Origin of the sequence: Gottschalkia purinilytica (assembly GCF_001190785.1) — a bacterium.
GTDB lineage: Bacteria > Bacillota > Clostridia > Tissierellales > Gottschalkiaceae > Gottschalkia_A > Gottschalkia_A purinilytica.
In genome coordinates this window covers 1-115,343 of record NZ_LGSS01000010.1, presented here as the reverse complement: position 1 = coordinate 115,343, position 115,343 = coordinate 1, and the positions used below count along the sequence as shown (strand labels likewise).

At 30.2% G+C, this 115,343-nt stretch carries 124 protein-coding genes, 1 tRNA gene, 1 rRNA gene, 1 riboswitch and 3 other annotated features; of the genes, 7 read left to right on the top strand and 119 right to left on the bottom strand.

What is annotated here, in order from left to right:
* The first annotated feature begins 137 nt into the window (after positions 1-137).
* On the top strand, positions 138-1,247 hold the full coding sequence (locus CLPU_RS11010) for an AI-2E family transporter (protein ID WP_050355716.1): 1,110 nt from the start codon (positions 138-140) through the stop codon (positions 1,245-1,247).
* A 26-nt stretch (positions 1,248-1,273) separates the two neighbouring features.
* Here CLPU_RS11010 and CLPU_RS11005 read toward each other — a convergent pair whose 3' ends face one another.
* The 13 genes from CLPU_RS11005 to cwlD form a co-directional block, all read right to left on the bottom strand.
* Entirely contained in the window at positions 1,274-2,305 is a 1,032-nt protein-coding gene (locus tag CLPU_RS11005) for a hypothetical protein (RefSeq protein ID WP_050355715.1), read from the bottom strand.
* A 38-nt stretch (positions 2,306-2,343) separates the two neighbouring features.
* Positions 2,344-2,688 (bottom strand): hypothetical protein, encoded by a 345-nt coding sequence (locus CLPU_RS11000; protein WP_050355714.1) that lies wholly within the window; start codon positions 2,686-2,688, stop codon positions 2,344-2,346.
* Complete coding sequence (locus tag CLPU_RS10995) at positions 2,678-2,974, bottom strand: hypothetical protein (protein WP_050355713.1); 297 nt, start codon at positions 2,972-2,974, stop codon at positions 2,678-2,680. The genes CLPU_RS11000 and CLPU_RS10995 overlap by 11 nt, the downstream gene beginning before the upstream one ends.
* Before the next feature lie 26 nt (positions 2,975-3,000).
* A complete protein-coding gene (locus CLPU_RS10990) occupies positions 3,001-3,267 on the bottom strand; it encodes a hypothetical protein (protein WP_050355712.1) in 267 nt (88 codons plus the stop codon).
* A gap of 6 nt (positions 3,268-3,273) precedes the next feature.
* On the bottom strand, positions 3,274-3,678 hold the full coding sequence (locus CLPU_RS10985; RefSeq protein ID WP_050355711.1) for a hypothetical protein: 405 nt from the start codon (positions 3,676-3,678) through the stop codon (positions 3,274-3,276).
* Between the two features lie 17 nt (positions 3,679-3,695).
* On the bottom strand, positions 3,696-4,007 hold the full coding sequence (locus CLPU_RS10980) for a hypothetical protein (protein ID WP_050355710.1): 312 nt from the start codon (positions 4,005-4,007) through the stop codon (positions 3,696-3,698).
* A complete protein-coding gene (locus CLPU_RS10975; RefSeq protein ID WP_050355709.1) occupies positions 3,997-4,194 on the bottom strand; it encodes a hypothetical protein in 198 nt (65 codons plus the stop codon). The genes CLPU_RS10980 and CLPU_RS10975 overlap by 11 nt, the downstream gene beginning before the upstream one ends.
* 104 nt (positions 4,195-4,298) lie before the next feature.
* A complete protein-coding gene (locus CLPU_RS17535; RefSeq protein ID WP_164492059.1) occupies positions 4,299-4,454 on the bottom strand; it encodes a hypothetical protein in 156 nt (51 codons plus the stop codon).
* A 32-nt stretch (positions 4,455-4,486) separates the two neighbouring features.
* Positions 4,487-4,711 carry a hypothetical protein gene (locus CLPU_RS10970; RefSeq protein WP_050355708.1) on the bottom strand — a complete coding sequence of 75 codons (225 nt, stop codon included), beginning with the start codon at positions 4,709-4,711 and terminating at the stop codon, positions 4,487-4,489.
* A 23-nt stretch (positions 4,712-4,734) separates the two neighbouring features.
* Positions 4,735-4,965: a hypothetical protein gene (locus CLPU_RS10965; RefSeq protein WP_050355707.1), complete on the bottom strand. Its 231-nt coding sequence runs from the start codon at positions 4,963-4,965 to the stop codon at positions 4,735-4,737.
* 23 nt (positions 4,966-4,988) lie between these two features.
* Positions 4,989-5,144, bottom strand: coding sequence for a hypothetical protein (locus CLPU_RS17530; protein ID WP_164492058.1), 156 nt, complete (start codon positions 5,142-5,144; stop codon positions 4,989-4,991).
* Between the two features lie 177 nt (positions 5,145-5,321).
* Positions 5,322-6,002: a phosphatase PAP2 family protein gene (locus CLPU_RS10955; RefSeq protein WP_050355705.1), complete on the bottom strand. Its 681-nt coding sequence runs from the start codon at positions 6,000-6,002 to the stop codon at positions 5,322-5,324.
* A gap of 260 nt (positions 6,003-6,262) precedes the next feature.
* Complete coding sequence (gene cwlD / locus CLPU_RS10950) at positions 6,263-6,979, bottom strand: N-acetylmuramoyl-L-alanine amidase CwlD (protein ID WP_050355704.1); 717 nt, start codon at positions 6,977-6,979, stop codon at positions 6,263-6,265.
* A gap of 365 nt (positions 6,980-7,344) precedes the next feature.
* Here cwlD and CLPU_RS10945 point away from each other — a divergent pair, with 365 nt between their 5' ends.
* Both CLPU_RS10945 and CLPU_RS10940 read left to right on the top strand, forming a co-directional pair.
* Positions 7,345-7,572: a hypothetical protein gene (locus tag CLPU_RS10945; protein WP_050355703.1), complete on the top strand. Its 228-nt coding sequence runs from the start codon at positions 7,345-7,347 to the stop codon at positions 7,570-7,572.
* 77 nt (positions 7,573-7,649) lie between these two features.
* A complete protein-coding gene (locus CLPU_RS10940) occupies positions 7,650-8,159 on the top strand; it encodes a hypothetical protein (protein WP_050355702.1) in 510 nt (169 codons plus the stop codon).
* Between the two features lie 79 nt (positions 8,160-8,238).
* On the opposite strand, the gene rpsI is transcribed toward CLPU_RS10940, so the two are convergent.
* The 77 genes from rpsI to fusA (CLPU_RS10555) all read right to left on the bottom strand — a co-directional run bounded on the left by rpsI (position 8,239) and on the right by fusA (CLPU_RS10555) (position 70,948).
* A complete protein-coding gene (gene rpsI, locus CLPU_RS10935; protein ID WP_050355701.1) occupies positions 8,239-8,631 on the bottom strand; it encodes a 30S ribosomal protein S9 in 393 nt (130 codons plus the stop codon).
* A gap of 23 nt (positions 8,632-8,654) precedes the next feature.
* Positions 8,655-9,083 carry a 50S ribosomal protein L13 gene (gene rplM, locus CLPU_RS10930; protein ID WP_050355700.1) on the bottom strand — a complete coding sequence of 143 codons (429 nt, stop codon included), beginning with the start codon at positions 9,081-9,083 and terminating at the stop codon, positions 8,655-8,657.
* Between the two features lie 169 nt (positions 9,084-9,252).
* Positions 9,253-9,987 carry a tRNA pseudouridine(38-40) synthase TruA gene (gene truA, locus CLPU_RS10925; protein ID WP_050355699.1) on the bottom strand — a complete coding sequence of 245 codons (735 nt, stop codon included), beginning with the start codon at positions 9,985-9,987 and terminating at the stop codon, positions 9,253-9,255.
* Between the two features lie 10 nt (positions 9,988-9,997).
* Positions 9,998-10,795: an energy-coupling factor transporter transmembrane component T family protein gene (locus CLPU_RS10920; RefSeq protein WP_050355698.1), complete on the bottom strand. Its 798-nt coding sequence runs from the start codon at positions 10,793-10,795 to the stop codon at positions 9,998-10,000.
* Positions 10,788-11,651: an energy-coupling factor transporter ATPase gene (locus tag CLPU_RS10915; RefSeq protein WP_050355697.1), complete on the bottom strand. Its 864-nt coding sequence runs from the start codon at positions 11,649-11,651 to the stop codon at positions 10,788-10,790. Before CLPU_RS10915 ends, CLPU_RS10920 begins: the two co-directional genes overlap by 8 nt.
* Positions 11,648-12,478 (bottom strand): energy-coupling factor transporter ATPase, encoded by an 831-nt coding sequence (locus CLPU_RS10910; protein ID WP_050355696.1) that lies wholly within the window; start codon positions 12,476-12,478, stop codon positions 11,648-11,650. The genes CLPU_RS10915 and CLPU_RS10910 overlap by 4 nt, the downstream gene beginning before the upstream one ends.
* 91 nt (positions 12,479-12,569) lie before the next feature.
* Positions 12,570-12,911, bottom strand: a complete 342-nt coding sequence (gene rplQ / locus CLPU_RS10905) for a 50S ribosomal protein L17 (RefSeq protein WP_050355695.1) — start codon at positions 12,909-12,911, stop codon at positions 12,570-12,572.
* 24 nt (positions 12,912-12,935) lie between these two features.
* Positions 12,936-13,883, bottom strand: coding sequence for a DNA-directed RNA polymerase subunit alpha (locus CLPU_RS10900; RefSeq protein WP_050355694.1), 948 nt, complete (start codon positions 13,881-13,883; stop codon positions 12,936-12,938).
* A gap of 77 nt (positions 13,884-13,960) precedes the next feature.
* The gene (gene rpsD / locus CLPU_RS10895; protein ID WP_050355693.1) at positions 13,961-14,596 is read right to left on the bottom strand and encodes a 30S ribosomal protein S4; all 636 of its coding nucleotides are present in this window, start codon (positions 14,594-14,596) and stop codon (positions 13,961-13,963) included.
* A 26-nt stretch (positions 14,597-14,622) separates the two neighbouring features.
* The gene (gene rpsK / locus CLPU_RS10890; RefSeq protein ID WP_050355692.1) at positions 14,623-15,018 is read right to left on the bottom strand and encodes a 30S ribosomal protein S11; all 396 of its coding nucleotides are present in this window, start codon (positions 15,016-15,018) and stop codon (positions 14,623-14,625) included.
* 20 nt (positions 15,019-15,038) lie between these two features.
* Entirely contained in the window at positions 15,039-15,407 is a 369-nt protein-coding gene (rpsM, locus tag CLPU_RS10885) for a 30S ribosomal protein S13 (protein ID WP_050355691.1), read from the bottom strand.
* 169 nt (positions 15,408-15,576) lie between these two features.
* Positions 15,577-15,690, bottom strand: a complete 114-nt coding sequence (gene rpmJ, locus CLPU_RS10880; RefSeq protein ID WP_041701799.1) for a 50S ribosomal protein L36 — start codon at positions 15,688-15,690, stop codon at positions 15,577-15,579.
* A gap of 24 nt (positions 15,691-15,714) precedes the next feature.
* Positions 15,715-15,933: a translation initiation factor IF-1 gene (infA, locus tag CLPU_RS10875; protein ID WP_050355690.1), complete on the bottom strand. Its 219-nt coding sequence runs from the start codon at positions 15,931-15,933 to the stop codon at positions 15,715-15,717.
* Positions 15,934-15,962: 29 nt separating this feature from the next.
* Complete coding sequence (locus tag CLPU_RS10870; RefSeq protein ID WP_050355689.1) at positions 15,963-16,244, bottom strand: KOW domain-containing RNA-binding protein; 282 nt, start codon at positions 16,242-16,244, stop codon at positions 15,963-15,965.
* 21 nt (positions 16,245-16,265) lie between these two features.
* On the bottom strand, positions 16,266-17,012 hold the full coding sequence (gene map, locus CLPU_RS10865) for a type I methionyl aminopeptidase (protein ID WP_050355688.1): 747 nt from the start codon (positions 17,010-17,012) through the stop codon (positions 16,266-16,268).
* On the bottom strand, positions 17,012-17,662 hold the full coding sequence (locus CLPU_RS10860; protein WP_050355687.1) for an adenylate kinase: 651 nt from the start codon (positions 17,660-17,662) through the stop codon (positions 17,012-17,014). Before CLPU_RS10860 ends, map begins: the two co-directional genes overlap by 1 nt.
* A 28-nt stretch (positions 17,663-17,690) precedes the next feature.
* Entirely contained in the window at positions 17,691-18,965 is a 1,275-nt protein-coding gene (gene secY, locus CLPU_RS10855; RefSeq protein WP_050355686.1) for a preprotein translocase subunit SecY, read from the bottom strand.
* A gap of 1 nt (position 18,966) precedes the next feature.
* On the bottom strand, positions 18,967-19,410 hold the full coding sequence (gene rplO, locus CLPU_RS10850; RefSeq protein ID WP_050355685.1) for a 50S ribosomal protein L15: 444 nt from the start codon (positions 19,408-19,410) through the stop codon (positions 18,967-18,969).
* Positions 19,411-19,440: 30 nt separating this feature from the next.
* Complete coding sequence (gene rpmD / locus CLPU_RS10845; RefSeq protein WP_050355684.1) at positions 19,441-19,617, bottom strand: 50S ribosomal protein L30; 177 nt, start codon at positions 19,615-19,617, stop codon at positions 19,441-19,443.
* A gap of 12 nt (positions 19,618-19,629) precedes the next feature.
* A complete protein-coding gene (gene rpsE, locus CLPU_RS10840) occupies positions 19,630-20,136 on the bottom strand; it encodes a 30S ribosomal protein S5 (protein WP_050355683.1) in 507 nt (168 codons plus the stop codon).
* An 18-nt stretch (positions 20,137-20,154) separates the two neighbouring features.
* Positions 20,155-20,523 (bottom strand): 50S ribosomal protein L18, encoded by a 369-nt coding sequence (gene rplR / locus CLPU_RS10835; RefSeq protein WP_050355682.1) that lies wholly within the window; start codon positions 20,521-20,523, stop codon positions 20,155-20,157.
* A 23-nt stretch (positions 20,524-20,546) separates the two neighbouring features.
* The gene (gene rplF, locus CLPU_RS10830) at positions 20,547-21,086 is read right to left on the bottom strand and encodes a 50S ribosomal protein L6 (RefSeq protein WP_050355681.1); all 540 of its coding nucleotides are present in this window, start codon (positions 21,084-21,086) and stop codon (positions 20,547-20,549) included.
* A 36-nt stretch (positions 21,087-21,122) separates the two neighbouring features.
* The gene (rpsH, locus tag CLPU_RS10825) at positions 21,123-21,521 is read right to left on the bottom strand and encodes a 30S ribosomal protein S8 (protein ID WP_050355680.1); all 399 of its coding nucleotides are present in this window, start codon (positions 21,519-21,521) and stop codon (positions 21,123-21,125) included.
* Positions 21,522-21,552: 31 nt separating this feature from the next.
* Complete coding sequence (locus CLPU_RS10820; protein WP_050355679.1) at positions 21,553-21,738, bottom strand: type Z 30S ribosomal protein S14; 186 nt, start codon at positions 21,736-21,738, stop codon at positions 21,553-21,555.
* Positions 21,739-21,755: 17 nt separating this feature from the next.
* Positions 21,756-22,298, bottom strand: coding sequence for a 50S ribosomal protein L5 (gene rplE / locus CLPU_RS10815; protein ID WP_050355678.1), 543 nt, complete (start codon positions 22,296-22,298; stop codon positions 21,756-21,758).
* 32 nt (positions 22,299-22,330) lie between these two features.
* Complete coding sequence (gene rplX, locus CLPU_RS10810) at positions 22,331-22,639, bottom strand: 50S ribosomal protein L24 (RefSeq protein ID WP_050355677.1); 309 nt, start codon at positions 22,637-22,639, stop codon at positions 22,331-22,333.
* A 16-nt stretch (positions 22,640-22,655) separates the two neighbouring features.
* A complete protein-coding gene (gene rplN, locus CLPU_RS10805; protein WP_050355676.1) occupies positions 22,656-23,024 on the bottom strand; it encodes a 50S ribosomal protein L14 in 369 nt (122 codons plus the stop codon).
* 31 nt (positions 23,025-23,055) lie between these two features.
* A complete protein-coding gene (gene rpsQ / locus CLPU_RS10800) occupies positions 23,056-23,310 on the bottom strand; it encodes a 30S ribosomal protein S17 (RefSeq protein ID WP_050355675.1) in 255 nt (84 codons plus the stop codon).
* A gap of 26 nt (positions 23,311-23,336) precedes the next feature.
* Entirely contained in the window at positions 23,337-23,540 is a 204-nt protein-coding gene (gene rpmC / locus CLPU_RS10795; RefSeq protein WP_050355674.1) for a 50S ribosomal protein L29, read from the bottom strand.
* Positions 23,530-23,973 carry a 50S ribosomal protein L16 gene (rplP, locus tag CLPU_RS10790; RefSeq protein ID WP_050355673.1) on the bottom strand — a complete coding sequence of 148 codons (444 nt, stop codon included), beginning with the start codon at positions 23,971-23,973 and terminating at the stop codon, positions 23,530-23,532. The genes rpmC and rplP overlap by 11 nt, the downstream gene beginning before the upstream one ends.
* A 33-nt stretch (positions 23,974-24,006) precedes the next feature.
* On the bottom strand, positions 24,007-24,675 hold the full coding sequence (gene rpsC, locus CLPU_RS10785) for a 30S ribosomal protein S3 (protein ID WP_050355672.1): 669 nt from the start codon (positions 24,673-24,675) through the stop codon (positions 24,007-24,009).
* Positions 24,676-24,696: 21 nt separating this feature from the next.
* Positions 24,697-25,032, bottom strand: a complete 336-nt coding sequence (gene rplV, locus CLPU_RS10780) for a 50S ribosomal protein L22 (RefSeq protein WP_050355671.1) — start codon at positions 25,030-25,032, stop codon at positions 24,697-24,699.
* 21 nt (positions 25,033-25,053) lie between these two features.
* Positions 25,054-25,338, bottom strand: coding sequence for a 30S ribosomal protein S19 (rpsS, locus tag CLPU_RS10775; protein WP_050355670.1), 285 nt, complete (start codon positions 25,336-25,338; stop codon positions 25,054-25,056).
* A gap of 51 nt (positions 25,339-25,389) precedes the next feature.
* On the bottom strand, positions 25,390-26,220 hold the full coding sequence (rplB, locus tag CLPU_RS10770; protein ID WP_050355669.1) for a 50S ribosomal protein L2: 831 nt from the start codon (positions 26,218-26,220) through the stop codon (positions 25,390-25,392).
* A 33-nt stretch (positions 26,221-26,253) separates the two neighbouring features.
* A complete protein-coding gene (gene rplW, locus CLPU_RS10765) occupies positions 26,254-26,544 on the bottom strand; it encodes a 50S ribosomal protein L23 (protein ID WP_050355668.1) in 291 nt (96 codons plus the stop codon).
* Positions 26,544-27,167 carry a 50S ribosomal protein L4 gene (gene rplD / locus CLPU_RS10760; RefSeq protein ID WP_050355667.1) on the bottom strand — a complete coding sequence of 208 codons (624 nt, stop codon included), beginning with the start codon at positions 27,165-27,167 and terminating at the stop codon, positions 26,544-26,546. The genes rplW and rplD overlap by 1 nt, the downstream gene beginning before the upstream one ends.
* 30 nt (positions 27,168-27,197) lie before the next feature.
* Positions 27,198-27,830 (bottom strand): 50S ribosomal protein L3, encoded by a 633-nt coding sequence (gene rplC, locus CLPU_RS10755; RefSeq protein WP_082154185.1) that lies wholly within the window; start codon positions 27,828-27,830, stop codon positions 27,198-27,200.
* A gap of 79 nt (positions 27,831-27,909) precedes the next feature.
* Complete coding sequence (rpsJ, locus tag CLPU_RS10750; RefSeq protein WP_050355666.1) at positions 27,910-28,221, bottom strand: 30S ribosomal protein S10; 312 nt, start codon at positions 28,219-28,221, stop codon at positions 27,910-27,912.
* 412 nt (positions 28,222-28,633) lie between these two features.
* Positions 28,634-29,827 carry an elongation factor Tu gene (gene tuf / locus CLPU_RS10745; protein ID WP_050355652.1) on the bottom strand — a complete coding sequence of 398 codons (1,194 nt, stop codon included), beginning with the start codon at positions 29,825-29,827 and terminating at the stop codon, positions 28,634-28,636.
* Positions 29,828-29,871: 44 nt separating this feature from the next.
* Positions 29,872-31,938, bottom strand: a complete 2,067-nt coding sequence (gene fusA / locus CLPU_RS10740) for an elongation factor G (protein ID WP_050355665.1) — start codon at positions 31,936-31,938, stop codon at positions 29,872-29,874.
* A gap of 92 nt (positions 31,939-32,030) precedes the next feature.
* A complete protein-coding gene (gene rpsG, locus CLPU_RS10735) occupies positions 32,031-32,501 on the bottom strand; it encodes a 30S ribosomal protein S7 (protein ID WP_050355664.1) in 471 nt (156 codons plus the stop codon).
* Positions 32,502-32,663: 162 nt separating this feature from the next.
* Entirely contained in the window at positions 32,664-33,077 is a 414-nt protein-coding gene (rpsL, locus tag CLPU_RS10730; protein ID WP_050355663.1) for a 30S ribosomal protein S12, read from the bottom strand.
* Positions 33,078-33,103: 26 nt separating this feature from the next.
* The gene (locus tag CLPU_RS10725; RefSeq protein WP_050355662.1) at positions 33,104-33,346 is read right to left on the bottom strand and encodes a ribosomal L7Ae/L30e/S12e/Gadd45 family protein; all 243 of its coding nucleotides are present in this window, start codon (positions 33,344-33,346) and stop codon (positions 33,104-33,106) included.
* Between the two features lie 114 nt (positions 33,347-33,460).
* The gene (gene rpoC / locus CLPU_RS10720; RefSeq protein ID WP_050355661.1) at positions 33,461-37,000 is read right to left on the bottom strand and encodes a DNA-directed RNA polymerase subunit beta'; all 3,540 of its coding nucleotides are present in this window, start codon (positions 36,998-37,000) and stop codon (positions 33,461-33,463) included.
* Between the two features lie 48 nt (positions 37,001-37,048).
* Positions 37,049-40,801 carry a DNA-directed RNA polymerase subunit beta gene (gene rpoB, locus CLPU_RS10715; RefSeq protein ID WP_050355660.1) on the bottom strand — a complete coding sequence of 1,251 codons (3,753 nt, stop codon included), beginning with the start codon at positions 40,799-40,801 and terminating at the stop codon, positions 37,049-37,051.
* 394 nt (positions 40,802-41,195) lie between these two features.
* On the bottom strand, positions 41,196-41,582 hold the full coding sequence (gene rplL / locus CLPU_RS10710; protein WP_050355659.1) for a 50S ribosomal protein L7/L12: 387 nt from the start codon (positions 41,580-41,582) through the stop codon (positions 41,196-41,198).
* 79 nt (positions 41,583-41,661) lie between these two features.
* Complete coding sequence (rplJ, locus tag CLPU_RS10705; protein ID WP_050355658.1) at positions 41,662-42,183, bottom strand: 50S ribosomal protein L10; 522 nt, start codon at positions 42,181-42,183, stop codon at positions 41,662-41,664.
* A gap of 42 nt (positions 42,184-42,225) precedes the next feature.
* Positions 42,226-42,365 (bottom strand) — a sequence feature (ribosomal protein L10 leader region).
* A 49-nt stretch (positions 42,366-42,414) separates the two neighbouring features.
* Positions 42,415-43,113, bottom strand: a complete 699-nt coding sequence (gene rplA / locus CLPU_RS10700; protein WP_050355657.1) for a 50S ribosomal protein L1 — start codon at positions 43,111-43,113, stop codon at positions 42,415-42,417.
* A 60-nt stretch (positions 43,114-43,173) separates the two neighbouring features.
* On the bottom strand, positions 43,174-43,599 hold the full coding sequence (gene rplK / locus CLPU_RS10695) for a 50S ribosomal protein L11 (RefSeq protein ID WP_050355656.1): 426 nt from the start codon (positions 43,597-43,599) through the stop codon (positions 43,174-43,176).
* Between the two features lie 96 nt (positions 43,600-43,695).
* On the bottom strand, positions 43,696-44,226 hold the full coding sequence (gene nusG / locus CLPU_RS10690) for a transcription termination/antitermination protein NusG (RefSeq protein WP_050355655.1): 531 nt from the start codon (positions 44,224-44,226) through the stop codon (positions 43,696-43,698).
* 40 nt (positions 44,227-44,266) lie between these two features.
* Positions 44,267-44,479: a preprotein translocase subunit SecE gene (secE, locus tag CLPU_RS10685; protein WP_050355654.1), complete on the bottom strand. Its 213-nt coding sequence runs from the start codon at positions 44,477-44,479 to the stop codon at positions 44,267-44,269.
* A gap of 35 nt (positions 44,480-44,514) precedes the next feature.
* Positions 44,515-44,664: a 50S ribosomal protein L33 gene (rpmG, locus tag CLPU_RS10680; protein ID WP_050355653.1), complete on the bottom strand. Its 150-nt coding sequence runs from the start codon at positions 44,662-44,664 to the stop codon at positions 44,515-44,517.
* A 320-nt stretch (positions 44,665-44,984) separates the two neighbouring features.
* Positions 44,985-46,178: an elongation factor Tu gene (gene tuf, locus CLPU_RS10675; protein WP_050355652.1), complete on the bottom strand. Its 1,194-nt coding sequence runs from the start codon at positions 46,176-46,178 to the stop codon at positions 44,985-44,987.
* A gap of 124 nt (positions 46,179-46,302) precedes the next feature.
* Positions 46,303-46,378 (bottom strand) — tRNA-Thr (locus CLPU_RS10670).
* Positions 46,379-46,461: 83 nt separating this feature from the next.
* Positions 46,462-47,109, bottom strand: coding sequence for an RNA polymerase sporulation sigma factor SigH (gene sigH / locus CLPU_RS10665; RefSeq protein WP_050355651.1), 648 nt, complete (start codon positions 47,107-47,109; stop codon positions 46,462-46,464).
* A gap of 87 nt (positions 47,110-47,196) precedes the next feature.
* Positions 47,197-47,718 (bottom strand): NYN domain-containing protein, encoded by a 522-nt coding sequence (locus CLPU_RS10660; protein WP_050355650.1) that lies wholly within the window; start codon positions 47,716-47,718, stop codon positions 47,197-47,199.
* A 4-nt stretch (positions 47,719-47,722) separates the two neighbouring features.
* Positions 47,723-48,466 carry a 23S rRNA (guanosine(2251)-2'-O)-methyltransferase RlmB gene (gene rlmB, locus CLPU_RS10655; protein ID WP_050355649.1) on the bottom strand — a complete coding sequence of 248 codons (744 nt, stop codon included), beginning with the start codon at positions 48,464-48,466 and terminating at the stop codon, positions 47,723-47,725.
* A gap of 47 nt (positions 48,467-48,513) precedes the next feature.
* The gene (gene thyX / locus CLPU_RS10650) at positions 48,514-49,287 is read right to left on the bottom strand and encodes an FAD-dependent thymidylate synthase (protein ID WP_050355648.1); all 774 of its coding nucleotides are present in this window, start codon (positions 49,285-49,287) and stop codon (positions 48,514-48,516) included.
* Positions 49,288-49,305: 18 nt separating this feature from the next.
* Positions 49,306-49,728 (bottom strand): Mini-ribonuclease 3, encoded by a 423-nt coding sequence (locus tag CLPU_RS10645; RefSeq protein ID WP_050355647.1) that lies wholly within the window; start codon positions 49,726-49,728, stop codon positions 49,306-49,308.
* 8 nt (positions 49,729-49,736) lie between these two features.
* Complete coding sequence (gene cysS, locus CLPU_RS10640) at positions 49,737-51,134, bottom strand: cysteine--tRNA ligase (protein WP_050355646.1); 1,398 nt, start codon at positions 51,132-51,134, stop codon at positions 49,737-49,739.
* A complete protein-coding gene (gene cysE / locus CLPU_RS10635) occupies positions 51,134-51,811 on the bottom strand; it encodes a serine O-acetyltransferase (protein ID WP_050355645.1) in 678 nt (225 codons plus the stop codon). Before cysE ends, cysS begins: the two co-directional genes overlap by 1 nt.
* Before the next feature lie 77 nt (positions 51,812-51,888).
* Positions 51,889-52,104: a binding site (T-box leader), on the bottom strand.
* 17 nt (positions 52,105-52,121) lie between these two features.
* The gene (gltX, locus tag CLPU_RS10630) at positions 52,122-53,606 is read right to left on the bottom strand and encodes a glutamate--tRNA ligase (RefSeq protein WP_050355644.1); all 1,485 of its coding nucleotides are present in this window, start codon (positions 53,604-53,606) and stop codon (positions 52,122-52,124) included.
* 92 nt (positions 53,607-53,698) lie between these two features.
* Complete coding sequence (locus CLPU_RS10625) at positions 53,699-54,553, bottom strand: DUF1002 domain-containing protein (protein WP_082154184.1); 855 nt, start codon at positions 54,551-54,553, stop codon at positions 53,699-53,701.
* Positions 54,554-54,833: 280 nt separating this feature from the next.
* A complete protein-coding gene (locus tag CLPU_RS10620; protein ID WP_050355643.1) occupies positions 54,834-56,558 on the bottom strand; it encodes a proline--tRNA ligase in 1,725 nt (574 codons plus the stop codon).
* A 93-nt stretch (positions 56,559-56,651) separates the two neighbouring features.
* Positions 56,652-56,872, bottom strand: a binding site (T-box leader).
* A gap of 97 nt (positions 56,873-56,969) precedes the next feature.
* Positions 56,970-57,284: a TIGR04076 family protein gene (locus CLPU_RS10615; RefSeq protein ID WP_050355642.1), complete on the bottom strand. Its 315-nt coding sequence runs from the start codon at positions 57,282-57,284 to the stop codon at positions 56,970-56,972.
* Between the two features lie 78 nt (positions 57,285-57,362).
* Positions 57,363-57,836 carry a 2-C-methyl-D-erythritol 2,4-cyclodiphosphate synthase gene (gene ispF, locus CLPU_RS10610; RefSeq protein ID WP_050355641.1) on the bottom strand — a complete coding sequence of 158 codons (474 nt, stop codon included), beginning with the start codon at positions 57,834-57,836 and terminating at the stop codon, positions 57,363-57,365.
* A 26-nt stretch (positions 57,837-57,862) separates the two neighbouring features.
* Positions 57,863-58,594, bottom strand: coding sequence for a 2-C-methyl-D-erythritol 4-phosphate cytidylyltransferase (ispD, locus tag CLPU_RS10605; protein WP_097677563.1), 732 nt, complete (start codon positions 58,592-58,594; stop codon positions 57,863-57,865).
* 87 nt (positions 58,595-58,681) lie between these two features.
* Positions 58,682-59,773, bottom strand: a complete 1,092-nt coding sequence (locus CLPU_RS10600; RefSeq protein ID WP_050355640.1) for a PIN/TRAM domain-containing protein — start codon at positions 59,771-59,773, stop codon at positions 58,682-58,684.
* A gap of 114 nt (positions 59,774-59,887) precedes the next feature.
* Entirely contained in the window at positions 59,888-60,364 is a 477-nt protein-coding gene (locus CLPU_RS10595) for a CarD family transcriptional regulator (RefSeq protein WP_050355639.1), read from the bottom strand.
* Between the two features lie 224 nt (positions 60,365-60,588).
* Positions 60,589-61,671: a DNA integrity scanning diadenylate cyclase DisA gene (disA, locus tag CLPU_RS10590; RefSeq protein ID WP_050355638.1), complete on the bottom strand. Its 1,083-nt coding sequence runs from the start codon at positions 61,669-61,671 to the stop codon at positions 60,589-60,591.
* A gap of 8 nt (positions 61,672-61,679) precedes the next feature.
* Positions 61,680-63,044 carry a DNA repair protein RadA gene (gene radA, locus CLPU_RS10585; protein ID WP_050355637.1) on the bottom strand — a complete coding sequence of 455 codons (1,365 nt, stop codon included), beginning with the start codon at positions 63,042-63,044 and terminating at the stop codon, positions 61,680-61,682.
* A gap of 223 nt (positions 63,045-63,267) precedes the next feature.
* A complete protein-coding gene (locus CLPU_RS10580) occupies positions 63,268-65,712 on the bottom strand; it encodes an ATP-dependent Clp protease ATP-binding subunit (protein ID WP_050355636.1) in 2,445 nt (814 codons plus the stop codon).
* 16 nt (positions 65,713-65,728) lie between these two features.
* Positions 65,729-66,757: a protein arginine kinase gene (locus tag CLPU_RS10575; protein WP_050355635.1), complete on the bottom strand. Its 1,029-nt coding sequence runs from the start codon at positions 66,755-66,757 to the stop codon at positions 65,729-65,731.
* Positions 66,758-66,761: 4 nt separating this feature from the next.
* Entirely contained in the window at positions 66,762-67,277 is a 516-nt protein-coding gene (locus tag CLPU_RS10570) for a UvrB/UvrC motif-containing protein (RefSeq protein ID WP_050355634.1), read from the bottom strand.
* 17 nt (positions 67,278-67,294) lie between these two features.
* Entirely contained in the window at positions 67,295-67,750 is a 456-nt protein-coding gene (locus CLPU_RS10565) for a CtsR family transcriptional regulator (RefSeq protein WP_050355633.1), read from the bottom strand.
* Positions 67,751-68,179: 429 nt separating this feature from the next.
* The gene (locus CLPU_RS10560; protein WP_050355632.1) at positions 68,180-68,836 is read right to left on the bottom strand and encodes a hypothetical protein; all 657 of its coding nucleotides are present in this window, start codon (positions 68,834-68,836) and stop codon (positions 68,180-68,182) included.
* Between the two features lie 87 nt (positions 68,837-68,923).
* A complete protein-coding gene (gene fusA, locus CLPU_RS10555) occupies positions 68,924-70,948 on the bottom strand; it encodes an elongation factor G (protein WP_050355631.1) in 2,025 nt (674 codons plus the stop codon).
* Positions 70,949-71,108: 160 nt separating this feature from the next.
* On the opposite strand from fusA (CLPU_RS10555), the gene hisC reads away from it, so the two are divergent.
* On the top strand, positions 71,109-72,191 hold the full coding sequence (gene hisC, locus CLPU_RS10550; RefSeq protein WP_050355630.1) for a histidinol-phosphate transaminase: 1,083 nt from the start codon (positions 71,109-71,111) through the stop codon (positions 72,189-72,191).
* Between the two features lie 59 nt (positions 72,192-72,250).
* Here hisC and CLPU_RS10545 read toward each other — a convergent pair whose 3' ends face one another.
* Positions 72,251-72,892 (bottom strand): phosphatase PAP2 family protein, encoded by a 642-nt coding sequence (locus CLPU_RS10545; RefSeq protein ID WP_050355629.1) that lies wholly within the window; start codon positions 72,890-72,892, stop codon positions 72,251-72,253.
* Positions 72,893-72,959: 67 nt separating this feature from the next.
* Complete coding sequence (locus CLPU_RS10540) at positions 72,960-74,087, bottom strand: GNAT family N-acetyltransferase (RefSeq protein WP_050355628.1); 1,128 nt, start codon at positions 74,085-74,087, stop codon at positions 72,960-72,962.
* Between the two features lie 340 nt (positions 74,088-74,427).
* Between CLPU_RS10540 and guaD the strand changes: the two genes are divergently transcribed.
* The gene (guaD, locus tag CLPU_RS10535; RefSeq protein ID WP_050355627.1) at positions 74,428-75,714 is read left to right on the top strand and encodes a guanine deaminase; all 1,287 of its coding nucleotides are present in this window, start codon (positions 74,428-74,430) and stop codon (positions 75,712-75,714) included.
* Positions 75,715-75,943: 229 nt separating this feature from the next.
* Here guaD and CLPU_RS10530 read toward each other — a convergent pair whose 3' ends face one another.
* From CLPU_RS10530 to CLPU_RS10505, 7 genes are all read right to left on the bottom strand, one after another.
* On the bottom strand, positions 75,944-77,833 hold the full coding sequence (locus CLPU_RS10530) for a S8 family serine peptidase (protein ID WP_050355626.1): 1,890 nt from the start codon (positions 77,831-77,833) through the stop codon (positions 75,944-75,946).
* 387 nt (positions 77,834-78,220) lie between these two features.
* Positions 78,221-78,874 (bottom strand): corrinoid protein, encoded by a 654-nt coding sequence (locus CLPU_RS10525; protein WP_050355625.1) that lies wholly within the window; start codon positions 78,872-78,874, stop codon positions 78,221-78,223.
* Between the two features lie 131 nt (positions 78,875-79,005).
* Complete coding sequence (locus CLPU_RS10520) at positions 79,006-80,067, bottom strand: uroporphyrinogen decarboxylase family protein (protein WP_050355624.1); 1,062 nt, start codon at positions 80,065-80,067, stop codon at positions 79,006-79,008.
* A 3-nt stretch (positions 80,068-80,070) separates the two neighbouring features.
* Positions 80,071-80,244: a hypothetical protein gene (locus CLPU_RS17255; RefSeq protein WP_157857723.1), complete on the bottom strand. Its 174-nt coding sequence runs from the start codon at positions 80,242-80,244 to the stop codon at positions 80,071-80,073.
* Between the two features lie 341 nt (positions 80,245-80,585).
* The gene (gene carB / locus CLPU_RS10515; protein ID WP_050355623.1) at positions 80,586-83,774 is read right to left on the bottom strand and encodes a carbamoyl-phosphate synthase (glutamine-hydrolyzing) large subunit; all 3,189 of its coding nucleotides are present in this window, start codon (positions 83,772-83,774) and stop codon (positions 80,586-80,588) included.
* A gap of 2 nt (positions 83,775-83,776) precedes the next feature.
* Positions 83,777-84,847 carry a glutamine-hydrolyzing carbamoyl-phosphate synthase small subunit gene (carA, locus tag CLPU_RS10510; RefSeq protein ID WP_050355622.1) on the bottom strand — a complete coding sequence of 357 codons (1,071 nt, stop codon included), beginning with the start codon at positions 84,845-84,847 and terminating at the stop codon, positions 83,777-83,779.
* Between the two features lie 331 nt (positions 84,848-85,178).
* Positions 85,179-85,820 carry a lactate utilization protein gene (locus CLPU_RS10505; protein WP_050355621.1) on the bottom strand — a complete coding sequence of 214 codons (642 nt, stop codon included), beginning with the start codon at positions 85,818-85,820 and terminating at the stop codon, positions 85,179-85,181.
* A gap of 323 nt (positions 85,821-86,143) precedes the next feature.
* On the opposite strand from CLPU_RS10505, the gene CLPU_RS10500 reads away from it, so the two are divergent.
* Positions 86,144-86,410 carry a hypothetical protein gene (locus tag CLPU_RS10500; protein WP_050355620.1) on the top strand — a complete coding sequence of 89 codons (267 nt, stop codon included), beginning with the start codon at positions 86,144-86,146 and terminating at the stop codon, positions 86,408-86,410.
* 141 nt (positions 86,411-86,551) lie between these two features.
* Here the strand turns inward: CLPU_RS10500 and CLPU_RS10495 are convergent, their stop codons facing one another.
* The 16 genes from CLPU_RS10495 to CLPU_RS10420 form a co-directional block, all read right to left on the bottom strand.
* Complete coding sequence (locus CLPU_RS10495; RefSeq protein ID WP_050355619.1) at positions 86,552-88,723, bottom strand: methyl-accepting chemotaxis protein; 2,172 nt, start codon at positions 88,721-88,723, stop codon at positions 86,552-86,554.
* A 28-nt stretch (positions 88,724-88,751) separates the two neighbouring features.
* Entirely contained in the window at positions 88,752-90,827 is a 2,076-nt protein-coding gene (locus CLPU_RS10490) for an efflux RND transporter permease subunit (RefSeq protein ID WP_050355618.1), read from the bottom strand.
* Positions 90,828-90,849: 22 nt separating this feature from the next.
* Positions 90,850-91,461: a TetR/AcrR family transcriptional regulator gene (locus tag CLPU_RS10485; RefSeq protein WP_050355617.1), complete on the bottom strand. Its 612-nt coding sequence runs from the start codon at positions 91,459-91,461 to the stop codon at positions 90,850-90,852.
* Positions 91,462-91,735: 274 nt separating this feature from the next.
* Positions 91,736-92,464, bottom strand: a complete 729-nt coding sequence (locus tag CLPU_RS10480) for a hypothetical protein (RefSeq protein WP_050355616.1) — start codon at positions 92,462-92,464, stop codon at positions 91,736-91,738.
* 3 nt (positions 92,465-92,467) lie between these two features.
* Positions 92,468-93,346 carry an ATP-binding cassette domain-containing protein gene (locus CLPU_RS10475; RefSeq protein ID WP_050355615.1) on the bottom strand — a complete coding sequence of 293 codons (879 nt, stop codon included), beginning with the start codon at positions 93,344-93,346 and terminating at the stop codon, positions 92,468-92,470.
* A gap of 3 nt (positions 93,347-93,349) precedes the next feature.
* A complete protein-coding gene (locus CLPU_RS10470) occupies positions 93,350-93,718 on the bottom strand; it encodes a GntR family transcriptional regulator (RefSeq protein ID WP_050355614.1) in 369 nt (122 codons plus the stop codon).
* A gap of 207 nt (positions 93,719-93,925) precedes the next feature.
* A complete protein-coding gene (locus CLPU_RS10465; RefSeq protein WP_050355613.1) occupies positions 93,926-95,092 on the bottom strand; it encodes an iron-containing alcohol dehydrogenase in 1,167 nt (388 codons plus the stop codon).
* Positions 95,093-95,121: 29 nt separating this feature from the next.
* A complete protein-coding gene (locus CLPU_RS10460; RefSeq protein ID WP_050355612.1) occupies positions 95,122-95,748 on the bottom strand; it encodes an FMN-dependent NADH-azoreductase in 627 nt (208 codons plus the stop codon).
* A 281-nt stretch (positions 95,749-96,029) separates the two neighbouring features.
* Positions 96,030-98,624 carry an ATP-dependent chaperone ClpB gene (gene clpB, locus CLPU_RS10455; RefSeq protein WP_050355611.1) on the bottom strand — a complete coding sequence of 865 codons (2,595 nt, stop codon included), beginning with the start codon at positions 98,622-98,624 and terminating at the stop codon, positions 96,030-96,032.
* 411 nt (positions 98,625-99,035) lie between these two features.
* Positions 99,036-99,154: riboswitch (molybdenum cofactor riboswitch) on the bottom strand.
* Positions 99,151-99,834: a HesA/MoeB/ThiF family protein gene (locus CLPU_RS10450; RefSeq protein ID WP_050355610.1), complete on the bottom strand. Its 684-nt coding sequence runs from the start codon at positions 99,832-99,834 to the stop codon at positions 99,151-99,153. Its footprint overlaps the riboswitch before it by 4 nt.
* A gap of 4 nt (positions 99,835-99,838) precedes the next feature.
* Positions 99,839-100,063, bottom strand: a complete 225-nt coding sequence (locus CLPU_RS10445; RefSeq protein WP_200898566.1) for a MoaD/ThiS family protein — start codon at positions 100,061-100,063, stop codon at positions 99,839-99,841.
* A 10-nt stretch (positions 100,064-100,073) separates the two neighbouring features.
* Entirely contained in the window at positions 100,074-101,900 is a 1,827-nt protein-coding gene (locus CLPU_RS10440; protein ID WP_050355609.1) for an aldehyde ferredoxin oxidoreductase family protein, read from the bottom strand.
* A 565-nt stretch (positions 101,901-102,465) separates the two neighbouring features.
* Complete coding sequence (locus CLPU_RS10435) at positions 102,466-103,050, bottom strand: nitroreductase family protein (RefSeq protein WP_050355608.1); 585 nt, start codon at positions 103,048-103,050, stop codon at positions 102,466-102,468.
* 205 nt (positions 103,051-103,255) lie between these two features.
* Positions 103,256-105,445, bottom strand: a complete 2,190-nt coding sequence (gene recQ, locus CLPU_RS10430) for a DNA helicase RecQ (RefSeq protein WP_050355607.1) — start codon at positions 105,443-105,445, stop codon at positions 103,256-103,258.
* Between the two features lie 440 nt (positions 105,446-105,885).
* A complete protein-coding gene (locus CLPU_RS10425; RefSeq protein ID WP_050355606.1) occupies positions 105,886-108,084 on the bottom strand; it encodes a HAMP domain-containing sensor histidine kinase in 2,199 nt (732 codons plus the stop codon).
* Complete coding sequence (locus tag CLPU_RS10420; RefSeq protein ID WP_050355605.1) at positions 108,062-108,754, bottom strand: response regulator transcription factor; 693 nt, start codon at positions 108,752-108,754, stop codon at positions 108,062-108,064. Before CLPU_RS10420 ends, CLPU_RS10425 begins: the two co-directional genes overlap by 23 nt.
* Positions 108,755-109,053: 299 nt before the next feature.
* Here CLPU_RS10420 and CLPU_RS10415 point away from each other — a divergent pair, with 299 nt between their 5' ends.
* Entirely contained in the window at positions 109,054-109,491 is a 438-nt protein-coding gene (locus CLPU_RS10415; RefSeq protein WP_050355604.1) for a YaiI/YqxD family protein, read from the top strand.
* Between the two features lie 285 nt (positions 109,492-109,776).
* Here the strand turns inward: CLPU_RS10415 and CLPU_RS10410 are convergent, their stop codons facing one another.
* From CLPU_RS10410 to rrf, 4 genes are all read right to left on the bottom strand, one after another.
* A complete protein-coding gene (locus tag CLPU_RS10410) occupies positions 109,777-111,021 on the bottom strand; it encodes an HlyC/CorC family transporter (RefSeq protein ID WP_050355603.1) in 1,245 nt (414 codons plus the stop codon).
* Between the two features lie 545 nt (positions 111,022-111,566).
* Positions 111,567-113,921: a vitamin B12-dependent ribonucleotide reductase gene (locus CLPU_RS10405; RefSeq protein WP_050355602.1), complete on the bottom strand. Its 2,355-nt coding sequence runs from the start codon at positions 113,919-113,921 to the stop codon at positions 111,567-111,569.
* A 332-nt stretch (positions 113,922-114,253) separates the two neighbouring features.
* Positions 114,254-114,754: a thioredoxin family protein gene (locus CLPU_RS10400; RefSeq protein ID WP_050355601.1), complete on the bottom strand. Its 501-nt coding sequence runs from the start codon at positions 114,752-114,754 to the stop codon at positions 114,254-114,256.
* A 412-nt stretch (positions 114,755-115,166) separates the two neighbouring features.
* A 5S ribosomal RNA gene (gene rrf, locus CLPU_RS10395) occupies positions 115,167-115,283 on the bottom strand.
* Between the last annotated feature and the right edge of the window lie 60 nt (positions 115,284-115,343).

Genomic DNA, 115,343 nt, shown 5'->3' with positions numbered 1-115,343 from the left:
TCATAAAAATACAATTTTTAAGTATAAAACAACTTATATTACTCTATATATAGCTTATAAACAAAAGTATTTAGATTTTTTATTAAAATAACTATTTTTAATGTTATAATTATTATGACAACTGATTAGATAAGGAGTTGAGTATATCGGAAAAAAAGTTTAATTATTTAAAATTCTTCATATTTCTATTATTATCACTTATTTTATTTGAACAAATTACAAGTTCTGGCTTTTCAAAGTCAATATCTAAAGTATTTAGTCCGTTTTTATATGGATTTTTAATAGCATATTTTTTGAATCCTTTAATTGTTTACTTAGAAAAAACTTTTAATATAAAAAAAGTGTTCAGTATTTTTATAGTTTATACCATATCATTATCTATTATTTTATTAATACTTACTAAATTAACGCCTAAAATAATTATAAGTATCAAAACCCTGATAGATGATCTACCTAGTTATTTAAATAATATAGTAAATATTTTAGAAGAAAAACTAATAAGCAATGGTACTAATCTACCTGACTCTATAAAATATATAGCTAATAATATTATAGATAAAATAAGTGAAATTAGTAGTAGCGTAGTTTCTTTTGATAATTACGATTTTACTAAAATTATAGATATTACATCTGTAGTAACTTCTGCTATTACAAATATAATTTTAGGTCTTGTAATTTCTATATACATGCTTAAAGATAAAAATATATTTGCAGTTCAGTTTAAAAAGTTACTTTATGCACTATTTGAAGAATCACAAGCACGTAATATCATAAATCTCTCTAAAGAGTTAAGTCATGTTTTCTCTAAGTTTTTAGTTGGAAAAGTAATTGACTCTTTAATTATAGGTATATTATGTTTTATCGGATTGAAAATTATAAATGCTCCATATTCTTTATTTATAAGCATTATTGTAGGTGTAACTAATGTAATACCTTATTTTGGTCCTTTTTTAGGCATTGTAGCTTCTTTTATAATAACATTATTCTATGATCCTATAAAATCTATATGGACCTTAATATTTGTAGTACTTTTACAGCAGTTTGATGGTCTATACTTAGGTCCTAAAATACTAGGTCATCATGTTGGTCTATCTCCATTTTGGACTATAACCACTATATTAGTGTCTGGCGGAATATTTGGTGTTATGGGAATGCTTTTAGCTGTTCCTGTGGTATCTGTAATAAAAGTAGCCTTAAGTAAGTTTATCAATAGTAGACTTAAATCAAAGAATATACAAATAAAATAAGGACTATTTAGTCCTTATTTTATTTTCTATTTTTTGTTTTCATATATTGAATAGAGTTTATTGAGATTATCCCCTAATTCAATTTTTTTATTTTCATCAATTTTTGTGGATTCACACTTACAACAATTTTCTGTTTTTTTCACTTCATTATTTTTAAAATTTATATTTTCATCTGTTTTTATTCTATTATCAGTATATTGTAACATATCTCTTTTTAATTCATCATTATAATTATCTTTATGTATATTAACATTTAATTCGTCATCTTTTTCTTTTATTTCTTCTGTAGAGTTAATTATATTGTCTAAATCATGTTTACATTCTTCTATATGATCTTGTTCAGATACTTCACATTTATTACAGGTTAAATCGTCAAAAACTTCATTATCTTCTATTTCTAAATTTTGACGTAACTCTAAATTGTTAATAAAATCGGCTAATTTTTCTTCATACTTATATCTTCTCTTTTCTATATTGATCTTACTATGTTCAATCTTTCTGCAAGCCTCTTTTAGCTTAATGCTCCAATCACTTAATATAACTCTTACTTCAAAATATAGTTTATCTGCTAAATAAAATATATTTTTTTTATCACAAAGTTCTTGGCTTTCTTTAATTACTTTACTTGTCTCTTCTTCCTTTAAGAAACAACTAATATCTATCTTATCATAGCAATTTAGTATATCTTTTTCTATTCTATTTATTTCTTTTAATAATAATGTTATAACTTCAAAAGCATCTCCAGGATCATTTACGTCTATATTTTTTATTATAACTTCTAACTCATTATATAGTTCATCAATTTCTTCTTTTAATTCTAGTATTGACTGTTCTACATATATTCCTAAATCATCTGTTACTATCTTTACTGAATTAACATCATTTTTAATAATTTCGTCTATCCAATTATATGAAGGTTCATATGTTTTATCATTTATATAAATATTAGATATTATTCTTCCTGTAGTATCTAAAAATTCATTTAAAGAATCTATCGTGTAAGTTAGATTATACGTATTGCTTATGTCAACTAAACTTTCATCTATATATAGTTTCATAGTATCCTCCTCTCATATTAAATTTGTATCATTTTAAATTATAAAATCTCTTTATACTCATTTATTTTTTTAAATAGCTTATATATTTCTTTTTCACTTACTCCTATTTTCTTAATGATAGTCCGAGTAATATCTTCTGGATTAGAACTATTATAGAAATTCTTATTTTTATCTATTTCATCTATAATTTTTTTATATAATATCTTTTCACTTGGAAATAAAGTATCCTCAAACTCTATTTTATATGAGTCAGGTCTCTCGTGAACTCCGCCATTATCTATATAGTCTTCATACCATGTATGTCCATTCTCGCATTCAAATTTTACTTTTTCAGGTGTATTGATTTTTATAATCTGATCTATATTGCACTCATTACACCTCATTGGATACATCCTCCTCTCTTTTAATAAGTCCGAACACACTAACTCCTTTTTCTATCTCTTTTACCTTAAATTCCTCATTATTTATTTTTACTATTCCTTCTTCTGTAACCTGTATATCTAAGTCTAAGTTTTCTATATTAAGTTTATCTATATAATAAGGATGTATAAGTACAAATACTGAATTTATTTGAGTTATATCTTTATTATTAGTATTTGATAAATTTGCTTGATTAGAAGTGTTTATTAGAAAACTATAAAGTTTATTATATTTATTTTCTAACTCCATTAATTCTCCCCCTCTCTTTTGTGAATCTATTTCTCACTATTAGTAACTTTTTTATCTGCATATATCTTTATATTTTCATCATTTATTTGATTTTCATCTAATCCATCTATAGATATTTCCCCTAACTTATTTATATCTATAGATATTGAAATTCCATTCTTTTTTTCTATATTATTTATTTCATTATTACCTATCATAACAATAAAGTTAAACTGTGATACACTACTTTTCTTTCCTTTAAATATGTTACCTTGATTAGATAAATTAACAAGTAAAGACGATACATTAGACAATATTTATCACCTCGTATATTGTTTTATAATTTCTTGTGACTTAATATTTTTTTCTTCTTTTGTTAATGTATTATCCATCCTAATATCATATAGTTTTAATAGAAGCTCTGCTGGATTTTTAAATTTCATACTGTTTATGTTAATTTCAAAATTTCCCATATTTACATTGGTACTATAAAAGTCTTTATCATCTTTTTTATTATCTTCATTTTTAATATCATCATCTTCACTATATTCTTCACTATACTCTTCGCTACATTCTTCATTTGTTTCTTCTTCAAATAACACTTCTTCAAAATTTTCATCTATCACATCACTATCATCTTCTATAAATTCCTCTTCATTTATATTCGTTTCACATTCTCTCAAAAAGTCATAAGTTATATCATCATATTCTCTATTTCTCTCCATATTATCCCTCCTAATTTTTAAAATTTAACAGTTGTACTTTCCGATCTAGTAGGACTTTTAATATCTTTTATAGGCACTATTTCTCCTTCTTTAGCCTTTTCTTTACTTTTAAGCATTTCTTCTGTTTCTTCACCAGTATTCATTCTATTATATACATCTACACTTACACTTAAATTTTTATACTTCGTATTAGTTTCATCATAAAGTTCCCCGTCTATAAAAACATTCCCTTTTAAGTCAACTCTTATCTCTGAAGGCATCTTATCATTTTTTCTTTTAGTTCTTATTATAATCCAGTCTCTCTTTTCAACGTCTCTACTATTGTTCAATATTCTCACCTTCTATATCTACATTATTTATCTTTACTGTAGAGCAAACTTGAGTTATAACAGAGTAAGCTGATAGAGTCATGTTTGACTGTTGATTCGTATTTATCTGATCTATTATGTTAGCTTTCATAGTTATTCCATTATCGTTCTGTATATCTTCTAAACTTTTTGTTAGATTATCAGACATTCTTTGTCCTCCCTTATATAAAAAATCATACTGTAATATATATGCCTTATGTTTTTTTTATATACTAAAAAAGACCTCTATTAGAGGTCTTTTTTAGTATATTATTATGCGTTGATTACATCATCATCGCTATTAGTTGAAAATCCAAATTGCGCTTCAATTATATTCAATACTTGAGCTGCTATTAGAACTAATACTTGTTGTGCACTTTGATTTACAGTCTTTTGATTTATTACACTTGCTACAAAAATATCTGACATATAATTCCACTCCTATCTTACATTATAATTTTTTATAATATATCATTTAATATTTTCTGAAGTGCTTCTATTTTATCTTTTCTAGTAGTTTTTTCATCACTTAAATCTATAGATGCAAGTGAGCTTAATATCTCAAATGGATCCACAGCTTTTATTGGATAATCTGACTCTATTCCATGCCCATTTACAGACAGATTTAGTGGATTTATTTTTTTTGAATTTAATGTTAATCCATCTTTTCCAAATCCTATTTTCAATTTATTTTCCCCCTTAATCTATATTAATCGCATATCTCATCATCGTCACTGTTAGTTGCGAATCCAAATTGTGCTTCAATTAAATTAAGAACTTGAGCTGCTATTAATACTAACGCTTGTTGTGCACTTTGATTTACACTCTTTTGATTTATTACACTTGCAACAAATATATCTCTATTTGTTGTTCCACATCCTTGTTTTTTTGCACTTTTATTATTTCCGTTTAGATATTTATATGCTAGTTGTTTACTCACTTTTAAATATCTCCTTTCTTACATTATGCATTGATTACATCATCATCTAAATTAGTCGCAAAACCGAATTGTGCCTCAATTATATTTAATACTTGAGCTGCTATTACTACTAAAACTTGTTGTGCACTTTGATTTACACTCTTTTGGTTTATTACACTTGCTACAAAAATATCTGACATAAAACAATCCTCCCGTTCATACCCTTTTTATTTTTTTCTTTAAGTTGCCTAATAAACATACTATGATTATTTTAAAAAAGTGTTCCACTTTATAAAAAAATAAAAAAAATGTTGATAGATCAACATTTTTTAATCTTAATATTATTATTAATGATTTACAAATACCATATTTTAAAATTAGTGAGAATTTATTTTTAAGTTTATTCTTTCTAAAATAATAATATTTAAATATAGCCATATAAACCCCGCACCAAATCCACCTATGATATCTGTAGGCCAATGTACTCCTAGATAAACTCTACTAAATCCTATTAATATTATTAAAAGCCCAGTTAATATCCATAGTAGCTTTTTTTTATTATTCCAAGTTCTATTTCTCATTAGCAAATATGCTAAAATTCCATAACTACTTATTGCTACCATAGAATGTGCACTAGGAAAACTAAATCCTGTTTCATTAACTAAAAAGTAAGCTTCTGGTCTTATTCTTCCATAGTAATTTTTTAGAATTAAATTAAGTAGAAAACTACCTAAAACACCACTTAATAATGCTACAATATTCATATATGTTTTTCTTTTAATAAAAAATGCTATCATTAATATGCATAGGATGATGTAGAATTTAGCTGAGCCTAGAAAACTTATTACTTTCATGAACTCTTTCATATAAGGTGATATATTTCTATGTAAGGTAGAAATTATAACTTCGTCAAAATAAATACCTGCTGAAGTATTTTTGATTTTGTTTCCTAATATTAATAGTACAATTAAAAATATAATTGAAAGTATGAATCCTATTATGCTAAGTTTAAAAATCTTTTTAGTAAATCTGTTATTAGAATTATTATTATATCTCAATTTTAACCTCCCATAAGTTTTTTCTTAAGTATTATTATATTATTATTTTATATATACTTCTAGTTTTTTATTAATATGTGATAATAACCATATATGTTAATTTTATCCACAATATCCACATTTATAAGTGGATACTTCTATGGATAAATTAATTTAATTATTTATTCATTTTACAATGATTATTATATATAAATATTATTTTTACACAAATTAATAATTATCCACAATAACTTTTCCACAAAACAATAAATATTACTTAGTTATTTTTGTTCTATCTCATTAAAATATTTGATCAAACCTATATATATGGACCAAGCTATTTTCTCTTGATACTTTTCACTATTCAATAGCTTTTCTTCATTTGAATTAGATAAAAATCCGCATTCTATTAGAACTGAAGGCTTCTCGACTTCTCTTATTAAATATAAGCTATCTCTACTCTGAGGTACCCTATTATTATCTTTGTCTAAAGAATTTTTAAATTCTTCCTGTATTAATTCTGCTAATTTTTTACTACTCTCACATCCTTTTTTATAAAAAGTCTGTGCTCCATAATACTGCTTTTGTGTAAAACTATTTAAATGTATGGAAAGAAAAACATCTGGATTGCTATCATTTACTAGTGCTTTTCTATTTCTTAAATCTTCATTTTTTTTCTCTCTAATAGTTTTAGAATCATCTGTATATAATCCAACATCCTCATCTCTTGTCAATATAACTACTCCACCATTTTGTTCAATTAATTTTCTAAGCTTTAAAGCTATCTCTAAATTTATGTCATCTTCCTTTTTTTCCAGTTGTCCCGCAGCTCCAGGATCTATTCCACCATGACCTGCATCTATAGCAATAACCTTATTTGTAACTGGTAAATAAAAGGTTGGAGTAACACTATTATTTATTCTTAAAATGTATCCTAACGCTATAATAAATATTGGTAGTAAAGCAATCCACTTTTTCTTTATATACAATACCCTCATATTGATCCCCCTACTATAAGATTTTAAATTAACTAGTAGTTAATTTATAAGACATTATCATATATATTTATATTTTATTGTTTTTTGATTTATATATTACATAAATATGTATAGTAATTTTTTTAACACTATATACTCTTTTATTACTTCTATTGCATATTGTTATGATTCTAAATACCATTTATATTTCAGCAATTTTTATTGTTTATAATTATAATTTTCTTAATACCTTTCCTTACTATTATTTACATTTATTGCACTCTCTTGTAATTGCTATGTAACCACTTACAGTCCATAGTTATATATCATATAAATAGAAATATTAAAAATCTAATAATTTTATACCATATACGGGAGATGATTCAGTGAAGAGAAAAGTAGTAAGTATTTTGTTAACAGATATAATAGCTGTTATAGGATTGGGAATAAGTACTTCTTCAGCAGATAAATCAAATAAAGAAAATATAGAATTACCAAAAAAACACTATATACTAAAAGAAACTATAGGAGACATTAATGGAGATAAAGTAAATGATTCCGTTTATTTAGTAGGAAAAAAGAATCAAAGGATGACATTTATTCAACTGAAATAAATCTATATATAAAAGATGGAAGGGCTAATAATACAAAGAAAATAAGCCTAGATAAGCTTTATGGATATGATGCAGATATGTTTATAGGAGATTTCACTGGAGACAAGATAAACGACTTATTTATAAGCGCTAGTATAGCTGGAAATGGAGGAATCATAAATAATCGTATAGTAAAGTTAAGTGAAAAGAAGCCTAAAATAATATTCAGTGAAAAAGAAAATGAAGGTATTAAAATTCAGGGAGATTACCTAGATAATTTCAGAGTAAAGCTATATACTAATACTAATAAACAATTTGAGATAGACCTAAGCTTTAATGAAAATACTTATATTAAAAATAAAATATACGACAATAATGGAAAGTTGCTAAAACAAGTAAAGACATGGTCTGATAGTTTTCAAAACTTAAAACCAGTTGATTATGATGGTGATGGAATATATGAACTTGTTGGAAATCAAAGTATATTCGAAACTTCTCATGTAGATAAAATTTCTCATTTAAATTCTCTCTGGAAGTATGAAAGTAATAAATGGCAGCCTAAAGAAATAGAATACTCATCATTTCTAATTAAGCAACCTATATCTTAAAAATAAAGTTCTTCATCTTTAGAACAGTTTTAATACAATAAAAAACACTGGATATACCAGTGTTTTTTTATCTTTTTCACTATCTTTTTGAGAATTGTGGTGCTCTTCTCGCTTTCTTTAATCCGTATTTCTTTCTTTCTTTCATTCTTGGATCTCTTGTTAAGAAACCTGATTTTTTTAATACAGGTCTTAACTCTTCATCAACTTTAAGTAACGCTCTTGCTATACCATGTCTTATAGCACCAGCTTGACCTGTAAATCCACCACCATTTACAGTAACTACAACATCATATTTATCTAAGTTTTCAGTAACCACTAGTGGTTCTGTTGCTATAACTTTTAGTGTATCATAGTTAAAATAATCATCTAATTCTCTTTTATTTATAGTTACTTTACCTGAACCAGGGTATAATCTTACTCTAGCCACAGACTTCTTTCTTCTACCTGTTCCGTAGTATTGAACTTTAGCCATCTATAATCCTCCCTTCCTGAATACTATAATTCATAAACTTCAGGTTTTTGTGCTTGTTGATTGTGTTCTGCACCTTTGTATACTCTTAATTTTTTAAGCATTTGTCTTCCTAAACTATTTTTTGGAAGCATACCTTTAACTGCTAACATAAGAGCTTTCTCAGGATTTTTATCCATTAACTTATTATAAGGAACTTCTTTAAGTCCTCCTGGATGTCCTGTATGATATCTATATACTTTTTGATTTATCTTATTACCAGTTAATATGATATCTTTAGTGTTTATTACTATAACATGATCTCCTGTGTCAACATGAGGAGTATATATAGGCTTATGCTTTCCTCTTAATATTTTTGCTACTTCACTAGCTAGTCTTCCTAATGTTTTTCCACTAGCATCGATCACGTACCATTTTCTTTCAATCTCTTGCGGTTTAGCAACGTAGCTTTTCATCCTCTTTTCCCTCCTTATTCAATACCAAGATTTATTAATGTCATACTATCTCATAAATATTAGTTTGAATATGTTTTATATAAAAATCCGGGGCTAGTGGATTTTTTATTCTAACATACCTATATATTGTAATACATGCACCCACGTGTGTCAAGGCATTTAACAATTTTTAATAAAATACTTCACGCAAATATAACCCTTTTGCAGGCGATGTATGTCCAGCCTTTCCCCTATCTTTAGATTCTATAATTTTAGGTACTTCACTATAGTGTATTTTACCTGTTCCTATATCTACCAGAGTTCCAACTATTATTCTAACCATATTATACAAAAATCCAGTTCCCTTAATGTATATTTCTATAATTTCTTCTTGTCTATTTAAATAAGCTTCTTGTATGCTCCTTACTGTATCTTCTATTGAACTTCCTGATGACATGAAAGAACAAAAATCATGTGTCCCTATAAAATATTTAAGTCCTCTTTCCATGTTATCTATATTCAACTTATAAGAAACATGATAAGAATAGTTTCTCAGAATAGGGCTTCTAGTTTTATTATTGTATATAACATATTTATATTGTTTGCCTACTGCACTATACCTTGAATGAAAGTCTTCTAATACCTCTATAGACTCTCTTATTGATATATCTTGAGGCAATACACTATTTAATGCATCTTTTATCTTTATATCTGGTATACTTGTATTTGTGTAGAAATTTGCTACCTGACCTAATGCATGAACTCCACTATCTGTTCTACCTGAACCTATTAAAGTAATATCTTCTTTGGTTATTTTATATATAGCATTTTCTATAGTTTCCTGTATCGTAGGTTGATTAGGTTGTTTTTGCCATCCACAATATGAAGTCCCATCATATTCAACTATAAGTTTAATATTTCTCATTTAAATCCCTCTATATAAATCTATACACTATTATGATAGCCAATAATAATAGTGTTATAAACATAGCCACATAATCTCTTTTTTCGAGTTTTAGTTGTTTCATTCTAGTTCTATTCTCTCCACCCCTATAGCATCTTGCTTCCATAGCCATTGCCAAATCATCTGCACGTCTGAAAGCACTTATAAATAAAGGTACTAATAGTGGAACTAAGCTTTTAGCTCTTCTTATTATATTACCACTTTCAAAGTCTGCACCTCTCGCCATTTGAGCCTTCATTATCTTATCAGTTTCTTCTAACAATGTAGGAATAAATCTTAACGCTATTGTCATCATCATTGCAAGCTCATGCGCAGGTACTCCTATTTTAGAAAATGGACTAAGTAATTTTTCTATGCCATCTGTTAATGATATGGGTGATGTAGTAAGTGTAAGTAATGTTGTCCCTATAACTAATAGTATAAGTCTTAAAGCCATAAATGTAGCCTGTATCAATCCTTCTTTTGTAATATCTAAAGGACCTATCTCAAATAATATTTCTCCTTTTGTCATAAAGACATTTATAGCAAACGTAATAGATATCAGTATTAATAGGGGTTTAAGTCCTTTTAAAACATATCTTATTGGAACTCTGGAAAGTTTCATAACAGATAATATAAATAATGCAACAAATATATATGGATAAAAGCTATTTATAAAAAAAAGAGAGATGATAAAAAGAAATACTGATATTATCTTTATCCTAGGGTCTAAGTTGTGGATGACAGTATCTCCAGGAAAATACTGACCTATAGTTATATTTTTAATCATTCTCTTTTCTCCTCATATATTTTAATAATTCCTCTTTAGCTTCATCTACTGTAAATATATCATCTCTTATATTTTCGATCTTATTTTTCAAAGCCCTCATAAAATATGTTATTTGAGGTACCCCAAGCCCAAAGTTTTCTAACTCTTCTACTCTTTTAAATATTTCTCTTGGTTCTCCATATAATGCAACTTTTCCTCGATGCATAACTATTATTTTATTAACAAGGCGTGCTATATCTTCCATACTATGAGATACAAGTATTATAGTCATATTATTTTTCTCATATAGTTGTTGTATTTGTCCTAATATATCATCTCTTCCTTTTGGGTCAAGACCTGCTGTTGGTTCATCTAAAATTAAAACCTCTGGTTTCATAGCCAATACGCCTGCTATAGCTACTCTTCGTTTTTGTCCTCCACTGAGTTCAAAAGGAGATCTATCTTTTACTTTTTCATAGTCTAATCCTACTAATTCCATAGACTCAAGTACTCTTCTATGAATTTCTTCTTCTGATAATCCTAGATTTTGTGGTCCAAAAGCTATATCCTTATAAATAGTCTCTTCAAATAACTGATGTTCTGGATATTGAAATACTAGTCCTACTTTTTGTCTCACACTTTTAAGACTAATCTCTTTTGATGTAATATCCATATTATTTATCTCTATATTTCCTGAGTTAGGTTTAAGTAATCCATTTAAATGTTGTATTAGAGTTGATTTTCCAGATCCTGTATGTCCGATTAGTCCTATAAAATCTCCTTGCTCTATTTCAATATTAATATCATCTAGAGCTTTTTTTTCAAAAGGAGTTTTTTCATTATAAACATGTGTTAATCCTGTAATTTTTATACTCATATTACATTCACCAATTCCTCGACAGTTAATATATCACTAGGTAAGTTTATCCCTTCTTCTCTCAATTTGTGTACTAATTCAGTAACTTGTGGGACATCAAGACCTAGTTCTTTTATTTTTTTTACCTGACTAAATACCTCTTTAGGAGTTCCTTCCAGTACTATTTGTCCTTGTTCCATTACTATTATTCTATCTGCTTCTACAGCTTCATCCATATAATGAGTTATGTGAACTATTGTTTTATTTTCTTCCTTGTTAAGTTTTTTTATAGTGCTAATAACCTCTTTTCTACCAGAAGGATCTAGCATAGCTGTCGGTTCATCTAAGATTATACACTCCGGTCTCATAGCTAATACCCCTGCTATAGCTATTCTCTGTTTTTGTCCACCAGATAATAAGTGCGGTCCATGAGTTTTATATTCTGTCATTTCTACTACTTCTAAGGCTTCATCTACTCTTTTTCTAATTTCACTAGGTTCTATTCCTTGATTTTCTGGACCAAATGCAACATCTTCTTCTACTATTGTAGCAACTAACTGATTGTCTGGATTTTGAAATACCATACCTGCAGTTTGCCTTATATCCCATATTTTTTCTTCATCAGATGTGTCCATGCCATCTACATAGACTTTTCCCTTTGTAGGCAGTATTAAAGAGTTCATAAGTTTAGCAAGAGTTGATTTACCTGATCCATTATGACCTAATATAACCAAGAATTCACCTTTTTTTATATCTAAGCTTACATTATTTACAGCTGTAACTATTTCATCTTCATTGCTAGGATACTCATATACCACATTTTCTATTTTAATTATTGTATCTTTCATAGTTTATCCCTCTCTGAGATATGACTCCTATGTCATTTTTTTAATCAGTAAAAAGGGACTAAGTTTGATTTTAACTTAATCCCTTTGAGTTCTATAGTAATTCTAAAATAACCATCTCTGCAGCGTCGCCTCTACGTGGTCCCATTTTTAATATTCTAGTATATCCACCATTTCTTTCAGCATACTTAGGAGCTACTTCATCAAATAAGTTTTTAACAACTGTTTCATCATACACATATGCTAAAACCTGACGTCTTGCATGTAAATCTCCTCTTTTTGCTAAAGTAATCATTTTTTCTGCCATTCTTTTAGCTTCTTTAGCTCTAGTTTCTGTAGTAGTTATTTTTCCATTTCTGAGTAAGCTAGTAACTAAATTTCTTAACATGGCTTTTCTATGGTCAGTAGGACGTCCAAGTTTTCTTAATTTAGCCATTAATCATCCCTCCTTTAGCAAGTATTACTCTTCACTTTTTCTTAAACCTAATCCTAGCTCAGCAAGTTTGTGTTGAACTTCTTCAAGGGATTTTTTACCAAGATTTCTAACTTTCATCATATCTTCTTCAGATTTTTGAGTTAGTTCCTCAACAGTATTAATTCCTGCTCTTTTTAAACAGTTATATGATCTTACTGAAAGATCAAGTTCTTCTATTGTCATTTCTAGAACTTTTTCTTTCTTATCTTCTTCCTTCTCAACCATTATCTCAACATCATTAACATGATCTGTTAAAGTTATGAATAAGTTAAGATGTTCATTTAATATCTTAGCTCCTAATGAAGTCGCTTCATCAGGTTTTATAGTTCCATCCGTCCAAACTTCTAAAATAAGCTTATCAAAGTCTGTTACTTGACCAACTCTAGTATTCTCAACTTCAAAGTTTATTTTCTTTACAGGTGTAAATATAGAGTCTATTGGTAACACACCTATAGGCTGATTTTCTTTTTTATTTTTATCGGCAGGAACATACCCTCTTCCTTTAACTATTTCCAGTTCCATGTCTAGTTTTGCATCATCATCTAATGTTGCTATGTGTAAGTCTTTATTTAATACTTCTACATCTGGTCCTGTTAATATATCCCCAGCAGTTATTACTCCTGGTCCTTCAGCTTCTATTCTTAACATTACAGGTTCATCTGTATGCATAATAGCTGCTATGTCTTTTATATTTAATATAACTTCCGATACATCTTCAAGTACTCCAGGTATTGTAGAAAACTCATGCAAAACACCTTGGATTTTTATAGAAGAAACGGCTGCTCCTGGTAATGAAGAAAGTAGAATTCTTCTTAAAGAGTTACCTAGAGTAGTTCCATATCCTCTCTCTAAAGGCTCAACTACAAATTTACCATAGGTATTATCTTCATTCATCTCAACAATTTCAATTTTTGGCTTTTCAATTTCTATCATTTATTCTTAACCCTCCTTGGTAATATTTATTTTATATCTTGAGGGTAACTGATTCTATATAAAAATATCAAAATATATTATTTAATGTTATTTTTAGAGTATAACTCTACTATTAAATGTTCTTGAATTGGAAGATCTACGTCTTCTCTTGAAGGTTCAGCAACGATCTTTCCTGATAATTTTTCTGCATCAACTTGTAACCATGATGGTGTATTTCCTTGATGGTTTTCTTGAATTTCTTTGAACTTAGGTGAATTTTTACTTTTTTCTTTAACTTCTATAACATCACCAACATTCATTAGATATGAAGGTATATCAACTTTCTTACCATTTACTGTAAAGTGTCCATGGATTACTAATTGTCTTGCTTCTGCTCTCGATGCAGCTAATCCTAATCTATATACAACATTATCTAATCTTAGTTCTAATATTTTTAATAAATTTTCACCTGTTATTCCTTGAGCTTTATCAGCCATTTTGAAGTATTTTCTCATTGGGGCTTCTAAAACACCATAATATCTACGAACTTTTTGTTTTTCTCTTAATTGAGTTCCATAGTCTGATAATTTCTTTCTGCTTTGTCCATGTTGTCCTGGAGCATATGTTCTTCTAGCTACTGGACATTTATCTGTATAACATTTATCACCCTTTAAGTAGAGCTTTTGTCCTTCTCTACGACAAAGTCTACATACTGGTCCTGTGTATCTTGCCATCCTGTGCACCTCCTGTAACTAATTTATTAGACTCTTCTACGTTTAGGTGGTCTACAACCATTATGTGGTATTGGAGTTGTATCCTTTATTAAACTAACTTCTAATCCAGCTGCTTGTAATGATCTTATAGCAGCTTCTCTTCCTGATCCTGGTCCTTTAACATATACTTCTACAGTTTTTAATCCATGTTCCATTGCTTTTTTAGCAGCTTCTTCAGCAGCCATTTGAGCAGCGAATGGAGTTGATTTTTTTGAGCCTCTGAATCCTAGTTGCCCTGCGCTAGCCCATGAAAGAACATTTCCGTTTGCATCTGTTAATGTTACCATTGTGTTATTGAAAGTTGATCTTATATGAGCTTGACCTCTTTCTACATTTTTACGCTCTCTTCTTTTAACACGAGTTTTAACACCTTTTTTAGCCACTCACAGTCCCTCCTTTTCTACTATTTCTTCTTACCTTTACTTACAAGCTTTTTAGGACCTTTTCTTGTTCTTGCATTATTCTTAGTATTTTGTCCTCTTACAGGTAATCCTCTTCTATGTCTATATCCTCTATAGCTTCCGATTTCTCTTAATCTTTTGATGTTTAACGCTACTTCTCTTCTTAGGTCACCTTCTACCATGTAAGTGTCTATTGTACTTCTTAATTCGTTAACTTCAGATTCAGTTAAATCTCTAACTCTTGTATCAGGATTAACACCTGCTTTTGCTAGTATTTCATTCGATCTTGATCTACCGATACCGTAGATATATGTTAATCCAATTTCAACTCTTTTATCTCTTGGTAAGTCTACACCAGCAATTCTAGCCATTTGAATTTACACCTCCCAATGCTGTACTTAGATAGTCTCAACCAATTATATGGTCTCTATCAAAAAAATTTTAAAATTTATTTTAAAGCAGCCGCGATTTCAAACTAACATCACCAAAATAATATTATACTAAAAATTTTAACAAACAACTAGACTATTTTATATTAAATTAGCCTTGTTTTTGTTTATGTCTAGGATTTTCACAGATAACCATTACTTTTCCTTTTCTTCTAATGATTTGACATTTTTCGCATATCTTTTTAACTGATGGTCTTACTTTCATGGTAATCCCTCCTTGCTTTGCTTGTTACTTGTTACGCCAAGTTATTCTTCCTCTTGTTAAGTCATAAGGTGATAACTCTATAGTAACCTTGTCACCTGGTAATATTCTAATGAAATTCATTCTAAGTTTACCAGATATATGAGCTAATATTTCGTGACCATTTTCAAGTTTAACTTTAAACATGGTATTTGGAAGAGCTTCAACTACGGTCCCTTCTACCTCTATAATATCCTTTTTAGACATTAGGTAATCGAACCTCCCGTTCAATCAATTTAGATTTCTTTATTAAAAGGCTCTAATATTTTTCTTACATAAGCATTATTTATTTTCTCATTATTTTCAAGCTTATCTTTAAAATCTTTTAATATTGAGTTATATATTACTAGGTGCCTTATTTTTTTCTTTTTAGGATTACTCAGTTTTCTATATTTACCATCAACAATAGATACATATTGCTCATCTATTATGCTATTAATGATAAAAACTTTACCTTTATCCCTACCAGCTTTAGATCTTACCACTTGACCTATATTAATATCATTAGTGGTTTCCATAAGTTTCACCTCTCGTATGGATTATAACGAAGTTAGTATTAATGGTTCATCGTTAGTAATAGCTATAGTGTGTTCATAATGTGCTGAGTTTTTGTTATCAACCGTTACTACTGTCCAGTTATCACTTAATACATTTACTCTATAAGTTCCTACGTTTACCATAGGTTCTATTGCTAAGACCATACCAGCTTGCAGTCTAGGTCCTTTTCCTGGAGGACCAAAGTTAGGTATTTGAGGTTCCTCATGCATATTTTGACCTATACCATGACCAACAAAATCTTTGACTACAGAAAATCCATTACTTTCTACATATTTTTGTATAGCATGCGATATATCTGTAAGTCTATAGCCTACCTTAGCAAATTTTATTCCTTCATAGAATGACTGTCTAGTGACTTCTATAAGTTTCTTATCTTCATCAGATATTTCACCAACTGGATAAGTTTTAGCTCCATCTCCATAATATCCATCAACTATTGAGCCTATATCTATACTAATAATATCTCCATTTTTTAACTTTTTTAACCCAGGAATTCCATGTACTACTTCTTCATTTACTGATGCACATATACTTCCCGGAAATCCATTATAACCCTTAAAAGCAGGTATAGCACCTTTTTCTTTAATAAACTTCTCTGCAGCTTCATCAAGTTCCTTAGTTGTTATACCAGGCTTGATTATTTCTTTGAGAAAGGCATGGGTTTCAGCTACAACCCTTCCTGCCATTCTCATTTTCTCAATTTCTCGTTGACTCTTTAATATTATCATTACTTATCGCTCCCTAAAGCATTTACTATGTCAGAAAAGACCTTATCAATATCTTGTTTTCCATCAATGTTTACTAACACACCTTTTTTTTCATAGTAATCAATTAGGGGTTTAGTTTGTTCTAAATAAACTTCTATTCTTTTAGTTACTGTTTCTACTGTATCGTCTTCTCTTTGATAAAGCTCACCACCACAAGCATCACATTTTCCTTCAGCTTTCGTAGGATTAAATTTGATATGGTAGGTAGCTCCACATTCTTTACATATTCTTCTTCCTACTGCTCTTTCGATCAGCTCTTCTTTAGTTACATCTATATTTATAACTTTATCTAGACAATATTCTAAGTTTTTAATCTCTATATCTAAAGCATCTGCCTGCGCTACTGTTCTTGGAAATCCATCTAGTAAAAATCCTTCTTTACAATCTTCTTCTACTAGTCTATCTTTCACGATAGCTACCACTAACTCATCAGGAACTAGTAGTCCTTGATCCATATACTCTTTAGCTTTTTTACCTAATTCAGTTCCTTCACTAATGTTCTTTCTGAATATATCCCCTGTTGATATATGTGGTATTCCATATTTTTTAACTATACCTGATGCTTGAGTTCCTTTTCCAGCTCCAGGTGGTCCTAATAAAATAAGTCTCAATTATATCATCTCCTAAGGAGTTAATATTTTACTTTAAGAAACCTTTGTAGTGTCTAGTAAGCATTTGTGATTCTATCTGTTTCATAGTCTCTAATGCAACTCCTACAACGATTAATAATCCTGTACCACCAAAGTGGATTTTTAATCTTACTATCGCTTCTACAATAACTGGAAGTGTAGCTATTATAGCTAATGTTACTGCTCCAGCAAGTGTTATCTTTGATATAACTTTACTTAAATAATCAGATGTTGGCTTTCCTGGTCTTATTCCAGGTATAAATCCACCATACTGTTTCAAGTTATTCGCATATTCAATAGGATTAAATTGAACAGCTGTATAGAAATATGTGAAGAAAATTATCAGAATTACATTTAATATTGAGTATATCCAAATTCCCGCTGTTCCGTTAAGTGTCAAATAATTTTTAACAAACTCAGCAAAATTACCTTTAAAGAACAATGCTATAATTTGCGGGAAATTTAATAATGAAGTTGAAAATATAACTGGAATAACACCAGCCATTAATACTTTTATAGGTATATGTGTACTTTGTCCTCCGTACATTTTTCTACCTACAACTCTTTTAGCATACTGAACAGGAATCTTTCTTTGTCCTTCCTGTATAGCTATAACTGCAACTATTATAATTAAAGCTATTACTAAGAAAGCCAATATAGAAAGTATCTTCGCTTCCCCAGCTTTATAAAGTTGGAATATTTTTATTACTCCACCAGGTGCTCTTGACACGATTCCCACAAATATTAACAACGATATTCCATTTCCTATACCTTTTTCAGTAATCTGTTGTCCTAACCACATTAGGAAAGCAGTACCTGCAGTTAAAGTAATAACTATAACTGCTACTGAAATAAAGCTCTTATCAACTATAGCTTGATTGAAAAATCCTACACTAAGGCCTAACGCCTGAACTATTGCCAATACTATCGTCAAATATTTAGTATACTTGGATATTTTCTTTCTACCTTCGTCTCCCTCTTTAGCTAACGATTCTAAACTCGGTATTGCTATAGTAAGCAATTGCAGTATAATCGAAGCTGTAATATAAGGATATATGTTCAGTGCAAAGATAGTAAAGTCTTTAAAGGCTCCCCCTGCCATCAAGTTAAGAAAATCTAATAGCCCTCCTGATTGCTGATTAAACATTTGAGCTATTACCTCTTTATTTACCCCTGGCACAGGAATGCTAGATCCCAGTCTAAATATAAACAACATGAATAATGTAAATAACATTTTCTTTCTTAGCTCTGGAATCTTCCAAGCATTTTTAAGAGTTGATAGCAATTTAAATCACCTCTACTTTTCCCCCATTTGCCTCTATCTTTTCAGCAGCAGATTTGCTGAATTTATTAGCTTTGACAGTTAATTTTTTATTTAACTCACCGTTTCCTAAAATCTTAACTCCATCTTCTAACTTCTTGATAAGACCTGATTCAATTAGTAGTTCTGGAGTTATTTCTGTATTATCATCGAATCTGTTTAAATCTTCAAGATTTACTATAACATATTTTGTAGCAAATATATTTGTAAATCCTCTTTTAGGTAGTCTTCTATATAAAGGCATTTGCCCTCCTTCGAAGCCAGGTCTTACACCACCACCTGAACGTGACTTTTGACCTTTTTGTCCTCTACCGGCAGTTTTTCCTTGTCCAGTAGCTGTACCTCTACCTAATCTTTTAGTATTTTTGCTTCCTCCACCTACGTTCGGTCTTAATTGATGTAATTTCATGCTTTACACCTCCTCTATTTTAAGATCATATTATTCAGTAACTTCAACCATATGCTTAACTTTTTCTACCATACCTCTGATTTGAGGAGTATCTTCTTTTTCAACTATTTGACCAATTTTTCTTAATCCAAGAGCTTCAATTGTTCTAACTTGCTTTTCTGATCTTCCTATTTTACTTCTTATTAATTTTATTTGTATTTTAGCCAAGGTGCTTCCCCCCTAACCTAGTAACTCTTCTACAGTTTTTCCTCTTAGCTTAGCAACTTCTTCAGCTTTCTTAAGTTGACTTAAAGCTTGCATAGTTGCATTAACCATGTTTCTTGGATTATTGGAGCCTAAAGACTTACCTCTTAAGTCTCTTATACCAGCTAATTCTATAACCGCACGAACTGGACCACCTGCGATAACTCCAGTACCTTCTGCAGCTGGTTTTAATAAAACTTTACCTGCTCCAAATTCTCCTATAGTTTCATGAGGAATTGTTGTTCCAACCATAGGTACTTTTATTATATGTTTTTTAGCATCTTGGATTGCTTTTCTTATAGCTTCAGGAACTTCTAAGGCTTTAGCCATTCCTACGCCAACGTGCCCATTCTCATCACCAACAACTACAAGGGCACTGAATCTAAAGTTTCTACCACCTTTAACAACTTTAGTTACACGATTTATGCTTACTACGCTTTCTTTTAAATCTAATTCGTTAGCATCAATACGTCCACGGCTCATTTTTTTCCCTCCTTCGTCCTAGAATCTTAATCCTGCTTCTCTTGCTCCATCAGCAAGTTCTTTTACTCTTCCATGGTATAAGTATCCGCCTCTATCAAAAACAACTGTTTCAATTCCTTTTTCTAAGGCTTTTTTAGCTACAAGTTTTCCTACTTCTTTAGCTGCTTCCTTATTACCAGTTGATGATACTTTTTCTTTCAGCTCTTTATCTAAAGTTGAAGCTGAAATTAAAGTTTTTCCAGCAACGTCATCAATTATTTGTGCGTATATATGATTAAGACTTCTGTACACATTTAATCTTGGTCTCTCAGGAGTTCCATTTACAGTTTTTCTTACTCTCATATGTCTCTTTTGTCTCTTTTTGTTACTGTTCACTTTTTTAAGCACCTGCTATCACTCCCTTCTTATTCCTACTTACCTGTCTTACCTTCCTTACGTCTTACCACTTCGTTTTCATATCTTATACCTTTACCTTTATATGGCTCAGGTTTTCTTAATTCTCTTATTACTGCAGCATAGTTACCAACTTTTTGCTTATCTATACCTTTTATTATAATTTTATTGTTTGAAGGAACTTCTACTTCTATTCCTTCTGGATCTTCCATTTCTACTGGATGAGAAAATCCTAAGCTTAGCACTAATTTTTTACCTTGTTTTTGTGCACGGTAACCTACACCAACGATGTCTAATGTTTTTACATATCCATCACTAACACCTTCAATCATGTTAGCTATTAAAGTTCTAGTTAAACCATGTAATGATCTATGGTTTTTTCTGTCACTTGGACGAGTTACATTGATTACATTATCTTCTACATTTATACCTAAGTCTTTGCTAACTTGTTGTTCTAACGTTCCTTTTGGTCCTTTTACCACAACATAGTTATTAGCATCAACTTTGAAATCTACTCCACTTGGAATAGTTATTGGCTTTAATCCTATCCTTGACATAGTTGCACCTCCCGTTCATTAGTTTATGTTAATTTATTACCATACGTAGCAGATTACTTCTCCACCTACTGCTTCTTTTCTTGCTACTTTATCAGTAACTATCCCCTTTGATGTTGAAAGAACTGCTATACCAAGTCCGCCTAATACTCTTGGTATCTCATCACTTTTAACATAAACTCTTAATCCTGGCTTTGATATTCTTTTAAGTCCAGTTATTATTTTTTCATTATCTTTTCCGTATTTCAACTGTACTCTTATGATTCCTTGCTTACCATCTTCTATTACATCAAACCCTTTTATGAAACCTTCTTCTAATAAAATATTAGCTAATGATTTTTTCATATTAGAAGCCGGAATATCTACAGTATCATGTTTTGCATTATTGCTATTTCTAATTCTTGTAAGCATATCTGCTATTGGATCTGTCATAACCATTACAGTCTACCTCCTTCCATTTTAAGACTCATTACCAGCTTGCTTTTCTAACCCCAGGAATTTCACCTTTATATGCTAAATCTCTAAAGCAAATACGACAAATTCCAAACTTTCTTAAGTAAGCATGAGGTCTACCGCAAATTTTACATCTATTATACTCTCTTGAGCTATACTTTTGTTTTCTTTTTTGTTTGATTACCATAGCTTTTTTAGCCATTAGTTTCCCCTCCTTCTCTACTTTTTAAAGGGCATTCCCATAAGAGTTAAGAACTCCTTGGCTTCTTCATCTGTTTCAGCTGTAGTCACAACTATAACATCTAATCCTTTTATACTATCAACTTTATCATATTCAATTTCAGGGAAAATTAATTGCTCTTTAATACCTAAAGCGTAGTTTCCTCTTCCGTCGAAAGATGTATTAGATACTCCTCTAAAGTCTCTTACCCTTGGTAGAGCAATATTCATTAATTTATCAAGGAATTCGTACATTTTTTCTCCTCTTAATGTAACCTTAGCCCCTACTGGCATACCTTCACGAAGCTTGAAGTTAGCAATAGATTTTCTTGCTCTAGTTACTACAGGTTTTTGTCCTGTTATAAGCCCTAATTCTTCTGTTGCTGATTCTAGGATTTTTGGGTTTTCTCTAGCTTCCCCAAGACCCATGTTTAAAATTATTTTTTCTAATTTTGGTACTTGCATTATATTTTTATATTGGAATTTTTCCATTAGAGCTGGAACAACTTCCTTACTATATTTTTCTTTTAAACGTGCAGTCATTATCGTGAACCTCCTTTCGGCGTTAATACTTATTAGTCTAGAACTTCACCACATTTTTTACATACTCTTACTTTGTTTCCGTTCTCTATTTTAGCTCCTACTTTAACACCTTTTTTGTCTTTATTACAATATAACATTACATTTGATGCATGAATTGCACCTTCTTGTTCAATTCTTCCACCTTGTTGCATTTGTTGAGTTGGTTTTTTGTGTTTAGTAACTATATTTACACCTTCAACAATAACTCTATTTTTCTTTGGTAAAGATGTTAGCACTTTTCCTACTTTACCTTTATCTTTTCCAGCTATAACAACAACTGTATCACCTTTTTTTACATGCATTATCCTACACCTCCTCTTATAGTACTTCAGGTGCTAATGATATTATTTTCATGAAGTTTCCTTCTCTTAGCTCTCTTGAAACTGGTCCAAAGATACGAGTACCTACTGGTGATCTATCTTCTTTTATAACAACAGCAGCATTTTCATCAAATTTGATGTAGCTTCCGTCTTTTCTTCTTATTCCTTTAGTTGTTCTTACCACAACTGCCTTAACTACGTCACCTTTTTTCACAACACCGCCTGGCGTTGCACTTTTAACTGAAGCAACTACTATGTCACCTATGTTAGCATATCTTCTATTTGATCCACCTAATACTCTGATTACTAATAGTTCTTTAGCTCCAGAGTTATCTCCAACTTTTAAACGTGATTCATTTTGAACCATCTTATATGACCTCCTTTCACAACCGTAAGGATTACTTAGCTTTTTCTATAATTTCAACTAGTCTCCATCTTTTTTCTCTACTTAACGGTCTAGTTTCCATTATTTTTACTGTATCGCCTATTCCACATTCATTATTTTCATCGTGACACTTAAACTTAGTTGTTCTTTTCACTTGTTTCCCATAAAGTGGATGTGACACAAAAGTTTCTACCGCAACAACTGCAGTTTTATCCATTTTGTCACTTACAACACGGCCTGTTCTAACTTTTCTATTTCCTCTTTCCATCTTGGTTAGCCCTCCTTTCGAAACTATTATGCGTTAGCTTCCTGTATTTCTCTTTGTCTTATTACAGTTTTTACACGGGCAATATCTTTTCTAACTGCTTTTATTCTCATAGGGTTATCAAGTTGACCTGTAGCTAATTGAAATCTTAAATTGAATAATTCAGTTTTTAACTCTACTAATTTACTTCCTAACTCTTGACTAGTCAGTTCACGAACTTCATTAGCTTTCATTAGCTTCACCACCCTCTTCATTCGCATCTTGGCGTGTGATAAATTTACATTTTATTGGCAGTTTATGCATAGCTAGTCTCATAGCCTCTCTTGCCACATCTTCTGCTACACCGGACATTTCAAATAATACTCTACCTGGCTTAACTACAGCTACCCAATATTCTGGTGATCCTTTACCAGAACCCATACGAGTTTCAGCAGGTTTTTGAGTTATTGGTTTATCAGGGAATATCTTAATCCAGATTTTACCCCCTCTTTTTACGTATCTTGTCATAGCTCTTCTGGCAGCTTCTATTTGATTAGATGTAATCCAAGCTGGTTCTAAAGCCTGTAATGCATAATCACCGTAAGTTATCTTATTTCCACGAGTAGCTTTACCTGTCATTCTACCTCTGTGTACTCTACGACGCTTTACTCTTTTAGGCATTAACATAACTATTTCCTCCCTTCCTACGCAATTTAGTTATTATTTTTCAGTGCTTTTTTCCTTACTTTCTACTTTTGAAGTAGGAAGAACTTCACCTTTATATAACCAAACTTTTACTCCTATTTTTCCATAAGTTGTATCTGCTTCAGCAAATCCATAATCAATATCTGCTCTTATTGTTTGAAGTGGTATAGTTCCTTCACTATATCCTTCTGTTCTAGCCATATCAGCTCCACCAAGTCTTCCTGATACAGAAGTTTTGATACCTTTAATTCCTGCTCTCATACTTCTTTGTATAGATTGCTTCATAGCTCTTCTGAAAGAAATTCTTCTTTCTAATTGTCCAGCTATATTTTCAGCTACTAATTGAGCATCTAATTCCGGAACTTTTATTTCTTCAACATTAACTGAAACATTTTTCTTAGTTAGCTTTTCTAGTTCTTTTCTAAGTTGCTCTACTCCTTGACCGCCTTTACCTATAACCATTCCTGGTTTAGCAGTATTTATCGTAACTTTAACTCTATTAGCCGCTCTTTCAATTTCAATTCTTGATACACCAGCAATTAATAGTCTTTTTTTAACGTGCTTACGGATTTTATTGTCTTCTACTAAGTATTCTCCAAAATCTTTTTTGTCAGCATACCATTTAGAATCCCAATCCTTTATTACACCAACTCTAAGTCCGTGTGGATTTACTTTTTGACCCATGTACTATCCCTCCTTCTTGTCTTATTCTCTTTCTCCAAGAACTACACCTACGTGGCTTGTTCTTTTTAATATTTGATACGCTCTACCTTGCGATCTAGGTCTCCATCTTTTTAATGTAGGTCCTTGATTTGCGTATGCTTCCGATATATATAAAGTTTCTCTATCCATATCAAAGTTATTTTCTGCATTAGCAACAGCTGATTTTAGAACTTTTTCTAGTATTTTAGCACCTCTTTTAGGTGTAAACTTTAATATAGCAAGTGCCTCATCAACACTTTTACCTCTTATCTCAGCAGCTACTAAGTTCACCTTTCTTGGGGCAATACGCACATATTTGGCGATAGCTCTAGCTTCCACTCGAAGTCCCTCCTTTTTCTTCTATCTTAATGAAGTTGATCTTTCTGTTTGTCCTGCATGTCCTTTGAATGTTCTTGTAGGAGCAAATTCACCTAACTTATGACCAACCATATCTTCAGTTATATAAACTGGCACGTGCTTTCTTCCATCGTGAACAGCTATTGTGTGTCCTATCATTTGTGGAAATATAGTCGAACGACGTGACCATGTTTTGATAACTTTCTTATCATTTTTTTCATTTAACTCTTCTACTTTTTTTAATAAGTGCCCATCACAAAATGGTCCTTTTTTTAGAGATCTACCCATTTATGTTCCTCCTTTCAGCACATACTTTTATATTAAGCAACATCTATAAAACTATTTTTTTCTACTTCTAACGATGTATTTGTCTGATTTTTTATTTTTCTTACGAGTTTTATATCCAAGTGCTGGTTTACCCCATGGTGTAACTGGAGACGGTCTACCGATAGGTGTTCTACCTTCACCACCACCGTGTGGATGGTCATTAGGGTTCATAACACTACCTCTAACAGTTGGTCTGAATCCCATATGTCTCTTTCTACCAGCTTTACCTATTGTGATATTTTCATGATCAATGTTTCCAACTTGACCAATTGTAGCTCTACACTCAACTCTTATTAATCTAAATTCTCCTGATGGAAGTCTTAATTGAGCATAATTTCCTTCTTTAGCCATCAATTGAGCTGAATTACCAGCAGATCTTACTAATTGAGCACCTTTTCCAGCCTTTAATTCTATGTTATGAACAACAGTACCTACTGGAATATTCTTAAGTGGTAATGCATTACCTACTTTGATATCTGCATCTACACCTGATTCTATAACATCTCCTACGTTTAATCCATGTGGAGCAATTATATATCTTTTTTCACCATCTACATAGTTAATTAAAGCAATATTTGCTGATCTATTTGGATCATATTCTATAGAAGCAACTTTTCCCGGTATGCCATCTTTATTTCTTTTGAAATCTATAACTCTATATTTTCTTTTAGCTCCACCACCTCTATGGCGAACTGTTATTTTACCATGAGCATTCCTACCGGCTTTTCTAGTTAGGTTAACAGTTAATGATTTTTCCGGTTCCGACTTTGTTATTTCTTCAAAAGTGGAAACTGTCATTTGCCTAATACCTGGTGATGTTGGCTTGAATTTTTTAATACCCATGTCTGTTCCCTCCTCTTACTTTATTCTTTGCAATTACATTCCTTCAAAGAATTCGATGCCTTTACTGTCAGCAGTTAAAGTAACGATAGCTTTTTTCCAACTAGCTCTTCTACCTACATGAACACCCATTCTTTTCATTTTACCTTGCATATTCATAGTGTTTACTTGTTCTACTTTAACTCCGAATACTTTTTCTATAGCATTTTTTATTTCAGTCTTGTTAGCTTTTTTATCAACAACAAAAGTATACTTACCTTCTGACATGTTGCTCATACTTTGCTCAGTAACAACTGGCTTTATGATAATGTCGTGTGGGCTACGCATTATGCATACACCTCCTCCACTTTTTTAACAGCTTCCTTAGTTATTATGAAAGAATCATATTTTAATATATCATATACGTTTAAAGTATTAACTAATGTAGTTTCTACTCCTGGAATGTTGTTAGCTGATTTAACAACATTTTCATCTTTTTCAGCCATTACAACTAATGCTTTTTTAGCTGAGTTTACGCTTTTTAATATATTTACCATATCTTTTGTTTTTGGTTGCGCTAAACTTAATTCATCTAGAACTATTATTTCACTATTTTCTACTTTTGAACTTAAAGCACACTTCATAGCTAGTTTTCTAACTTTTTTAGGTACTTTATAGCTATAGTCTCTTGGTTTCGGAGCAAATACAACTCCACCACCTACCCATTGTGGGGCTCTTATACTTCCTTGACGAGCTCTACCTGTTCCTTTTTGTCTCCATGGCTTTCTACCGCCACCTCTTACTTCTGCTCTTGTTTTAGCTGATTGAGTTCCTTGTCTTTTATTTGCAAGTTGACTTTTAACAACTTCGTATATTACGTGCTCATTAACTTCAACTCCAAATACAGCATCACTCAATTCTATATCGCCAATCTGTTGACCTGATACGTTATATAATGCTACCTTAGGCATAGTAACATCCTCCTTTCTTCAGAACTTACCTTATTTTGAAGCTTTAACGCTTTGTTTTATTGTTAATAATCCACCTTTTGGTCCTGGAACAGCTCCTCTAACTAAAATGTAGTTCTTTTCAGAGTCTACTCTTACTACTTCAAGGTTTTGAACTGTTACATTTTCGTGTCCCATATGACCTGGTAACTTTCTTCCTTTAAATACTCTTCCAGGATAAGTAGCCGCACTTAAAGCTCCTACTCCTCTATGGTATTTAGAACCGTGACTCATTGGTCCTCTACTTTGATTATGTCTTTTAATAGAACCTTGGAATCCTTTACCTTTTGAAACACCACTTACGTCTATTTTATCGCCTTCAGCGAAGACATCAGCTTTTATTTCTTGTCCTACCTCATATTGGTCCACGTTTTCTAATCTAACTTCTCTTAAAACTTTTTTATAGTTAAGATTTGATTTATCGAAATGACCTTTTAATGGCTTGTTTATTCTTCTCTCTTTAACTTCACCATAACCTATTTGTATAGCATTGTATCCATCTTTTTCTACAGTTTTCTTTTGAACAACTACTATAGGTCCTGCTTCGACTACTGTAACAGGTATAACTGTTCCATCTTCAGTAAATATCTGAGTCATACCAATTTTTTTACCTAATATTGTTTTCACACTAAACACCTCCTAAAGTCTTACAGCGGATTACACTATTGTGTAATCATACTAAGCAGAGTGTTTGTTTTATCTCTACTTATAATTTAATTTCTATATCTACACCTGCTGGTAAGTTAAGTCTCATTAGAGAGTCAACTGTCTTTGATGTAGGGCTTAGAATATCAATTAATCTCTTATGAGTTCTTTGTTCAAATTGCTCTCTAGAGTCTTTGTACTTGTGTACAGCTCTTAAAATTGTAATAACTTGTTTTTCTGTTGGAAGAGGTATAGGTCCTGAAACGTTAGCACCTGTTCTCTTAGCAGTTTCTACAATTTTTTGTGCTGATGAGTCAAGTAACTCATGATCATAAGCTTTTAATCTAATTCTAATTTTTTGTTTGTTTGACATTAAAATTCCCTCCTTCTATCGCATGCTAATATCCTACATGCGACAATGATCGCCGATACACTCAACCGGGTGTGTTGTATTTAAACGGTAAATTACCTCGGCAACCTGTCGCCCGATTCTAAGCCGGACATTCTCAACAAAAATTACCTTAGTTCTAAATATCTAAGCAACCTTTTGTCTCATCGCATGTCAACCACATACCATACTATTTTATAGTATATCTCTATAAAACTCAAGCCTTTTTATAAATTTTTTTTATTTTTTTCTAAGTTTAATAATAAAAGAGAGGGTATACCCCTCTCCTTTATTCATCTATTTGAATTCTAGCCGTTGTTACACATTTATATACGTTGTTACACAAATACTAATATTAAATCTATCTATTTATTTAAAAGCTTTGAGTCACTAAAAATTATCCTAAGATCTCAGTAACTACTCCAGCTCCTACTGTTCTACCACCTTCACGAATAGCGAATCTTAATCCTTCTTCCATCGCAATTGGTGTTATTAATTCTATTGTGAATGTTGCGTTATCTCCTGGCATTACCATTTCTACGCCTTCATTTAATTTGATTGATCCTGTTACGTCTGTTGTTCTGAAGTAGAATTGTGGTCTGTATCCATCAAAGAATGGTGTATGTCTTCCACCTTCTTCTTTTCCTAATACGTATACTTCTGACTTAAATTTTGTATGTGGTGTTATTGTTCCTGGTTTTGCTAATACTTGACCTCTTTCGATCTCGTCTCTTTGCACACCTCTTAATAATGCTCCTATGTTATCTCCTGCTTGCGCTTCGTCTAATAACTTTCTGAACATTTCAATTCCTGTACATACTACTGTTCTTGATTCTTCTGTTAATCCTATGATTTCTAAGTTATCTTGTACTTTTAATACTCCTCTTTCTACTCTTCCTGTTGCAACTGTTCCTCTACCTGTAATTGAGAATACGTCTTCTACTGGCATTAAGAATGTTTTGTCTGTATCTCTTTCTGGTGTTGGGATTGTTTCGTCTACTACTTTCATTAATTCTACGATTTTGTCTCCCCATTCTCCGTCTGGATCTTCTACTGCTTTTAATGCTGATCCTACTACGATTGGTGTGTTATCTCCATCGAATTCATATTCGCTTAATAATTCTCTTACTTCCATTTCTACTAGTTCGATTAGTTCTTCGTCGTTTACCATGTCTGCTTTGTTTAAGAATACTACTATTTTAGGTACTCCTACTTGTTTTGATAGTAATATATGCTCTCTTGTTTGTGGCATTGGACCATCTGCTGCTGAACATACTAAGATAGCTCCGTCCATTTGTGCTGCTCCTGTAATCATGTTCTTTACGTAGTCAGCATGGCCTGGACAGTCTACGTGTGCATAGTGTCTAGCATCTGTTTCATATTCAACGTGTGATGTTGATATTGTTATTCCTCTTTCTCTTTCTTCTGGAGCTTTATCTATATTATCGTATGCTACTCCTTCTCCTGTTCCAAATCTTTTGTTTAATACGATTGTGATTGCTGCTGTTAATGTTGTTTTACCGTGGTCAACGTGTCCTATTGTTCCTATGTTTACGTGTGGCTTATTTCTTTCAAATTTTGCTTTTCCCATTTTTATTCCTCCTTACCTTTATACAAAATTAAAATTTATTTAAATTATTTATTCATTATTTTTTCAGCTATACTATTTGGAAGTGATTCATAATGATCAAATACCATTGAATACGTTCCACGACCTTGAGTATTTGAACGAAGGTCTGTTGCATATCCAAACATTTCTGAAAGTGGTACAAATGCTCTGATAATTTGAGCACCTGATCTTGATTCCATACCTTCAACTCTACCTCTTCTTGAGTTTAAGTCTCCGATAACATCTCCCATGTACTCTTCTGGTACAGTAACTTCAACTCTCATGTATGGTTCAAGAATTACTGGACTAGCTTTTTTCATACCCTCTTTAAATGCCATAGAACCGGCAATTTTAAATGCCATTTCTGAAGAGTCAACATCATGATATGAACCATCATAAAGTGTAACTCTAAAGTCTAATACTGGATATCCTGCTAATATACCATTTTGCATAGCTTCTTGGATACCATTATCAACAGCTGGAATATATTCTTTAGGAATAGCTCCTCCAGTTATCTTATTAACAAACTCATAACCTTCACCAGGTTCTCTTGGTTCCATCTTAATTTTAACATGACCATATTGTCCACGACCACCAGATTGTCTAGCATATTTAGCTTCAACATCGGCTGGCTTAGTAATTGATTCTTTATAAGCTACTTGTGGACTACCTACATTAGCTTCAACTTTGAACTCTCTTAAAAGTCTATCTACGATAATCTCTAAGTGAAGCTCACCCATACCACCAATGATTGTTTGACCAGTTTCTTGATTAGTATAAGTTCTAAAAGTAGGATCTTCTTCAGCTAATTTTGCTAAAGCTATACCCATTTTATCTTGACCAGCTTTAGTTTTTGGCTCTATAGCAACCTCAATAACTGGTTCTGGGAATTCCATTGATTCTAGTATAATTGGATGATTTTCATCACAAAGAGTATCTCCAGTAGTTGTATCTTTAAGACCTACTGCTGCTGCTATATCTCCAGAATAAACTCTTTCGATTTCTTCTCTTTTATTAGCATGCATTTGTAGTATACGACCGATTCTTTCTTTTTTACCTTTTGTTGAGTTTAATACATATGAACCTGATTCAAGAATTCCAGAATAAACTCTGAAAAAGGCTAACTTACCAACATAAGGGTCAGTCATAATTTTAAATGCTAATGCAGCAAATGGTTCTTCATCAGATGAATGTCTTTCATCTTCTTCATCTGAGTTAGGCTTAACTCCTTTTATAGATGCAACATCTGTAGGTGCTGGCATGAAGTCTATAACACCATCTAGTAATGATTGAACACCTTTGTTTTTATACGCTGATCCACAGAAAACAGGAGTTATTTGTACTGATAGTGTAGCTTTTCTTATTGCATCTTTAATTTCATCTACACTAATTTCTTCTCCTTCTAAGTACTTCATCATAAGCTCTTCATTTTGATCAGCTATAGCTTCTAATAAAGCCTCTCTATATTCTTCTGCTTCAGCTTTCATGTCTTCAGGTATTTCTACTACATCAAATTGCATTCCAAGATCATCTTTGTAAACAATAGCATTCATATTTACAAGGTCAACCATTCCAACAAAAGTATCTTCCTTACCTATAGGTAATTGAAGTGGAACAGCGTTAGTTCTTAATCTCTCTTTCATCATATCAACTGCTCTATAAAAATCAGCACCTAATATATCCATTTTGTTTACAAATGCTAAACGTGGTACTCCATATTTATCTGCTTGACGCCAAACAGTTTCTGATTGCGGCTCAACTCCACCTTTTGCACAGAAAACTGCTACTGCACCATCGAGAACACGAAGAGATCTTTCTACTTCAACAGTGAAATCCACGTGTCCTGGCGTATCTATGATATTTACTCTATGATTCTTCCATTGAGCTGTAGTAGCCGCAGAAGTTATAGTAATTCCTCTTTCTTGTTCTTGCTCCATCCAGTCCATAGTAGCTGAACCTTCATGAGTCTCACCTATCTTATGAGTTCTTCCTGTATAGAACAAAATTCTTTCGGTAGTTGTTGTTTTTCCAGCATCAATGTGAGCCATGATACCGATGTTTCTAGTTTTTTCTAGGGAAAATTCTCTAGGCACAGTATTCCTCCTTTCTTCTACTGTTTACAACACTGCATATAGGTTTTCCGCAAAATATATTTATAATCATATTTTCGACAGTATCTTTCTTATTACCATCTGTAATGTGCGAAAGCTTTATTAGCCTCTGCCATTTTATGAGTATCTTCTTTCTTTTTAACACTTGCTCCTGTATTGTTAGCAGCATCTAAAAGTTCTTTAGCTAGTTTTTGAACCATAGTTCTTTCTCCTCTTTTTCTAGAGTAGTCAACAAGCCATCTTAATCCTATAGTTTCTCTTCTATCTGGTCTTACTTCTATAGGTACTTGATAAGTTGCTCCACCAACACGTCTTGCTTTAACCTCTAATACAGGCATTATGTTATTTAAAGCTCTGTAGAATACTTCTATAGGCTCTTCTCCAGTTTGCTCTTTTACATAATCAAGTGCACCATATACTATTTTTTGAGCTTTACCTTTTTTACCATCTAACATTATTTGATTTACTAACTTAGTTATAACCTTATCTTTATAAATCGGATCAGGCATAACACTTCTTTTTGGCACATGTCCTTTTCTTGGCACGCTTCTTCCCTCCTTAACTATTCAAAGATTAGATCATAGGTACTCGACAAAACTAAGATGTCGTAGTGCACAAAATGCATATATATAAACAGTCTTTATCTGTTATTTAAATAACAGATAAAGTCACTGCATTTCTCCGCACTATTTTATAATAAATATTTATTATTTCTTAGGTTTTTTAGCACCATATTTAGATCTTGATTGCATTCTCTTATCTACACCTGCTGTATCTAAAGTTCCTCTTACAATATGGTATCTAACCCCTGGTAAGTCTTTTACTCTACCACCTCTTATAAGAACAACACTATGCTCTTGTAAGTTGTGTCCTATACCTGGGATATAAGCACTAACTTCTAACCCATTTGTAAGTCTAACTCTGGCAATTTTTCTTAAAGCTGAGTTAGGTTTTTTAGGAGTTACAGTTTTAACAGCTGTACAAACACCTCTTTTTTGTGGTGCATTTATTTTTGTAACTTTTTTCTTTAATGAGTTATAGTTAATACCTAAGTGTGCAGATTTAGACTTAGAAGTAACTTTTTCTCTTCCTTTTTTTACTAATTGGCTAATTGTTGGCATTAAAGCACCTCCCTCCAAAATTTTGCTTATTTTAGTATAGCAGCAGAAGCTGCGCTAACATCAATTCCACAGGCCTTTCCTAATTCTTTCATGCTGTCTACATATACAATCTCTATAGATTTTTCTTTACATAAGTCAACTAAGCCATTAACTACTCTAGACTCTGCATCTTTAGCAACAAATAAGACTTCTACTTCATCATTAATTATTGCTCTTTTGGCCTGTTTAGTACCTACTACCTTTTTGGCTTCTTTAAGACTCTGTAACACTATAGTTTCCTCCTACTTTAAATATCTAGAAGATTACGTGGGTAAATCCCACATAATCTTCTTTGATAACAAAAGAGTCAACCATACAAATTTACACACTAGTACATTTTATCATCAGTTGTTTATAGTGTCAACAACATCTATATCATTTAACTCATTTTCTGTTTCCTCTTCTGTCTCTGTACTTATAGCTATATCCTTGTACTTTTTCATTCCTGTACCTGCAGGTATAAGTTTACCTATAAGAACATTCTCTTTCAATCCTATTAAGTTGTCTTCTTTACCTTTTATCGCTGCTTCCGTCAACACCCTCGTAGTTTCTTGGAATGAAGCAGCTGATAAGAATGATTCAGTAGCTAATGAAGCTTTTGTTATACCAAGTAACACTCTTTTACCTACAGCTGGTTTTCCACCTTCGGACTCTATACGTTCATTTTCTTCATTAAATTCAAAGATATTTACTAGTCCACCTGGTAATAAATCTGTATCTCCTGAATCTTCTATCTTAACTTTATTTAACATTTGTCTTACTATAACTTCAATATGCTTATCGTTGATGTCAACCTCTTGCATTCTATAAACTCTTTGAACTTCTTTTACAAGATAAGATTGAACACCGGCTATACCTTTTATACTTAAAATATCATGAGGGTTTACAGATCCTTCTGTGATTTCATCTCCGGCTTCTATAACATCTCCCTCTTTCACTTTTAATCTTGATCCATAAGGTATACTATAACTAGTTGCCTCTCCATCTTCACCAGTTACTATAACTTCTTTTCTTCTTTTAGCTTCATTTATACTAATTGTACCTGCAATTTCAGATATAATCGCTAGTCCTTTTGGTTTTCTAGCCTCAAATAATTCTTCAACCCTTGGAAGACCTTGAGTAATATCAGCTCCAGCTACCCCACCAGTATGGAATGTACGCATTGTAAGCTGTGTACCAGGTTCTCCTATAGATTGTGCTGCTATTACACCAACAGATTCTCCGATATTTACTGAATTACCTGTAGCAAGATTTCTACCGTAACACTTAGAACATACTCCATGTCTTGTTTTACATCCTAAAACAGTTCTTATTTTAACTTCTTCTATTCCTGCTGCAATAATTGTATCTGCTATATCTTCTGTTATCAATTCTCCAGCTTTAACTATTAATTGTCCAGTATTAGGATTAATTACGTCATCAAAACTATATCTACCTTCTATTCTATCCCATAGCTCTTCTATTACTTCTTTACCATCCTTAAAGGCTCTGGTTAATAGACCTTCTTCTGTCCCACAGTCTTCTTCTCTAACTATAACATCTTGACTTACGTCTACTAATCTTCTTGTTAGATAACCTGAATCGGCAGTTCTTAGTGCTGTATCTGCTAGTCCCTTTCTAGAACCATGCGTAGAAGTAAAGAACTCTAGAACTGTCAGACCTTCCCTGAAGTTAGATCTTATAGGCTGTTCAACTGTTCTTCCTGAAGCATTTGCCATAAGTCCCCTCATACCAGCAAGCTGTCTTATCTGATTTTTACTACCCCTTGCTCCTGAGTGAGCCATTATGAAAATATTATTTAAACTATCTAGATTATTCATAAGTGCTTCAGTTACTCTTTCAGTTGTCTTATTCCATACTTCGATTACTCTTTCATATCTTTCCTCGTCTGAAATTAATCCTCTTCTATATGACTTTTCATATTTATCAACTAATTCTTCAGCCTCTGAAATATATACTTCTTTTTCATCTGGAACTATGATATCTTCGATACTAACAGTTATAGCTCCTCTAGTAGAGAATTTAAATCCTGTAGATTTTACATGATCTAAAACTATTGATGTTATAGTATTTCCATGTTTTCTATAACATTTATCAATTATTTTTCCTAACATTTTCTTATCAACTAACATATCTATTTCTAAAGAATACTTATCTTGAGTTCTATCTACAAATCCCAAGTCTTGTGGTAAATGTTCATTAAATATAAATCTACCGACAGTACTTTCAACAAGTTTTCCTTTATCATTTTCATCTAATCTTTTTCTTACTTTAACCTTTGCATGTAAGCCTACAGCCCCATTTTGATATGCCATCAACATCTCTTCGAAATCCTTGAAAATCATACCTTCACCTAATTCCCCAGGACTTTCAACAGTCAGATAATAACTACCTAATACCATATCCTGAGTAGGGGTTGTAATTGGTCTACCATCTTTTGGCGCTAGAATGTTATTTGTAGAAAGCATTATAAACCTAGCTTCAGCTTGTGCCTCTGTTGATAATGGAACGTGTACAGCCATTTGATCCCCATCAAAGTCAGCATTATAAGCAGTACATACAAGTGGATGTAGCTTAATAGCCTTACCTTCTACCAATATAGGCTCAAATGCTTGAATTCCAAGTCTGTGTAGTGTAGGTGCACGGTTAAGTAATACTGGGTGTTCTTTTATTACTGACTCCAACACATCCCAAACTACTGGCTTAACTTTTTCAACCATTCTTTTAGCACTCTTTATATTATGAGCGTACCCTTCATTAACCAATCTCTTCATAACAAAAGGTTTGAACAGCTCTAAAGCCATCTTTTTCGGTAATCCACATTGATAGAACTTAAGCTCAGGTCCAACAACTATAACCGAACGTCCTGAGTAGTCAACCCTTTTACCTAGTAAGTTTTGTCTAAATCTACCTTGTTTACCTTTAAGCATATCAGATAATGATTTGAGAGGTCTGTTTCCTGGACCAGTAACTGGTCTACCTCTTCTTCCATTATCTATAAGAGCATCAACAGCTTCTTGAAGCATTCTTTTTTCATTTCTTACTATAATATCTGGTGCGCCTAAGTCTAATAACCTTTTTAATCTATTATTTCTATTTATAACTCTTCTATATAAGTCATTTAGATCTGAAGTTGCAAATCTTCCTCCGTCAAGTTGTACCATAGGTCTTAAATCTGGTGGTATAACAGGAATAACATCAAGTACCATCCAGTCAGGTCTATTCTTTGACTGTCTAAATGCTTCAACAACTTCAAGTCTTCTTATTATTCTTATTTTCTTTTGTCCTGAACTATCTTTTAGTTGCAATCTTAGTTCTTTAGCTTCTCTATCTAAATCTATCTTTGCTAAAAGATCTTTTACAGCTTCAGCTCCCATAGAAGCTTTAAACTTTTTACCATACTTATCTACAGCTTCTCTATACTCTCTTTCACTTAAAAGTTGTTTTTCTGAAAGAGGTGTATCTCCTGTGTCTACAACTATATAAGACGCGAAGTATAATACTTTTTCTAAAGCTCTAGGAGACATATCTAATATAAGTCCCATTCTACTTGGTATTCCTTTAAAGTACCATATATGAGAGACTGGGGCTGCTAGCTCTATATGCCCCATTCTTTCTCTTCTCACTTTAGCTTTCGTAACTTCAACTCCACATCTATCACAAACTACACCTTTGTATCTAACTCTTTTGTACTTACCGCAGTGACACTCCCAGTCTTTTGTAGGACCAAATATTTTTTCACAGAAAAGTCCTTCCTTCTCTGGTTTTAATGTCCTATAGTTAATAGTTTCTGGTTTTTTTACCTCTCCATTAGACCATTGTCTAATCTTTTCAGGAGATGCTAAACTAATTCTTATTGAGTCAAAATTATCAAGTTCGAACAAGGAGCTTTCTCTCCCTTCTTTTAAATAGTTTGAATGTAGTTAATACTTTTATTCTTCATCAAAGTCATCTTCAAATAGATCCTCTTCAAAAACTACATCTTCTTCATCGAAGTTTATACTATCTTCATCAAAATTATCAATATCTACATCATAATCATCATTTTCTGTATCACTTGTATCACTATTAATTGATTCATTTTGATTATCTTCTTCGTTAGGATCATACTGTACTTCCATTTCTTCCGCTTCAAATCCTATAGTTAATTCATTTATTTCATCTTCTACAGATTCTTTGATTTCTATTTCATCATCTTCTTCTGTAAGAACCTTAACATCTAATGATAAACTTTGTAACTCTTTTATCAATACTTTGAAGGATTCAGGTATTCCTGGTTCTGGAATATTCTCTCCTTTAACTATAGCCTCATAAGTTTTAACACGACCTACGACATCATCTGACTTAACAGTTAAGATTTCTTGAAGAGTATGGGCAGCTCCATATGCTTCTAACGCCCAAACCTCCATTTCTCCAAATCTTTGACCACCAAACTGAGCTTTACCGCCTAGTGGTTGTTGAGTAACTAATGAATATGGACCTGTAGATCTAGCATGTATTTTATCATCAACAAGATGATGCAGTTTAAGCATATACATATATCCAACTGTAACTGGATTATCAAATGTTGCTCCGCTTCTTCCATCTCTTAGCCATATCTTACCACTCTCTGGTAGGCCTACATCTTTAAGTGCATCTTTTATATCATCTTCATTAGCTCCATCAAATACAGGAGTAGCTATCATCCAACCAGCTTTCTTAGCAGCTAGCCCTAAGTGAACCTCAAGAACCTGACCGATGTTCATACGAGAAGGAACCCCTAGTGGATTTAACACAATATCTAGTGAGGTTCCATCTGGTAAGAAAGGCATATCTTCTTCAGGAAGTATTCTTGAAACGACACCCTTATTACCATGTCGACCACACATTTTATCTCCAACGTTTATTTTACGTTTAGTTGCTATATATACTCTTACTAATTGGTTAACTCCTGGTGTAAGTTCGTCTCCATTTTCTCTAGTAAATACTCTTACATCAACTATTATACCAGTTTCACCATGAGGTACTCTTAATGAAGTATCTCTAACTTCTCTGGCCTTTTCACCAAATATAGCTCTTAGAAGTCTTTCTTCTGCCGTTAACTCAGTTTCTCCTTTTGGAGTTACCTTACCAACTAATATATCATTAGCTCCTACTTCTGCTCCAATCCTAATGATACCTCTTTCATCTAAGTCTTTTAACGATTCTTCCCCTACATTAGGAATATCTCTAGTAATTTCTTCTGGTCCAAGTTTAGTATCCCTTGCTTCAGATTCGTACTCTTCTATGTGAACAGAAGTAAGCACATCTTCTTTTACAAGTCTCTCATTTATTAATATAGCATCTTCATAGTTGTACCCTTCCCAAGTCATGAATGCTATTAATAAGTTCTTTCCAAGAGCTATTTCACCTTGATCAGTTGAAGGCCCATCTGCAATAACCTGACCTTTTTCTATCTTTTCGTTTTTAGATACTATAGGTCTTTGGTTTACACAAGTACCTTGGTTCGAACGTTTAAATTTAAGTAATTTATATTTATCTACTTGACCATTCTCGTCCCTCTTTACAAGTATCTCATCAGCAGTTACCTTGGTAACAACACCACTATGCTTAGATACCACTACAGCACCTGAATCTTTAGCAGCTCTATATTCTATACCAGTTCCTACTATAGGTGCTTCTGTTTTTAATAAAGGCACAGCCTGACGTTGCATGTTAGCACCCATCAACGCTCTATTGGCATCGTCATTCTCCAAGAATGGTATCATAGCCGTACCAACAGAAACTATTTGCTTAGGTGATACGTCCATATAGTCTATTTCTGTTCTTGGAACAACATCAATAGCCCCATTTTTAGCCCTTGCAATAAGTCTTTTGTTTATGAATCTTCCTTCTTCGTCTAAAGGTTCATTAGACTGAGCTACTATCAGCTCATCTTCAACGTCAGCAGTTAAATATTCAATTTCATACGTAGCTTTGTAATTTTCTTTATCTACCTTTCTAAAAGGAACTTCTATAAATCCGTAATCATTTATTCTAGCATAAGTAGTTAAAGAAGTAATAAGTCCGATATTTGGCCCCTCTGGTGTTTCTATAGGACACATTCTTCCATAATGCGAATGATGAACGTCCCTAACCTCAAATCCAGCTCTGTCTCTACTAAGTCCACCAGGTCCTAAAGCCGACATTCTTCTTTTATTAGTTAATTCAGCTAACGGGTTTGTTTGGTCCATAAATTGAGATAACTGGCTACTACCAAAAAATTCTTTTATAGATGATGTAACTGGTCTAATATTTATTAATGTTTGTGGAGTTACAACATCTATATCCTGAATAGTCATTCTTTCTCTGACCACTCTTTCCATTCTTGATAGACCTATTCTAAATTGATTCTGTAAAAGCTCTCCAACAGAACGTAGTCTTCTATTTCCAAGATGATCTATATCATCTATAATTCCTACACCAAAAAATAGATTAAATTCGTAGTTAACAGACGCAACTATATCAGGGATTGTTATATGTTTTGGAGAAAGCTCTCTAATATTTTCTTTTATAGCATCTTTAAGGTCATCTGGATTGCTATATTCATCTATTAACTTTTTCATTACAGGATAATAAACTTTCTCTTTTAATCCTAAATCTTCTATAGAAAAAGGTAAATTAAAAGCTTTAATATCAACAAAGTGATTTCCTAATACTTTAACTACTTTGTTGTCATCAGTTAGAATACTCACTTCATTAATTCCAGCAGCCTCAATTTCTAATGCCTTATCTCTAGATATTTTTGCCTCTTTTTCTACTAGTATCTCTCCAGTGTTTGGATCAATTATCGTATCAGCCGATCTTCTATTCATTATTCTGTTATATAATGAAAGCTTTTTATTAAATTTATATCTTCCTACTTTAGCTAAATCATATCTTTTAGGATCAAAGAAGAGCGATTCAAATAAAGTTCTTGCACTATCTATAGTAGGTGGCTCTCCTGGTCTAAGTCTTTTATATATCTCTAATAATGCTTCTTCTTCTGTTTTAGTGCTATCTTTTTCTAATGTTTTTAAAAGTTGTTCACTTTCGCCTAAAAGTTCTACTATAGATGAATTTGAGCCATATCCTAGTGATCTAAGTAATATTGTAATAGGTAATTTTCTTGTTCTATCTACTCTAACATATACTATATCATTTGAATCCGTTTCGTACTCTAACCAAGCACCTCTATTTGGAATAACAGTTGAAGAATATAGTCTTTTACCCATCTTATCTATTTCTTGTGAAAAATAAACACTAGGTGATCTTACAAGTTGGCTTACTATAACTCTCTCGGCACCGTTAATTATGAATGTACCTTTATCAGTCATTAAAGGCAGATCACCCATAAACACTTCTTGCTCTTTTACTTCTCCTGTCTCTTTATTTATTAACCTAATTTTTACTTTTAATGGTGCTGCATAATTTACATCTCTTTCTTTTGATTCTTCTTCATCATACTTTGATTCTTCACCAAGTGAATAATCTACAAACTCTAAAATTAGGTTTCCTGTATAATCTTTTATAGGAGAAATATCCTCAAAAACTTCTTTCAGTCCTTCTTTAATAAACCATTCATATGACCTTTTTTGTACCTCAATTAAGTCTGGTAATTCCAATACTTCATCAATCCTAGAATAACTCATACGAACCCGTTTGCCTACTGAAACAGGATGCACCATTGTAATTCACCCCTTATCAAAACTAATAGTCAAAACTAAACCATCTTATTTCTCTGATGGTAAAATTTACATTTATTGTATCTATTATAATGTTTCCATATTAATCTTATTTTATTCAAAAAAAACTTGACAAAATCGCCTATTTTGCATTTTATAATATTATCACACTAAAATAAAGTTGTCAAGTAAGGAAATTTAAAGCATATGTCAAAAGTATGGGGGTTTTTTTATATCGTTCTATGATCGTATAATTTATAATAAATAGAACAATTGATATGATATATTTGCTATATTTTTACATAATCACTTTTAAAATTTTTCCATATATACGGATAAAAAAAGGCTTCATATAAAAATGAGGCCTTTTTCTATTTATTAAAAAGTTTAAAACTAATTATTTTACTTCTACTGTAGCTCCAACTTCTGATAATTTAGCTTTCATTTCTTCAGCTTCTTCTTTTGAAACTCCTTCTTTTAATGCTTTTGGAGCATTATCTACTAATTCTTTAGCTTCTTTTAATCCTAATCCAGTTATTTCTCTAACTACTTTGATAACTTTTATTTTTTCTCCACCAGCGCTAGCTAAAACTACATCAAATTCAGTTTTTTCTTCAGCTGCTCCACCTGCTGCTGGTGCTGCTCCACCTGCTGCTGCTACTGCTACAGGAGCCGCAGCGCTTACTCCAAATTCTTCTTCTAATGCTTTAACTAATTCTGATAATTCTAATACAGTAAGATTTTTAACCTCTTCTATTAAACTTAATACTTTTTCGCTTGCCATGGTAAATTCCCTCCATTATATTCACTTAATTTTTAATTTCATTTTAATATTTGATAGTTTTTATTATAGCTTTCTATCATTAAGCTTCTTGCTTATCTTTAATAGCATTTAAAGCATATACAAGATTTCTAATATTACCTTGAAGTACGTTAACAAATCCTGTAATTGGAGCATTTAAGCCACCAAGAGCTTTGGCAACAAGTACTTCTCTTGAAGGTAACTCTGCAAGTTCTTTGATTTCATCTAAATCAATTAACTTACCATCAACTATACCAGCTTTAATTTCTAAGTCTTTATGATCTTTAGAAAACTCACTTGTAATTTTAGCTGGAGCAACTGGATCATTACTAAAAGCTACAGCATTTGGACCTGTAAGATATTGATTAAAGTCTTCTAATCCAGCATCTTTAAACGCAAGTCTCATTAATGTATTTTTATAAACTTTATAATCTACACCAGCTTCTCTATATTTCTTTCTAAGATCAGTTATTTCTTCAACACTTAATCCTCTATAGTCAACAAGTACAACAGATTGAGATCCAGTGATCTTTTCTTTAATTTCGTCAACAACCTGTTTTTTTAATTCTAATGATGAGCTCATGTAGGTTTCACCTCCTTATGCCGAAAACTCTATCCTAAACTTACCTAAAATATAAAAGGTCTTTCCCCGTAGACATGGAAAGACCTCAGATTTCGAATTTATAAATCTATATCCATTCCTCGGTAGGCCACTTTAAACTCATAATGAGTACCTACTGTCTACGGATTTTATTCACTTAATAACAGAATGAATTATATCATCTATGCTTATCTATTGTCAATATACTTTTTATTAATCCATTAATTTTTGTGCATTTATTTTAATTCCAGGGCCCATTGTACTTGAAATTACAACGCTTTTTAAATATTTTCCTTTAGCTGCCGCTGGCTTAGCTTTTATGATAGCTTCTAATAACGCATCAAAGTTTTCTTTTAATTTTTCTGTTCCAAAAGAAGCTTTTCCAACTGGAACGTGAACTATACTTGTTTTGTCTACTCTATATTCAACTTTACCTGCTTTAATATCATTAATTGCTTTTTCAACTTCAAAAGTAACTGTTCCTGATTTTGGGTTTGGCATTAAGCCTTTAGGTCCTAATACTCTACCTAATCTACCTACAACCCCCATCATGTCTGGAGTTGCAACTACTACATCAAAATCAAACCAGTTTTCACCTTGAATTTTAGCTACTAATTCTTCTGCTCCTACATAATCTGCTCCGGCATTTGTAGCTTCTGTAGCTTTTTCACCTTTAGCAAATACAAGAACTTTTCTAGTTTTTCCTGTACCATGTGGTAAAACAACTGCTCCTCTAACTTGTTGATCTGCATGTCTTGGATCAACACCAAGTTTAATTGATAATTCTATAGTTTCATCAAATTTAGCTTTTGCTGTTTGTTGAACTAGCTCTATAGCTTCATTTACATCATATAAATTATCTTTGTTAATTAATTTTGAACTTTCTTGATAATTTTTACCTCTTTTAGCCATTTTACAAACCTCCTTGGTGGTAATAACGGTTATATTTACCTCCCACTATTTAGCAAATAATTACTCTTCTACAACAATACCCATACTTCTTGCTGTTCCAGTAATCATGCTTATAGCAGCTTCAATGCTTCCTGCATTTAAGTCTGGCATTTTTATTTCTGCAATCTCTTTTACTTTATCTTTTGAGATTGTAGCAACTTTAGTTTTATTTGGTACTCCTGATCCAGATTCAATTCCTACTGCTTTTTTAAGTAGTACTGCAACTGGAGGAGTCTTAGTTATGAATGAGAATGATCTATCTTGATAAACAGTGAGCACAACTGGAATGATCATACCAGCTTGATCTGCAGTTTTAGCATTAAACTCTTTTGTAAACTGCATTATATTTACACCATGAGGTCCTAATGCTGTACCTACTGGTGGCGCTGGAGTAGCTTTACCAGCTGGAATTTGTAGTTTAACAACAGCTATAACTTTTTTTGCCATTTTCCTCACACCTCCTCGTATATTTAGTGGTACTTTAACAGCCCACAATTAAAATATCTATTTATAATAAAGCTTGTTTAGCTTTTTAGCTATTATTTAGTATATCTTCTCTACTTGTTCAAAATCTAATTCTACAAGAGTTTCTCTTCCAAACATAGAAACGAAAACTTTGAGTTTTCTTCTTTCATTATCTATATTTTGAACAGAACCTTCTAGATTTTCAAAAGGTCCAGATTTTACTTTAACGAATTCGCCTTCATTTATGTCTATTCGAGGTAGAATATCTTGTACCCCTAATGTCTTGATTTCATCATCACTTAATGGAACAGGCTTTGATCCTGGTCCAACAAATCCTGTAACGCCTCTAGTATTCCTTACTAGGTACCAGGATTCATCTGTCATTATCATTTTAACTAAGACATATCCTGGAAACATCTTTCTCTCTTTTGTCTTTTTCTTTCCGTTTTTACTTTCAGTGTATTCTTCAGTCGGCACCTTTACACTAAAAACAACGTCTTGCATACCTCTATTTTCAACTAGTTTCTCGATATTAGCCTTAACCTTATTCTCATGACCTGAATAAGTATGAACTACATACCAATTACCTTTTTCTGACCTATCTGTCATATTTTCAAGACCTTTAAAGGTCTCTACCTCCTTCATCATATTATCTTAATATCAATGACAATAAACGATGTAATCCTGTATCTATGAGCCACACTATTAAAGATACTATTGTACACATTACTAATACAATTATTGTATCATTAATTAGTTCTTTTTTCGTTGGCCAAGTTACTTTTTTTAATTCTGCTTTTACTCCCTTAAAAAATCCAGCTCTCTTGTTCATTCCTTTTTCTGTGTTAGTTTGAGCCGACATCCCACTTCACATCCCTTTTACACGAATTTAATATATTACTTAGTTTCTTTATGGAGTGTATGAGTACGACAGAATTTACAGTATTTTTTCATTTCTATTCTATCTGGATCATTTTTTTTATTTTTCATAGTGTCGTAGTTTCTTTGCTTACACTCTGTACATGCTAATGTAACTTTATTTCTCACTGTGAACACCTCCTACATATTAGACCACTTCTATATATAAGTAACTGCATCAGGGCAGATTAACCCAAAGATGACTATACCACTTTATATAAATTATCATAAATCATTTTATATGTCAATAAAAAACTACATATATAGGCATGCAATCAATACTCCATAAGACCTATTTCATCACTACCAAATTTAAGTTAAAAAGTAGCTTTTTTACCTATACTAATAGTATAGTTTTAACATAATCCTTGACTTTTAATCAAATAATGCTTTTAAAAAGACTAGGTCAAAAGACCTAGTCTATTCATCTATATAGATAAATCATAAAATTATCCTAAGATCTCAGTAACTACTCCAGCTCCTACTGTTCTACCACCTTCACGAATAGCGAATCTTAATCCTTCTTCCATCGCAATTGGTGTTATTAATTCTATTGTGAATGTTGCGTTATCTCCTGGCATTACCATTTCTACGCCTTCATTTAATTTGATTGATCCTGTTACGTCTGTTGTTCTGAAGTAGAATTGTGGTCTGTATCCATCAAAGAATGGTGTATGTCTTCCACCTTCTTCTTTTCCTAATACGTATACTTCTGACTTAAATTTTGTATGTGGTGTTATTGTTCCTGGTTTTGCTAATACTTGACCTCTTTCGATCTCGTCTCTTTGCACACCTCTTAATAATGCTCCTATGTTATCTCCTGCTTGCGCTTCGTCTAATAACTTTCTGAACATTTCAATTCCTGTACATACTACTGTTCTTGATTCTTCTGTTAATCCTATGATTTCTAAGTTATCTTGTACTTTTAATACTCCTCTTTCTACTCTTCCTGTTGCAACTGTTCCTCTACCTGTAATTGAGAATACGTCTTCTACTGGCATTAAGAATGTTTTGTCTGTATCTCTTTCTGGTGTTGGGATTGTTTCGTCTACTACTTTCATTAATTCTACGATTTTGTCTCCCCATTCTCCGTCTGGATCTTCTACTGCTTTTAATGCTGATCCTACTACGATTGGTGTGTTATCTCCATCGAATTCATATTCGCTTAATAATTCTCTTACTTCCATTTCTACTAGTTCGATTAGTTCTTCGTCGTTTACCATGTCTGCTTTGTTTAAGAATACTACTATTTTAGGTACTCCTACTTGTTTTGATAGTAATATATGCTCTCTTGTTTGTGGCATTGGACCATCTGCTGCTGAACATACTAAGATAGCTCCGTCCATTTGTGCTGCTCCTGTAATCATGTTCTTTACGTAGTCAGCATGGCCTGGACAGTCTACGTGTGCATAGTGTCTAGCATCTGTTTCATATTCAACGTGTGATGTTGATATTGTTATTCCTCTTTCTCTTTCTTCTGGAGCTTTATCTATATTATCGTATGCTACTCCTTCTCCTGTTCCAAATCTTTTGTTTAATACGATTGTGATTGCTGCTGTTAATGTTGTTTTACCGTGGTCAACGTGTCCTATTGTTCCTATGTTTACGTGTGGCTTATTTCTTTCAAATTTTGCTTTTCCCATTTTTACTCCTCCTTACACTTATAGGCTCTTACAATTTATAAAACATAATAATGACTATCTCAACAGTCATTTTTATCAAAATTCAAAGTATTTAAGTTTAGGCGTTCCATTTATGTATTTAATATGGAGCCCACGACCGGACTTGAACCGGTGACCTCTTGCTTACCATGCAAGTGCTCCACCTACTGAGCTACGTGGGCATTTCGCCACCTAGATATTTTACTACTTGCATAGTTTAATGTCAACTGCAAAAAGTTACTGTAATTTTACTTTATATACATTTTTATAAATCTCTTACTTCCAAGTATCTCTCTAGTTTTCGTTTAACTCTTTGAAGCGCATTATCAATAGATTTCACATGTCTTTTTAAGTCTACTGCTATCTCTTGATATGATTTACCTTGTAGGTATGAAATCAATACTTCCCATTCTAAGTCACTTAATATTTCCCCAATTTTACTTTCAATATTTCTTAGTTCTTCTCTACTTATTATTAATTCTTCTGGGTCAGTAATCTTAACTCCAGTTAAGACATCAAGTAGAGTTCTATCTGATTCCTCATCATATATAGGTTTATTCAGTGAAACATATGAATTAAGCGGTATATGTTTCTGTCGTGTAGCTGTTTTTATAGCTGTTATGATTTGTCGTGTTATGCAAAGTTCTGCAAACGCTCTAAAAGAAGTAAGCTTGTCTTGATTATAGTCGCGGATAGCTTTATATAATCCTATCATCCCTTCTTGAATTATATCTTCTTTATCTGCCCCAATTAAAAAATAAGATCTCGCCTTGGCCCTTACAAAGTTCTTATACTTCTTGATAAGATACTCTAAGGCCATAGAATTACCATTTTTAGCATCTTCAACAATTACTTCATCTTTTAATTCTTCATAAGTTTCTATTAATGTTTCCTTTTGTACGCTTAAGGCCACAAAACATCCCCTCCAGTAATTAGTTAAAGTCCCCCTTGAACTTATAATTCATATTATATATTAATGAACTTCTATCAGTCAAGTAATTTAGCTATTCTTTCCCCATTTTTCAAGCTTCTCTAAAGTCTCTTTATCTAGCCTTCCTATAATTAGATCATTAGATTCATTTAGCTTGATATTTTTTCTTCTTATAGCTTCCTTATGCTGGCCTATTTCTAATTTTAATTCTCTTGCTGATACTCTCGTTCCACCTCTACCCATTACTATCTGTTGTTCTACCCAATCAGATGTAGCAACCCGTACTTTTTTAGTTCTACCGATAGAGTCTAGTATTTTTTCTATATAGTGATCAGCAGTTTCTTTTTCCTTTGTGTATATAATTTCTACACCCTTTATTTTTTCTTTTTTTTCACTACTTCCTTTTACCAAGTGTGCATCAAACACTATAGTTACTTTAATACCAGTATAACTTTGATACTCTGCCATAATTTCAACAAGCTCATTTCTAGCTGACTCTAAGCTTATATTACTTAACTCTCTTAAGTCTTCCCAAGCGTTTATTATATTATATCCATCTACAAACAGATATTCTTTATGCATACCCTTCATATCATTAATCTAGTCTCCTCTGTCTTACAACCTCATATGCCACTATAGATGTAGCGACAGAAGCATTTAAAGATGATACTTTTCCAGCCATAGGTATTTTTATTAGAAAATCACACTTTTCTTTTACCAGTCTTCCTATTCCTTTTCCTTCACTACCTATAACTAGCCCGATAGGGCCTTTCAAGTCTTTTTCGTAATAGTATTCACCTTCCATATGAGCCCCATATATCCATATGCCTTTAATTTTTAACTCTTCTATAACAGAGCTAATATTTGATACTTTTGCTACTGGTATATACTCAACTGCTCCTGCTGATGTTTTTATTACAGTAGGTGTAATTCCTGCTGATCTTCTTTTTGGTATTATAACTCCATGTGCTCCAGCACATTCTGCTGTACGAATTATGGCACCTAAGTTATGTGGGTCTTCTATTTCATCAAGAATTATAATAAATGGATCTTCATTCTTACTCTCAGCAAACTCTAAAATATCATCTACAGTTTTATATGAATAAGGAGATACTATTGCTATAACACCTTGATGAGAGTTTGTATCTGATAAAGAATCTAATTTTGACTTCTCAACATACTGAATAACTATTCTTTTATCTTTTGCCATTCCTATTATCTTATTAATAGATCCCTTATTAGCACTTTTAGATATTAATATTTTTTCTATGCTTCTTTCAGACTTTAATGCTTCTATAACAGGATTACGACCTTCTATATAGTTTTCTAAATTTTCCATGATTTCACCTCTATTTTTGCTTACATCTCACATATATGTGACTTAAGCTAAAGTGATTTAAATTTTTCCCTTACTTCCTTTATTTTTCCACAAGTCATTTTCCCCTCTGTACAAGGACCTTGTACACATGGTGGTCCGGCATATTGGAATAAAGTAGGAGCAACATGTCTTACTTGTCTAAGCATCTCAGTTGCAAGTGATCTTATTTCCCATTGAGCCCTTTCACAGCATCTATGTTCAAAGAAATTAAATAAAGCTCTAGCATTCATTGTAACTATTATTTTAGTTTCACAAGCATTAGGAAATATGTATCTTGCATCTTCTATGCTCATCTTCTCTGCTTCTTTACGTGCTTTCTCTTCTTTATATCCTTGATTTATTAATCTTTCATAATGCTTTTTAAATAAAATATCTGATATTTTATCATAATATTTTTGATCTTCTTCCATAGCTTTTATAAAAAGCTCTTTAGCTTCTTTTACATTTTCAATAGAAGGAGGGATAATATATTCAAACTGATCTAATTTTACATATCTTTGAGACTGTTGAGAATAAGAAGAACCTATTCTATGTCTTACTAACTGATGTGTAAGAGTCCTGCTTATTCCTTCTATAGCAAATGTAAAAGATATATGTTCTATAGGAGATTGATGTCCTACAGACATAAGCATTTTTATAAAGCTTTCAACTTTCTCATCATCCAGCTTTTCTTCTATCTTGTCCACTCCAACTGCAGAGTAGCAAAGCTTAGCTGATGAAGCTATAAGCTTTTCTCCATCTTCTGTATATCTTAGTAAGTTCACCTTAAGTTTTGATGACAAGTTTATTCCCCCTTAAAACTATTCTTCTATAATATACTTGAATAGTTCCATTATCCTATCATTTCTTTCTAAAAGATATAGGAATCCAATCAAGGCTTCAAATCCTGTAGCATACTTATAATCATGTAAACTAGCATTTTTAGGGATAGTCCCTGATTTGGCATTCCTACCTCTTTTTACAATAGTTTTTTCTTCTTCTGTTAGTTTATCCTCAAGAGAAAATACTATATCTGCTTGAGCCTTGGCCTTTACAAATTTTATAGCTTCTTTATGAAGCTCATGTACTGATATATCTTTAGTATTTATTAGATACGTTCTAACTAAAACTTCATATACAGAGTCTCCTATATAAGCTAGCTGCAAAGGTGACAACATTTTAGCATCTCTTAAAGTCCATTTCTTATTTAAAGCTGTTAATCTATCTAGTATATTATCTTCCATTATTTAAGCTATACTCTCCTCCATTTCACACCGTCTGGTGTGTCTTCTAGTATTATATTTTTCACTTTCAATTCATCTCTAATTTCATCTGCTAACTTGTAATCCTTATTTTTACGAGCTTCATTTCTTTTTTCAATTAATTCTATAATTTCATCTTCTAAAAGTTCTTCTTTTTTTGAAAGAAGTCCTAGTATATCACTTAACTCATTAAATATATTATACACTAAAGTAAGTATAGATTTTGAGTTTTCTTTACTTAAATTACTATTAGAATATCTTACTATTTCAAATAATGTAGATATAGCATCTGCTGTATTCATATCATCATCCATGCTCTGTATAAATTTTTCTTTATATTTTTCTATATCTAATTTTATTTTCTTATCAATATCTGTTAATTCTCTTTCTTCACTATCTTCTATCAAGTCTTCTAGATTCTTCTTACCAATATATAATCTATCTAATCCATTTTTAGCTTGACTCATAGCTTCTTTTCCAAAGTTTAAAGGCTTTCTATAATGTGCTGAAAGCATAAAAAATCTCAATACCTCTAAATCATATTCATTTCCTATTTCTCTAACTGTAAAAAAGTTATTTTTCGATTTAGACATTTTCTGATTTTCAACATTAATCATAGCATTATGAAGCCAGTAGTTAGCAAATGACTTTCCAGTCAAACTTTCACTTTGAGCTATTTCATTCTCATGGTGAGGAAACTTTAAGTCTTCTCCACCTGCATGTATATCTATAGTATCTCCCAAGTATTTTCTAGCCATAGTTGAACATTCTATATGCCATCCTGGTCTTCCTTTTCCCCAAGGACTTTCCCATGCAGGCTCCCCTGGTTTGGCATTTTTCCATAGAGCAAAATCCATAGGGTTGTTTTTTATTTCACTTATTTCAACTCTAGCTCCCGATACTAAATCCTCTATATTTTTCTTAGATAACTTTCCATAATCATTCAACTTAGTTATGTCAAAATATACATCTCCATTAGATTCATAAGCATATCCTTTTTCAATAAGCCCTTCTACAAACTTAATTATATCATCTATATGTTCTGTGGCTTTTGGATGTTTTATTTCATCTTCTTCTATAAGTAACGATTTAGAATCTATTAAAAACTCTTTTATATATCTATCAGCTAATTCTTTTACTGTACTACCCTCTTCATTTGCTTTTTTAATTAACTTATCATCTATGTCAGTAAAGTTTAATAAAAAGTCTACATTATATCCTTTGTACTTAAAATATCTTCTTAAAACATCAAAAACTATTAGTGGCCTAGCATTACCAACATGAATATAATTATATACTGTAGGCCCACAAACATACATTGTGACTTTATTAGGATCAATAGATGTAAATTCCTCTTTTGTTCTAGTTAATGTATTATATAGCTTCATTATTTATCTCTCCTTTGCATTTGTTCAATATATGTCTCAAGGTCTTTAATCTTCTTCTTAAGCGTATCGATCTCTTGAGCTACTGGATCTGGTAATCCTACTTGGTCTAAATCTATTTTATCTTTTATACACATTTCTTTCTTTTCTGGTTCAACTTTCTTGTTATCTTTAATTACTATTCTCCCAGGTACACCAACTACTGTGCAATTAGGTGGAACTTCTTTTAGTACAACAGCACCTGCTCCTATTTTAGAATTATCTCCAACTTTAAATGGACCTAGAACTTTAGCACCACTGCTAACAACCACATTTTTTCCTATAGTAGGATGTCTTTTACCTGTATCCTTACCTGTTCCACCTAAAGTAACACCTTGATAGATAGTAACATTTTCCCCAACCTCTGCTGTCTCTCCAATTACTACACCTGTACCATGATCTATAAATACCCCTTTTCCTAGTTTGGCACCTGGATGTATTTCTATTCCTGTAAAAAATCTAGATATATTTGATAATATCCTTGCTATTAAAAAAAATCTTTTATTGTATAACCAGTGTGCCAATCTGTGTATAGTTATAGCATGTAATCCTGGATAGCATAACAACGCTTCTATACTGGTTCTTACGGCAGGATCTCTAGACTTAATTGCGTTAATATCTTCTCTTAAATTCTTAAACATAAAACAGTACCTCCCCAAACCAAACTACTATACCTTATTCACCCAAAAAATAAAAAATAAAAGTCATCCCTGAAAATTACAGAGACGACTTTTATATCGTGGTTCCACTCTGATTGAGTAAAATCTTACCCTTCTCTTAAAGCTATAACGTAGCCAACGTCCATCCCTACTAAAGTTTCAGGTAGAGGTTCAAAAGCGCACTTCAACTTATTATTGACTTAAGATTCCTCTCAGCTATTAGAATCCATCTCTGTAAGTTTAATAAGCCTACTTTGCTTTATCATAACCTTTTATTATAAAGTTGTAATACTTATTTTATTATTATATTCTTTATATAGTCTATTCGTTCCAGTATGTTTGCTTTACCTAAAACTAATATTATTTTATCCATTTCTGGTCCATGTTGCTGTCCTGTAAGTGCAACTCTTATAGGCATAAATAGATTCTTACCTTTAACTCCTGTTTTCTTTTGAATCTTTTTCATAATTCCGTTAGTAAATTCTTCATCAACTTCATCTACCAACTCTAATTCTTCTTTAAATGCGTCTAACAAACTAGGTACTTGTTCTCCATCTAATACTTCTCTTGCTTCTTTTATTTCAAAATCAACTTCATTGTTAAATATGAATTTAACTTTCTCCGATATTTCTCCTACATAAGACAATCTTTCCTGTACAATTGAAACTAAAGTTTTGATCCATTCATATCTATTTTCAACATCATTCTCTGTAATATATCCAGCCTGAATTAAATGTGGTATAGCTAGTTCAGTTAATATTTCGATATCACTTTCTCTGATATAGTGTCCATTTACCCAATCTAACTTATCTTTATCAAATACTCCACCTGTTTTAGATACTCTATCAAAAGAAAATTCCTTTTCAAGCTCTTCCATAGTAAAAAACTCTTGATTATTTTCTGGACTCCATCCTACTAATGCCAAGTAGTTTATTAATCCTTCCGGAAGATATCCTTTTGCTCTAAAGTCTTCTACTGCAACATCTCCATGTCTTTTACTTAACTTCTTCTTCTCTTTATTAAGTACAGTTGGAAGATGAACAAATTCTGGCGCTTCCCATCCAAAAGCTTCGAACAAATAAGCATGTTTTGGTGCTGATGGAAGCCATTCTTCTCCTCTTACTACATGTGTTATTTTCATAAGATGATCATCTACAACTACTGCTAAATGATAAGTAGGAAATCCATCAGATTTCAAAAGTACTTGATCATCTAAATCACTAGTATTTATACTTATTTCGCCTCTTATTAAGTCATTAAATACTATGTCTCTATTCTCTGGAAGCCTTAATCTTACTACATATTCTTCTCCAGCTTCTATTCTTTTTTTAGCTTCTTCTATACTTATATTTCTACAATACCCATCATATCCGAGCATTAATCCTTTTTCTTTTTGTTCTTCTCTAATTTTATCTAGTCTTTCTTTATTACAGAAACAATAATATGCATGTCCCTTTTCTATTAGATCATCAATATATTTTTTGTATATATCTAATCTTTCTGATTGAATATATGGACCGTATTCACCTTTTTGCACGATCTCTCCATTTTCTATAAATACTCCTTCATCATGAACTACTCCAGACCATTCTAAAGACTTTATAAGATTTTCTATAGAGTCATCTACATATCTTGTTCTATCTGTATCTTCTATTCTTAATATATATTTTCCACCTTTATTTTTAGCAAATAAATAATCATAAAGGGCTGTTCTTAATCCACCTATGTGTAAATACCCTGTAGGACTAGGTGCAAATCTTACTCTAACCTCTGACATTTTATACCTCCTGAATAGCTTCGTTTACTTTTTAATCATTTTCATCAGTATATTATATAATAGAAGGTCATCCTCTACAAGAAAATAAACATCTACTTGCTTCCAAATAGTCCTTCAAATATTCCCTTTACAAAATCTAATATTCTTCCAAGAATTGATTTTACTTCTTCATTATTCTTTGTTAAATCACCAAGTTTATCAGTAATATTTTTAAGCTGGCCTTTAATTTCTCCTAAGTCTAAATCTAGTTTAGATATTTTCTCCATTAATTCTACTATTTTTTGAACTTGTTCTTTGTTTAGCGTTATATTAAGTTGTTCTGAAGTATCATTTACTATTTGCTTTATTTCTTCTGGTTTTTCAGCATTCTTTTCAACAACCTGTTCTTTTACACTTTGTATTAATTGACTAGCTTCATCCTTACCTATTTCTTGACCTAGTTCTCCAGTTTTCGCTATTTCTTCATTAGCTATTTCTTTTTCCTCTTCACTGATATTTTTACCTGTAGCATCCTCAAATGCTTTTATTATTCCAGTAAGTGCAGCAGTACCAGAAACATTAAATGGAGCTGCAACCTTTACCTTAGCATCTTTTACACCGGCTGTAACCAGTGCATTAGTTACCATTTCTTTAGTTACCCATGTTACATTATAAACTTGTGCTTGGATACCTGATCCACTACTTAGCTCTTCAACATAAGAACAAGAAATTGCTCTCGTACCTAATAATTTAGAACTAACATGGTTACCTAAGTACTTTCTTTCTTCACTATTAGTAACTTCTACTATATTAACATTTTCATCTACTCCAAATAAATCTAACATTTGCTCTCTTTGTTCTTTGTTTAAATCCTTCCCTATACTAACTACCACTTTATTTGAACTTGTTGCAAATACACTTGATGTCATCATAACTACCATAAGTAATATACTCAATGCTTTTTTCATATTTTCCCCCTCCATTTTAATAATATTTAAAGGTATCTGAACAACATATATACAGATAAGATAATCAAGACATGGACTATCCACCACCATCCTGATAAAAATCTAAACTTAGTTAATTTTCTTTCTCTTACTCTTTTCATATATAGTCCTCCTATTTGCAAACAATGCCTATTCATTTTCTAATATAGCATTTAACATTATTTACAATAAGGACATAATATATACAGATACCCATGACTTATTATATCATGGGTATTTCCTCTTTGTCAGTTTACAATATTTATACACTTAATCCTTGGTTTTTAAATTCTTCTTTTATTCTGTCTATTACTTCATTTACATTTATTTCTTGCTTGTTTCCTTCTTTTCTTAATGAAAATTCAACTATATTTTCAGAAGCTTTCTTTCCTACTGTTACCCTTATAGGAATTCCTATTAAATCAATATCTTTAAATTTAACTCCAGCTCTCTCATTTCTATCATCCAATAAAACTTCTATTCCTAAAGATGATAACTCTTTGTATAATTCCTCACCTAGTTGAATTTGTTCTTCATTTTTCACATTCACTATAGTTACTACTACTTGATATGGAGCTACTGATAAAGGCCATATAATACCATTTTCATCATGATATTGTTCTATTATAGAAGCCATAGATCTTGAAACACCTATTCCATATGATCCCATTAACATTTTTCTTTCTTTTCCATTTTCGTCTAAGAAAGTAGCGTTTAATCCTTCACTATATTTAGTCCCTAACTGGAATATGTTTCCTACTTCTATACCCCTATCCATTTTTAATATACTACCACATTTAGGGCATTTGTCTCCTTCTTCAACTAATAATAAATCTTCAATTACTTCTCCTGTAAAGTCTCTTCCATAGTTTACATTTTTAATATGATAGTCTGTTTCGTTAGCTCCTACTATAAAATTCTTCATCTTAGTTACTCTTGAATCTACTAATAATCTTACATCTTTCTTCAAGTTTATAGGTCCTGCAAATCCTACTTCAGCACCTGTAACTTCTTTTACTTGACTTTCTTCTGCCATGAATAGTTCATGTTCTGGTACTTTAAATATTTTTAATAGTTTAATTTCATTTAGTTCCTTATTCCCTGGCACTAATACAGCTACTACCTCGTCTTTTACATTATACAGTAAAGTTTTTACGAAGTTATCTGATGTAGTACTAAAAAATTCAGTTAAATCATCTATAGTCTTTACATTTGGTGTATGAACCTTTTCAATAGATAATTCTTCTAAATTTTTAGACTCTATTTCATATAGACAAGCTGCTTTTTCATCTGTAGCAGCGTAGTCACAGTCATCACAATAAACTATATTACTTTCACCATATTCAGATATAGCTGTAAACTCATGAGAGTCACTTCCTCCCATGGCACCTGAGTCACCTTCAACTACTTTGCATTTTAGTCCACATCTTTCAAATATTTTTTCATATGCTTTCCACATATCATAATATGATTTTCTCATTCCTTCTTCATCTATATCAAATGTATAAGCATCTTTCATTATAAACTCTCTTGATCTTAAAAGTCCAAATCTTGGTCTTTTCTCATCTCTATACTTTGTCTGAATTTGATATAAGCTAAGAGGAAGTTGCTTATATGACTTCACTTCATGTCTTATAAGGTCTGTAAATATTTCTTCATGAGTTGGTCCTAAACAGAATTCTCTATTATGTCTATCATTAAATTTAAACATTTCTGGACCAAAGTCTTCCCATCTTCCTGTTTCTTGCCATAGCTCTGCTGGATGAATAGCAGACATCAATACTTCTTGAGAGTCTATTGCATCCATTTCTTCTCTTACTATGTTTTCTATTTTCTTTATAACTCTATATCCCAATGGTAGATATGAGTATACTCCTGATACTAATTTTCTTATCATACCTGCTCTTAATAGAAGTTTATGGCTTGGAAGCTCTGCTTCAGAAGGAACTTCTCTTAAAGTTGGCATATACAATTTTGACATCTTCATTCAATACAACTCCTTCAATTTTTATTAATTTTTTTATATTTTTTTATTCAGCTTTAATACACTAAAATCAAAAAAACAAAAAACCTTCATCCCTAAAGGGACGAAGGTTATAATATCCGCGGTACCACCCTAATAGACTATATAAATAGTCCTCTCATCAACTTAACGGTTACAATCCGTCTAGACATACTCTTATCATTTCCGTCTAGAAGCTCGTGGATAGGTTCAATATTCATTGGGCCAGAAACCTTACAGCCAAGGAGTTTCCTCTCTATAGACCTTAAATATCTACTATTTCCTTTCATAGCATTTAACATATTAAGTTTAAGATTTATATTACTAAAAAAAATATTTATTGTCAAATCTTTGTTTTGAAGGATTTAACTTTTATATTTAAATATTATATTTCTACTATTCTATTCTTTCTAATTTATATATAACAGGATGAAGACCATCATTGCAACAATGAATTGCTGTTCCTTTTTGTTTTACATAAGGACTATCTTTTCCTAAGGATAAATTTATAACTTTATCTTTTAATCCTGCCCATGCCCCTGGACAGAATCCTTCTGGCATATTACAGTTTTTTGATATATATTCTTGACCTTCTTCTCCTTTAATGCAAACAATAGGAAGATTTGCTCTTGCATATTCTTTATGAATATCTTCTACCTTTAGTTTTTTCAAAATTGTAATCTTAATATCAAAACAATCTTTTAAATCCATATAATATTCCTCCTAAATACCATTACAGTATTTTATAAGTATAGTTGTATTTTGGTAATATAAAAATATATTTTTCAACTATATCTTAGATAATAAACATACAACTTGAGATGATATGCCTTCTTCTCTTCCTTCAAACCCTAGTTTTTCTGTAGTTGTAGCCTTTATACTGACATTATCTACAGACGTATTCAAAGTTTCTGCTATTTTTGCTCTCATTTCATCTATATATGGAGCTAATTTTGGTCTTTGAGCAGCAATAACACAATCTATATTATTAATTTCGTATCCTTTATTTTTCATAAGAACATATACTTTTTTAAGCAAATTGATACTATATATATCCTTATATTCATTATCTGTATCTGGAAAGTGTTTACCTATATCCCCTAACGCTAGCGCTCCTATTATACTATCCATTACAGCATGGACTAACACATCTGCATCCGAATGACCAACTAGTCCTTTTTCATGTTCTATTTCAATTCCACCTAATATAAGCTTATTTCCCTCCTGTAATTTATGAACATCATATCCTAATCCTATTCTCATAAATTTTCACTAAGATATAAAATATCTTAATAATTTCCTCCCTTCATACTAAACTCTTTATCTCCATCTAAAATAGTTTCTGCAAATTTTAGATCTTCTGGAGTCGTTATTTTTATATTATTATACGTTCCGTGTATTATTTTCACTTTATAACCTAACTTTTCTACTAGCATACTATCATCTGTAGCAAATATGTTTCTTCTTATGCTTTCTTCATGAGCACTCATTATCATATCATATACAAAAGATTGTGGTGTATGTACAGCCCATAGTTTACTTCTATTAGGCGTATCTACAATATTGTTATCTTCATCTACTACTTTTATAGTATCTTTAACAGGAACTCCTGTAACACACGCTCCATATTCTATAGCACCTTCTATATTGTTTTTAATATCAGTATTTTTGATAAAAGGTCTAACTCCATCATGTATAAGCACTACATCACAGATTTTATTAGTTTCTTTTAATCCATTATAAACGGAGTTTTGTCTCTCTTCTCCTCCAGCAATAATCTTAGTAACTTTTTTAAATTTATATTTTTTAACTATCTCTTTCTCACAATACGCTATTTCTTCTTTTCTTGTAACAACTATTATTTCATCAACTAAAGAGCTTTTATCAAATCTATCTATAGTATAAGCTAATATAGGTTTGTCTTTTAACAATATATATTGTTTATTTATATTACTTTTCATTCTTTTTCCCATACCAGCAGCTACTATAATTACTGATACATATTTATTTCTAAGCCCCAAATCTTATCACCTCTAGTAAAGATTATAACATAAAATATAAAAAAAGACCCAATCCCAAAGATTGAGTCTTTTATTTCATATTTTATCTTATACAGCTTTATCAACAGCTGTTTTTGGCTTAGCAAATATCATTCTTCCAGCTGATGTTTGTAGAACACTAGTAACCATAACATCTATTGTTTGACCTATATGGTTTCTACCTCCATCAACTACTATCATTGTCCCATCATCTAAGTAAGCTACACCCTGACCAGATTCTTTACCATCTTTTATAACTTGTACTAACATTTCTTCGCCCGGTAATACAACCGGCTTAATTGCATTTGCAAGTTCATTTATATTTAGAACATCTACTCCATGAAATTCAGCCACTTTATTTAAGTTATAATCATTTGTTACTACTTTTCCACCAAGATGTTGTGCTAATTTCAGAAGTTTACTATCAACTTCTGCTACATCTTCAAAATCCTTATCATGGATTATAACTTCTATGTCTAGTTCTTTTTGAATCTTATTTAAAATATCTAGACCTCTTCTTCCTCTATTTCTTTTTAGAGCATCTGAAGAATCAGCTATATGTTGTAGTTCTTCCAAAACAAATTCTGGTATTACTAAAGGACCTTCAACAAATCCTGTTTTACATAAATCTGCTATTCTTCCATCTATTATAACACTTGTATCTAGCAATTTTGGGTGCACTTTTGTACCGTTTTTATGACTTTTATCTTTTCCAACTTTTTTAAAAACATTAACTATACTTCCAAAATCTTCTTTCTTTCTAGTTGTTACTTTAACACCAAGATATCCAAGCAATAAATAGCATATTATTGATACAAGTATTCCTACATACGGAATTTCTATCAATACTCTACTTAGTAAGTAAGCTATTACTAACCCAAATACTAACCCTACCGAACCAAGAATTATATCTGTAGCAGGTATATTCTGAAGTTTTTTCTCTGCCTCAGATACAGTTTTACTCCAAAATTCAATAATTTTATTTGATAAAATTAAAGATATTATTCCAAATATTAAGCTAAAAGCCACATAAAAATACAATGAATAATTCGTTTTGTCTATATAAGCCAAAAATCCCAACTTATCTGCTAAAGCCACTATTCCCCAACCTACTGTCGTTCCTAATAACGCCACAATTCCTTTTATGATCTTATCGATCATTATGCAATCACCTCCTATAAGTATTTATTCCCACTATATCAATATTTTATAACATTATTTCCATTTTTTTAATATCTATATTATCCTTTGAAGAAAACAAGCGCCTATAAGACGCTATTTTATCATGTCATTTACTAGATTTTCAGCATCTAAGCGCTCCATGTTTTTTGCTAATACAATTTCACTAATTAACATTTGCTTAGCATTATTTAACATTTTTCTTTCTCCGGTGGATAGTCCCTTTTCCCTATCTCTTATAACAAGATTTCTAACAACACTCGCTATTTCATATATATCTCCACTTTTTATCTTATCCATATTAGCTCTGTATCTTCTATTCCAGCTTTGGGACATATTAGTTTTGTCGTCAGACAATACAGCAAATACTTGATCTATTTCCTTATCATCAATAACTTGCCTAATACCTATATCTTCTATAGTATCAATCGGAATCATAACTTTCATATCGCCTATCGGCATTTTCATAATATAGTATTTCCTTTTTTTACCTAAAATTTCCTTTTCTTCCACAGCTATTATAACACCAGCACCATGCATAGGATATACTATTTTATCACCTATATTAAACATAAGGCAGACCTCCCAGACTAAAAGAAAAGACATTATGATACTAGTATACAATATTCTAGGTTCATTGTCAAATAAATCATTTTATCATATCACTACTTTCATTGTCAATATAGTTTTTAACTAGGTTTTAAACTTTTTTATAAAAAAATCACCTTAATAAGTATCTTTTTCCGTCTATTTTTTACCATGTATACTTATTAAGGTGTATTTATCAATGATATTCTTTATATATGTCTATCTAATAGTGATTGTTCTTGGAATCTTCTAAGACCTTCTTTTATTGATCTTGCTCTTACTTCTCCAATTCCTTCAACAGCATCTAGTTGTGATATAGAAGCTTTCAATATGTCTTGAAGTGACGAAAACATCTCTATAACATTTTCTAAAACATTTGAAGGAAGTCTTGGTATTTTACTCAATATTCTGTATCCTTTTGGTGACACATTTAAATCAAGTGTATTTATGTTATCATCATATCCCAATATTCTAGCTATATTAGTTAAATGTAGTAACTCATCAGAAGATGATAGTTTGCTAATTTCTCTTCTAATATCTATATAGTCTTTTCCCTTCTGAGGCAAATAGTAATCTCTTATAACATTTAATCCGTCCTCTTCTGATTCACCAGTTAATTCTTCCAATTGCATGTCTATAAGTCTACCTTCATTTCCTAACTCCAATATATATTTCTCAATCTCAATAACAACTCTCATTAACATTTCTGTCCTTTGAAGTACTTTTGTAACATCATATACTGTAACTAAGTTTTCAAATTCTAACACACTTAAATTAGACATAGCTTGATTTAAAACAGCCTTGTACTTTTCTAAAGTTTGAATAGCTTGATTAGCTTTATTTAGTATTTCATTTACATCTTTTAATACATATTTATAATTTCCTTTATAAAGTGTTATAACACTCCTTCTTTGCGAAATAGATATAATAAGCTTACCGGTCTGTTTTGCCACTCTTTCTGCAGTTCTATGCCTTGTTCCTGTCTCACGTGAAGTTATAGAAGAGTCAGGCACTAATTGAGCGTTTGCAAAAAGAATTCTTTTCTTATCTTCGCTTAATATTATAGCTCCATCCATCTTTGCTAATTCATATAAACTAGCTGGTGTAAACTCACTATTTATATTAAATCCTCCATCAACAATCTCCATAACTTCTTCACTATCTCCAACTACTATAAGTGCACCCGTATTTGCCTTAACTATATTATCAAGACCTTCTCTTAATAAAGTACCTGGAGCTATTATTTTTAGAGAATCAAGTATTGTATCTTTTCTCAGATTTTCTTCTTTCATTTAAATAACTACCCTCCTAATACTATATCTAATGCATCCACTACGTTTGTTACTCCTACTATTTCCATATCGTCAATTTTTTCAATTCCTTTAAGATTTGCTTTAGGTATTATTGCTTTTTTGAATCCTAACTTTGATGCTTCTCTTAATCTTTTTTCAATAAAGCTTATAGTACGAATCTCTCCAGTAAGACCAACTTCCCCCATGACCACAGTTTTAGAATCTATTTCATATTCTTTAAAACTAGATGCTATAGAACATATAATACCTAAGTCTATTGCAGGTTCTTTTATGTGTATTCCCCCAACTATATTTATATATGCATCTGAATTTTGCATATGGAGACCAGCTTTCTTTTCTAAAACTGCCATCATAAGTATTACTCTATTATAGTCTATTCCAGTAGCTACTCTTCTAGGCATCCCAAATGGCGTATGACTTACTAAAGCTTGTACTTCTATAAGCATTGGTCTGGTTCCTTCCATACTAGGTACAACGACTGTTCCTTCTGTATGCATTGGTCTACCAGCTAGTAACATTTCTGAAGGATTTTTGACTTGAACTAACCCTATATCTCTCATTTCAAATATTCCGATTTCATTTGTAGATCCAAATCTATTTTTAACTCCTCTTAGAATTCTATATGTGTTATGTCTTTCTCCTTCAAAATATAAGACTACATCAACCATATGTTCTAGAACTCTAGGTCCTGCTATAGCTCCCTCTTTTGTAACATGTCCTACTATAAGTGTTGCTATTCCTTTATTTTTTGCTATATTCATTAATATGGAAGTTACTTCTCTAACTTGACTTACACTTCCAGGTGCAGATTCTATATTGGGATTGTAGACAGTTTGAATTGAATCTATGACTAATATGTCAGGATTAAGAGTTTCTATTGCATTTATTACTACATCCATATTTGTTTCTGATAATATATATAATGTTTCTGATTGTACACTTAATCTATCGGATCTCATTTTTATTTGCTTTGATGATTCTTCACCAGATATATATAATACTTTTAAGTTTTTATTAGATATATTATTTGCTACTTGAATAAGAAGTGTTGATTTTCCTATACCAGGATCTCCTCCTACAAGAGTTAATGAACCTTTGACAAGTCCACCACCTAATACTCTATCAAGTTCCTCAAGATTCGTAGAGATTCTATCCTCATCTTCTGTTACAATGTCAGATAATTTTTTTAATTTAATATCCATTTCATTTTTAGATATTTTTATTTTAGAGTTAGGATTATATACTTCTTCTACAAGAGCATTCCAACTATTACAAGAGGGGCATTTTCCCATCCATTTTGGGGTTTCATATCCGCACTCTTGACATACATATTTATTTTTTATTTTTGCCACAGAATCCCCCCTCAATTACATCTTACGTAACTATTTTTGTCACTAGTTTATTATATTCCATCAATTATCTTATTTCAATAATTGTAGTATTATAACCTTTTAAATAAATTATTTACTTTACAAGAAATTTTTACAAAAGATTTTTTATCTGTAAAACTTTAGATTTAGTTGTATAATTAATAGTTAATAAATAAAGTTAAATAGTAGTAAGGAATCCTTACTACTATTTTTTGTTAAATATTAATTTATCTCCATCATAGTCAACGACTACATTGTCATCTTTTGATATATTTCCTTTTAGCATTTCTTCAGATAGCTGATTTTCTACCAAACTTCTTATGGCTCTTTCCAACGGTCTTGCTCCATAATCTGGATCATATCCTTTTTCACCTATATATTCTTTAGCTTTTTCTGTAACATCTATATTTACATTTAACTTTTCTAATCTACCTTCTAAATCTTTAATCATAATATTTACGATTTCTTTAATTTGATCCTTATTAAGAGGATGGAAAACTACTATTTCATCAATTCTATTTAAAAATTCTGGTCTGAATGTTCTTCTTAAATCTTCAGTTATATTTTCTTTCATTTTTTCATATTCATTTTGTTCTTCATCTTTATTTGATAATGCACTAAATCCTAATGTTCTTTGTTTTTTTATAGTAGATGCTCCAACATTAGATGTAAGAATTACAACTGTATTCTTAAAATCAACTACTCTTCCTTTGGAATCAGTCAATCTACCATCATCTAATAATTGAAGAAGTATATTAAATACATCTGGATGTGCTTTTTCTATCTCATCAAATAGTATAACTGAATAAGGTTTTCTCCTTACTTTTTCAGTCAATTGACCACCTTCATCATATCCTACATATCCTGGAGGTGATCCTACCAACCTTGATACTGAATGTTTTTCCATATATTCAGACATATCTATTCTTATAACAGCGTCTTCATCTCCGAATAAGGCTTCTGCTAGTGATTTAGTAACATATGTTTTACCAACACCTGTAGGTCCAACAAATATAAATGTTCCTATTGGTTTTTTAGGATCTTTAAGTCCTACTCTAGCTCTTCTTACTGCATTAGCAAGTGACTCAACAGCTTGATCCTGCCCTACTATTTTTTGGTGTAGTATTTGTTCTAAATTTAGTAATCTTTCTGACTCTTCTAGTGTAAGCTTACTAACTGGAATCCCAGTCCATACAGATACTACATGAGCTATATCTTCATATCCAACTTCATTTGCCTTAGATTGTTTCTTTTGTTTCCATTCTTCTTGTTTCTTTTCTAGTTCTTCTTTAACATGTTTTTCTTCATCTCTTAAACTTGCAGCCTTTTCATAATTTTGGGTACTTATAGCTTCTTCTTTCTCCTGAGAAAGTTCTTCTAATTTTGTTTCCAATTCATTTAATACAGGTGGTGGTGTCACTGATTTTAGTCTTATTCTAGAAGCAGCTTCATCTATTAAATCTATAGCCTTATCTGGTAGAAATCTATCTGTTATATATCTACTTGATAATTCTACTGCTGCTTCTAATGCTTCCTCACTTATTTTTACTCTATGATGAGCTTCATATTTATCTCTAAGTCCTTGTAGTATTTTGAGTGTATCTTCAGCAGTAGGTTCTTCTATCATTATAGGTTGAAATCTTCTTTCAAGAGCTGGATCTTTCTCTATATGTTTTCTATATTCATCTATTGTAGTAGCTCCTATAGTTTGTAATTCTCCTCTTGCTAAAGCTGGTTTTAACATATTTGAAGCATCTATAGAACCTTCAGCAGCTCCTGCACCAATTATAGTATGCATTTCATCTATAAATAGTATTACATTACCTGCATGAGTAAGTTCTTCCATAACTTTTTTCAATCTATCTTCAAACTCACCTCTATATTTTGCTCCTGCAACCATAGAAGCAAGGTCCAATGTTACAACTCTTTTATCTTTTAAAATCTCTGGTACTTCTCCTTCTATTATCTTTTGTGCTAAACCTTCAGCAATAGCAGTTTTACCAACTCCAGGTTCTCCAATTAAGCATGGATTATTTTTAGTTCTTCTACTTAATACTTGAATAACTCTTTCTATTTCTTTCGATCTTCCTATAACTGGATCTATTTTTCCTTCATTAACAAGTTTAGTTAAGTCTCTTCCGAATTTATCTAAAGTCGGTGTATTAATTGAAGAATTGTTATTTCCATATCCATTTTGATTGGTTTTTCCATAGTTTTGTCCTAGCATATTTACTATTTCTTGTTTTGCTTTATCTAGATCTACTCCCATACCTTTTATGATAGCAGCAGCTACTCCTTCACCTTCTTTTATAAGCCCTAGTAAAAGATGTTCTGTTCCTACATAATTGTGTCCCAGTGCTCTAGCTTCAGTAAAACTAAGTTCAAATACTCGCTTAGTTCTTGGAGTAAATCCTAATAACTCCTCAGGTTCATTACCTTTACCTACTATATTTATAACTTGTTCTCTTAGGCTTTCTAAATTAACTCCTAAACCAGTTAGAACTTTTGCAGCAATACCTTCTCCTTCTTTTGCTAATCCTAGTAGTATATGTTCCGTTCCTATATAATTATGATTTAGCTCTTTGGCTTCTTCTTGAGCTAAGTATATAACTTTTTGAGCTCTTTCAGTAAATCTACCAAACATACCCATTTTTATCCCTCCTAATCTATCTTTCTAGTCTTTCTCTTATTATTTCTCCTCTTCGTATATCTCTAACATTAGAGTTTAACTCTTCTTTAAATATTTTTTGAACACTAGCTGGTTGAATATCCATAATTAGTTTATTAACTATTTCCATATTTATATTTTCTATTATTCCCAAATCAATTCCCATTCTAACATCAGATAATAAATCCATAGATTCTTTAGCAGTTATAATCCTAGCACTTTGTAACAAACCAAGTGATCTGTATACTTTATCTTCAATTTGAATTTTATTTACATTTAATAAAGTATTTCTAGAGTCTCTTTCTTTAGCTATAATTTGCAAGACAATTCCCTTTAATTTCTTAATTATTTCTTCTTCGGATTCTCCTAATGTTACCTGATTAGATATTTGAAATATATTCCCAATAGCACTAGTTCCTTCTCCATATAGTCCTCGTACAGTTAACCCTATTTGATTTACAGCTTGCAAAACATTATTTATATATCCAGTTAATACTAAGCAAGGTAAATGAAGCATCACTGAAGCTCTTAATCCTGTTCCTACGTTAGTTGGACAAGAAGTTAAATAGCCAAATCTTTCATCAAATGCGTAGTCCACATTCTTCTCTATCGCATCATCTATGTTACTGCATAACTCCCATGCTTTTTCTAAATTTAGTCCTGGAAGTAATGCTTGAATTCTTATATGATCTTCTTCATTTATCATAATAGTAACTGTTTCGTCATTCTTCAATAAAAATGAACTTATCTGTGGATTTCTTAGTAAATCAGGACTTATTAAATGTCTTTCTACAAATACCTCTTTATCTATATTGGATATACTATTTATTGGATAAAAGTTAAAGTCTTTAGACTCTATGATATCACTGTTATTTACAGCATTATTAACTATATCCGTAATTTTTTTACCGTCTTCTAAATCCATATATTGTGGTAATCTTATATTTTCTATATTTCTAGCAAGTCTTATTCTGCTACTTATTGCTATATTTTTCTCTTCTCCTACACCATCTAACCATTTAGCCATAATATCACTCCTTACTATTGTCTAGTTCTTTTTGGAGTCTCTTTATCTCATCTCTTATCTCTGCAGCTTCTTCAAATTCTTCATTTTGTACCAATATATCTAGCTTATTTTTAAGATCTTCTATATCTTTTTTTATCCTTATAAGCTTACCTGCTTTTTTAGGAATTTTGCCTACATGTTTATCATGTCCATGTATTCTCTTTAATAGTGGATTAAGCTTTTCTTTAAATGATCTATAACAATCGCTACATCCGAATTTACCTAGCTGTCTAAATTTCCCATAAGGCATACCACATGTATCACAAGTTGTTCCTTGTACATAATCAACTTTTACGCCTTCATCTTGTACACTATCCAAAAGTCCTGTTAATAAACTATGAATAGAAAAAGGAGTGTCAGTAGCAAATCCTTTGTGTTTTTTAGCACATTCCTCACATATATGAACTTCTGTTACTTTTCCATTTATTATATTTTTCATATGAACTGTTGAGGGATTTTTTCCACATTCTTCACACATCATAGTTCAACCCTCCATTTTTAATTTATTAAAACAAGAAGCATATTTTTTAAAATATTAGCCCTTATTTGATTAGTATTATTTGATATTTGAAGTGATCTATCTGAAAGAGCTGATTTCATCAATCTCCCTTCTCTTTCAGTTATAATATTCTCTTCCATAAAGTCATCTATTAAAGAAAATGATTTTGTCTTTGTTATCGAATCTCCTATTAAATTTATTATTAAGTTTTGTATATGTTTATCATTATTTATATTAACTTTAACTATCTTTATATAACCGCCACCACCTCTTCTACTTTCTATATAATAACCTTTATCTAAAGTAAATCTAGTAGTAAGTACATAATTTATTTGTGATGGGGCACAATCAAAATATTGAGCTAATTCATTTCTCTGTATTTCTATTATTCCATTCTCTGCTTCGCTCAATAAACTTTTAATAAAGTCTTCTATTATATTACTCAATCTAGCCATATGAAAACACCTCAATATTCACTTCATCTTTAAGTTTTTTGACTTTGACTTTCTTTGCCTTTCGTTTATATTTTATTCTTATGCATAATATTTTTTCAAGTCCTATATTTTATATTTTTTCTATATATTTCATTAATATACCCAAATATTTTATATTTTCTCTGTTTTTCATTATTATTTTATCAGTATTATTATTTATATTTATTTATATATTAATAAATTCACTCTATTTTGATAGTTTTTCAAACTATTACATTATGTCTCTATATAAACATTAATATATAAGGTATTAGAAAGCTCCCTAATGTCTTATATATTTTCTTATAGTTACTATAAAAACTTTTAAAATACTATAGTAACTAACATATATATTCCATAATGTTTTTAGTATATATTATGGAATTGAAATATATCTATTCACTTTTTAATTTACTTTTTAATATCCTTACTTTCTACAACTACTTTTATAATCAAAGCCCAATCAACTGACTTAGCATTCTCTTCAATATCGTCTGAAAAACTAATCATGTCACCCTTAGTTGCTCCTAATAACCATATCCTTTCTTCTTTTCCCTCTATCATTTTATGTTCTTCTCGTATCTGAGTTACTCCATACGAGAAACCATCAGCAAGTCCTTTAACTGGAAACGTTCCTCCACTATATCCATCATCATCTGTAATTCCAATATTTACACTAAACATTTCTGGATTCTGAATATCTTTTTTTAAGGATATAGTTACTTCGTTATTTAATTTATCTTTTATTACCGTACTAATACAATCACTTGATGATATTAACTTTCCATTTTCCCACAATTCATATTTAGTTTTTACCAACATATTTGATTGTTTTCCTTTTATCTTCACAGCTCCTGTTCCTATAAAGTCTAAATGATTTTGTAATGCTTTCGTATCTCCCTTAAACAAACTTGAAGGTTCTATTGTAATATATTGTTTTTCATTTATCTTTTTACATCCACTAAAAGATAACAATATTATAAAAACAATAAGACATATTTTAATAACTGATTTATTTATCATTACACTATTTCTCCTCTTAATAATTTTACTAAACGTCTTATCCATATATTACCACCAATCTTTTTTATAAACAATATAAGAAGTACTAAAAATATTTTTAGTACTTCTTATATTTATATCTATCTATTTATTCTATTGAAACTCTTCTATAATTTTTTCACTCATATGGTGAGGTACTTCTTCATATCTCAAAAATTCCATTGTGAAAGTTCCTCTAGCTTGTGTCATTGATCTTAAATCTGTAGCATACTTAAGTATTTCAGAATGTGGTGCCTCTGCTATGACTAGTTGACTTCCATCTTCTTTTTGTTCCATTCCTAATATCTTACCTCTTCTTTTATTCATATCTCCCATAATCTCACCCATATATTCTTCAGGTATTAGTATTTCAATCTTCATAATAGGTTCAAGTAAAACAGGATTTGCTTCCTTTATTCCTTTTTTGAAAGCCAATGAAGCAGCTATCTTAAAAGCCATTTCATTTGAATCCACAGAATGGTAAGATCCATCATATAGTATTGCTCTTACATTAACTACTGGAAATCCTGCTAAAACTCCCTTTTCCAAGCTTTCTCTAAGTCCTTTTTCAACAGCAGGTATATATTGCCTTGGTACAGCTCCTCCAAATATTTCTTCTTGAAATTCAAATTCATTTTCACTAGGCTCAAATCTTATATGTACATCTCCATATTGACCCGCTCCACCAGTTTGTTTTTTATGCTTGCCTTGAACATCTGATTTACCTTTTATAGTTTCTCTGTAAGGTATTTTAGGATCTTTTAAGTCTACATCTACTCCAAACGTATTTTTCAATTTACTTACAGCTATATCTAACTGTATATTACCTTGCCCCCCTATTAAGAGTTCTTTAGTTTCCTTATTTCTTTCTACTGTAAATGTAGGATCTTCATCAACAATTTTTTGTAGTGATATTCCTATTTTTTCTTCGTCTCCTTTAGATCTAGGTTCGATTGCTAAAAATAAGCATGGTTGAGGATAATTTACTTTCTCATACTTTATTATTCTTTTCTTATCACATAGAGTGTCTCCTGTACCTGTAATTTGGAGTTTAGTAGTAGCACCTATGTCTCCTGCTATTATTTCATTAACTTCTATATGATTTTTACCTCTCATAATAAATATATTGGATAACTTCTCAGCACTTTCTTTATTAGCATTATATATTTCTTTATCTTTACTTATTTTTCCAGTGCATACCTTAAATAAAGATATTTTTCCCACAAACGGATCTGAAATTGTTTTAAATACAAATGCTGAAAAAGGATCTTGATTATTTATCTCTATATTAGATAAAGTTATATCCTCTGGACTTGGTAAGTAGTTATCTATCATATTAAGTAATGTATGTACTCCAATATCATTTATAGCTGAGCCCATTACAACTGGTACTAAGTTATTATTCAATATAGCTTTTTTCAATCCATCTCTTATTTCTTCCTCTGTAAATTCCTCTTCATTAAAAAACTTTTCCAATAAATTTTCATCAGTCTCTGCTATTGACTCTATCAATATATCTCTATATTTATTTACTTCTTCTTGTACCTCATCTGATATAGGAACATCTTCACAGTATTCTCCATTATATCGTTTTCCTACCATGTTTATTATATCTACAAATCCCTTAAAGCTATCTTCTTTTCCTGTGGGAATAGTAACTGGTACTATCTTGAGTCCAAGTTTGTCTCTTAAATTATCTATTAACTTATTTAAATTAATGTTTTCTTTGTCTAATTTATTGATAAATATAATTTTAGGCTTTTCCTCTTTTTCTGTAAGTTTCCACGCTTTTTCTGTACCTACTTCTATTCCAGAAGATGCATCTACAACTATAACTGCACTTTCACAAATTTTTAAAGCACTTTCTACTTCACCGTAAAAATCAAAGTATCCTGGTGTATCTAACATATTTATTTTTATATTTTTCCATTCTACAGGTAATATTGAAGTAGATATTGAAAACTGCCTATTCATTTCTTCTTTATTAAAGTCTGATATAGTATTCTTTTCTTCTACTTTTCCTTTTCTAGTTATAGTTTTAGTAGCGTAAAGTATTGACTCTCCTAAAGTGGTTTTTCCACAACTACCATGACCTAACAAAACCACATTTCTTATTTGGCTAGTGTGGTACGTTTGCATATATTTTCCCCCTTTATTTTACAAAGATATACTTTTTTCTTCATAATTATTAACATTTTTTGAATAAATATTATATATCTATATATATGCAATTGTTGTATGTGATATAATTGTTACTATAATGTTTACTAGATTTAGTTAATTTAAAGGGGGTTTTTTTATGAGTATTACTTTTAGAGAAGAACTTAAAGATCTTACTCCTTATCAACCAGGCAAACCTATAGATGATGTTAAAAGAGAATATGGTATAAGTGATGTAATAAAGCTAGCTTCTAATGAGAATCCTCTTGGATGTTCTCCAAAATGTATTGAAGCTATAAAGAAAGCTGCTGATTCTTTAGCTATATATCCAGATGGTAATTGTACATTATTAAAAGAATCTTTATCTAAAAAGCTTAATGTAACCCCTAAGCAAATAGCATTAAGCAGTGGTTCTGATGAAATGGTAGATATATTAGCCAAGACATTTATAAGTAAAGATGATGAAGTTATATTATCCTCTGTTACTTTTCCTAGATACATATCTACTACAAAAATGATGGGAGGAAAGCCTGTTATAGTACCTCTTGAAAAATGGACTTATAACTTGGATGGTATGTTAAAGGCTTTAAGTGATGATACTAAGTTAATTTGGTTATGTAATCCTAACAACCCTACAGGAACTATGTTTACAGAAGAAAAGCTATTAAACTTTTTAAGTAAAGTTCCCAAAGATGTAATAGTAGTTTATGATGAAGCTTATAATGAGTATGTAACTAGCGATGAGTATCCTAAAAATAGTATAGAGCTTCTTAAAAAATATGATAACTTAATTATTTTAAGAACATTTTCAAAAATATACGGACTTGCCTCTTTAAGAATAGGATACACTATAGCAAATGAAGAAGTCATTCAAAACATTGACAAAGTAAGAGCAGCTTTCAATGTTAACTCACTAGCACAAGCTGCTGCACTTGCTGCTCTTAATGATGAAGAATTTATAAAGAAAAGTTATGAAACAAATAAAGAAGGTAAAAAGTATCTGTATGAAGAGTTCAACAAATTAGGATTAGAGTATGCTCAATCTGAAACTAATCATATATTTGTCAACGTAGAAAAGGATGCTAATGAAGTATATGTTGAACTTCAAAAAAGAGGTATGATTATTAGACCTATAATTGATACTTGGATAAGAGTTAGTATAGGTACTAGTGAGCAAAATGCTATATTTATCAAATTGCTTAAAGAAGTTTTGAATAAATAAACTTTAATTATTAACTAAAAAAGATAGTGACTTAGTAGAGTCACTATCTTTTTTTATTCCTAAGCTCCCATAATATCGTTTCCGTCAACCTTTAAACTTAGTCCACTTCTTTTATATACTATTCTATAAGAAAGTATAGCTAATCCATATCCAAATATTAAATCTAGAAAAGAGTGTTGTTTTATCATTACAGTTGATAGACTTATAAGTGCACATGTAATCTGAGAAACATATTTAGAAAACTTGCTTATATTTTTAATGTTAATTATACCTTTATGAGTTAATACTGATTGTAAAACATGAAGACTTGGAAGTACATTTACAGGATTATCTGCACTATATATAAGTAAAGTTAATTTTGTAAATATATCGTCTCCAACTATTTCAGGTCTAGTTATATATCCTGGGAATATTAAAAATATTATAATGCTTATAACTGTTCCAAATGCCATTGTTTTAGCATGAACTACAAAGAGACTTCTATCTTTAAATATCATATAAATATAAGTTCCCCACAAATAAATATAGTATATAACATATGGAATAATCATATATTTTACATATGGAATATAGTTATCTATAAAAATTTCTACATTATATACTTGTCTATTTAAACTATTTATTTGAAAATACACCAAGCTTAAAGTTATTAATATTAAAATCATAAATAAGTGCTCGTATTTTTTATAAAAATCCTTCATTCTCACTCACCTTCTTTATGCTTTGTCCTTAAAAGGCTTCAGTTTTAATGTTAAATTATATTATAAGCTATATTTTCTTCTTATATATTCTATATGTTTTATATAGTTTACCCCCTAATTTTTCTATATCTCTTTGCATAGTTTTATTATATTCCCAAACAGTTGAACCTTCTCCATAAGTATATCCTCTTTTTTCACATACCTCTAAAGTTTTTAAATATATAGCCGAAGCTACACCTTTTCTTCTATACTCTGGTATAACAAATAATACAAATAGTCTTGCTCTTGTAATTTTTCTTTTATAGTATAAATATTTTAAAAATCCAAATGGGGTTATTTTTCCATTTAAATGCTTTAGTACTTGATTGTAGTCAGGTAGTGCTATATTAAATCCAATTGGCTCTCCTTCATTATTTCTTGCTATATATATAAGTTCAGGATCTATAACAGGAGCTAAGTTTTCACCTATTACTCTTATTTCGTCTTCTGTAGGTGGTATAAAATCTTCCCATTCCTCTGGCATAGCCTTATCTATTACTTTTTTTATATCATCTAATTCTTGATCAAATTTTTTTAAATTAAACATATCTAATGTGAACTTATACTTGTCCATAGCATAAGGCACTATATCTTTATATCGTTTACTCACTCCTTTAGATATCTTATATTTATAAGCATAACAATCCCAATATTTTTCAAATCCATAATCTTCAAATAACATTCTATAGTATGGTTTATTATAAATGTTCATTACCAAAGTAGGATCTTCAAAATTATCTATTAGAACACCTCTATTGTCATCACCATTTGGGAGAGATATTGGCCCTATAACTTTCTCCATATTCATTTTTTTAAACCATTTAAATGCATAGTCAAATAGTTTTTTAGAAACTTCAAAGTCATTTATGCTTTCAAATAATGATATATATCCTTCTTTATATCCTTTAGCTTCATTTAAATGTTCATTTATACCTATACACATTCTTCCACATATGTCACCATTTTTATATGCTAGTAATAATTTATATGGTCCGCTTTCTTTTAAAGAATTATTTTCTCCATGTATGCTTTTTTTTACATCTGACATTAATGGCGGAACCCAACATGGATCATTTTCATAAATCTTCCAGGGCAATCTTATAAAGTCCTTTTCTTCTTTCTTCGTTTTTACTTCTGTTACTTCAATTGTTGCCATCATATACCTCCAATTTTTTCAAGTGTAAATAATAAAAAAGCATTTACAAAAATTTCTCCATTACAAATAGAAGTTAGCAAAACAGCTAAAACAAGGGAGGCTTTCGTAAATGCATACTAATTTTATCACAAAACTAGTGTAATTAAAAGTTACGTTTTATATTCCCTTCTCATTCCTTTTTCATACATATTGAAGTTCTATATATAAATTTTTATATTTAAATTGTAATATTCTTATTTTGACTATAATATTCTATATATTTACGTCAATAAATGAATATATTATGTCTTTTTTATAAAAAATAATATAATTAAATAATATATAAGGAGTGTATTATGATATGTCTAATCAATCAATTAAAATTTTCAAAGGAAATATAGTATTCACTAAAACAAAAAATGAATTTACAATATTAGAAAATGGTTATATCGTTATTAAAGATGATAAAATAGAAGAAGTATCTTCTTCTATTCCTGAAAAATATAAAGATATAAATGTTATAGACCACGGTAATAAATTAATAATCCCTGGATTTGTAGACACTCATCTACATGCTCCTCAGTTTCCTAATAGAGGACTTGGACTTGATAAAGAGCTTTTACCATGGCTTGAAACTTATACTTTTCCAGAAGAAGCTAAATATAGTGACTTAAACTATGCTAAAAAAGTGTATAAGAGACTTATAAGTGAACTATGGAAAAACGGTGTTACTCGTTCATGTATATTTAACACTATACATAAAGAATCCACTAAGTTACTGTTAGATATGTTCATTAAGTCTGGATTAGGTGCTTTTGTTGGTAAGGTAAATATGGATAGAAACTCTTCATCAGATTTAACTGAAAATACTCAACAATCTCTTAAAGATACTGAAGAAATATTAAGAGAATATATAGATAAATCGGACATTGTCAAACCTATAGTAACTCCAAGATTTGTTCCTTCGTGCACTCCTGAACTGATGAAGGGACTTGGTGAATTAGCAAAAAAATATAACGCTCATGTACAATCTCATCTATCAGAAAATCCTAGTGAAGTTGCATGGGTTAAAGAATTACATCCAGAGTTTGACACTTATGGAAGTGTATATGACCATTTTGGATTATTTGGACAACAACCTACAGTAATGGCACACTGTGTTCATAGTGATGATAATGAAATAAGCTTAATGAAGAAAAATGGTGTTTTCGTTTCTCACTGTCCTCATTCAAATTATAATTTATCTAGCGGTATAGCACCTGTTAGAAAATTTCTAAATCAAGGTGTAAAAGTAAGTCTTGGTAGTGATATATCTGGAGGACATACTGCATCTTCTTTACATTGTATGGTTGCAGCAGTTCAAGCTTCAAAGATGAGATGGATAGATTCAGAAGGAGAACTTGATTCATTAACAACTTCTGAAGCCTTTTATCTCGCAACTAAGGGTGGTGGAGAGTTCTTCGGTAAAGTAGGAAGTTTTGAAAAAGAATATGATTTTGATGCACTGATTATAGATGACAGAAATCTAGGAGAACTTGATATTACAATTAAAGAACGTATCCAAAGATTCATATATATAGGCGATGATAGAAATATATTAGAAAGATACGTGACTGGAAAAAAGATTGAAGAGCCTAAGTTTGATTAAACGAACATCAGACTCTTAACAAGATAATAATATATATCATAAACAAGTAATCTGCATTATATAAAAAACTCTCTTTAGCAAATATATTTAAAATAATCTATATGCTTAAAGAGAGTTTTCTATTTAAAATCTATTCATAAATATTTATATCTAAAAAGATATTAATGACTTTAATTGTTATTTTATTTTTTAGTTACTTTAAATATTTTATGTATAAAATATTTATTGTCTAATATTTATATACTTCCCAAGGTGTCTCCCACTCATTTATAACTTTTGTATCAGGAGCATATCCAGGGACAGACCACCATTTGGCACGATATGTAATTCCTTTATATGTTACTATGTCCCCTCCATTATATGCTTTATTCGAATCCCATTCTGGATAAGTAGTAACTTTACTAGGATCAGTTTTTACTGCTATTTCATTACTTGGTAAAGATTTATTACCTGATGAATCTATAGCCACAACATAGTATTTATATTCTTTATCTGGTTCCAAGTCTACATCCTCATATGTTCTCGTTCTTGAAAAACCAATAAATTTATTATCTCTATATACTTCATATTTTTCTACTTTTATATTATCTGTTGATTCATTCCATTTTAAAGATATATTTTTTTCTGTTTTAGATGTATAAGTTAAATCTGATGGTGCATTTGGTAGTTCTTTATCTATTTCATCTGATGATCCAATTATCTTGTCCAAAATTGCTTTTAAATTTGGCATTACTCCTATTTTATCGTTAGTAGGATTTGCAGACAGTGTTCCTGTACTCGGATCACTTAAAATATCCCTTAGTTTTTCAGGACTATATACTTTTCCAAACATTTCTTTTGCAATTCCTTGAATAGCTATTGCTGCGCCACTAACAATTGGTGAAGCTCCTGAAGTTCCATTAAAATACGATGTATATAGATTAGGTTTTTCTGGAGTACCAGATAACGTATCAATACTATCTCCCCATCCATATGTATCTATACGACTTCCGTAGTTTGAAAATTTAGATTTTTGATGAGGAACACTAGATGTAGCAGCCCCAACCATAATAGCACCTGAATCTTTAAAGTCACGACTATTTCTATTTAATACTTGTTTACCATGAATATCTTTAAAATTGTCTAAATCATTAGATCCATTTCCAGCTGCTTCAACTATTACAATACCTTTATCTGTACCAAATCTAATAGCATCAAAAACTGCTGGCTCTACTTCTACTGGCAAATAAGAGCTATAACCTGAATAATTTGTTTGTGCTTCTAGAAGTAATACATCTCCTGGATTCATATTGTTAACAGCACTCAAAATTGCATCAGCTGTACTATATTTGCTATTAGTTCTCCATTGAGAAACTACTTTTGCATTTGCATTTGGTGTTATTCCTACATTCCCAATATTGTTATCCATAGCTACTACTTCTCCTAAAACAGAAGTTCCATGTTCATAAAACATACGATTTACTCCAGATATTAATTTAATATCTTTTTCAATTAGATCTTCATGATTTAATGCCCATCCTTGTTCCACGTCTACAAATGTTATTCCTTTTCCATCTCCACCCTTAAGTTTCCACGCGTATTCTGCATCAATTCCTAATGGAGCTGGTTTTAGATATCCTTGTCTTGGATATCTTGGATCATCATACGGATAGACAGATGTAGGTTGTACAGGTTTTCCCTCTATGTAAGCTGTCTCAATAAAATCCAGCTTTTCTAATACTTCTACTATAATCCTTCCTTGAGATTCATTTGAAACCTCAACAACATAATAATTTAATAAATTAGATACATCACTTTCACTTGACTCAGAATAATATGTATTAGATTCTTGAACTTGCTCCTCTTCAATAGACTCAAATAACTGTTCAAATTCAAGATGAGGATATTTATCAAGTACCTCATTTAGCTGAGGATATTGTTTTATAAGCTCCTTACTATCTTTTATATTATTTTCATATGTAATATCAGCATTATCCTCAATCTTAACTACTACACGAGTCTTGATTTCTTCCTTTGCCAATACTAACGTATTATTTATGAAAGGTGTAAAGTTAAGTAACACTAACGATAAGGCTATAGTTATAGAAACTATCTTTTTGAATAACTTAAAATTTTTCATAAAATTCACCTCTCAAACAATATAATTTAAATTGCAAGATTTTTTTCATATGATATAGGCTAGATCTTTTTTATAAATTTCATTATAAAACACTAAGTATTCCTCCTTATTATCACCTTCTTTCTTAATTAAATGACTAATTAATTAAATATGTTCTGTTATTAAATTGTAATAATATGACTTTTTTTAGCGATATATGTTTATTTCATAATACCACTTTTAGGAAACAAAGTAAATAAGATCAGAGTCACTCAAATTTATGACTATTTGTATAATTGTGGAATAAAAAAATCCTATCAAGTTTTGATAGGATTTTTTAGATTTTATATCTAGTTAATGAAAATGACATTAGTAAATTTTAATCATTTACTTTTAAGATATAGTATATTAATTATTTGAAACAAGCTTTTTAGCTAAATTAGCTGCAGCATGGGCATCTTTAGCATATCCATCTGCTCCAATCTTTTCAGCAAAGGTTTGCGATACTGGACCTCCACCGATCATTACCGATATTTTTTCTCGTATATTTTCTCTTTTTAATAGCTCTATAACTTCGGCCATATTTTCCATCGTAGTAGTCATAAGAGTTGAAACTCCAATTAAGTTAGCATTTATTTCTTTAGCCTTATTGATAAAATCAATAGGTGCAACATTACTTCCTAAATCACATACTTCAAATCCAACAGTTTCAAGCATTATTTTAAACAGATTCTTTCCTATATCATGAGTATCTCCTTCTATTACTCCAACTACAGCCTTATATTTTTCATCTACATCTTGACTCTTCAGATTTGCTTTTAAAACATCTAATCCATTATACATTGTATCAGCACATATCAGCATTTCAGGAATATAATATTCTCCTTCTTCGTATAATTCCCCTACTTTCTCCATACCATTAGCTAGTCCTTCTGTAATTCCTTCATTTATATCAAATTTATTATTTACATATTCATTAGCAACTTTTACAACTTTATCTTCTTCCATTTCTACCACGCATTCAGAAAGTTGATCTAGTAAATGCTTCTTAAGGTTACACATATTATCCCGTTATAGAAAAGTTATATAAAACTAGTTTTTAAATTTCACTATTGTTTTAACTTTTATACATCTATAACGGTTTTCACCTCCTTATAGTTTTGTTATATTTATTACTAATCTATAAATATAAATTAGTATCTTCCATAAGTTTTAGCTGCGTTAACCATAGCATACATATTAAGTGGTGGTGTAGAAGGAGAAATAGCACAATCAGGCATAAGTATAAAACCACCAGGTCTATTCTTCATTTTTTTAATAATATCCTCACAATAGTTTAATACTTCATTATAAGTACCAATTTTTAAAATAGTTGTTGGAACATTACCTCCAATTATATAGTCAGGACCTAAATATTTACCTGTTTCTACTATATCCATATCTGCACTAAGACTAAATGTAGTTCTAGGAGCTAACTTTATTTCATTTTTCCAATAGTACAGATTTTTCATATGATCTCCACAAAGATGAACGCTCCATTTTTTTATTCCTTTATCAATAAGTTTGCTATGAATTTCTGATATGTATGGAAGGCTAAATTTTTCAAACAAACTAGTCGGAATTAAAGCATTACTTTCCATAGGATACATTGAAACTACAGAACAGTTCTCAACTCCAAACCTATCTATAAAATAATCTGCTCTTTTTAGTATATAATCTGTAGCTATCCTTTGAATCCTGTAAATAGCTTCTGGTTCCTTTCGAAACCACTTTAACATAGTAGTTGCTCCTAATATATCAACAGTAACACCCATAGGTGATCCTACAGTAAAAGAAACATCTCTTCCTTTTTTCATATTCAGCTCTTGAAACTTTACTGTACGTCCCATATGTGGTGCTTTTTCTATATCAGGAATAGTTAGATTATCTATATCTTCTACTTTTTCCACAGGTCTTTTTTTCACTATCGGAAATGACAATCTTGGAGAAGTTTTAAGCTCAACTTCTCCTCCAAAATCCCAGCAAGAGCCTTGAGGCATGCCATATGATGGACCACTATCTAATCCTAATAGCTCTACAACTTTTTCTCCAACTTCCATTGCCCATTCAGGATTTAAATAAAATTCTTTTAAAGAAAGATTAGATAAACTAGCGCCAAATTCACTACCTGATCCCATTACTGGAATTCTATCTATCTCTTCTCTCATAACTAGTTTTCTCATTCTTTCTGATGGAGTAAGCTCGTCTTTATACATAAGTTATCTCCCCTTTTTGTTTTTGTAACCTTCCATAGCTTTTTTCAAAAAAGAATCATCTACTAAATCTTCTCTTTTACCATAATTTTTTATCATATTTGCTTCTTTTGAAACCTTATTAGCTGCTTTATGTCCTGACTCAGTAAGTTCACCAGTAGTAAATATAAAAGGCTTCATCATTTCCAATGCTATTACTAGTTCTTTTTTATCTCTATTAGGAAATACTTTTGAAATCTCATCTGCTATTTCTTCCGGTGTGTGATCTTTATGTCATTGTATTCCTTTTATAAAGTATAATTTCAATACCTTCTTTCCAAAAATAAATATTATCCATACGTAAACATAGTACCACGCAATAAATACTTTGTCTTATCGAATCTTATTATGTTTCTGTTATTTTCAATAGATAGAGTTTATATAAAATATTAACTGTATATAATAAAAAAGAACTTATCCTAGTTCTAGACTTTTCATCTATTTTTTAGGATAAGTTCTTCTTGAGCTAATATAATATTTTATTAATTAAAGTATTCAGCTAATGTCCTATACTCTACTTTTTCTCCATTTTTCTTAATTCTAATTGCTGTTAAAAATAACTTAGCCGTATCTATACTTGTAAAAATTGGAGTTTTAAATTCTGCAGCTTTTCTTCTTATCTTAAATCCTCTACTTGCTTTATTATTTCCTTTTGTTGGAGTATTTAGTATTAAGTCTATTTCTCCTTTTGCTATAAGTTTTTCTACATCTGTTAAATCTATAGCCTCACCTGTTATACCTTTTTCTTGTAAGAATTTATGTGTTCCAGTTGAAGCATATATTTTGAATCCTAAATCTACATATTCTTTTACAATTTCCAATCCTTCTTCTTTATCTACATCTTTTAATGATACATATAATCCACCTATTACTGGTATATTTACACCTGTAGCTTTGAATCCTTTGTATATAGCTTTATCAAGTTCAATATCAAGTCCTAGTATTTCTCCGGTAGATTTCATTTCAGGACCTAGATAGGTATCTACATCTCCAAGCTTTTCAGTTGAGAATACTGGCATCTTAACTGCATAAAAGTCCTTATTTTCTTTTAATCCGGTTCCATATCCCATATCTTTTAACTTTTTACCTAACATTGACTCTACTGCAAGTTTTACCATTGGAACTCCTGTAACTTTACTTAGTATAGGCACCGTTCTTGAAGCTCTAGGATTGACTTCTATCACATATACTTTCTCACCATCGTACACATACTGTATATTTATGAGTCCTATTGTTTTTAATTCTTTAGCTATTTTAGTTGTATATTCAACTAATTTATCTATAACTTCTTTTGACAATGTAACTGTAGGATATACCGTTATACTGTCACCTGAATGAACTCCCGTTCTTTCTATATGTTCCATTATACCAGGCATTAGTATATCTTCTCCATCTGATATAGCATCAACTTCTATTTCAGTTCCCATTACATATTTATCTATTAATACGGGATGTTCTTTTGATAAACTTACGGCTTCTGTCATATAATTTGTTAGTGTGTCTTTATCATATACTACCTGCATTGCACGGCCACCTATAACATAAGATGGTCTAACTATTACAGGATATCCTAATTTTTCAACTGTTTTATAAGCTTCTTCCAAACTTATAACTGCTTTACCTTCTGGAGTTGGTACATTTAAGCTCTTTAGTAAGTCTCCAAACTTTCCTCTATCTTCAGCAAGATCTATAGATTCAAAGGAAGTTCCTAGTATCTTTATACCTTTTTTACTTAGCTTTTCAGCCAAATTAATTGCTGTTTGACCACCAAATTGTACTACTACACCTTCTGGTTTTTCCTTTTCTATTATATTCATTACATTATCTATATATAGTGATTCAAAATATAGTTTATCAGATGTATCAAAGTCGGTACTTACTGTCTCTGGATTATTATTTATAATTATTGACTGATATCCTGCTTCTTTTATAGCCCATACTCCATGTACACAACAATAATCAAATTCTATTCCTTGCCCTATTCTTATGGGTCCTGATCCTAATACTATGATTTTTTTATTATCTGATATTACATTTTCGTCTTCTTCTTCGTAACATGAGTAGTAGTAAGGAGTTTCTGCGTCAAACTCTCCACCACATGTATCTACCATTTTATACACTGGATATATATTATTTTCTTTTTTAAGTTTAACTATATCTTCTACATCTACACCACTTAAATCACTTATTTCAGAATCTACAAATCCCATTTCTTTAGCTTCTTTTAATAATTTTGCATTTAATTTTTCTTCTTTCAGTCTATTTTCCATTACTACTATATTGTTAATTCCATTTAAAAACCACTTATCAACTTTAGTTAAATCATGTAATTCCTCTATTGATATACCTATTCTCAATCCATGAGCTAATGCAAATATTCTTTCATCATCGCACATTTTTATTTTTTCAATTAGTTCTTCTTTACTTATACTTTGGAATTCGGGCATTCTTAATCCTACAAATTTTCCTTCTAAAGAATCTAATGCTTTTAGTAATGAACTCTCAAATGTTCTACCTATAGACATAACTTCTCCGGTAGCTTTCATTTGAGTACCTAATTTTCTTGCTGCTTTACTAAACTTGTCAAATGGCCACTTAGGTACTTTTATAACTACATAGTCTAATGTAGGTTCAAAGAAAGCGCTCGATGTTTTTGTTACATAGTTCTTAAGTTCATCTAAGCTAAAACCTATAGCTATTTTTGAAGCAAGCTTTGCTATAGGATATCCTGCAGCTTTTGAAGCTAAAGCACTTGAACGACTAACTCTAGGATTTACTTCTATAACTACATATTTTTCACTGTTTGGATCTAGTGCATATTGTACATTACATCCACCTTGTATTTCAAGACTTCTTATTATTTTCAGAGCTGAAGCCCTTAGCATTTGATATTCTTTGTCTCTTAATGTTTGACAAGGAGCTATAACTATACTATCTCCTGTATGAACCCCAACAGGATCTATATTTTCCATACCACAGATAACTATGCAATTATCTTTGGCATCTCTCATTACCTCAAACTCTATTTCTTTCCAGCCTGCTACACTTTGTTCTAACAGTATTTGACCTATTGGACTACTGTTTATACCACTTGTGCAAATATCTATAAGTTCTTCGTGATTACTTGCTATACCACCACCAGTGCCACCTAGTGTATATGCTGGTCTTATAATAACTGGATATCCATTTTTAGCTACAAACTCTTCACATTGTTGCAAATCTGTGGCTATAATACTCTCTGCTATAGGTTCTTGTATTTCAAGCATTAAGTCTTTAAATGATTCTCTGTCTTCTGCCTTTTTTATTGTCTCTCTTTTTACTCCTAAAAGTCTAACTCCATATTTATCTAATATACCTTGCTCTTGAAGTGTCATAGCTAAGTTTAGAGCAGTTTGTCCTCCAAACCCTGCAAGTATTCCATCTGGTCTTTCTTTATCTATTATGTTTTCTATAGTTTCAACTGTTAATGGCTCTATATATACTTTATCTGCAACATTCATATCTGTCATTATAGTTGCAGGATTACTATTAACGAGTATTGTTTTTATTCCTTCTTCTTTTATAGCTTTACATGCTTGTGTCCCTGAATAATCAAACTCAGCTGCTTGCCCTATTACTATTGGACCTGAGCCTATAATCATGACTTTATTTAAAGACTTATCTATTGGCATTGTTATTTTCCCTCCTTAATCATATCTACAAAACTATCTAACAAATAATTTGTATCAGTCGGTCCTGGTGAACCTTCAGGATGGAATTGAACTGAAAATACAGGAAGTTCTTTATGCCTCATTCCCTCTACTGTATTGTCATTTAAATTAATGTGAGTTATTATCATTCCTGTATCTTTAATACTTTCTGCATCTACACTGTATCCATGATTTTGAGATGTTATAAAAGATTTATCTTTTTCTATATCATATACTCCATGATTTCCGCCACGGTGTCCATACTTCATCTTATAAGTGTTTCCTCCTACAGCAAGTGCTAGTAGTTGATGACCCAAACATATTCCGAAAGTCGGTACCTTTTTTATAACTTTTTTCACAACTGATATTGCTTCTTCTGCTACTTTTGGATTACCTGGTCCATTGCTTAGGAGAACACCATCTGGATTTATACTCATTATATCTTCATATGATGTTCCATAAGGAAATACTGTTATATTACAGCTTCTAGCTTGTAAAAGGTTTATTATATTTCCTTTTGCACCAAAGTCCATTACAGCTACTTTAGGTCCATTACCATCTACATGAATTATCTCATTTGTACTAACTTCTTTCATCCAATCTTCTCTTAAGTCAGTTTCCTTTATAAGGCTTTCTAATTCTCCTACAGATAATTCTTCATTAGTTATCACACACTTTACCGATCCTAGACTTCTTATTTTTTTAGTTATACTTCTTGTATCTACACCTTGTATACCTACTATCTTCATTTCTTTTAATAGATTATCTAGTATACCCTCGCTCTTATAGTTTGAAGGAGTGTCAGAAACATTTTTTACAATAAGTCCTCTTGCATATATTTCATTAGATTCTTTTTCTACCTTGTTTACTCCATAGTTCCCTATCAGAGGATAAGTCATAGTTATTATTTGTCCAGCATATGATGGATCTGTAAGAATCTCTTGATATCCTGTCATTGCTGTATTAAAAACTAGCTCTCCAACAGACGTACCAACATGACCAAATCCTTTTCCTACATAAACTGTTCCATCTTCTAAATATAGAATTCCATTCATTTTATCACCCCGCCAGTAAGTTTATCTAGATATCTTTTACTAGATCTTTTTATTTTTCATATATTTTACTTTGGCTTTTTTTATTTTTACAATAAAAAAAGCCTTCCTGGGCATGGGCACAGAAAGGCATACTTACCTTGAACATAGTAATAGATAAAAACACTCCTATTTTCATACCTTTCTAGCCTCTCTGGACCAGATTAAAGATAATTTATCATTATAAGAATTCTATCACTATATTTATAAAAATGTCAACACACATTTGTCACATTTTTATATCTAATAATTACTATCTGAAGTCCCATCCAGTATATATCAATTATTCATATCTCTAATATCCTAAATATTGGTTTACAATTATTACATACATTCTGTCTTTTTGATACTCTTTTTTTATAATAGTATATTTGTTACAAATTCTCTCTGGACTGTTACAATCCATACAATAACCAACTTTTTTACAAGGGGTTTTTTTATCTAATCTTTTACTATTTGCAGGTGCCGCTATTTCTCTATTTCTCATAATAGCTTCATCGATATCTTTAACTATTTTATTAATCCCAGCTACTACAATAACTTTTTTAGGTCCATAAATCATTGCAGCTACTCTATTTCCTAATCCATCAACATTATAAAGTTCTCCTTTTTCTGTTATAGCATTTGTACTAACTAAATAAGCATCTGATGAAAAAGTTTTTATAAATAGTTCCTTTATATCATTAGAAGTTAGTCCTTCTTCATATCTATCTAAAAAGTTGTAATTTCCCTTTCTTAAAAAATCAATTATTCCAGTTTCAAACAAACTCATAGATCCTCCAACTGAAACAGTATCTCCTTCTTCTATAATTTCCTTGATTTTTTCTATGGCATCTTTTTCATCTTCAACAAAATATCCATTTATATTGTTTTCTTCTAAATTTTTTATTACTCGTTTAATCTTTTCTTCAAATACGAACCTAATATTTTCATCCATAATATATACTTCCTCCTTTAACTCTTGATAAAGTATATCTATATATTTACTATATGTTTTTTATGTTATTTATAATTATAAATGATTTTGAAATAAATTACACTATTTTTTTATTTTTTCTTAGTTTTAAAGTTTTTTGATATACGATCATTGCATATTTATACATATCGTATTAGTGTGTAGCTACTAATTACCTTAATCAATTGCTATGACTATATTAAATAACCACAATTTAATTAACAAAATTAAAGAGTAATTTGAAATTTTATGTACAAGCTATGCTATAATATGGAAGTTATTGAATTTAATAAGGTGGTGCTTCAATGGGTGAATATAATAAAAAATACTATATATTTTCTAACATATTATTCATAATTTCTATTGCTACTGTAGCTGTATCTCTTGCATCATTATTCATTCCAGATGTTACTAGCAAGCTAATTATAAACATCTTATTTGGAATAATATTTTTGCTACATGGAATAAGAGATTATCTATTTACAATTAAGAAAGTAAAACCATATATGTTTTTTATAATAGGATTTTTAAACTTAGTTGTAGCTTTTTTAATATTTAAATATCATGTATAGTTTATATAGAATTTAATTTGTTAAATAAAAAAGATATAGCTTAATTATTAAGCTATATCTTTTACTTTTAAGATTGTGAATTAACTTTACATATCTAAATTATGAAATTTTATTATTGGTTAATATCTATCCTAAAATATATTAATTGAATATATTTTCAATTGTATCTTTTATCCATTTAAAGAATCCTTTTTCTTCTTTCACTTGTTCTTTTTTATCTTCCTTTTCTGGTTTTTCGTATTTTACTTCATCTGTTTTTAAAACAAATTTAACTGTTCCTTCCATATTTTCTCCAAGACCAGTAAAAGAATTATATGACTTAGACATATTAACTAATTCATCTTTTACTTCTATTATTCCATCAAGTCCTTCTACCTGTCCTCCTAGCTCTTTTGTCATTTTATCTATTCCTTCTTCACTAAACTTTTTCATGTTTTCGTTCAATTCTTTTGATCCTGAAGCTAATTTATTTGAACCTTCCATAAGTTGCCCTACACCGTTTGTTAATTCTTTTGCTCCTCCATTAAGTTTTTCAGTACCTTTTTCAAGTGCTCCTGCTCCTTGTGATAGCTGTCCTAATCCATCTGATACTTGATTAGCACCTTTTGCTAATTTAGAAGCACCACCTGAAAACTGACCTAATCCATTATTTATATCAGATGATCCTTTATTAAGTTCACTTGCCCCTTGTTTTAATCCTTTACTTCCTTCTTCTAATTTTTTAGCTACTGGTCCTAATGATTGAGCTCCTTTATTAAGTTCACTTGCTCCTTTAGCTAATTCTTGTTGTCCTTGAAGAATTTTATTAGTTTCTCCTTTTATATTTTGTGAACCAGCATTTATAGTTTTCAAGCTACTTTCTAATTGTGATAACCCTTGTAAAAATTCATTTCCAGAGTTTTTCAATCCTTCTAACCCTGCTCTCTGTTCTTTAAGCCCAGCTACTATTTTATTACCTATCTCTGATACCCCTGGTACATTTGTAATAGATTCAGCAGCACTAATAAGTGTATCTAATCCTTTGGACATGGTATTAATAAAGCCCATCTCTTTTTCTTTTGAAGCTTTTAATTTTTTTATACCTTCAATACTTTGTGATATTCCATTAGTTAATTGATCTTGTCCGTTCATGAGTTGAGAAGTTCCATTTGCTAATTTATTAGCTCCATCTTCTAGTTTACTTGCTCCACCAGCTAATTGTCCCACTCCATTTGCAACACCGCTAGCACCTTCAGCAAATTGAGAAGACTTATTAGCATATTCTACTGCTCCTTTAGTAAACTGATTCAACCCATTTCCTAGTTGACCTGACTTCTCCACAAACTGATTAACTCCGTCAGCTACTTGCTTAGCTCCATTATGAGCATCACCTATTCCTTTTTCTAATTTTTTAGCTCCATCGTTAAGCTCTTTAGCTCCTGAACCTAAATCATTTATTCCTTTTTCAAGCTTCTTGAAGTTATTATTAAATTCATCCTGACCATTAGCTAAAATACCTGTAGCTTCTGTAAGCTTCCCACTAGCTTCTTCTATCTGCTCTATTCCTTTAATTAAATCACTCATTTTATTAGTATCTTTAAATAAGTCGTCATTTAATAAATTTGGAGTTGCTGATACATATATAGATCCCATTTCAAATTCTTTTACATCAGCACTTATTTCAAGATAATTAGGAACATCGAAATAACTTTTGTCCAGTGTTTCTTCTAATCCAGGCACTGTTATATATGTTATAACATTGTTACTTCCTTCATTTATCATTTTTCCCGTATTAACAGTAACATTTGTGAACTTATCTGTTGATAAATTTACTACACTCACAGCAATAAAAGGAGTAAATAGCTTTCTATCTTTTCCATTTATATTTTTATGCTTTACATCTTTATTCTTTATCTCTAACTTTATTTTTACTTTTCCAGATTTACCTGCTAAATCTTTAGGTGAAATTTCTTTACCATCAAGTGTATAAGTAACATTAACATCCAAAGGTAATTGCTTATTTGTAGTTCCTTGATAGTATACATCATTATCTTTTAATTTCCATGTTACATTTTCACCATTTATAGTTGGTTTTTCATCACCTTTTACATTTTTTATATCATTTAATGATGATTTATCTTTTATTTCAACATTCTTTGAATCTGAATGTAACCAATCACTCACTATAACTTTTTCCACTCTACCTTCTGGTGAAAGATTCCCATATACAGTTTCATCTTTTTTAGTATTTGATTGAGCAAATCCAATGCTAGAAATAGTCAATACACTAGCCATTGAAATACTTAAAACTCTAGTCACTCTTTTTTTATTCATAGTATCGCTCCTCCCTTGAAACTTTATATTACTTAGCTTCTGATTTTTTTCTCCAGCCTATAGTTGTTTTTGCAACTATACCTTCTGTTAATAATAAGATAGAAGGTAAAATAAATATTATTACAAACATACTTATAATAGCTCCTCTTGATATCATCATTGTGATACTACCCACCATTTTTATTTGAGCTACTAAGCTTATACCAACTGTTGATGCAAACAAAGCAAAAGCACTTGTTATAATTGATTTCGAAGATTCTTTTATACTTATCTTCATAGCTTCATACTTATCTAATCCACTAGCCATTTCTTCCTTAAATCTAGTTGTAAGAAGTATCGCATAGTCTACTGTAGCTCCTAACTGTATTGTTCCTATAACTATAGAAGCTATAAACGGTACTGTTGCTCCCATAAAATACGAAATCCCCATATTTATAAATATTGCAAGTTCTATAGCTGAAACTAGTATTACAGGAATTGATATAGAACGGAATACTATCATAATTATTACAAATACTGCTATTGTTGAAGTAACATTTACATTCTTAAAGTCTACATCTGCGATTTCAACTAAATCTTTCGTTAAAGCACCTTCACCTGTAATTTTAGCATTTTTATCATATGATTTTATTATCTTGTTTAATTTATCAATTTGCTGATTTTGTTCTTTTGTAGCTGCTTTATACTCTGAGTTCACTAGCAACATCTTATAACCATCTTTTTCAAAAGTCTCTTTTATACTATCAGGTATCATTTCTCTAGGAACCATAGGTCCTACAAATTTATCATAAGTTAGAACTTGATTTATTCCATCAACTTTTTCTATTTTACTTATCATATTGTTCATTTCATGTGACTGTACTTTTCCATCTACAACAATCATGTGAGTAGTTGTCATATTATACTCTGTTTTTAATTTGTTTAAAGCTACTATTGAATCCAGATCTTTTGGTAATGACTGGTCTACATTATAGTAAACTTGTAATTTACTTTGTCCATAGAAAAATGGTACAAATAATACTAAAGCAATGACAACTAAAAGTTTAGAATGTTTAGTTATGAAGTTTGGTATTCTTTCAAACTCTGGTAATACTGTTTTATGTGTATATTTGTGTATATACTTATCAAAAGTTAGGATAAGCGCCGGTAATATCGTTACTGTACATATAACTCCTAACAGAACTCCCTTAGCCATAACAATCCCTAAGTCTTTTCCTAATCCAAGTTTCATAGTAACTAATGCTAAAAATCCTGCTATAGTAGTTAATGAACTACCTGTTATAGATCCCATAGTTTTTGTAATAGCATGAGACATAGCTTCTTCCTTATCACTTGTATACCTTAGTTCTTCTTCATATCTGTGTAGTAAGAAAATAGAGAAGTCCATAGTAACCCCTAACTGTAAAGCTGCTGCAAGAGATTTAGTTATATAAGATATCTCCCCTAAGAATATGTTGGTTCCAAAGTTATACAATATAGCTAGCCCTATAGAAGAAAGAAATATAAACGGAACTACAGTTGATTCTACAGTCAAACCTAATACTAATGCTGATAAAATTGTTGCTATGATAACATATAATGGTGTTTCTTTTATTACTAGGTATTTCATATCTTTAAGTATTGTGGAAACTCCACTTAGAAAACACTGCTTATTTACAACACTTCTAATTCCATCTATAGCTTTCTCAGTCTCTTCTGAAGATCCTGAACCATTAAAATCTATCATAAGAAGTGTAGAATTTTCCCTATAAAATATGTCTTTGATATCTTTAGGTAGAATTTCTTTTGGTATACTTAAATCAGTAATATCTGTTATCCAAGTAACTTGTTTTACACCTTCAACCTTTTCAACTTTTTCCTTAACTTTCTCAACGTCTCTACTATCCATACCTTCTACTACAAGCATACCTGTAGCTGCTTTACCAAAAACCTCGTCTACAATATCTTGACCTTTTACAGAATCAAGATTATCTGGTAAATAAGTAAGTAAGTCATAATTTATATCTGTTTTAATCATTCCAAAAATAGAAGGAATAATTAAAAGCAAAGCAATAACTAAAACTGTTTTTCTATGATGAGCAATAAAACTTGATAGCCCCTTCATATTTTCAACTCCTTTCTGTTCACTAAGATTGCTTCATTAATAGTTTTTTAATCATTTTGAATAATATTGGTTTCATTTCTTCTATTGGTGATGGCTCTTTTAAAATTATTGAACTATAACAAACAGAACCTATTAACTCTATTATTATAAATAGTGTCTTTTCTACATCTTCAGTCCCTAGTCCGTACTCTTCTAGCTTTGTAATTAGATAATTATATATTTCTTCTATCTCTTTGTTGTGTTCTTTATTAGTAAGGGCCTTTCTAAATAATCCCCAGGAAAGATTTTTATGGATTATTTTCAAAAGAAGTTTATTCTCCTCTAAATAATCAATTATTTCATTAGTAAAAAATATAACTTCTTCTGTGAAATCACTAAGCTCTTCTTTAATAGCTTTTTCATTAGCTTTTTTTATAACACTAGCACTTTTCTTGAGAATTATTTTATCTAAAAGGTCATTTTTATCTTTAAAATACAAATAAAAAGTACCTTTAGCTACCCCAGCTTTTTTTGATATTTCACTAATAGCAGTCTCATTAAATCCTTTGTTTACAAATAATTCATATCCAGAATTAAATATAGCCATCTCTTTTTGCTTTTTGTTTACATCAGACTTACTCATCTTACTACCCATACTATCTCTCCTATTTATGACCACTGGTCATTTTTTCTTTTTTTGTATTATAGCATTAAAATGACCAATAGTCAATTTTTTTATTCAACTTTTTATTATTATTTTATTTCATTTTAAAATAAACAAAAGTCCCTTAATTCCAACGAATAAGAGACTTCTTTGAGTTATTTTATATTATATTTTAAATATTTATTTTAAACTTTATATCTAGTTTTATCCAATATAATTACATATATCTTCCCATATCATCACATAGATTTATTAAACTTACTAATTATTTTTTCAAATCGCATTTTCTTATAGAAATCCACCCTAAATAAAAACATATAACAGATATACTAATTAAAAATAAAAAAATAGTAAAAAGATTATTAATTAAAAACATATTGTATATTGGTAAAATTATTCTCTCCATTAATACTACAGGTGCAAATATTACAATAACAGCTGCATATATCCAAACTCGTTTCCCAAATCTATATGACAATCCTGAAATTAAATTAAGCACACCACATGATGCTAAAAATATAGCAAAAGTTATAAGAAATAGATAAATTCCACCAGGAAAATACTCATTAAATGATAGATATGTTTTATTTAAGCCTAATAAAGGAATAATAATTGATTCTATATTTAGAAGAACCACTTGAACGATAGTCATAGCAAGTGAAAGAACAACATGAAAAGCAACGATTCCCTTATAACTATCTTTTCTCGTACTGCTAAATCCAATTAATGCTTTAAATGCTTCACTATACATCATAATAGAAGTAACAATTATATATATTATGATAGGAATATAGTTTCCTCCTACATTACTTATCTTACCTCCACTATTTAACCCTATACCTATATGGATTGTGCCTCCATTAACCATAACTCTTATAAAAGAGTTATATATTATACCAAAGATATTAAAAGCTATTACTATTCCCCAAAATATTAAAAAAGCCTTTTTATTATATAAATAATGAAATTTTAGCTGCTTTTTTAGTGACTCCATATCTTAGTTGACCTCCTTACTATTTGTAAAATGTATAAATAATTTTTGTAAAGGAACTCTACTAATTTCTATATTTGACTCCCTTAATTTTCTTTTTTCATCTTCGTTTAATTCGTCAAATATCATAACAATAGAAGTACTTCCAAAGCTTTCCTTGTAGAGTATATTTTTATTTTCAATAATTTTTAATATCTCTGATTCATTTCCTGATATATAATGAGCTTTTTCCATCAATTCCTCAATATTTTCATTTAAAATTATTTGTCCTCTGTCTATTATAATTATCTCTTCTAAAACATTACTTATTTCATCTATGAGGTGAGTTGATAATATAATTGTTCTTTTATTTTCTTGATAGTCTTCTAATAATAAATTGTAAAACTTATCTCTCATAACAGCATCTAATCCTAAAGAAGGTTCATCAAATATAGTTATAGGTGCACGACTTGCAAATCCTATTATTATAGCCACTGAAGTTTTCATACCTCTTGAAAGACTTTTGTATTTTTTATTAATATTGATTTCAAACTCTTTTATAAGCCTATCCTTAAATTCATTATCCCAGTTATCATAGAATACTTCAGAAAACCTAAATATATCTTTTACCTTATAATCTTCTAAAGGAAATTCATTGTCTTTTACAAAACAAATCCTATCAAGTACATTTCTATTTTCAAAAACTTCTTCACCAAATATATTTATTTCACCTTTATCTTTTAAATACTGACCTGTAAGAGTATGAAGAAGTGTAGTTTTTCCTGCACCATTTCTACCTATTAGCCCATAAATTTTATTTTCTTTTATATTTAAGTTTATATTTTTTAATGCTTCTGTTTTCTTGAAAGATTTAGATAAATCTCTACATTCTATAATCACACTCATTAACTATCCCTCCTTATATTTATTAATAGCCTCTACAAGTTCGCTAGGTGTTATCTCTAATCGCTTTGCCTCCATCAGTATTTCTGGTATGGTTTCATCAAAGAAAATTTGTTGTCTCTTTTTAAGTATTTTTTCTTTAGCTCCTTTACTAACAAACATTCCTATGCCCCTTTTTTTATATATGACTTCTTCATCTACAAGTATATTTATTCCTTTAGCAGCAGTAGCAGGATTAATTTTATAGAAGTTAGCAAATTGATTCGTAGAAGGAACTTGATCATCTTCTTTTAAATTTTCATTTAATATATCATTTTCTATATTTTCTGCTATTTGAACATATATAGATTTGTCAGTATTTAAAGTAGGTTTCAAGATTTCACCTCCTTAGTTATATGGTTCATTAGTTATGTAATTAAGTATATAACTTTACCATTCTTTTATCAACCATTTTTTAAAATTAATTTTATTTATACATTGAATAAAAGTTTTGCTAAAAATCAAAGCTCTGTAACTTACTAAGTATCAATGTAAAAAATAAAAAGAATAAATCATTTGATTTATTCTTTTTATTTTTAGTTATTATTCATATGCAATTTTTAATATATTAAGTATATCTTGTCTGTTCAAAGCCTTAAGTCTTCCTAAAGGTGTTACTAGTTCAGTATTATCTGCAAATTTATCTAACTCTTCTTTTTTTATGCCTAGTTCTTTTAACGTAGTAGGTGCACCTAAATCTTTGAAAAATTCTTTTAGTTTTGATATCCCTTCTAGAGCTATTTCTTCGCTTGTACCTTCTTTTATACCAAATATATTTTCACCAAACCTTTTGAACTTATTTACATCTTCTTTATAAACATATTTCATCCAAGCAGGATGTATTATGGCAAGCCCTGCTCCATGAGCTACATCAGTAAAAGCACTTACTGAATGTTCTATTCCGTGTGTTGCCCAATCCCCACCGTTTTTCGCAATTTTAAGATTTCCATTTAACGCTAATGTAGCACTCCATGCTAGTTGAGATCGTGAATTATAATTATTTGGATCTTTTATAAGTATCTTCGAATGTTTCATTATAGTTCTAATTATTCCTTCTGACATTTCATCTATAACATCAGTTTTATCTCCACCTATAAAGTAACACTCTAATATATGACTTATTGCATCTACTGCTCCATATACAGTTTGCTCTTTTGGAAGAGTAGATTGTATAGTTGGGTCTATTATAGAAACTTTAGGATATAATACTGAAGCACTTGTACTCCACTTTTTCTTTTCATCTTCTTTTGTTATTACACATCCTCCATTCATTTCCGATCCTGTAGCAGATATAGTTAGAATAGTGAATATTGGAAGAGCTTTGTCTATTATATATGTTTTTTCAAATGCATCCCATATATCTCCTTCATAGCATATACCTGCAGAAACAGTCTTTGCTGTATCTATTGTGCTTCCTCCACCAATAGCCAGTATTCCGTCTACCTTTTCTTTCTTCCCAACTTCTATTGCTTCATATACTTTTGAAAGTACAGGATTGGATTTTACTCCACCTATTTCTATAATATCTATATCATTCTCTTTCAAAGAACCTATAGCTGTATCATAAACGCCATTTTTAAATATAGATCCTTTTCCATATAGCACTAATACTTTTTTTACATTGTGACTTTTTATTTCTGTTCCAATGTTTTTAATAGTATCTTGTCCGAATATTACTTTAGTAGGATTTTCAAATATGAAGTTATCCAAAATATCACCTTCTCCTTTATTTTAAATATTTAGAAAGTACTTAGTACTTCTTCTATCCTTTTATCTGCCTTTTCCATTATTTTTTCATGAATATAAGCAGATTTTGAAGTAGATTCAACTAAAATTGAATCTATATGTCTAACACCTACTGTCTTAAGTAAAGCTTTAAGGTAGCTATTTCCAAATTCAAGATGCTTATTTTTTCCTATAGAATAAGTACCTCCAGATGCTTGAATGTGTAAAGCTTTCTTGTCCTTTAGAAGTCCAATCATACCAGTTGAACTATACTTAAAAGTCTTACCAGCTACCATAACTGTATCTATATACTGTTTTAATTTAGTAGGAATGCTCATATTCCATAATGGACTTACAAATATATATTTATCTGCATCTACAAACTGATTTACAAATTGATCTATTTCCTGTAGCTTTGTATTTTCTATGTAAGTTAAGCTATCTTTATGTTTAGATTTATTCCATCCTGTTATAACATCTATATCTACTATAGGCAATTCAATTTTATATAAATCTATCTCGATTATTTCATCTTGTGTATTTTTTTGTTTATAAAGATTTAAGAATCTCCTACCTATTGATAAACTATATGATTCTTCTTCTTTTTTGGGATTGCAAGTTATATACAATACTTTACTCATAGTTTTCTCCCTTTCTTAATTTTCCATGTTTAATTTATACCTCAATTATGTTGTCCTTAAAATAAATTATACTTTACAAATTATCTTGTTTATATATTATCATTTTAACATATATTAATGAGCTTTCATGTCAATATCTGCATAAGTAAAATTTACATATTATTTATTCACACAGTAACTTAAATCATAATAAAAAAGAACTGTGTATCCTATTAACCATATGGTCATAAATATTTCTTATAATGATACACAGTTCTTTCATTTCATTTTTTTATTCTATTTTAGTTTTCTTTAATTATTACTAGCTGGTCATTTTCAACATCAACCACTACATTATCCTTATCTGTTATATATCCTCTTATAATCATTTTACCTAATTCCGTTTCTATAAACTTCTGTAAATATCTTTTTATAGGTCTTGCACCATAATTATGAGAGTATGCATTATTTAATATATATTCTTTCCCTTTTTCAGTCAGATTTATATCTATATTTCTATCTCTTAATCTTGACTTTATATCATTTAATAGTAAGTCTATTATTTTATAAATATTATCCTTAGATAATGGTTTGAACATTATAATTTCATCTATACGATTTAGAAATTCTGGTTTGAAACTAATTCTCATCATATCCATTACTTCATTTTTTGTATCTTCTTTTATTTCTCCATTTTCATCTATTCCTTCAATTAAATAGTCAGATCCTATATTAGAAGTCATTATTATAATAGTATTTCTAAAGTCCACTGTTCTACCTTGATTGTCTGTAAGCCTTCCATCATCTAATACTTGAAGAAGTATATTAAATACATCTGGATGAGCTTTTTCTATTTCATCAAATAGTACTATACTATATGGTTTTCTTCTAACTGATTCTGTTAATTGTCCGCCTTCATCATATCCTACATATCCTGGAGGTGATCCTATAAGTCTAGACACTGAATGTTTTTCCATGTACTCACTCATATCTATTCTTATAATATTTTTTTCACTATCAAATAGAGCTTCTGCAATAGTTTTAGCTAACTCTGTCTTACCTACACCAGTAGGTCCTAAGAATATAAATGAACCTATAGGTTTATTTATATCTTTAAGTCCAGCTCTAGCTCTTATGACAGAATCTGAAACATCTTTCACTGCTTTATCCTGTCCAATAACTCTTTTTTGCAGTATCTCTTCTAAATGAAGTAATTTTTGTCTTTCTCCTTCAACTAACTTTGATACTGGTATTCCAGTCCATCTTGCCACTATTTCTGCTATTTCCACGCTAGTTACTTCTTCTCTTAACATAGTATTTTCTTTGTTATTTTGTTTTTCTTTTTCTTCTTCTAGCTGTTTTTCTAGCTCTACTAACTTACCATGTTTTAATATAGCTATACGTTCTAAATCATATTTTCTTTCTGCCTCTTCTATTTGGATTTTAGTAGCATCTATTTCTTTCTTTATATCACTTATTCTCTTAATTCCTTCTTTTTCTAATTCCCACTGAGCTTTTAACTCATTAGCTTCTTCTTCTAGACTAGATATCTCTTTCTGTATATCTTCAAGTCTTTTTAAAGAACTTTCGTCTTTTTCTTTTTTAAGTGATTGAGCTTCTATTTGTAATTGTAATATTTTTCTTCTAAGTTCATCTAGTTCAAATGGCATACTATCTATTTCCATCCTAAGCATAGATGCTGCTTCATCCATTAAATCTATAGCCTTATCAGGTAAAAATCTATCACTTATATATCTATCAGAAAGAGTAACACAAGCTATGACCGCATTGTCAGCTATACGTACTCCATGATGTATTTCATATTTTTCTTTTATTCCTCTTAAGATTGCTATAGAATCTTCCACTGAAGGTTGGTCTACTATAACTTTTTGGAATCTTCTTTCTAACGCTGCATCTTTTTCTATATATTTTCTATATTCATCTAGTGTAGTAGCTCCTATACAATGTAGTTCACCTCTAGCTAACATTGGTTTTAAGATGTTACTAGCATCCATAGCGCCTTCTGTTCTACCAGCACCTACTATAGTGTGTATCTCATCTATAAATAGTATGATATTCCCCTCTGATTTCTGTATCTCTTTTAGGACAGCCTTCAATCTTTCTTCAAATTCTCCTCTGAATTTAGCTCCTGCTATTAATGCTCCTATATCTAACGAAAATATCGTCTTATTTTTTAATCCTTCTGGAACATCTCCATTAACTATTCGTTGAGCTAATCCTTCAACTATAGCTGTCTTACCTACTCCAGGGTCACCTATTAAAACTGGATTATTCTTGGTTCTCCTTGATAGTATTCTAATAGCATTTCTTATTTCATTATCCCTACCTATTATAGGATCTATCTTTCCTCTTTTAGCTTCTTCTACTAAGTCTCTACCATACTTTTGAAGTACATTATAAGTATCTTCTGGATTATCTGATGTTATATTTTGATTTCCCCTTACTTTATTAAGAGCATCTAAGAATTTAGCCAAAGTAATATTATATTTCTTAAATATATTTTGTGACTGAATATTTTTTTCTTTTATAATTGATATATATAAGTGTTCTACACTTACATAACTGTCTTTAAACTTCTTAGCCTCATCTTCTGCATTCATTAGTATTTTTGTTAATGTTCTACTAGCATAAGGTGATGATACATTTTGTCCATGTACTTTTGGTAACTTATTTATTTCATTTTTTACTTCATTCTTCAAACTATTTATATCTATTCCCATGAGTTCTATAAGTTTCGGAATTAAACCATCTTCTTGTTCTAGCAAAGCATAGTGTAAGTGTATCTCCTCTATTTGTTGATTTTCATTTTTAATAACTTCTTGTGTTGCTAATGATATTGCCTCTCCTGACTTTTGAGTAAATTTTTCAAAGTTCATATTATCACTCCTTAAGTCTAACTTTGACTTTCTTTGACCTTTGTTTTTATTATAATTATTTTACATAAAAAAATCAATAACTAAATATATTTATATTCTTATTATTTTACCTTATTTTGATACTTTATATAAATGATTTATATTAAATTATCTGAAAAAGTAGATTTAATATGATTATGAACATATAGAATAATAGGCTAATAAATTAGTCTTTCGGATTGTTGACAAAAGAAGGTATGATTTTGATCAAAATCATACCTTCTTTTAAAGTTCGTAATATTTTTTCTGATTTAAAAGTAAATTTACTTATTTTCTACTAAGTCAAATATATTCTCTTAACATAATTAGCTCATTTTATCTATATAAAGTGAAAAAACAGTCCTGTAAAGGACTGTTTTTTAAGCATAGAAAAACCATGCTAAACACATTCCTTTCCAATTCGGGAGGCACATACATTTCTACATGTACCCATTGGTCTTATACCATAGGAAAAACCTTTAGGTATATAAGACTCGGAAGATTTTATTCAACTAATTTCTATCATTTCAAAATCGTTATTTAATAAATCTACATATAAAAGTTTATTTCTAAAAACTTCTCCTTTTCCTACCAAAACTTTTATTGCTTCACAACATTGTATAGAAGCTATAGTAGGTGGAATAAAAGACGGGTTACCCCATTTACTTTCTATACCTTTATTTTTATTTTTATAAATTTTTTCAAGAGTTTTGTCACCTGGATATATGGTTGTAACTTGACCGAAAAATCCTGCAATTGCACCATGTACTAAAGGTATATTCTCTTCATAACAGGCTTTTTCAAGTAATAATCTTGTTTCTATATTATCCAAACAATCTATTACAATGTCATGGTTTTTTATGATATCGTTTACATTTACCTCTGAAACCATACAGTTAAAGGTTTTTATATTTATACTACTATTTATTTCTTCTAAAACACTTTTACAAACTTCAACTTTATATTTACCAATTGTTTTTTCTGTAGCAAACAACTGTCTATTTAAATTACTTTCTACAAACACATCACCATCAACTACAGTAATATGCCCTACTCCAAATCGAGCTAAAATTTGACTTGTATAGCCTCCAAGACCACCACAACCAACAATACACACCTTTTTCATATATATATCTTCTATTTCTTCTTTAGAAAAAGAGTTTAGATTTTTAATATATCTTTCAAAATTCATTTTATCAACCTCCACCTACTTGTGGAAAAATTGATAATACATCTCCATCTTTTAAAGAATCTTCTCTATTTGCATCATGTCCATTGACCAAAATAATGTGAGCATCTTCATCAGATATTTTTAGTTCGTCCAAAACTTTACGAATTGTATCTGCGTTAGTATAAACAACTTTTCCCCTATTATCTCTTAAATATGCAAATAATCTTACTTCAACTTTTATATCATTCATAAGAAAACCTCTATGCAAAACAATCTTGTAATCCAAGATGTTTTTTAGTTTCTTCTGTAACTATACCATCTTGTGACCAACCACGTGATATATAGTAGTTATCAAGCATTTTCTCTAAGTTTACTTTTTCACCCTTTACTGGACCACTTGGCATAGCTTCATCAGTTAATCTCTTAGGAAGTGTATCATCAGCACGTGAGAAACCACATTTTTCATTATACATACGCTCCAATGAATAAATTCTTTCACCAACTTCTAATAAAGTATCTCCCGTATAATCTGTACCACATACAGCATTTAAAATATCTGCATAATCCTGATTATCTTTAAGTCCAAAAGTTGTAAATATACACATACCCATAGAATCAACTACTGCTGTTAAGTTTTGAACTATAACAGTTAAGTCTACCTTGTCTTTGTCATCCGTAAGTCTATCAACTTTTGTAGGATAACCTAAGATTTCTGGATTAATCATATAACCTTTAATATGGCAACCGCCTCTATTATTAGTTGCATAGTTAAGTCCAATTCCTTTTGCTCCACGTGGGTCATAAGCTGCAACTTCTTGTTTTTTCACACTCATACTTGTATCTACTTGATCATAGCTTTCACAAAGTCTGTATGAACCGTCTGTCATTTTAGCTCCAAAACCTTCACGAAGTGCTATTTTGTGTAACCATTTTATCATAGAATCTTTGTCGCCCCATTTAAGACTTAATCCATCACTTTGTAGTTCTTCGTCCTTTATAAATCCATTTTCATATAGTTCCATAGCAGCTGCAAGAGTCGCTCCTGCTGATATTGTGTCTAATCCATACTCGTTACATAACATATTAAGAATATTAACAGAGTCTAAATCATAGTTATCACAGTCTGGTCCAAATGACCATATGGTTTCATATTCTGGCCCACCTACTATATCTCCGTTTGGAAGCTTTACTTCACGTCCACAAGAAATAGGGCACGAAGCACAACCTACTGCTCTTGTTAGATGCTCACTAGCTAAAGTCTCACCACTAACTTTATCTATTTTTTCTAGACCAGTGTATCCTTCTTTAAAGTTTTTAACAGGGTGCATGCCATTTTCATTAATTATATTTACAAGAACTGCTGTACCATAAGCACGTAATCCTGTACCACCAACAGGGTCATTTTTAATTAAATTAATTTTTTCTTTTGCTACTTCTCTAAATTTGTCCTTATTAGGAACTTTAACTGTTTGTGTACCTAAAATAGATATAGCTTTTAAATTTTTAAAGCCCATTATAGCTCCCATACCGCCTCTACCAGCAGCTCTGTCAATATCATTCATAATAGCACTCATAAGTGATAAATTTTCACCAGCTGGTCCTATTGCCAGTATTTTGTGTTTGTTACTTGTTTCTGATTTTAAAGTTTTTGTGGTGTCTTCTAGTTTTTTGCCCCATAAATGCTTTGCACTACGAAGCTCTGCTTTATCATCTTCAATGAGTAAATAAACAGGCTCTTTGGCCTTTCCCTCGATAATAATCATATCAAGTCCAGATTTTTTTATATGTGTTCCAAAAAATCCTCCAGAATTTGCTGTTCCTATGGTTCCTGTTAATGGAGCTTTTGAAATTACCATGTAACGTCCACCTGTTGGAGCCATAGTGCCTGTAACTGGGCCTGTAGCTAATATAATTTTATTTTCTTCGCTTATGGCTTCCACATTCGGATCAACTTCATCAATATAAGTTTTTACACCAAGACCTCTGGCTCCAATAAAGTTTTTTGCATTTTCCATGTTTAAATCTTCATATAAACACGTACCTTTTGTCAGATTTACACGCAAAACCTTACCCATATAACCATACATAATTTAAACCTCCTTTACAATATTTTTGTTACAATTTCATTATATCAAACTCATTTTTTTATTCAATGATGCTAATTGACATGAATAGTCATTAAATTTAATTATAATATTAAATTTATTTATTTAACCTTTTAACATCTAAAATATAGATTTAATATCTCAATATAATTTTTTATAAAAGTAAAAAACTTCTACTTAAAAGATTAGAAGCTTCTATTTATCTATAATTAAAATGTTACTATTATTGTCTAAAATAGTACTATACGAAATCTGTTTAAGATAAATGTAAAATTTCCTCTTTAGGCTACTTAGTTTAAAAACTTAAAAAAGATATTTTCCTGGTAAAGTTTCAAACCTGACTATAGCTTTTGTATTAAGTGCTTTCTTTTTAGTTCTAACATATTTTTTACTATCCCAATTTTGCCATTAAATCCTTATTCACAGATTAGCTCAAATATTCTTACATCGATTGTTTTTTTACCCATCATTTTCGTAGACCTACCTTTATTTCGGTTTATGATAAAAATAAGAGACTAATAAATTAGTCTCTTATTTTTATATATAATTAATATCCCAACCATTTAACTTTCTCTTTTAATTCTGGATCTACTCTTGGTGGTGCTGGTGGGTCCATGTCTGGATAACCTATTGGAATAATTCCAGCTATTTTTCTATTTTCAGGTATATTTAAAGTTTTTCTTGTTTCTTCTTCATGTGCAACATGTCCTGCAATCCAAACTGTTCCTAGTCCTTCCTCATAAGCTGATAAAGTTAAATTTTGAATAGCAGCACTTGCAGCCATTAAAGATTCTTCTGTTTTTATCTCATCATCATAAACTTCATAAGTTACTATTATATGATTTGGAGCACCTCCAAAGTCTTTAGCATATTCAAGCATTCCTGCTTTCTTTTCAGTTGGAATATATGGAGCATTTGGTATATAATCTTTTGCCCAATTATAAAATATGTTACATACCTTATCAACATATTCTCCTTTTGTAACTATAAATTCCCATGGTTGACTATTTCCATTTGAAGGTGCCCAATTTGCAGCCTCTAATGTTTTCTTTATTTTTTCAGTTGGAACCTCATCTTTTTTATATTTTCTTATAGTACGTCTTTTTAGTATAGCTTCAAAAGTCTCAGCCATGTTATCATCCTTTCTAATAACTTGTTTTACATTTCAATTATTTTAAATTTCAAATTTACTATAAAAGTATACAACATTATCATATATACCTATCTTTTATAAGTTTAAATCTATTTTTAATAGAAAAACTAATATATTTTGTAAAAAAGTAAATTTAAAATCATTGTATCTATTATATTAAATCAAGCAATTCTATAATACAAGTTTATATTAACTCGTGTTTAAGTAATACTATCTTAATATCGCTATAGCTAATATCTTCTGGTAAAAGATCCTTAATAGGTCTAAGCCTATCTATTCCTGCCTCATTTGCAGCAGTTAATATTTTGTTTTCTTTTTCTGAGTCATCAATAAACTTTGACCAATCAACATGCTTATCATCTTCTTGACATTTTATTAGATGCTTTATAATAGTATCTTCTGTAAATCCTCTTTTTTGTGATATTTCATATAGGGAAACACCTTCTAAGTAACAATTGTATGTTTCCTCATATTTATTAAGATTATCACTATTACTTTGTTTTTGATTACCATATTCTCTTTGATCAAAATCTTCTTGTAATCTAGCTCTTATTTCATCAATATTTATATCTTTCTCTTTACAATATTCTTTAATTACATTGATGAAGTTATCTCCATAACTTTCATATTTTCTTAATCCTACGCCCTTTATTGTTAAAAACTCATCTTTAGATTGTGGTAAATATGCTGACATTTCCTTTAGTGTTACATCATGAAAGATTACAAATGGTGGTACATTCTTTTCTACTGCTATCTGATGTCTTATATCTTTTAATTTATTAAATAAATCCTTATCAAATTCAAAGTTATGAATTTCTAATTTACCTTTTTCATCTTGTTTTTTATCTACTAAATCTTTCTTATGATAAAGTTTAACTTCTCCTTTTAAGACTTCACGAGATTTTTCTGTCAGTTTAATAACAGGAAACTTATCCGCCGTCATATATAAGTAACCTTTTGAAACAAGGGTCATCATTATTTCTCTTATTGCAGCTTCTCCATAATCTTTCATAATCCCATAAGTAGACACATTATCTAATCCGTACATTAATATATTCTTACTCCTAGATCCTCTTAAAGTTTGTATAATAACTTTTGTTCCGTATCTTTCATTTGCTCTATAGACACAAGACAGTATTTTTTGAGCTTCAATAGTTATGTCAATCATTTCAGATTCATCTAAACAGTTTCCACAACTATCACACTTATTCGTTTTTATTTCTTCCCCAAAGTAAGTTAATATTTGATTTCTTAAACAATCATTTGTATGACAGAAATCTATTAAATACTGAAGATTCTTATACAATCCTTTTTGTCTTTCAGTATCTAAAGTATCATTTTCAATAATATACTTTTGCTTTACAATATCTGATGGAGAGTACATTAAAATGCATTCACTTTTCTCACCATCTCGTCCTGCTCTTCCAGCCTCTTGATAATAAGCCTCCATATTTTTAGGCATATTATAGTGAATCACAAATCTTACATCAGGCTTGTCTATTCCCATTCCAAATGCATTTGTTGCTACTATAATTTTTTTTCTATTAAAAATAAAGTCTTCTTGGTTCTCATTTCTTAGTTCCGAATCCATTCCTCCATGATATCCAACAACAGAAAATCCTTTAGCCTCTAATTTTGTTACTAAGGATTCAACTATTTTTCTTGTAGAACAATATATTATTCCTGAACAATCTTTAAAATTGTTACCTAAGTAATCAACTACATACTTAAACTTATCACTAGGTTTTACTACACTGTAGAATAAGTTAGGTCTATCAAATCCTGTTATGGTCTCTACAGGATTTTTAAGTTGTATTAGATATTTTATTTCTTCAATTACTTCTTTTGTTGCAGTTGCAGTAAAAGTAGCTACTATAGGTCTTATGTTCAATGAATTAATAAATTTAGGTATTTCAAGATAACTTGGTCTAAAATCGTGTCCCCATTGACTTATACAATGTGCTTCATCTACAGCAACTAGAGAAACTTTTATGTCCTTTACTAATTCTAAAAACATACTAGTATTTAATCGTTCTGGTGCAACATAGATAATTTTATATTTATTTTCTCTTATTTCTTTTAATCTATATATTAACTCACTATTTTCAAGAGTGCTATTAATGTAAGTAGCAGAAATACCAATTTCATTTAATGAATCGACTTGATCCTTCATTAGAGATATTAAAGGTGAAATAACTACTGTAATTCCATCTAATATAACAGCAGGTAATTGATAACAAAGTGATTTTCCTCCTCCTGTAGGCATAATTCCTAATACATCATGACCAGTAAGGATTCCATTAATAAGATTTGATTGACCTTTTCTAAATTCATCATATCCAAAATATGTTTTCAATGCCTTATTTATATTCATAATATATCCCCCTTTCTTAAACATATTTATGTATCAAAATAATATTGAACTTGCTATGATTTCCTTTATATTTTTATATGATAAAAGAGTCAGGCTCAATCTGACTCTTATTTGTATCTCATTTAGTTTATTAATATTAAGGTTTATTTAACTTTCTATCCGTACCGTATTATTTTAATCAAATACATCATTATATATCTCTAATCTATATTATAATAGTAATTAGTTTTTTGTTCAATTTTAATCTTCTATACATCATTAATTCTAGTCTTATCTTCTAAGTTTAAAACACTTTTATACATAAACTATATAAATAATGCTTTTAAAAGCATTTAATATCTAAATCTAATATATTATTCGCATTATAAAAAATTTAGATAATTAGAATATGAATATCAATTATTATTAACCCATAATGTACAATTTTAGAATAGCTAATATTAATCATTATAAAATTCAATAATAACTTTGAAAAGATCACCATCTATCTTAATATCAAGTTTTCCTCCCTGAAGCTCAACAATACTCTTTGCAATTGCAAGTCCAAGACCTGATCCTTCTGTAGTTCTAGACTTGTCTCCTCTTTTAAATCTTTCAAAGATTTCTTCTACATTAAAATCTAGTTCATATGCTGACGTATTTTTCATAATAATTATAACTTTTTTATTTTCTTCAATTATATCTATAAACACTCTAGTATTAGGTTGCGAATATTTTAAGATATTACATAGTAAATTTTCAAATACTCTCCATGTCTTTTTACCGTCAAGATTTGCATACATATTTTGCTTTGAAGTATTAACTCTAAATGTCAAATGAGATTTTTTAATTTTCTCATTTAACTCTCCCATAGCTTGATTTAGTAAAGCAACTACATCTACCTTCTGAATATCTAGTTTTACTTCCCCACTAGATAACTTTGCTGCTTCAAAAAGGTCATCTATAAGAATCTTAAGTCTTTGAGATTTTCTATCCAATACTCCAATATATCCTTCTAATTCATCTTTAGATAGATTATTATTTTTTAATAAATCTATATAGTTTATTATAGAAGTTAGAGGAGTTTTTAAGTCATGCGATACATTAGTTATAAGTTCTGTTTTTAATCTTTCACTTTTTATCTGTTCTTCTAAGGATTTTTTAAATCCGTCTCTCATATTATTTAAATTATAAGCTACATTTGATAGTCTTCCTTTGTCTCTCACCTTTACTTCATAGTTTAAGTTACCATATGATATTTCCTCTACTCCTTGTATTATTTTATTTATGCTACCTATCTTTTTTAATATATAACTTAATGTTAAAGGAAAATAGGCTACAACAATCAAAAGCAAAAATAGAGTAAGTTTTGTACTTTTATTTACAAAATAAAAAATTAATATAGACATAAACATAAACACTGATGCATTAAATGCAATAATTATACATAATCTAAAAAACGGACTTTGAATTTGTACGCTGTCTTTAATATTAATAATACCTTCTTTAATATAGATGACACCTCTATAGATTAAACCTTTTTTCAATTGAAGTCTAAGTTCATTTTTATTCTTAAATAATTTTAAAGCTCCACTTATGTTAATTATAATATATGTTACATAAATAGCTATAAAAGTAAGAGTTATTATATGTCCTACTCCTAAAGGAAAATAGAAAAACTTCACTGCATCAATATAAACAATAGTAATAAGTGTATATATAAATAATAAAGCTACTCTTAACTCTATCGGAAATTTGCTACATATATTACTAACGTTCCTAATAAATTTCGGAAACTTTAACCCTTTATTTTTTATTATTACTCCTATTATAGTAAGTCCGATAATTGATGATACGATGAAAATTATTCTCTCTTTACCCAATCTCTCTTTTACATTTTTCATATATTTTATATCTTCATGTATTTGACTATATCCATTTGCTTTCTTAGGAATAATAATATATCCTTCTAGTTCATGTTTATTGATAAATTCACCACTATAGTTATATTTATTAATAATATCTTTATGTGAAATTTTTTCGCTATATAAAGCAAACTTTTTTATATACTCATTAACGTCTGTTATATTTTCAATGTTTGTATATGTCTTTTTACTTGTGTTATCTACAAAATAATATTTAATATTTGCTCTATTATCTATATATTTTATTGTTTTTTTGTATTTATCATCTTTATTAATTATAGCCTCATGTTTGAAGTCTTCCATGCTTTTAGTATTTTGAGATTTGAATTCTTTAAGCTTTTTTATCATTTCATCATATATTTCTATACTTAAACTTATATTCCCAAATTCATATTCAGAATCAATTCGCTCATCGTATTGATTCTTTATGGCTGCCATTTGGTCTAGTAACGTTTGTTCATGTTTATTTTTAATATTATTAATTTCTATATCATTTACTTTACTATCAGGAATTTTATTTTCATAATCATTAAAAGTTATAAGTAATTTCATTAAATTTTCTTTATATTCATATAAACTATTACTTATAATTTGGCTATTTTCATGAAAATCGTCACTAAAATAATATTTGTACTTGTTAAAATCCCACGCTGTCAATAAAGCAAGTGCTAATATATATATAGCTACAATAAAAGCAAATAAATATATATATTTATTTTTCGATCTTATATCCAATCCCCCACACCACCTTTAGATATTTCGGTTCTTTAGGATTTATCTCTATTTTTTCTCTTATTCTTCTTATATGAACTGCAACAGTATTCTCTGCGTTATAGCAAGGTTCATTCCATACGTTCTCATATATTTGTTCAATAGAAAATACTCTACCTTTATTTTTCATTAAAAGTTCAAGTATCTTATATTCGGTGGGAGTAAGTCTTACTTCTTCTCCATCTACTGTAATGGTCTTTGTACTTTTATCTAATATAAGTCCTCGTACATTTATCTTATCAGGGCTTTCTTTATAGTTTCCAAAGTTCATGTATCTCCTCAACTGTGACTTAACCCTTGCTGTAAGTTCTAATGGATTGAAAGGCTTCGTAATATAATCATCTGCCCCTACATTAAGTCCCAGTATTTTATCTGTATCTTCTGATTTTGCTGAAAGCATTATTATAGGAATGTTTTTATTTTCTCTAATTTTGAAAGTAGCTTTAATTCCATCCATTCTTGGCATCATTATATCCATTATTATAAGATGCACATCATTTTCTCCTAAAATCATCAAAGCATCTATACCATCTTTGGCTTTAAGAACTTTTATATCATCACTTTTTAAATATATCTCTATAGCATCTCTTATTTCATCTTCATCATCTACAACTAGTACATTATATTTAGACATTCATACCACCTCTTTCCACTTAACATTATAGCATTTTGTTATCTTTTTTACCGCAATCACAGTTTTATTTTAATAGCAATTATTTACAAACGATCTATTAAAATTCTTAAAAGTTTCTTAAGAAAGCTAATAAGATATTAGGATAGTATCTAAATATCTCGTTTAACTTGCCTTATCATAGTGTTTCTTTTTAAATCTTAAGATTCTTTATTTTTTATATTTTAAGATACTAATTATAGTGGTATTTGTCTAGAATAATATATAACTAAATATGTGTTACAATAATAAGAGGTGATAATATGAAAATACTTGTAGATGCAGATGGTTGCCCTGTTGTTAAACTAGCCGTTAGAATAGCACAAGAATATAACTTGGATATTATGTTAGTTAAGAATTATTCACATAATATAGATGATCCATATGCTACCATAATAACAGTTGATAAATCTAGAGACAGTGCTGATTTTTACATTGTAAATAAATCTGAGAAAAATGATATTATTGTTACACAAGATTATGGCCTTGCAGCAATGGCTCTTTCTAAAGGTGCTTTATGTATAAATCAAAATGGATTTATAATATCTTCGCGTAATATAGATGGATTATTAGCTCGTCGTCACTTTAATCAAGAACTTCGCAGAAAACATAAACAATATTCAAAGTTTAAAAAAAGAAATCCTCTAGCAGATCAACAATTTGAGAAAAATTTCAAAGCTTTAATTGAGGAATACCTATAATTGAAACTTTCTTTCTTAAATTATGCAATTATGCACAGTTATCTTTTCAAAATAAAAAATAACTGTGCATAACTTTATTCTTATGTAAAGTTATGTACAGTATATACTAAGCTTCATATATTTTTTATTTTGAACATCTAACCTATCTATTTAAATAAAACGCTTAACTATATTTTTTTATGATATTTATATACAATAATAAAAGCATAGAAAGATACTTATGTTATTTTTAAAATAAATATCTTCTATGCTTTATTCTTTATTTTAAGCTTTAATAAAAGCCTATTAAGTCATTATTCTAAGCTTCTCTATTCTATTTTTATCTATATTTTCTATTATGAATTTTATATTATCGTGTTCAACAGTTTCTCCTGATTTAGGAAATCTCCCTAGTATTCCTATAACAAATCCACCTATAGAATCAAAGTCTTCTGATTCTATATTAACTCCTATCATTTCATTAACAGTATCTATCTTTACGCTTCCATCAACGATATATTCATCTTCTTTGATAACTTCTATTTCATCGTCTTCTTCATCATATTCATCTCTAATATCTCCGACTATCTCTTCCACTAAATCTTCTAATGTAATAATTCCAGATGTTCCACCATATTCATCTAATACAATAGCCATAGGAATTCTTTCTGCTCGCATTTCTGCAAAAAGCTCTGATGTATACTTAAATTCATATGTGAAGTAAGGTTCTCTCATATAAGTTTTTATATTAAAATTTTCTTTGTCATTTTCAAAGAAAATTAAATCTTTTATATACAAAACGCCCACAATGTTATCGTAAGTTTCTTCATATATAGGTATTCTTGAAAACTGTTCTTCTTTAAATATCTTTATTACTTCATCGTAAGTAGCATCTATGCTAAGCGTAGCCATATCGGTTCTAAGGGTCATTATGTCTTTAGCTTGTGAATCTCCAAATTCAAAAACATTATATATCATCTGTTTTTCCTCAACTTTTAGAACTCCTTCTTCGTGACTAACATTTACAATAGTTTTTAGTTCTTCTTCCGTAATAAATGGTTGTTGCTTTTCAGGATTTCCACCTAAAATTTTAACTATAAAGTTCGTAATATATATTAGAACTGAAATAATAGGCTTTAATATGGTAGTTATAATATACACTGGCTTTACAACCTTTAGAGAAACTTTTTCAGAGTTTTGTGCTGCTAGTGATTTTGGCGTTATTTCACCGAATATTAATACAAGTATAGTCATTATACCTGTTGCAATACCAACACCATTAGTTTCAAAGTAATCTATTGCCAATGAAGTGGCTAAAGCAGATGCTCCAATATTAACTACATTATTTCCTATTAATATAGCTCCTAGCAATTTACTAGGACTTTCAATTAGCTTGTTAATCAAAGTCGCACCATTTATATTCTCATCTACCATATGTCTTATTCTAATTTTACTTAATGACATAAGAGCTGTTTCTGATGCAGAGAAAAAAGCTGATAATGATAAAAGAATAAATAAAGCTACAAACTGCCAGACGTTATCTGGTTCCAAAATTTATCACACTCCTGAATTATAACGTATTTTTTAACTAATTATACCATAAACCTAACCGTTATATTTACAATATAATTATCAATTTTATCTAAATTCCTAGATTAAACCCCGTTTTTCTTGAATATTAGTTTTTTTCTATTCTTAGATTAGTTTATATCGCTATAGTTAAATATTACGTCTTAATTATATATTAATATATTTTATTATATCAAATTTCTAATTTATATAGATGTTATAGTTGTATAATAAAAGTAATATTTTTAATTTTATGTCAAATTAGTCTAACTAAATAAAGTTAGCAATATAAGTTCTATAAATTTTCCCTTTCTACCCTTATCCTCTATAAAGTATAAATATCCTTTAATAATTAACTTATATCAAAAAATATTAAGTCAATCATATGATGATTTTTTCATAAAAAAACTTCTTGATTTTCTAATCAAGAAGTTTTGTAAAATATCCAGTTTAAAATTTATTTATCTATCTTTAAGTTATATTAATAATTACTTTTAATAGATTTTATTCTATATATTCTCTATATTTTAACCACATTTAGAAAATCCACAGTTAGGACAAATTACACATCCACCTTCATGATTTATCTTATGATTACATTCAGGGCATACAAAACCTGTAGATTTTTTAGCTTTCTGCTCCACTTCTTGGGTACTTGTAACTGCTGATAATTCTTCTGCTGTATTGTATTCTTCAATACTACAGTTTGGCTTTTGTATTTGATTTATCTCTTCTTCCAGTTCTCTCACTATATCATCAACAGTTGACTCATCTACATCTACATAGGTATTTAATACTCTTTCTAATGCTTTCCCTATAGCATCAGGACAAGATAATACTTTTATATCTTTATTAGTACCTCTTTGACGTAATGTAGAGTGACATCTTATTCCTTTTAGTTGCCCTATGATTTCTTTTGGATCCATTCCAGATCTTAAAGCTATAGAAATAATTCTACTTGTAGCTTCACTTTGACTTGGACATCCTCCAGCTCTTCCTAAATTCGTAAATACTTCACATATTCCATTTTCATCATAGTTTACTGTTATATATAGGTTACCGCAACCTATTTTCACTTTTTCAGTAATTCCTTGTGTAATATCAGGTCTTAATCTAGGTGATATATCTTGATTACTAATTTCTTTTATTAATTCTTCATCTTTGTGTTCTTCTTTCTTTACTGTACTTAATACTTGATTTTCTCTACTTCCATCTCTATATATAGTTACTCCTTTACATCCAAGTTTATAAGCTAATACATATACCTCTTCAACATCTTTTTTAGTAGCTTCATTTGCAAAATTAACAGTTTTAGAAACAGCATTATCTACATATTCTTGGAATGCAGCTTGCATTTTTATGTGCCATTCTGGTGAGATATCATGAGCAGTAACAAATACTTTTTTGATATCTTCTGGTATTTCCTCTATATGTGCTAAAGTACCTTCTTCTGCTATTCTTTCCATTAATTCTTTTGAGTAAAATCCTCTTTCTTTAGCTACTTTTTCAAATAATGGATGAACTTCTAGTAACTTATCATTATCCATTACATTTCTAACAAAAGAAATTGCAAACAGTGGCTCTACTCCACTACTTGCTCCAGCTATTATACTTATAGTCCCTGTAGGAGCTATTGTAGTAGTTGTTGAATTTCTAAGATTCAATCCTTTTTTCTTAAATATACTGCCATCATATGCTGGAAATACTCCCCTTACTTTAGCTAATTCTATAGAAGCTTCTTTTGATTTATCATCAATAAATTTCATTATATTTCTAGCTAATTCAACGCCTTCTTCTGAGTTATACGGTATTTTTAGCATAAATAGAACATCTGCAAATCCCATTACTCCTAGTCCTATTTTTCTTGTAAGCTTAGTCATTTCATCTATTTTATCTAGAGGATACTTATTCATATCTATAACATTATCTAAGAAATGAACAGCTTTCTTAACTGTTTCACCAAGCTTATTATAGTCAATTTCATATCCATCTTTAGTCTCTTTTATCATTTTTCCTAAATTTATCGAACCTAAGTTACATGATTCATACGGTAATAATGGTTGCTCTCCACATGGGTTTGTACTTTCTATTTCACCAATATTAGGAGTTGGATTAGCTTTATTTATTCTATCTAAGAATATTATTCCTGGCTCTCCATTATTCCATGCCATGTCCACAATATGATTAAATACTTTTTTTGCATTTAATTCTCCAGCAATTGCTTTTGTATGAGGATCAATTAATTTATATGTCTCATTATTTTCTACAGCTTTCATAAATTCTTCTGTTAATCCTATGCTTATATTAAAGTTTGTAATTTCACTGGTATCACTTTTACATCCTATAAACTCTTCTATATCAGGATGATCTATTCTTAGAATTCCCATATTGGCCCCTCTACGTGTTCCACCTTGCTTAACTGCTTCAGTTGCAGCATTAAAAACTTTCATGAAACTTATAGGACCAGATGCTACTCCACCTGTAGATCTTACTGTAGATCCTCTTTGTCTTAATCTTGAAAAGCTAAATCCAGTTCCTCCACCACTTTTATGTATTAATGCAGCATTCTTAATAGCATCAAATATACCTTCCATAGAGTCTTCTACAGGAAGAACAAAACAAGCTGATAATTGTCCTAACTCCTTCCCTGCATTCATAAGAGTAGGAGAGTTAGGCATAAACTCTAAGTTAGTCATCATATTATAGAATTCTTCTTCCAGTTTTTCTATATCAGCATTTGAATTATATATAGAATCAGCCTTTGCAATATGCTTCGCAACACGCTTGAATAATTCTTCTGGTGTTTCTACCAATCTTCCCTCTAAATCTTTAGTAAGATATCTTTTTTCTAAAACAGTAATAGCATTATTACTTAACTTCATTAATGTATACCTCCAACAACTATATTTAGTGTACTATTCAAGTAGCGATACAATATATTGTATCACCAAGATATTTTAGTGTCAAAATGGATTTAGCCTAAATTTTTAATATATCATTATTAGAGTTTATATTATAAGTTTTTTCTTATCATAATTTAACTTTATATTAGATTTACTATAAAACTAATTTTTATTCAGATAAAATTTTTATTACATTTAAATATTTATTCTTAAAAACATTTAAGCCGTTTATTCTATAGAAACTATATTTTAGGTCAATTTGATTTTTCTTTTATAGCTATGATAAATAAAAAATAGAAGCTTTTTAGCTTCTATATAACTTCTAGTATGTCTTTTAAAGTTTCTTGTGCGTATTCACCTTTGTTATACTTTCTCATACATACTATTATGTTAGGCTCATTTCCCTTAGCTACTATTTCTTTTAAAGCTTTAGGATGTTCTATGAAAGTTCCTAACTCTTTGAAGTTTTCATCATAGATAATAAAAGTAGGAATTTTTATTTTCTCGCTAGGACAAAATTCTTTAAAAAATTCTTCATTTCCTTCCTTCTCTATTATTGATATTTCTATATTATTATTATATTGTTTCATTTTTTGTATAACAGGTAAGTTTATCATACAATCAGGACACCACATTTCGGCACATACCAAAATATTAACTTTATGCTTTATACTTTTTATCTTATTTATATATTCCTCTTCAAAAGTAATCTTATCTAATATTTCTAAAGTCTTTTCTCTATATGAACCCGTGTCTGTTTTTATGAACTCATCAAAAGTAAGTCCTTCATCAAATAGGTCTTTTATCTTCATAAAATATACCCCCTGTTTTAAGTAACAAACATAAAATAATAAGATAATCAAAAATATTTTTATAGTTTTACTTTAAACGAAAATATGTACAATTTGCATCTATTAATAAACGATTATATTAAATCATAACTATATATTATATCTATATGTATAACAATCTAATGACAATTTAGTAAATAGTATATTAAATTTTAATAAATATATTATTAAATAGTACTAAAAAAAGAAGTAATCTGTATATAATAATTAATAAATAAAACCGAATATTAATATATCTGTCACCTACATTTAATATATTAAAGTAGTTACTTTATTATACTATCTTTAATGAACTAAATTTATTATTTGATTAAATTATAATATATACTTTTTTTTAATACAATATTATAAATACTTACAAAAAATAAAAATAACCCAGCAACGTCCTACTCTCCCAAGGCGCTTCCGCCTAAGTACCATCAGCGCTGGAGGGCTTAACTTCTGTGTTCGGTATGGGTACAGGTGTTTCCCCTCCGCCATCGTTACTGGATTTCTTTTAACTTAATATATTCTTTTTAAAGGTTTGTACCTTCAAAACTACACAGCTACT

What these genes read in the sequence shown, in the direction of transcription:
- CLPU_RS17255 (WP_157857723.1), bottom strand. Translation starts at nt 80,244, where the DNA reads ATGAAGCCTTTTATATTTACTACTGGTGAACTTACTGAGTCAGGACAT.
- CLPU_RS10820 (WP_050355679.1), bottom strand. Translation starts at nt 21,738, where the DNA reads ATGGCTAAAAAAGCTATGGTAATCAAACAAAAAAGAAAACAAAAGTAT.
- rplJ (WP_050355658.1), bottom strand. Translation starts at nt 42,183, where the DNA reads ATGAGCTCATCATTAGAATTAAAAAAACAGGTTGTTGACGAAATTAAA.
- CLPU_RS10575 (WP_050355635.1), bottom strand. Translation starts at nt 66,757, where the DNA reads ATGGCTAAATGGTTAGATGGTGTAGGAGAAGAGAAAAATATAGCAATA.
- rpsE (WP_050355683.1), bottom strand. Translation starts at nt 20,136, where the DNA reads ATGAGCCGTGGACGTATTGATGCTAACGAATTAGATTTAAAAGAAAGC.
- rplL (WP_050355659.1), bottom strand. Translation starts at nt 41,582, where the DNA reads ATGGCAAGCGAAAAAGTATTAAGTTTAATAGAAGAGGTTAAAAATCTT.
- CLPU_RS10405 (WP_050355602.1), bottom strand. Translation starts at nt 113,921, where the DNA reads ATGAAGTTAAGTAATAATGCTATTACTGTTTTAGAAAAAAGATATCTT.
- CLPU_RS11000 (WP_050355714.1), bottom strand. Translation starts at nt 2,688, where the DNA reads ATGAGGTGTAATGAGTGCAATATAGATCAGATTATAAAAATCAATACA.
- CLPU_RS10915 (WP_050355697.1), bottom strand. Translation starts at nt 11,651, where the DNA reads ATGAGTATAAAAATTACAGGATTAACACATGTTTATAATGAAAAAACT.
- CLPU_RS10495 (WP_050355619.1), bottom strand. Translation starts at nt 88,723, where the DNA reads ATGAATAAAAAAAGAGTGACTAGAGTTTTAAGTATTTCAATGGCTAGT.
- clpB (WP_050355611.1), bottom strand. Translation starts at nt 98,624, where the DNA reads ATGAACTTTGAAAAATTTACTCAAAAGTCAGGAGAGGCAATATCATTA.
- rpsQ (WP_050355675.1), bottom strand. Translation starts at nt 23,310, where the DNA reads ATGGAAAGAGGAAATAGAAAAGTTAGAACAGGCCGTGTTGTAAGTGAC.
- CLPU_RS17535 (WP_164492059.1), bottom strand. Translation starts at nt 4,454, where the DNA reads ATGTCAGATATTTTTGTAGCAAGTGTAATAAATCAAAAGACTGTAAAT.
- CLPU_RS10545 (WP_050355629.1), bottom strand. Translation starts at nt 72,892, where the DNA reads ATGAAGGATTTTTATAAAAAATACGAGCACTTATTTATGATTTTAATA.
- rpsC (WP_050355672.1), bottom strand. Translation starts at nt 24,675, where the DNA reads ATGGGTCAAAAAGTAAATCCACACGGACTTAGAGTTGGTGTAATAAAG.
- disA (WP_050355638.1), bottom strand. Translation starts at nt 61,671, where the DNA reads ATGAAAGAAGAAAATCTGAGAAAAGATACAATACTTGATTCTCTAAAA.
- CLPU_RS10620 (WP_050355643.1), bottom strand. Translation starts at nt 56,558, where the DNA reads ATGAAGATGTCAAAATTGTATATGCCAACTTTAAGAGAAGTTCCTTCT.
- CLPU_RS10440 (WP_050355609.1), bottom strand. Translation starts at nt 101,900, where the DNA reads ATGTATGGTTATATGGGTAAGGTTTTGCGTGTAAATCTGACAAAAGGT.
- CLPU_RS10580 (WP_050355636.1), bottom strand. Translation starts at nt 65,712, where the DNA reads ATGGGTATGTTTGGTAGATTTACTGAAAGAGCTCAAAAAGTTATATAC.
- rpsM (WP_050355691.1), bottom strand. Translation starts at nt 15,407, where the DNA reads ATGGCTAGAATTGCTGGTGTAGACTTACCAAGAGATAAAAGAGTTGAA.
- rplP (WP_050355673.1), bottom strand. Translation starts at nt 23,973, where the DNA reads ATGTTAATGCCTAAAAGAGTAAAGCGTCGTAGAGTACACAGAGGTAGA.
- rplB (WP_050355669.1), bottom strand. Translation starts at nt 26,220, where the DNA reads ATGGGTATTAAAAAATTCAAGCCAACATCACCAGGTATTAGGCAAATG.
- CLPU_RS10940 (WP_050355702.1), top strand. Translation starts at nt 7,650, where the DNA reads ATGTTTATAGGAGATTTCACTGGAGACAAGATAAACGACTTATTTATA.
- secE (WP_050355654.1), bottom strand. Translation starts at nt 44,479, where the DNA reads ATGTCGGCTCAAACTAACACAGAAAAAGGAATGAACAAGAGAGCTGGA.
- rpsL (WP_050355663.1), bottom strand. Translation starts at nt 33,077, where the DNA reads ATGCCAACAATTAGCCAATTAGTAAAAAAAGGAAGAGAAAAAGTTACT.
- rpsD (WP_050355693.1), bottom strand. Translation starts at nt 14,596, where the DNA reads ATGGCAAGATACACAGGACCAGTATGTAGACTTTGTCGTAGAGAAGGA.
- CLPU_RS10870 (WP_050355689.1), bottom strand. Translation starts at nt 16,244, where the DNA reads ATGGAAACCACTAATGATATTAATATAGGTCAAGTGGTAAGATCTAAA.
- CLPU_RS10500 (WP_050355620.1), top strand. Translation starts at nt 86,144, where the DNA reads ATGGGTGAATATAATAAAAAATACTATATATTTTCTAACATATTATTC.
- carA (WP_050355622.1), bottom strand. Translation starts at nt 84,847, where the DNA reads ATGAATGGAATTCTATATTTAGAAGATGGAACAGTTTATGTAGGAAAA.
- CLPU_RS10920 (WP_050355698.1), bottom strand. Translation starts at nt 10,795, where the DNA reads ATGATTAAAAATATAACTATAGGTCAGTATTTTCCTGGAGATACTGTC.
- guaD (WP_050355627.1), top strand. Translation starts at nt 74,428, where the DNA reads ATGTCTAATCAATCAATTAAAATTTTCAAAGGAAATATAGTATTCACT.
- CLPU_RS10450 (WP_050355610.1), bottom strand. Translation starts at nt 99,834, where the DNA reads ATGAATTTTGAAAGATATATTAAAAATCTAAACTCTTTTTCTAAAGAA.
- CLPU_RS10415 (WP_050355604.1), top strand. Translation starts at nt 109,054, where the DNA reads ATGAAAATACTTGTAGATGCAGATGGTTGCCCTGTTGTTAAACTAGCC.
- CLPU_RS11005 (WP_050355715.1), bottom strand. Translation starts at nt 2,305, where the DNA reads ATGAAACTATATATAGATGAAAGTTTAGTTGACATAAGCAATACGTAT.
- CLPU_RS10540 (WP_050355628.1), bottom strand. Translation starts at nt 74,087, where the DNA reads ATGGCAACAATTGAAGTAACAGAAGTAAAAACGAAGAAAGAAGAAAAG.
- CLPU_RS10445 (WP_200898566.1), bottom strand. Translation starts at nt 100,063, where the DNA reads ATGAATGATATAAAAGTTGAAGTAAGATTATTTGCATATTTAAGAGAT.
- CLPU_RS10460 (WP_050355612.1), bottom strand. Translation starts at nt 95,748, where the DNA reads ATGAGTAAAGTATTGTATATAACTTGCAATCCCAAAAAAGAAGAAGAA.
- CLPU_RS10985 (WP_050355711.1), bottom strand. Translation starts at nt 3,678, where the DNA reads ATGGAGAGAAATAGAGAATATGATGATATAACTTATGACTTTTTGAGA.
- CLPU_RS10400 (WP_050355601.1), bottom strand. Translation starts at nt 114,754, where the DNA reads ATGAAGATAAAAGACCTATTTGATGAAGGACTTACTTTTGATGAGTTC.
- tuf (WP_050355652.1), bottom strand. Translation starts at nt 29,827, where the DNA reads ATGGGAAAAGCAAAATTTGAAAGAAATAAGCCACACGTAAACATAGGA.
- rplX (WP_050355677.1), bottom strand. Translation starts at nt 22,639, where the DNA reads ATGCATGTAAAAAAAGGTGATACAGTTGTTGTTATAGCTGGAAAAGAT.
- map (WP_050355688.1), bottom strand. Translation starts at nt 17,012, where the DNA reads ATGATAATATTAAAGAGTCAACGAGAAATTGAGAAAATGAGAATGGCA.
- CLPU_RS10660 (WP_050355650.1), bottom strand. Translation starts at nt 47,718, where the DNA reads ATGAAGGGTATGCATAAAGAATATCTGTTTGTAGATGGATATAATATA.
- rplE (WP_050355678.1), bottom strand. Translation starts at nt 22,298, where the DNA reads ATGACTGCACGTTTAAAAGAAAAATATAGTAAGGAAGTTGTTCCAGCT.
- truA (WP_050355699.1), bottom strand. Translation starts at nt 9,987, where the DNA reads ATGAGAAATATTAAACTTATAGTTGAATATGATGGGACTTCATATTGT.
- rplF (WP_050355681.1), bottom strand. Translation starts at nt 21,086, where the DNA reads ATGTCAAGGATAGGATTAAAGCCAATAACTATTCCAAGTGGAGTAGAT.
- CLPU_RS10525 (WP_050355625.1), bottom strand. Translation starts at nt 78,874, where the DNA reads ATGTGTAACCTTAAGAAGCATTTACTAGATCAACTTTCTGAATGCGTG.
- rplA (WP_050355657.1), bottom strand. Translation starts at nt 43,113, where the DNA reads ATGGCTAAAAGAGGTAAAAATTATCAAGAAAGTTCAAAATTAATTAAC.
- CLPU_RS10490 (WP_050355618.1), bottom strand. Translation starts at nt 90,827, where the DNA reads ATGAAGGGGCTATCAAGTTTTATTGCTCATCATAGAAAAACAGTTTTA.
- carB (WP_050355623.1), bottom strand. Translation starts at nt 83,774, where the DNA reads ATGCCAATAGATAAGTCTTTAAATAAAGTCATGATTATAGGCTCAGGT.
- CLPU_RS10615 (WP_050355642.1), bottom strand. Translation starts at nt 57,284, where the DNA reads ATGGATTTAAAAGATTGTTTTGATATTAAGATTACAATTTTGAAAAAA.
- rpoB (WP_050355660.1), bottom strand. Translation starts at nt 40,801, where the DNA reads ATGGTGCATCCTGTTTCAGTAGGCAAACGGGTTCGTATGAGTTATTCT.
- infA (WP_050355690.1), bottom strand. Translation starts at nt 15,933, where the DNA reads ATGTCTAAAAAGGATATTATAGAGGTAGAAGGGACCGTAGTTGAAGCT.
- CLPU_RS10570 (WP_050355634.1), bottom strand. Translation starts at nt 67,277, where the DNA reads ATGATGTGTGAAGAATGTGGAAAAAATCCCTCAACAGTTCATATGAAA.
- rpsJ (WP_050355666.1), bottom strand. Translation starts at nt 28,221, where the DNA reads ATGTCAAACAAACAAAAAATTAGAATTAGATTAAAAGCTTATGATCAT.
- CLPU_RS10900 (WP_050355694.1), bottom strand. Translation starts at nt 13,883, where the DNA reads ATGATAGAAATTGAAAAGCCAAAAATTGAAATTGTTGAGATGAATGAA.
- rplD (WP_050355667.1), bottom strand. Translation starts at nt 27,167, where the DNA reads ATGCCTAAGGTAGCATTATATAACGTATCAGGTCAACAGATTGGCGAT.
- CLPU_RS10910 (WP_050355696.1), bottom strand. Translation starts at nt 12,478, where the DNA reads ATGAAAGATACAATAATTAAAATAGAAAATGTGGTATATGAGTATCCT.
- CLPU_RS10420 (WP_050355605.1), bottom strand. Translation starts at nt 108,754, where the DNA reads ATGTCTAAATATAATGTACTAGTTGTAGATGATGAAGATGAAATAAGA.
- hisC (WP_050355630.1), top strand. Translation starts at nt 71,109, where the DNA reads ATGAGTATTACTTTTAGAGAAGAACTTAAAGATCTTACTCCTTATCAA.
- rpsS (WP_050355670.1), bottom strand. Translation starts at nt 25,338, where the DNA reads ATGGGTAGATCTCTAAAAAAAGGACCATTTTGTGATGGGCACTTATTA.
- gltX (WP_050355644.1), bottom strand. Translation starts at nt 53,606, where the DNA reads ATGTCAGAGGTTAGAGTAAGATTTGCACCTAGTCCTACAGGGTATTTA.
- rplN (WP_050355676.1), bottom strand. Translation starts at nt 23,024, where the DNA reads ATGGTTCAAAATGAATCACGTTTAAAAGTTGGAGATAACTCTGGAGCT.
- rpmC (WP_050355674.1), bottom strand. Translation starts at nt 23,540, where the DNA reads ATGAAAGCTAATGAAGTTCGTGAACTGACTAGTCAAGAGTTAGGAAGT.
- CLPU_RS10625 (WP_082154184.1), bottom strand. Translation starts at nt 54,553, where the DNA reads ATGAAAAAAGCATTGAGTATATTACTTATGGTAGTTATGATGACATCA.
- CLPU_RS10595 (WP_050355639.1), bottom strand. Translation starts at nt 60,364, where the DNA reads ATGTTTAATATAGGTGATAAAATAGTATATCCTATGCATGGTGCTGGT.
- CLPU_RS10560 (WP_050355632.1), bottom strand. Translation starts at nt 68,836, where the DNA reads ATGGATAAGACGTTTAGTAAAATTATTAAGAGGAGAAATAGTGTAATG.
- ispF (WP_050355641.1), bottom strand. Translation starts at nt 57,836, where the DNA reads ATGAGAATAGGATTAGGATATGATGTTCATAAATTACAGGAGGGAAAT.
- recQ (WP_050355607.1), bottom strand. Translation starts at nt 105,445, where the DNA reads ATGAATATAAATAAGGCATTGAAAACATATTTTGGATATGATGAATTT.
- CLPU_RS10975 (WP_050355709.1), bottom strand. Translation starts at nt 4,194, where the DNA reads ATGTCTGATAATCTAACAAAAAGTTTAGAAGATATACAGAACGATAAT.
- rplQ (WP_050355695.1), bottom strand. Translation starts at nt 12,911, where the DNA reads ATGGCTAAATTAAGAAAACTTGGACGTCCTACTGACCATAGAAAAGCC.
- CLPU_RS10995 (WP_050355713.1), bottom strand. Translation starts at nt 2,974, where the DNA reads ATGGAGTTAGAAAATAAATATAATAAACTTTATAGTTTTCTAATAAAC.
- rplM (WP_050355700.1), bottom strand. Translation starts at nt 9,083, where the DNA reads ATGAAAAGCTACGTTGCTAAACCGCAAGAGATTGAAAGAAAATGGTAC.
- rplK (WP_050355656.1), bottom strand. Translation starts at nt 43,599, where the DNA reads ATGGCAAAAAAAGTTATAGCTGTTGTTAAACTACAAATTCCAGCTGGT.
- CLPU_RS10645 (WP_050355647.1), bottom strand. Translation starts at nt 49,728, where the DNA reads ATGGAAGATAATATACTAGATAGATTAACAGCTTTAAATAAGAAATGG.
- CLPU_RS10485 (WP_050355617.1), bottom strand. Translation starts at nt 91,461, where the DNA reads ATGGGTAGTAAGATGAGTAAGTCTGATGTAAACAAAAAGCAAAAAGAG.
- rlmB (WP_050355649.1), bottom strand. Translation starts at nt 48,466, where the DNA reads ATGGAAAATTTAGAAAACTATATAGAAGGTCGTAATCCTGTTATAGAA.
- cysE (WP_050355645.1), bottom strand. Translation starts at nt 51,811, where the DNA reads ATGTTTAAGAATTTAAGAGAAGATATTAACGCAATTAAGTCTAGAGAT.
- cwlD (WP_050355704.1), bottom strand. Translation starts at nt 6,979, where the DNA reads ATGAGGGTATTGTATATAAAGAAAAAGTGGATTGCTTTACTACCAATA.
- CLPU_RS10530 (WP_050355626.1), bottom strand. Translation starts at nt 77,833, where the DNA reads ATGAAAAATTTTAAGTTATTCAAAAAGATAGTTTCTATAACTATAGCC.
- tuf (WP_050355652.1), bottom strand. Translation starts at nt 46,178, where the DNA reads ATGGGAAAAGCAAAATTTGAAAGAAATAAGCCACACGTAAACATAGGA.
- CLPU_RS10480 (WP_050355616.1), bottom strand. Translation starts at nt 92,464, where the DNA reads ATGGAGTCACTAAAAAAGCAGCTAAAATTTCATTATTTATATAATAAA.
- fusA (WP_050355631.1), bottom strand. Translation starts at nt 70,948, where the DNA reads ATGCAAACGTACCACACTAGCCAAATAAGAAATGTGGTTTTGTTAGGT.
- CLPU_RS10565 (WP_050355633.1), bottom strand. Translation starts at nt 67,750, where the DNA reads ATGGCTAGATTGAGTAATATAATAGAAGACTTTATTAAAAGTTTATTG.
- rpsI (WP_050355701.1), bottom strand. Translation starts at nt 8,631, where the DNA reads ATGGCTAAAGTTCAATACTACGGAACAGGTAGAAGAAAGAAGTCTGTG.
- CLPU_RS10520 (WP_050355624.1), bottom strand. Translation starts at nt 80,067, where the DNA reads ATGTATAAAGACGAGCTTACTCCATCAGAAAGAATGAGAAAACTAGTT.
- rpmJ (WP_041701799.1), bottom strand. Translation starts at nt 15,690, where the DNA reads ATGAAAGTAAGACCATCAGTTAAAAAGATATGCGAAAAATGTCAAATC.
- cysS (WP_050355646.1), bottom strand. Translation starts at nt 51,134, where the DNA reads ATGAAGCTATATAATACATTAACTAGAACAAAAGAGGAATTTACATCT.
- CLPU_RS17530 (WP_164492058.1), bottom strand. Translation starts at nt 5,144, where the DNA reads ATGTCAGATATTTTTGTAGCAAGTGTAATAAACCAAAAGAGTGTAAAT.
- nusG (WP_050355655.1), bottom strand. Translation starts at nt 44,226, where the DNA reads ATGACAGATAGGTCAGAAAAAGGTAATTGGTATGTAGTTCATACTTAT.
- CLPU_RS10475 (WP_050355615.1), bottom strand. Translation starts at nt 93,346, where the DNA reads ATGAGTGTGATTATAGAATGTAGAGATTTATCTAAATCTTTCAAGAAA.
- CLPU_RS10505 (WP_050355621.1), bottom strand. Translation starts at nt 85,820, where the DNA reads ATGGATGAAAATATTAGGTTCGTATTTGAAGAAAAGATTAAACGAGTA.
- rpsH (WP_050355680.1), bottom strand. Translation starts at nt 21,521, where the DNA reads ATGGTTATGACAGATCCAATAGCAGATATGCTTACAAGAATTAGAAAT.
- rplO (WP_050355685.1), bottom strand. Translation starts at nt 19,410, where the DNA reads ATGAAATTACATCAATTAAGACCGAACGTAGGTGGAGGAAGCAAAAAT.
- CLPU_RS10435 (WP_050355608.1), bottom strand. Translation starts at nt 103,050, where the DNA reads ATGGCTGAGACTTTTGAAGCTATACTAAAAAGACGTACTATAAGAAAA.
- rplW (WP_050355668.1), bottom strand. Translation starts at nt 26,544, where the DNA reads ATGCGTAGCCCACACGACATTATCATAAAGCCAGTTGTTACTGAGCAA.
- CLPU_RS10600 (WP_050355640.1), bottom strand. Translation starts at nt 59,773, where the DNA reads ATGATCGATAAGATCATAAAAGGAATTGTGGCGTTATTAGGAACGACA.